We start from the raw sequence: 109,062 nt of genomic DNA, 5'->3' as shown, positions 1-109,062 counted from the left end.
CTCTTCCAGGAACTTCTGCTCGTAGGCGCGCGTCTGCGTGTGCTCCTTCTGGATCTCGCGGATCGGCGCCACGATCTCGTAGTCGCCCAGCGACTTCACGGCCAGGTCGAAGCGCACCTGGTCGTTGCCCATGCCGGTGCAGCCGTGCGCGATGGCGCGCGTGCCCAGTTCGGCGGCGCGCTTCAGCGCGGCTTCCACAATCAGGTAGCGGTCGGACACCAGCAGGGGGTACTGGCCCTGGTAGCCCTCGCCCGCCCACACGAACGGCTTCACGAAGCCTGCCCAGATCGCCGGACCGCCGTCCACCGTGACGTGGCTGGCCACGCCCAGCTCCTTCGCGCGGTGCTCGATGAAGGCGCGCTCCTCGGCATCCACGCCGCCGGTGTCGGCGAACACGGTGTGCACGGCCCAGCCGCGCTCCCTGAGGTAAGGCACGCAGAAACTGGTGTCGAGGCCGCCGGAGAAGGCGAGGACGATGTCTTTGCTCATGACTTGCGAATCCTGGTCGGGGAAGGTGTCAGTCGGAGGAAACGACGATGCGCGGCTCGCAGCGCACCGGGAAATTCACGGAATTGGCGATGAAGCAGGCGTGGTGCGCGTCGTCGTGCGCGGCCCGCGCCTTGCCGGGATCGCTGTCGGCGCGGATGGTCACCACCGGGCGCAGCACGACCTCGGTGAAACGGCCGCCGTCGCCTTCGGTGACCATCGTGCCCTCGGCGCTGTCGCCGTAGGCGACCACCACCACGCCGGCTACGGTGGCCATGTGCAGGTAGGACAGCATGTGGCAGGCGGAGAGCGCGGCCACCAGCATGTCCTCCGGGTTGTGCCGGGTGGCGTCGCCGCGGAAGGTGGGATCGGAGGAACCGGCGAGATCCGGCTTGCCAGGTATGCGGATCACGTGGTTGCGGCTGTAGTTGCGGTAGCCGTCGGTGCCGCTGCCGCGGTTGCCGGTCCATTCCACGTCGACGCGGTAACGGTGTGGGTGGCTCACGTATCCGACTCCTCTTGCACGGCCATCAGTCTGGCCAGTTCCGCGTCGCCGTCGCCGTCGCGGCGGCGCAGCCCGGCGATCACGCCGAGGCGGTTGCGCTCGGGATGGTTCTGGCTGAGCTTGAACTTGCCCTCGACGCGCTCGATGGCGATCTCGAGGCCGACGATCGCGTGCAGCATTTTCCCGACGTGGTCCGCCGGCGCGTCAGCGATGCGCCACGGTTCCGCTTCCGTGGCCTCGTGGCGGTCGGTCAGGCGTTCCAGCAGGGCACGCAGCCAGGCCGCGTCCTCGACCACTTTCAGACGCCCGTGCACGTGCGCCACCGCGTAGTTCCAGGTGGGTACCTCGCGATGCGTCTCCTGCTTGCTGGGGTACCAGTTCGGGCTGACGTAGCCGTCCGGGCCGCGGAAGATCACCAGCACCTCGGCGCCGCCCAGCCTCGCCAGTTCGTTGCCGCGCGCCACGTGGCCTTGCAACGCGTTGCCCACCAGGTCGAACGGCAGATGGTTGGCGACCAGGCCCTCCGCCGCGTTCACCACCGCCGTGGCGAACGGGAAATCGCGGATCAGCCCTTGCAGGACCTCCGCACGCGTTTCGGCAAAATGCTGGGGTACGTACATGGGCGGCTCAGCCCTGCCCCGCCAGCGCGGCCATCACCGCCTTCTGCACGTGCAGCCGGTTCTCGGCCTCGTCGATGGCAATGCAGTACGGCGCATCCATCACCGCGTCGGTGGCCTTGACGTTGCGGCGCAACGGCAGGCAGTGGCTGAACAGGCCGTGGTTGGTCAGCGCCATCTTGGCCTCGTCCACGATGAAGTGCCTGTGCGCATCACGGACGGGCTTCTCCTGCTCCCACCTGCCGAAGTACGGCAACGCGCCCCAGCTCTTGGCGTAGACCACGTCGGCGCCGCTGTAGGCTTCCTCGATGTCGTGGCTGACGGTGAGCGAGCCGCCGTTCTGCTCGGCGTTCAGGCGGCCGAATTCCATGTAGCGCTCGTCCAGCACGTACTCGGGGGTGGGGCACAGCAAGGTCACATCCATGCCCATCTTCGTCGCGATCAGCAGCGCCGAATTGGCCACCGCGGTGTTGAGCGGCTTGGGATGGTAGGTCCAGGTGAGCACGTACTTCTTCTTCGTGAGGTCGCCCAGGTGCTCTCGCATGGCCAGTGCGTGGGCCAGTTCCTGGCAGGGGTGGGTGATCGTCTCCATGTTGATGACGGGCACCGTGGCGTACTGCGCGAAGGCCTTGATGACCTTGTCCTGGCGATCCACCGACCAGTCCTGGAACTTCGGAAAGGCACGCACGCAGATCAGGTCCACGTAGCGGCTGAGCACGCGCGCCACTTCCGCCACGTGCTCCTCGGTGTCGCCGTCCATCACCGTGCCCACTTCGAACTCGATCGGCCACGCATCCTTGCCCGGCGCCAGCACCACCGCATGCCCGCCAAGCTGGAACGCACCCAGCTCGAAGCTGGTGCGGGTTCGCATCGATGGATTGAAGAACATCAGCGCCACCGACTTGCCGGCCAGCTGCGTACCGGCGGGCGAGCGCTTGAACGCGGCAGCCTGTTCCAGCAGCGCGTCGATCTCGGCGCGGCTCCAGTCCTGAGTGGTGAGGAAATGGCGGATGGTCATGGGCAAAGGCGCTCTTTGGAGGATGGTTGGTCGAACCTTGGAAAACCCCGGAACAAAAAACCCGGCACGATGGCCGGGTTTTGTCGTCGATACACATGGAACGCGTGCGACAGCCTACCCGGCCGGATGTTCGTCCAGCGGTCGACGCGCACGCGACGTCATGCCAGCAGCCATGCGGGCGCTGGTCAGGACATTGGCGGTATAGACGGCTGTGGACACGAGGGGTTCCAGTCGGGCGAGCCGCCATGATGACGGGATTTTCGCTGCCATGCAACATGCCATTGAAAGTGTGGCCATGGATGGCCGCCCATTTGATCCTCGCGATCAAGGATGATCGCAAAGATAAAAGCAAGACGCCGCCCGAAGGCGGCGCCACATCGTCAAGCGGTCCGCCAAATCAGTCGGCGGGAGTCACGCTCACCCGCACGCGCAGGCGCTCGCCGGGGTCGTAGTTCAGGCGCGACTCGTAGACCTCGCCGCGATAGCGGTATTCCACGTCGTAACCCATGATCTGGCGCTGCTCGCTGACCGTGCTGACCTCCCGGCAACGGGTCTGGGTAGTCTCGTAGCTGCCGCCATGGTCGGACACCCGGTTGCCCACCGCGCCACCGGCCACCGCACCGACCACCGTGGCAGCCTTGCGGCCGTCGCCCTTGCCGATGGTGTTGCCCAGCACGCCGCCCACCACCGCGCCGAGGATGGTGCCGGCGGTGCTGTTGCCCGGATCCCGCTGCACCACCTGCTGGTCGTAGCACTGCTGGCGCGGCACGGTCGTCTGGGTGACGCCGTAGACCGGGTCGACCCGCAGGACGTCGGCCCAGCCGTAATGGGCACTGTCATCCTGCGGCGGCCCCGGCGGGGGGCCCGGGTAGCGCGCGTCCTGCGCCTGGGCGCCAGTGGCGGCCAGGACCAGCACCAGCATGGCAAGAGGAAGCTTGGGCATCTCGTTGACTCCGGAAGGTGTTTCGGGCGCAACTTCGGCGCATGACCGATTGCAGCAAATAGACACTGAATCGCGGCTTAGAATTCCACGACTGCGACGCCTTGCCGCCCTCGTGCTTACGCCTTGTTAAGATGAGCTGCTGGGCCGCACCCTCGGCCACCGCCCGGAACCCCGCCGATGCCGATTTCGCTCTACAACAGCCTGACCCGCCGCACCGAACAGTTCGCTCCGCTCGACCACCAGCGTGTGACGATGTACGTGTGCGGCCCCACCGTCTACAACTATGTGCATATCGGCAACGCGCGCGGCCCGGTGGTGTTCGACGTGCTGGCCAAGCTGCTGCGGCGGCATTACCCGCAGGTGGTCTACGCCCGCAACATTACCGACGTCGACGACAAGATCAACGCCGCTGCGCTGGAGCAAGGCGTAGGCATCGAGGCGATCACCGGCAGGTTCAGCGCCGCCTACCGCGAGGACATGGCGCAGTTGGGCATCGCACCGCCCGACGTGGAACCTTGCGCCACCGCCCACATCGATCCGATCGTGGCGATGATCGAACGCCTGATCGTGGACGGCCATGCCTACGCGGCGGAAGGCCACGTGCTGTTCGACGTGGCCAGCTTCCCCGATTACGGCAAGCTCTCCGGCCGCGACACCGAGGAGATGATCGCCGGCGCCCGCGTGGAAGTGGCGCCGTACAAGAAGAACCCCGCCGACTTCGTGTTGTGGAAGCCTTCCACGCCGGAATTGCCCGGCTGGAACAGTCCATGGGGCCGGGGCCGCCCCGGCTGGCACATCGAGTGCTCCGCGATGGCCGAGAAGCACCTGGGCGAAACCATCGACATCCATGCCGGCGGGAACGATCTGCTGTTCCCCCATCACGAGAACGAGATCGCCCAATCCACCTGCGCGCACGGCGGCAAGACCTTCGCGCGCTGGTGGCTGCACAACGGCATGCTCACCTTCGACGGCCGCAAGATGTCCAAGTCGCTGGGCAACGTGCTGCAGCTGCACGAACTGCTCAAGCGCCATCCCGCCGAAGCGCTGCGCCTGCGGCTGCTGAGCGGCCACTACCGTCAGCCGCTGGACTGGTCCGATGCCGCGATCGCGCAGTCGGTCAGCACGCTGGACGGCTGGTACCGCGTGCTGCGCGACCTCGGCGAGGTTGACGTGGACGCCATGCGGCTGCAGGTGCCGGAGGCGATCGAGGCTGCCCTGTGCGACGACCTCAACACCCCGCAGGCGCTGGCCGAGCTGGCTTTGCTGGCCGATGCCGCGCGGCTGCAAGGCACGCCGGAGGCCAAGGCCGCCCTGCTCGGCGGCGGCGCGCTGCTCGGCCTGCTGCAACAGGATCCTGAAGCCTGGTTCAAGCAGGCCGGCAGCAGCAGGGTCGACGCCGCGCAGGTGGAAGCCCTGATCGAACAACGCCAGGCGGCCCGCGCCGCCCGCGACTTCGCCCGCGCCGACGCGATCCGCGCCGAGCTCGCCGCGATGGGCGTAGCGATCGAGGATGGCCCGCAGGGCACGCGCTGGAGCGTGGCCAAGGCCTGACCGCCGTACCGGCGGCAATCGCGCATTGCGGACAGGCGCGCGATAATGCGCGCATGAACGACATCGCCACGAGCACCACCGGCGGCGCCATCGAGGCGCAGCGCGAGATCGCCGAGGAATTCGCCTACTTCAGCGAGTGGAGCGAACGCTACCAGTACCTGATCGATCTCGGCAGGCAGATCCCGCCATTCCCGGAGGAGTACAAGACCGAAGCCTGGCGCGTACACGGCTGCCAGTCGATGGTATGGCTCGTGCCCGGCGGCAATGCATCGTGCATGCATTTCGAGGCGGCCAGCGACTCGGCCATCGTCTCGGGCCTGATTGCCCTGGTGCTGCGCGTGTATTCCGACCGCCCGGCCGCCGAAATCATCGCCACCGAACCGGACTTCATCCAGGCCATCGGCCTCGCCAAGCACCTCTCGCCCACCCGCTCGAACGGACTGGCGGCGATGCTGGCGAAGATCAAGAGTTACGCCGCCGCCGCGGCGAACAAGGAGTGAACGGGGAGGAGCCAGCACGCGGGCCCGCCGACACCGCATCCCGCTTGTGTCGACCTTCCAGCAAAAAGCCCCGCTTGCAGCGGGGCTTTTTGCTGCGGCGCGTAACGACGCGGCTTGCTCAGTCGCCCATCTGCTTCTGCAGGTGTTCGCGACGCTCCTGCGCATCCAGCGACAGCGTGGCGATCGGGCGCGCGTCGAGGCGATCGACGCCGATCTCCTCGTCGGTCTCCTCGCAGTAGCCGTAGCTGCCCTCCTCGATACGACGCAGCGCCTTGTCGATCTTGGAGATCAGCTTGCGGTAGCGGTCGCGGGTGCGCAGCTCCAGCGAGTTCTCGGTCTCGCGGGTGGCGCGCTCGGCCTCGTCGCCCACGTCGCGCACCTCGTCGCGCAGGTTGTCCATGGTCTGGCGCGACTCCTCGACCAGCTGGTCGCGCCAGTCGCGGAGCTTGTTGCGGAAATAGGCCAGATGCATCGGGTTCATGTACTCCTCCTTGCTGGAGGGGCGATAACCCTTGGGCAACGCGATCTGGGTGGTGGCGGGCAAGGCGTAGCGCCCGTCTTCGCGGGTGACGCCGTTGTCTAGGATTTTTGCAGCCTGCTTGTTCATTGAGGACGACGTGTTTTTCGATGGCTTGTGGGATGCGTGAGCCATGGTGTTCGCGTTACGCGGCAGCACCATGGCCGTGGCGCTCGCCACCTTGCCCTTGAGCGGCGAGGCGGTGGGCGGGGAGGGTTTCTTCTCGACAGGCGCCGCCTTGGCCGGTGCGGCGACCGGCTGCGCAGCGGCGGCCCTGCCATTGGCGGCCTTGGCGACTGCCACCGGCTTCGGCGCCGGCCTGGCAGACGGCTTCGCGGCGGCCTTGGCTGCCGGTTTCGCGGCTTTCTTGGCTACCGGCTTCGGCGCGGGGCCGGCCGCTTTGCGGGCGACGACCGGCTTGGCCGCCGGCTTCTTCGCCGCCGGCTTGGCTGCCTTCGCGGTTGCCGGTTTTTTCGCCACCGGCCTGGCGAGCTTCTTCGCGACCGGCTTGCTGGCCGGCGCCGCTTTCCTGGCTGGTGCCTTCTTTGCCACGGGCTTCTTGGCCACCAGCTTCTTCGCGGCCGGCTTACCCGCGGGGACTTTCTTCACGGGGGCCTTCACGCTGGCCTTCGCGGTCCGTGCAGCGGCGGCTTTCGCCTTGGCGGGGGCCTTGCCCGGCCGCGCCGGCACCTTCCCCTTGCCGGCCTTGGCGGTGGTCGAACTGCGCGTGGTTTTCGCCATATTCCTTCACCATTTTTGGCCGTGGCGGCCGGGTGTTATAGCCCATGTGTCCTACACCGGCAAGCCGGCTTCTGGGATACTGGCAACACTACCGGCGACCAGCTGTTCCGGCAACGTGAATGTCCTGACCCGATTCCTGCTGTTCCTGCTGCGCCTCTACAAGCGTTGGCTCAGCCCCCTCTTGGGCCAGCGTTGTCGTTTCTACCCCAGTTGCTCCGATTATGCACGGGTTGCGGTCACGCGCTTCGGCCCATGGCGCGGCTGCCTGCTCACCGGCTGGCGCCTGTTGCGCTGCCAGCCCTTGTGCGCGGGTGGCGAGGATCCGGTGCCCGAACAGTTCCAGTTCCGCCGCTGCCGGACGCACGCAGACCGTCACGCGCACTGAAACGCGCGGCGCATCGATCAGGGACCGAAGCCGCCCGGCACGCCCTTGCTGGCGTAGGCCACCGCGTCGTGCGGGTGCAGGCTTTCCTGGTGTTCCACGCGCACGTGGAAATCGGCGAGGCGCTCGTCGGCGTCGAGCGCGAGCTGGATGCGGCGCGCGGCGTCCTCGCAGAACATCAGGTTGCCGCCGTTGGCGAGCGCGAAGGCCTGTTCGTCCTCGCGCTTCACCGCGGTCTGCACCGGCGTACCCAACGCCCGTTCCACACGGTCGAGCGTGTTGATCAGGTCGAACGGCACGCCCTCCTTGAGGCGCACCAGCAGCCGCGCCACGCTGCGCTGTGCGTGAGGGGTGGCGACGATGCCGCGCTCGCTGCCCAGCCAGGCCAGCACGGCGGCATGGTCGAGTGCATGCGCCGCATCGAAGTCATTGGCGAACTGTTCCTGGATCAGCTGGCGCGACAAGGCAGCCGAGGCGGGGCAGGTAGAGGAATAGACCACTTCGGTGCCCAGTTCGAGCCGGAAGCCGTCCGGACCCAGGCTGGCCTCGATCGACACCGGATAGCTGCGCCAGCCGCTGTGGCCGCTGCGCAGCGCGTTGCGGCGCACCAGCGCATCGAAGCGGATGCTGAGGCGGCCACGGTCGGACAGGCCGGCATGCGATTCGAGGAAGGCGCGCAAGAGGTTTTCCAGCATCGCCGCGCTCAGCGGCTGGGCGCCGAGATGGTGGTCGACCAGCAGGTACAGCCGCGACATGTGGATGCCGCGCTTGTCCGGGTGCACTAGGTTGACGAACGCACCGACCTGCGCGTTGGCACGTTGCACCTCGCCGTCGCCGGCATCGAAACGCACCGGCACTTCGATGCCGTCCATGCCTACCCAGTCCAGCGCGCCGCGCAGATGCGGCTGCGCCTGGGCGGCGACGTCGGGCATCAGGCGGGTGGTGTTTTCGTGGCTGTGCATGGGGAGCTCGTGCAACGTGGCGGCGCGACCGCCGCCGAAGCTGCCTATTTTGGGCCAGCCTGTCGCATTGCAACAGTTGGCGGCGGTGAAACGCTGCGTTCCGTGGCGCTCGCTCAACCTGTCACGGCGCGCCAGCGTCGTGCCGCGCGCCAGGCGGCAAAGGTCGTACCGAAACCGCCCGACCCGCCCTGCTGCAATACGGCCAGCGGATCGGCCGCGCCATGGGCGCGGCGCAGCAGGCATTCGGCCTCGCGCGATTCCAGCGCGCGGAAGACGCTGAGCGGCCCGGGCAGGCGCACCGATTCACGCCACGCTGATTGCAGGTCGGCCAGTTGCGCCTTGACCGCCTCGTCGCGCGCGGCACCGCGCTGGCGCAGGGCGGTGCGGGGGAGGCTGTAGCGGGCCAGCCGCGCCATGGGCAGCGGCAGGCGGTCACGCTCGGCGTCGTCCTCCAGCCGGCGCAGCGCGTACAGCAGATGGCTGAGTACGGCCACCCTGCCGGCGCGCTCCGGCGGCGCCGCGTCGCCATACCACCACGCGGTTTCCAGCGCCGCCAACGCGCCATGCAGCTGCGCGGCCGCAGCGAGCTGGGCAGGGAAATCCGCCGCCGTGCCCTGCTCCAGCTGCGCCAACGCGGCCAGCACCGGCGCCAGCCAGCGCTCGGCGGGAACGGCGTGGGCGCGCTCGTCGTCGAACAGCACCTGGCTCAACGGGTGCCGGCCACCGCTGGCAGCTGCACCGGACAGTTCCTCGGCCCACCAGTTGAGCTTGCCCAGGGCTACCTGCGGTTCGCGGATGCCATAGGCGGCAGACAGCAGCTCCTGCTCCAGCGCGGCCAGCGCAACATGGCCGGGATACTTCGCCGGATCGACGAAGGCCAGCGCCATGCGCTGCGCCGGCTGCACTGCCAGCCATTTGTCGACGTAGCTCTGCAACGCGCCATGGGTGGCCGCCCGTCCGCTCATGCCGTCACCGGCAGCTTCAGCAGGCCGGCCAAGTCGCGCGGATGATCGATCACCGCGTCGGCGCCCCAGTTGGCGGGGTCGCCGCCATCGAGGTACCCCCAGCGTACCGCCACGGTATACAGGCCGGCGGCGCGGCCGGCCTCGACGTCGCGCGCGTCGTCGCCCACGAAGACGCAACGCGCGGGTTCGACCCGTGCGTGCTCGCAGGCGAGCAGCACCGGCGCGGGATCGGGCTTCTTCACTGGCAAGGTGTCGCCGCAGACCACCGCGCTGGCGCGCAGGTCCCAGTCGATGCGCTTGATCAGTTCCTCGGTGAGGAAGCCGGGCTTGTTGGTGACGATGCCCCAGCGCAGCTCGGCGGCTTCCAGTGCGGCCAGCAGCGGCTCGATGCCGTCGAAGGGACGCGTGTGCCGCGCCATGATTTCCGCGTAGATGTCCAGGTAGCGCGGCATGCGCTGCAGCAGCGCCGCGTCGTCCTCGGCGAAGGCGCAGCGCAGGATCGCCCGGCCGCCGCGCGACACCACCTCGCGCACTGTCGCGTACGGCGGTGCCACGGCGTCGACCTCGGCGCAGTACGCCTGCAGCGCGGCATAGAGGTCAACGGCGCTGTCGAGCAGGGTGCCGTCGAGATCGAACAACACCCCCTGCACGTCACTGGGCATCGGCTTCACGCGGGTTTCCTTGCGCAGAGGATGTAGTTGACTGCGGTGACCCGGCTCAGCCAGGCCTTGCGGCTGAGCGGGTTGTAGCCGAGGCCGCTGACGTCCTCCAGCTCCAGGCCCGCCTGGCGCAGCAGGCGCGCCAGCTCGGAAGGTTTCAGGAACTGCGCGTAGTGGTGGGTGCCGCGCGGCAGCAGGCGCAACAGGTATTCCGCGCCGAGGATGGCCGCGCCGAACGCGGCCGGCGTGCGGTTGAGCGTGGACAGGAACAGCCGGCCGCCGGGCTTTAGCATCGTGGCGAGGTCGTGCACGAGGGCAGCGGGATCCGGCACGTGCTCGATCAGCTCCATGCAGCACACCGCGTCGAAACTCGCCGGCTCGGCCGCAGCCAGCTCGGCCGAGGACTGCTTGCGGTAGTCCACCTTGAGGCCGGATTCGTGCAGGTGCAGGCGCGCGATCTCGATCACCTTGAGGCCCAGGTCGATGCCGGTGACGTTGGCCCCCGCGTGCGCCAGCGCCTCGCTGAGCAAGCCACCGCCGCAACCCACGTCGGCGAGTTTCGCGCCGCGCAAGCTCACCCGTGCGGCGACATAGTCGGCCCGCACCGGATTGAGGTCATGCAAGGGGCGCGATTCGCCGTCCGGGTCCCACCAGCGCGCAGCCAACTGGTCAAAGCGGGCAATTTCGGCGGAGCTGACGTTGGCAGTGGTCATGTTCGAGTCCGCGGCAGGGTCGTGAGTCTATTGAAAAGTGCGCACATGGATGGGTGCAAAAGCTAAACCGCCAGCCATTCGTGCAGCGTGATCTCCCAGCCGCCGCTGGTGTGGCATGGATCGCCATGGGCGATCGTCCACGCCTCGTCCAGCGACTCGGCGCGCAGCAGGTAGGCGCCGCCGCTCTTGTCACCGAACGGTCCCGACAACTCGTTGCGCCCTTGCGCACGCAGCGCTTCCAGGAATTCGCGGTGCAGCGGAACGGCCGCCGGATCGAAGGACGGACGACGCATCAGCACGACAAGATAGCGGTTCATGGCGGAAGCCTGTTGAAAAGTGCGGCCACGGATGGCCGCCTCTTGATCTTCGCGCTCACGGATGAGCGCAAAACCTAATGCCCCGCGATGCGCTCGCGCCAGGCGTGCACGCGGGCAAGGGTGGCGGCGGCGTCGATGTCCACCAGCTCGCGCGCGGCGAGCTTGCGGCGACCGGCCACCCAGACGTCGCTGACCTGGTGGCGGCCGGCGGCGTAGGCGAGCTGCGACGCCACGTGGTACAGCGGCTGGGTTTCCAGGTCCGACAGGCGCACCGCGGCGAGGTCGGCCTGCTTGCCGGCCTCGATCGAACCGATCCTTGCATCCAGGCCCATCGCCCTGGCACCGCCCAGCGTGGCCGCCCGCAAGGCGCTGGCGGCGTCGAAGGCCGCGGCATCGTTCGCCACCGCCTTGGCCAGCAGCGCCGCGGTGCGCAGCTCGCCGAACATGTCCAGGTCGTTGTTGGAGGCGCAGCCGTCGGTGCCGATGGCGAGGTTCACGCCGGCCTTGCGCAGCTTCTCCGCCGGACAGAAGCCGGAGGCGAGCTTGAGGTTGGATTCGGGGCAATGCACCACCGACACGCCGGCCTCGGCGCAGGCGGCGATCTCGCCGTCGGTGAGCTGGGTCATGTGCACTGCGATCAGGCGGTCGTTGACCAGGCCCAGCTTCTGCAGGCGCTGGAACGGGCGCAGGCCGCTCTTCCGCTTCTCTTCCTCGACCTCGTGCGCGGTCTCGTGCAGGTGCAGGTGCACCGGAATGTCGAGCTGGTCGGCCAGCACGCGGATGCGCTCGAAGCTCTCGTCGGACACGGTATACGGCGCATGCGGCGCGAACGCGGTGGACACCAGCGCGTCGCCGCGGAAGATGTCGTGCACCTCGCCCGCGCGCTCGAAGTATTCATCCTGCGACCTCGCCCACGCGGTGGGGAATTCGATCACCGGCAGGCCCACCACGGCGCGGAAACCCAGCTTGCGGTAAGTGGCGCCGATGGCGTCGGGGAAGAAGTAGTTCTCGTTGGCGCAGGTGGTGCCGCCGCGCAGCATCTCGGCCACCGCCAGCTCCACGCCATCGCGCACGAACTCGGGGCCGATCACCTTGGCCTCGGCCGGCCAGATGTGCTGCTGCAGCCACACCATCAGCGGCAGGTCGTCGGCCAGGCCGCGCAGCAGGGTCATCGGATTGTGCGTGTGGGCGTTGACCAGGCCGGGAATCAGCGCGTGCTCGGGCAGCCTCACGGTCTCGCGCGGCAGGTAGGCCGCGCGCGCCGCCGCGATCGGCAGCAGCGCGACGATGCGGTCACCCCGCACCGCCACCGCGTGATCCTCCAGCACCACACCGTGCGGCTCCACCGGTACCACCCAGCGGGCTTCGATCAGCAGGTCGACGGACTGGGGCTGGATTTGGCTCACGTTGGGCTTCCTGATCCGAAGGCTTCAATACGCGAAGGGCGGCCACCTCGCGGCGCCGCCCATGTTCGTCGCGCCGGCTTTCGCCGGGATGACACGATACGGGGCTGCGCGAAGCCGCGCAGCCCTGCATCACTTGCCGACCCGGCTGACGTATTCGCCGGTGCGGGTATCGACCTTGATCGTCTCGTCCTGGCCGACGAACAGCGGCACGCGCACCACCGCGCCGGTTTCCAGCGTGGCCGGCTTGCCGCCACCGCCGGAGGTATCGCCGCGCACGCCGGGGTCGGTCTCGGTGATCTTCAGCTCCACGAAGTTCGGCGCCTGCACCGCGATGATCTCGCCGTTGAACAGCGTGACCACGCACTCCTCCTCGCCCTTCAGCCACTTCGCCGCGTCGCCCACGCCGGCCTTGGTGGCCTGGTGCTGCTCGAAGTTTTCCTGGTGCATGAAGTGCCAGAACTCGCCGTCGGAGTACAGGTACTGCATGTCGGTATCGGTGACATCGGCGACCTCGAAGGAGTCGCTGGACTTCATCGTCTGCTCGGTGGTGCGGCCGGTCTTCAGGTTGCGGATGAAGATGCGGGTGAACGCCTGGCCCTTGCCGGGCTTGATGAACTCGGCTTCGGTGATGATCCACGGATCGTTGTTGTGAAGGATCTTCATGCCCTTCTTGACGTCGTTGAGACCGGCGGTGGCCATGCGGTGAACTCCAGGATGTGAATGGTCGGGGCCCGAACGGCGCCCCTGCGCCGCGGCAGCGGCTAGAATGGACGGTTCGAGGGTCCGGTACGGCCCGGACAAGGCCACACATGATAACCGCAAGCCCAGGCGCACGCATTACACCCGCCTCCGGCGCGCTGCCCGGTGACTGGCGGCAACGGTGGCGCGAGGCCGTCACCGACGCGGCCGAGCTGCTCGCCCTGCTGGGCCTGTCCTCGCTCGCAGCGAAGCTGCCGCCGGCCGATGCAGGTTTCGCCCTGCGCGTGCCGCGCGGTTTCGTGGCCCGCATGCGACATGGCGATCCGGCCGACCCCCTGCTGCTGCAGGTTCTGCCGCAGCTGGCCGAGTTGGATGTGATGCCGGGCTTCGTCGCCGATGCGGTGGGCGACCTGGCCGCCCGCGAGGCACGGGGCGTGCTGCACAAGTACCACGGCCGCGCCCTGCTGATCGCCAGCGGCAGTTGCGCGATCAACTGCCGCTACTGTTTCCGCCGGCACTTCCCCTACGGCGAAGAGATGGCCGCCGCCGGCCAGTGGCGCAAGGCGCTGCAGCACCTGCGCGACGACCCGTCCATCAGCGAGCTGATCCTCTCCGGCGGCGATCCGCTGGCGCTGTCCACCGCCAAGCTGGAAGAGCTGTCGCGTGGCCTGGCCGACATCCCGCAGGTCACCCGCCTGCGCATCCACACCCGCCTGCCGGTGGTGCTGCCCGAGCGCATCGACGAAGCCTTCACCACCTGGCTGGCGGCCCTGCCGCTGCAGAAAGTGGTGGTGCTGCACGCGAACCACGCGAACGAATTCGATCCCGGCGTGGACGCCGCCTGCGCCCGCCTGCGCGCGGCAGGCGCCACCGTGCTGAACCAGTCCGTGCTGCTGCGCGGCGTGAACGACGATGCCGGTACGCTGGCCACCTTGTCCGAGCGGATGTTCGCCGCCGGCGTGCTGCCCTATTACCTGCACCAGCTCGACCGCGTGCAGGGCGCCGCGCACTTCGAGGTGGACGACGCCCGTGCGCTGGCCTTGCTCGATGCGCTGCGCGCCCGCCTGCCCGGCTACCTGGTGCCGAAGCTGGTGCGCGAGGTAGGCGGAGATCCGTCCAAGCGCCCGTTGTAAACCGGCGACCGGTCACGCCAGTTTGGCCGTCCGCTGGCAGTTCCGCCGCCAATCCGTTACAACCGAGCCTGCACATCGTCTCGCCCGGAAGGCAAGCGGCCTTCATCGCTTCCCGCAATACGGCAGCCCATGAAAAAAGACTTCGTCATCAGGATTCTCTTCATCGAACACTCGGTCGAGGAGGCGGAGCAGATCATCAGCCTGCTGCGCAACACCGGCATCGCGGTTCGCCCGGCGCGGGCCACCGCCGCGGACCAGGTGCAGGCGGCGCTGGCAGAGCTGGAGCCGGACATGGTGATGTTCGACCCTGCCAACGGCGCGATCACCCTGCCCGAGGTGGTGCGCATGCTCGATGCCCACGGCAGCGACTACTCCCTGCTCGGCCTAGTCGGCTCGCTGGAGAACCGCGAAGTGGCCGAGCTGTTCGAGCAGGGCGTACACGGCGTTGCCGCGCGAGGCATGCCGGGCCAGTTGCTGGCGGTGCTGCGACGGGAATTCGAGGCCCTGCAGGCCCGGCGCCAGCTGCGCCGTCTGGAAGCCACGCAGCGCGAACTGGAACGTCGTTGCGACGCCCTGCTCGACTCCTCCCGCGACGCCATCACCTACGTGCACGAGGGCGTGCACGTGCGTGCGAACCTGGCCTACCTCGAGACCTTCGGCCACGAAAGCTTCGACGACCTGCTCGGCATGCCCATCCTGGACATGATCGACGCCGCCGACGTGGACGAATTCAAGAACCTGCTGCGCGGGCATACCCGCCAGGAGAAGCTGCCGAACCAGGTCAGCCTGCGCGCCCGCCGCGCCGACGGCACCCCGTTCGATGCCTCCGTGGAATTCGCCCCAGCCACGTTCGAAGGCGAACCCTGCCTGCAGATCGTCTTCCGCCGCCAGTTGGTCGACCCCGCGGCGCTGGAGCAGCTGCAGCGCGACCCGATCACAGGCCTGTACAACCGCCCGCACATGCTGGAGGCCATCGACCACGCGGTGATCGATGCCGCCAAGGGCAAGAAGGGGCAGTCGCTGCTGCTGATCGAGCCGGACAACTGGGCGGCGCTGGTGGGCGGCATCGGCCTGGCCAAGGCCGACGAACTGCTGGCCGGCTTCTCCGACCGCGTCCGCATGCTGCTGGGCACCGACGACGTCGCCGGCATGCTGGCCGAGCACACGCTGGGCATCATCCTCGCCCCCCGACCGGACGAGGCGATACGGGAGTGGATCGCCAAACTGCAGCACGCGATCGGCAGCGAGATCTTCGACGCCGGGTCGCGCTCGATCACGGTCACCGCCAGTGTCGGCGGCAGCCTGCTCGGCGAGAAGAACGCCAACACCGAGTTGCTGCTCAACCAGGCCGGCCAGGCCCTGCGCACGGCGCAGAGCCTGGGCAGCAACCAGGTCGAGCTGCACGACCCCGCCGCACGCGAGAAGGCCGACGAGGAGCGCGAGCGCTACTGGCTGGACCTGCTGCGCAAGGCGCTGGAGGGCGAGGGCCTGATGCTCTACCACCAGCAGACGATCAGCCTGCAGGACGCCGAGGGCGACTACTCGGAGATCCTGCTGCGCATGAACGGCCCGCAGGGCGAGGTGCTGCCTGGCTTCTTCATGCCGATCGCCGAGAAGCACGGCCTCACCGGCGCGGTCGACCGCTGGGTGCTCGACCAGACCATTCTTGCGCTGCAACGGCGCGAAGGCCTGGGCCAGCCGACCACGTTCTTCGTCAAGCTCACGGCGGCCTCGCTGCAGGACGACACGATGCTGAAATGGCTGGGCGAACGCCTCGGCCAGGCCGGGCTCAAACGCGGCCGGCTGGTGCTGGAAATGACCGAGAGCAAGGTGATGACCTTGCTGCGCCCCGCGCAGGAGTTCGTCACGGCATGGAAGAAACTCGGCGGCCGCTTCGCGCTGGAGCAGTTCGGCTCAGGCCTCAACTCCTTCCAGTTGCTCAACCACATCGACGCGGACTACCTGAAGATCGACCGCAGCTACATGGCCGACCTGCCGCAGCACCCCGAGAACCAGAAAAAGGTGGCCGAGCTCTGCCAGCAGGCGCGTTCGCTGAAGAAGCAGACCATCGCCGAATGGGTCGAGGACGCCACCAGCACCTCGCTGCTGTTCGCTGCGGGCGTGGACTTCGTGCAGGGCAACTTCCTGCAGGTGCCGCAGCGGCTGGATTGATCGCCCTGCCTCTGGACGCCCCCCGCGCGAGGCGGCGGCGATGACGCAACGGAAAACAGGAAACCCGCGGAGCGATCCGCGGGTTTCCTGTCTGTGCAGCGATGGCGCCCGCGCTTACTCGGCGCTGGCGGCAGCCTTGTTCGCGGCCTTGATCGCGGCGGCGGCGGCGATGTCTTCCTTGATGCGGGCAGCCTTGCCCTCCAGGCCGCGCAGGTAGTACAGCTTGGCGCCACGCACCTTGCCCTTGCGCTTCACCTCGACCGAATCGATTGCCGGGCTGTGCGCCTGGAACACGCGCTCCACGCCGGTGCCGTGCGAGATCTTGCGCACCGTGAAGGCCGAATGCAGGCCGCGGTTACGCTTGGCGATGACGATGCCCTCGAAGGCCTGCACGCGCTCGCGATTGCCTTCCTTGACCTTGACGTTCACGACCACGGTGTCGCCAGCGCCGAACTCCGGCAAGGGACGGGTGATCTGCTCGGCTTCGAACTGCTGGATGATCTTGTTCATGGCGACCTCGATGGTTTGCGGCAGTCCCTGCCGCGGTAGTTCTGTAAGCGGCAATCCCTGGCCGCAAGGTGTCTTGGTTGATTGCGATCGTCCTGACCGCGGGAATCACACAGCGTCCGTCCCTGACCGCACGCTTCAGCTTCCACCCGTCACGCGGTATTCGCGACGGAATTCCTCCAGCAATGCGCGGGATTCCGCATCCAGCACGCGTTGCGCCAGCAGATCCGGGCGCCTGAGCCAGGTCCGGCCCAGTGCCTGCTTCAGGCGCCAGCGGCGGATCGCCGCGTGGTCGCCGGAGAGCAGCACCGCCGGCACCTCGCCGTAGGCATCCCGCACCGGTTTCGTGTAGTGCGGGCAGTCCAGCAGGCCGTTCGAGAACGAGTCCTGCTCGGCGGACTGCGCATCGTTCAACGCGCCATCCTGCAACCTGCCCACCGCATCGATCACCACCGCGGCACCCAGCTCGCCACCGGAAAGCACATAGTCGCCGATGGAAAGCTCCTCGTCGACCTCGTGCGCCAGCAAGCGCTCGTCCACACCCTCGTAACGCCCGCAGAGCAAGGCGATGCGCGGCATCTTCGCCAGCGCCACCACCCTGCCCTGCGTCAGCCGCGCTCCCTGCGGACTGAGGTAAATCACGTGCGCCGGTTCCGGCGCCGCCTCGCGCATGGCCTTCAGGGCCGCCCGCAAGGGCTCGATCAGCATCACCATCCCGGGGCCGCCGCCGCAGGTGCGGCCGTCCACGGTACGGTAGTTGTCGGTGGCGTAGTCGCGCGGGTTCCAGGTTTCCACCTGCAGCAGCTCGCGCTGCTGCGCGCGTCCCACAACACCGACGGCGGCGCACTGGCGCATGAAGTCGGGGAACAGCGTGACGACATCGATACGCATGGACCTCAAACTCCAACCTTCAGAATTCGGGATCCCAGTCCACCACCATGCGCCCGCCGGACAAGTCCACCGAACGCACGACACTGCCCTGGATGAAGGGGACCAGCCGCTCGCGCTCGCCGTCCCGCACCACCACCACATCGTTGGCGCCGGTGGCGAACAGGTGGCTGACCCGTCCGAGTGCCGCGCCTTCGGTGGTGACGACCTCGAGTCCTTCGAGGTCGATCCAGTAATACTCGCCCTTGCCGGGAGGCGGCAGCTGCTCGCGGGCGACGTAGATGTCGCTGCCGACGAGGGCGGCTGCCGTGTCGCGGTCGTCCACGCCGGGCAGGCAGGCCACCAGGCCTTTGCCCTGCGGGCGCCCTTTCGCTCCCGCGATCTCCTTCACCGTGTCCGGCGCCGTTGCCAGCAGCCAGGGACGATATTCGAAGATCCGCGTGCGGGGCTCGGTCCAGGATTCGAGCTTGACCCAGCCCTGCACGCCGTACAGCCCGACGATGCGTCCGACCGGGACGCGCCGACCGGCTGCCATCACTTTCAGGCCGCCTGCTGCTTGCCGGCTTCCTTCACCAGGGCGGCGACCTTGTCGCTCAGCTGGGCGCCCTTGCCGACCCACTCCTGCACGCGCGCGACGTTAAGCTCGAGGCGCTTGTCCTTGCCCGAGGCGACCGGGTTGTAGTAGCCCACGTTTTCAATGTTGCGGCCGTCGCGCTTGTTGCGCTGGTCGGTGACTACGACGTGGTAGAACGGGCGGCCCTTGGCGCCACCGCGCGAAAGACGAATCTTGACCATGATGAAAGCTCCAGAGATGCCGGAATCGCCGGCCACACGCACGAGGCCGTGCGCGGTAAACGCGGCATTTTAGGGGGATGTGACTGAAAAAGGAAGAGGTTATGCGGCTCGCGGCGTGGCGGCGGCGACCAACCAGCCAGAAAGCCAGAGCCTTGCCTGGTGCCCGGGAAGGACATTCTGCCCTTTCCGGGCTCGCCCGGGCCGACTAGCCGGTCCGGACTGTCACCCTTCGCTATGCGATGGGTGACGAACGGGCCATCCTTGGCCCACGGGCTTCGGCCCGTCAGCGCGGCGGCAGCCCACCCATGCCGCCCATCCCGCCCATGCCTTTCAGCGCGCCGCTCATCTGCCGCAGCAGCCCCTTGCCGCCGCCGCGGGAGAGCTTGGACATCATCTTCTCCATCTGCATGTACTGCTTCAGCAGGCGGTTGACGTCGGCGGGCTGCGTGCCCGAGCCCTTCGCCACGCGGGCGCGGCGCGAGCCGTTCAGCAGGTCGGGATGGCGGCGCTCCTTCCGGGTCATCGAGCCGATGATCGCCACCATGCGCTTGATCTCGCCGTCGCCGACCTTGGACTTCACGCTGTCGGGCAGGCCGGAGACGCCGGGCAGCTTGTCCATCAGGCCGGCCAGGCCGCCCATGTTGTTCATCTGCTCCAGTTGGTCGCGCATGTCCTCGAGGTCGAAGCGCTTGCCCTTCATCACCTTCTGGGCCAGCTTCTGCGCCTTTTCCTGGTCGACCTTGCGCTCGACCTCCTCGACCAGCGACAGCACGTCGCCCATGCCGAGGATGCGCTGCGCCACGCGATCCGGATGGAACGGCTCCAGTGCGTCGGTCTTCTCGCCCGCGCCAAGGAACTTGATCGGCCGGCCGGTGATGTAGCGCACCGACAGCGCAGCACCGCCACGGGCGTCGCCGTCGGTCTTGGTCAGCACCACGCCGGTAAGCGGCAACGCGTCGGCGAAGGCCTTGGCGGTGGTGGCGGCGTCCTGGCCGGTCATCGAGTCGACCACGAACAGGGTCTCGACCGGGATGATCGCGGCGTGCAGCGCCTTGATCTCCGCCATCATCGCCTCGTCCACGTGCAGCCGGCCGGCGGTGTCGACCAGCAGCACGTCGACCACCTCGCGGCGGGCCGCGGCGATCGCATTCTTCGCGATGTCGACGGGGTCCTGCCCCGCCTCGGACGGGAAGAACTTCACGCCCACCTGCCCGGCCAGCGTGCGCAGCTGCTCGATGGCGGCCGGACGGTAGACGTCGCAGCTCACCACCATCACCTTCTTCTTCTTGCGCTCGGTCAGCAGGCGCGCCAGCTTGGCCACCGTGGTGGTCTTGCCCGCGCCCTGCAGGCCGGCCATCAACACCACCGCCGGCGGCGTGGCGGCGAGGTTCAGCTCGCTGTTGGCCGTGCCCATCACCGCAGTCAGCTCGTCGCTGACCACCTTCACCAGCGCCTGGCCGGGCGACAGGCTCTTCATCACGTCCTGCCCCACCGCGCGCACCTTCACGCGCTGGATCAATGCCTGCACCACCGGCAGCGCCACGTCGGCTTCCAGCAGGGCGATGCGCACCTCGCGCAGCGCCTCGCGGATGTTTTCCTCGGTCAACCGGCCGCGGCCGCGCAGGCGGTTGACGGTGGTGGACAGGCGTTGGCTGAGCGATTCGAACATGGGGTCGGCAGGCAGACGGGAAGCGCATGATTATAGCGGAGGTCGGGCGCCGCGACCGGCGCCCCCACCCCTGCCGGGCAGTCACCGGCTGCCGATCGCGCGTCCGTCGGATGCAGGAGCCTGTGCCTCGATCCACTTCGCGATGTCGCCGACTACCTGCGCATCCACGTGTGCCGGTGCCGTGTAGTCGTCCAGCCTACCGGTCTTGCCGGCAGACATGAACAGATGACTCAAACCGGGGTACAGCTGGAATGCCGTGTGCGTCCGACCGGCCAGTTCCTGCTTCCAGCGCGCGAAGTCCAGGGTGGGCGAGATCTGGAAATCGCTGCCGCCCTGCAGGATCAGCATAGGCATCGACAGCCTTTTTGCTGCAGCCACCGGATCGACCCGCGACCAGCTCAGCCAGTAGCTCTGGGGCCCGCCATCGAATTGGCCTTGTGGCGCTGGCTGCCCCGGCGCGACCGCAGCCAGCAGTCTCCGCTCGGCCACATACGCCTGCACCGCCTTCGCGGTGGCGGCCGGCGACTCACCGGCCTTGGCCGACTGTTCGCGCGCCTGCTGCTCAAGCACATCGAAGATGCCCCGCGCCGGTGCCGCCATCAGCACCAGGCCGGCCAGTTGCGCATCGCGCTCGCCGATGCGCGGCGCCATCATGGCGCCCAGACTGTGGCCGATCACGAACACCCGGCGCGGATCGACCGCGTGCTGCCGCGCCAGCAAACCGGCCGCGGCCACGGCGTCGTCAGTCACTTCCGCATCGATCGCGGGGGCACTCTTGCCGCTCCACTCTTTCGGGTAGTCGAAGGTGCGCTTGTCGTAGCGCAGCGAGGCGATGCCGGCGCGCGCCAAGCCGTCAGCGATGTCTTGAAATGGCTTGTTGGGGCCAACGGTCTCGTCCATGTCGTGCGCCCCGGAACCCGCCACCAGCACCACCGCCGGGAAGGGGCCGTGACCTGCAGGCAGGGTCAGCGCTCCACGCAGAGGGCCGACCGGCGTCGGCACATCCAGCGGTGACACCCGCACACCGTCGGCCTCGACATGCGCCTGCACGCCATGCGCCGCAGTCTTCTGCGTCATTAGCGCCACCATCGCCGGCGGCGCGAAACGCAACAAGGCGACACGGTCCTGCGCGTCGCACGCGATCACCATGTCCAGCGGCGCCTTGGCGAGGCTCATCTGCGTGACGAACACCGGCTGATCGTTCACGTACAGCTTTTGCGCCGGGGTGCTGGCGATGTAGGAGCCGCCCTGCCCCTGGAGAGCGACCCAGGCCTGCCTGAGCTTGCCCGCATCCAATTTTCCGGCCAGTTCCGGGGCGAAGTCGCTGCGGGCCGTGGCGTAGTCGACATGCACCAGCGCATCCAGCAGTGTTGCGGAGCGCACCGCACACTGTTCCGCCGCCCCTCCCGTGCCCGCCCGCGCGAACGGCGCTGCCAGCAGCATGCTGGCAGCGAGGGTGATCCGACACAGTTTCATGGTGCATCTCCCTCCGACGGGCGGCGTACTTCGAGGCGCCGGTAGATGAAGTACGAGCACACGTGCGGAATCAGCAGCACGACCACCACCGCTGCCAACGCCCATCCCGACAGGGCGCCGGCCAGGGCAAGCACGACCATCACCATGCCACCCAGCACGTACATCCAGCCCGCCAGTCGATGCGTCCGCTCCCACACTGCCTCGCTGGTCAGCGTCCACGGCGTGCGGACGCCCATGAAGAAATTCCGACGCAACTTGCCCATGTAATTGCCCAGCACCATCAGCAGCACGCCGGCCGCCAACGGGGCGATGGTCGCCATGGGCACCGCGTGGCCGGCCCCGGCGAGCATGGCCGCGACACCAAGCACCAGCATCGTTCCCTGGATCACCAGCATCAGCGCCGCATAGATGCCGGCAAAGGATTCCATTTCGAAACGCTTCGGCGAAATTCGCGGCAGCACGGTCGCGAGCAGGGCCATCCCGAGTATCAGCAGGGGCCACATGGCCACGACCCGGAAGCGGGATGCGTAGCCGTTCGGATGCCCGTCGATACCCCAGTGGCTGGGCACGCGAGCCGGCATGTGCGGCCATAGCCAGATCGCCACCCCGACGGCGATGGCCACGTAAACAGTAGAAACGATCAACATACGTGCGGATTTCATTGCTTGCCTCCGGCTTTTCCCTTCGAGGGAAACAGGTCCATCAGCATCCGTGCGAGGTCCTCGAACACGGTGCTGTTGAGCGAATAGACGATGTACTGGCCACGCCGCTCGGTGCGCACCAGGTCGGCATGCTTGAGTACGGCGAAGTGGTGCGACAGCGAAGCCGGCGTGATGTTGAACGCCTCGCCGATCTCGCCCGCGGTGAGCGGGCCGCCCTGCAGGCGCTTGAGGATCGCGCGCCGCGTGGGGTCGGCCATGGCCTTGAATACTTCCTGCTGCTTCATTGGATGCGTCATCCTGGGTGTACATCTAGATGTTTAGATATTTTTCTAAATATTGCAAGTGCCGTCGTGCGGCGATGCGCGTTCGCGGCCCACGGAGGCGTGTGCGAAACTTCCGACCCATGTCGCTTACGCTTCCTGCCATCATCGCCATCGTGCTGTACCTGGGCGCGTCCGCACTGCTGGCCGCTCCAATGACCGGCTGCCCCCGCACGCCACGGCGCCTCGGGCTGAGCGCCGCCATGCTGGCCGTGCTGCTGCACGTCTCGGTGCTGCTGGGCGCTCACGGCGGACGGGTGGATCTGCACTTCTTCGCTGCGCTCTCGCTGGTCGCCTGCGTGGTCGCGGCACTGACTCTGCTGGTGAACCTGTCGAAGCCGGTGGCCGGATTGGGCGTCATCGTGTTCCCGCTGGCGGCGCTGCTGCTGGGCCTGGACATCTTCCTCGCGCCGCCCACTACGCCGAATCCGCTGGACTGGCAGATCAGCCTGCACGTGGCGATCGCCCTGCTTGGCTACAGCCTGCTGTCGATCGCCGCGGTGCTGGCGGTGCTGCTGGCGGTGCAGGAGCGTGCGTTGCGCACGCACCGCCCGATCCGGCTGGTGCGTGCGCTGCCGCCGCTGACCCAGACCGAAGCGCTGCTGTTCCGGCTGATCAGCGCCGGCTTCGGCCTGCTCACGCTCACCCTGCTGAGCGGCGCGCTGTTCATCCAGAACATCCGCGCCCAGCACCTGGTCCACACCACGGTACTCAGCGTGCTTGCCTGGCTGATCTTCGGCGTGCTGCTGTGGGGGCGCTGGAAGCACGGCTGGCGCGGACGCAGCGCGGTGAACCTGTGCCTGATCGGCATGGCGGTGCTGTTGCTGGCCTTCTTCGGCAGCAAGGCGGTGCTGGAATTGATCCTGCACCGCAGCGTGTAGGAACGCACCCTGTGCGCGATGGCGCTGATGCTCGACCGGAGCCAGGGGCATTCGCGCACCGGGTGCGCCCCTACGGCCGCGTTTTTGGCGACGCGGCGCAGGTACCGTTCACTCGCCGCGCAGGCGCACGTCGCCCGGCGCAATGCCGGCGCGCTCTTCCGCCCGCGCCGCGCGCTGGTCCTCGAAGAAGCGCTGCACCTGCTGGCAGACCGCCATGGTGTTCTCCCGCGCCAGGGCCGAAACGAGGAACCACGGCGCTTGCCAGTCGAGGCGACGCACGATGTCCTCGGCCACCTGCCGGCGTTCGTCCTCGGGCAGCGCGTCGGACTTGTTCAGCACCAGCCAGCGGGGCCGCTCCAGCAGTTCGGGATTGAACTTCGCCAGCTCGTGCTCGATCGTGCGCACCTGCTCCACCGGGTCGGTGCCATCGATCGGCGCAATATCGACTAGGTGCAGCAGCAGGCTGGTGCGCGACACGTGGCGCAGGAACTGAATACCCAACCCGGCACCGTCGGCGGCTCCTTCGATCAGGCCTGGGATGTCGGCGATCACGAAGCTCTGGTCGGTACCCAGGCTCACCACGCCGAGGTTCGGATGCAAGGTGGTGAACGGATAGTCCGCCACCCTCGGCGTGGCCGCCGACACGGCGCGGATGAAGGTGGACTTGCCTGCATTGGGGACGCCGAGCAGGCCCACGTCGGCGAGCAAGCGCAGCTCCAGCTTCAGCTCGCGCGACTCGCCCGGCGTGCCCTGGGTGAACTGGCGCGGCGCGCGGTTCACCGAAGTCTTGAAGTGGATGTTGCCCAGGCCGCCCTTGCCGCCCTGCGCCACCAGCAGGCGCTGGCCGTGCGCGGTGAGGTCGCCGATGGTCTCGTCGGTATCGACGTTGGTGACCATGGTGCCCACCGGCACGCGGATCGTGGTGTCTTCGCCGCCCTTGCCGTACATGTCGCTGCCCATGCCGTTCTGGCCGCGCTGCGCCTTGTAGCTGCGCTGGTGGCGAAAGTCGACCAGGGTGTTCAGGCCCTCGTCGGCGATCAGCCAGACCGAACCGCCGGTACCGCCGTCGCCGCCGTCCGGCCCGCCGAACGGGATGAACTTCTCGCGCCGGAAGCTCGCGCAACCATTGCCGCCGTCGCCGGCCTGGACCTTGATGATGGCTTCGTCGACGAATTTCATGACATGGGAACCGGGAACGGGGAATCGGGAGAGGAATGGGTGAAACGCAGGGGCAAGCTTACTCGCGCAAGTCCAGCCGTCGCCTCACAAAACAAAAGCCCCGCCGGAGCGGGGCCCTTGCTGCAACCTCGGAAAGGATCAGGCCTTCACGACGCTGACGAACCGGCGGTTGTTCTCGCCGCGGACCTTGAACTCCACCCTGCCGTCCACCAGGGCGAACAGCGTGTGGTCGCGGCCGAGGCCCACGCCGGTACCGGCATGGAACTGGGTGCCGCGCTGACGCACGATGATGTTGCCGGCCTCGACGTCCTGACCGCCGTACACCTTGACGCCCAGGTACTTCGGGTTGGAGTCGCGACCGTTGCGGGACGAACCTACGCCTTTTTTGTGTGCCATGACTGTGTGCTCCGGCTAAATCAGGCGTTGATGCCCGTGATCTCGACTTCGGTGTAGTGCTGACGGTGTCCCTGCTGACGCTTGTAGTGCTTGCGGCGGCGGAACTTGATGATGCGGATCTTGTCGGCGCGGCCGTGCTTGCGCACGGTGGCGGACACGGTGGCACCGGCCACGGTCGGCGCGCCGACGGTGATCGACTCGCCTTCGCCGACCAGCAGTACCTGGTCGAACTTCACGGCGGCGCCTTCTTCGGCGTCCAGCAGTTCCACGCGCAGGACGTCGCCCTGTTGCACGCGGTACTGCTTGCCGCCGGTCTTGATGACTGCGTAGCTCATGGGATTATCCCTTCTGTCGTTATTCTCTTGGGTTCCGTCACGGCCTTTCGGGCTGGACGAACCGCGGATTGTAGCGAGCCGCCGGGGCGCTGGTCAAATCGTGACCAGTTAGAAACCGCGGGCTGCATTACGCAATAACTAACCTGCCTAGTTTGGTATAGTTCACTTTTCCCCTTGCGACCCCACGCATGGACACCATCCGCATCCGCGGCGCACGCACGCACAACCTGAAGAACATCGATCTCGACCTGCCGCGCGACCGGCTGATCGTGATCACCGGCCTATCCGGCTCGGGCAAGAGCTCGCTGGCCTTCGACACCATCTATGCGGAAGGCCAGCGGCGCTACGTGGAGTCGCTGTCGGCCTACGCGCGGCAGTTCCTGTCGATGATGGAGAAGCCCGACGTCGACCATATCGAAGGCCTGTCGCCGGCGATCTCGATCGAACAGAAATCCACCTCGCACAACCCGCGTTCCACCGTGGGCACGATCACCGAGGTCTACGACTACCTGCGCCTGCTGTATGCCCGCGTGGGCACGCCGCGCTGCCCCGACCACGGTATCCCGCTGGAGGCGCAGACGGTGAGCCAGATGGTGGACGCCACCCTCGCGCTGGACCCCGAGAAGCGCTACATGCTGCTCGCTCCGGTGGTGCGCGAGCGCAAGGGCGAACACGTGCAGGTGTTCGAGCAGCTGCGCGCGCAGGGCTTCGTGCGTGCGCGCGTGGACGGCGCGGTGTACGACCTCGACGCGGTGCCGCCACTGGGCCTGCGCATCAAGCACACCATCGAGGCGGTGATCGACCGCTTCCGTCCGCGCGACGACATCAAGCAGCGCCTCGCCGAGTCCTTCGAGACCGCGCTGCGGCTGGGCGACGGGCTGGTGATCCTCGCCGACATGGACGATCCGTCGGCCAAGGAGCAGCTCTATTCCTCGCGCTATTCCTGCCCCGTGTGCGACTACTCGCTGCCAGAGCTGGAGCCGCGGCTGTTCTCCTTCAACTCGCCCGTCGGCGCCTGCCCGTCCTGCGACGGCCTCGGCGTGACCCAGGTGTTCGACCCCGCGCGCGTGGTGGGCCATCCGGAGCTGCCGTTGTCCGGTGGCGCGATCCGCGGCTGGGACCGGCGCAACCCGCACTACTTCCAGATGCTGCAGTCGTTGGCCGCGCACTACGGTTTCGACGTGGACACGGCCTGGACCGGCCTGCCCAAGGCCACCCAGCAGGCGATCCTCTACGGCAGCGGCAAGGAGAAGATCGCCTTCCGCTACCTCACCGAGCGCGGCGGCCGGGTGACCCGCGAGCATGCCTTCGAAGGCATCCTGCCGAACCTGGAACGGCGCTACAAGGAAACCGAATCCGCCGCGGTGCGCGAGGAGCTGGCCAAGTACATCAGCGACCATCCCTGCCCCGAGTGCGAGGGCCAGCGCCTGAACCGCTCGGCGCGCAACGTGTTCGTGGCCGACCACGCGCTGCCCGCCCTCACCAACCGCTCGATCGACGATGCGCTGGCGTTCTTCGCGGAGCTGACGCTCACCGGCTGGCGCGGCGAGATCGCGGCGAAGATCGTCAAGGAGATCCGCGAGCGGCTCACCTTCCTCAACGACGTGGGCCTCAACTACCTTACGCTGGACCGCCAGGCCGACACGCTGTCGGGCGGCGAGGCACAGCGCATCCGCCTCGCCTCGCAGATCGGCGCCGGCCTGGTCGGCGTGATGTACGTGCTCGACGAACCATCCATCGGCCTGCACCAGCGCGACAACGAGCGCCTGCTCGGCACGCTCACCCGCCTGCGCGACCTCGGCAACACGGTGATCGTGGTCGAGCACGACGAGGACGCCATCCGCATGGCCGACCACGTGCTCGACATCGGTCCCGGCGCCGGCGTGCACGGCGGCGAGGTCGTGGCGCAGGGTTCGGTGAAGGACATCCTCGCTTCCAAGCGCTCCGTCACCGGCCAGTTCCTGTCCGGCGAGCGCGCCATCGAGGTGCCGAGGCAGCGCCGCCAGCCCAACGACGACGCCTACTGGCTGCACCTGCGCGGCGCCAACGGCAACAACCTGAAGGACGTGGACCTGGCGATTCCCGCCGGCCTGTTCACCTGCGTCACCGGCGTGTCCGGCTCGGGCAAATCCACGCTCATCAACGACACCTTGTTCCGCCTCGCCGCCACTGAGCTCAACGGCGCCAGCGCACAGCCGGCGCCGTTCAAGTCGGTGGAAGGCCTGCAGCTGTTCGACAAGGTGGTGGACATCGACCAGTCGCCGATCGGCCGCACGCCACGCTCCAACCCCGCCACCTACACCGGCCTGTTCACCCCGCTGCGCGAGCTGTTCGCCCAGGTGCCCGAGGCGCGCGCGCGCGGCTACGAGCCGGGTCGCTTCAGCTTCAACGTGCGCGGCGGCCGCTGCGAAGCCTGCGAAGGCGACGGCATGCTGAAGGTGGAGATGCACTTCCTGCCCGACGTGTACGTCCCTTGCGACGTCTGCCACGGCAAGCGCTACAACCGCGAGACGCTGGAGATTCACTACAAGGGCCATACCATCGCCGACGTGCTGGACATGACGGTGGAGGACGCGCTGAAGCTGTTCGAGAACGTGCCCACCATCGCGCGCAAGCTGGACACGCTGCGCGCGGTGGGGCTGGACTACATCAAGCTTGGCCAGAGCGCGACCACGCTGTCCGGCGGCGAGGCGCAGCGCGTGAAGCTCTCCAAGGAGCTCAGCAAGCGCGACACCGGCAACACCTTGTACATCCTCGACGAGCCCACCACCGGCCTGCACTTCCACGACATCGAGCAGTTGCTCGACGTGCTGCACCAGCTGGTCGACCAGGGCAACACCGTGGTGGTGATCGAGCACAACCTCGACGTGATCAAGACCGCCGACTGGATCGTCGACCTAGGCCCCGAGGGCGGCGCCGGCGGCGGTCGCATCCTGGTAGCCGGCACGCCGGAAACCGTGGCCGCCACGCCCGGCTCGCATACCGGCCATTTCCTCGCACCGCACCTGACGCCGGCGCGTCCTGCCAAGACCGCCGCCAAGCGCGGCAAGACCGCCCTCAAGCACATTGCGTCGGCCGACAAGCACAAGCCGATGCGCGGAAAGAAAAAGACCTCATGAGCAAGACCGACAACGCATCACCCAAACCCGCGCGTCGCGGCAAGAAAGCCGAAACTGCCGCCGCGCCTCCCGTTGCCGACGTGGCGCAGGCCGCGCCGGCACCGCTGTTCACGGCGGATATCGCCGCACGCTGGCGCGACCTCGACGCCTTCAACCACGTCAACAACTCCAACTACCTCACCTACCTCGAGGAAGCGCGGCTGCAGTGGCTGAGCCACGTGCCCGGCCCCTGGTTCGACGAGCACAGCATGCCGGTGATGGCCGCCGTCCAGCTCAACTACCGCCGCCCGATCGAATGGCCCGCGCAGCTGCACGTGGAGCTTTACTGCGAACGCATCGGCAACAGCTCGATGACCATCGCGCATCGCCTGGTGGATGCGGCCGACGCCGGCACCTTGTATTGCGACGGCCACGTGGTGATGGTGTGGATGGACCCGGCCACCGGCAAGCCGGTGGCGCTGCCGCAGGCGATCCGCACCGCGGCCGGAGTCGGTTAGGCCGGCCAGCATGCGCGCGCGCCCTACCCTCGCCCGCACCGCCTTCGCTGTCGGACGCGAGGCCGGCGTCCCGGTCGAAACCATCGCGGGCGAATGCCACGCCTGGCGTTTCCGTCCGCACTTTCACGCCGGCGACGAGATCGTGCGTGTGCTCGCCGGCCGCGCGCGGCTGCGCCTGCCCCACGCCTGCCGCGAGGTCACCGCTGGCGAGACGCTGATAGTGCCGGCGGGCGTGGTCCACCGTTTCGAACCGCTGGATCGGCAGGGCTGGGCCTTCATCTCGCGCTTCGCACCGGCGCCACGCACGGCGATTCGCGAAACCGCCACGCTGGCCACCCGCGCCACCACACTGCTGGCCCAGCGCCGCTCGCTGCACACCGATGTCGCCGCTGTCGCGCAAAGCTGCGCTGTCTCCGCCGGCCACCTGTCGCGCGTCTTCCGCCGCGAGACCGGCAGCAGCCTGCACAACTTCCGGGTGCTGCTCGCGCTGCAGCAGGCGAAGATTCTGCTGCGACGCCAGGTTCCCGTGGTGGAGGCCGCGCTGGCTGCGGGTTTCTACGACCAGCCGCACCTGAACCGCGAGTTCGTCCGCACCTATGGCATGACCCCGGCCACCTTCCGCAGAGGATGGGCCGCCTCCGCGTGACGAGGCCTCACCGCAGCTCCAGCGCCATGTAAAGGGTATCCGGCAGCGGGTTGTCGTAGTACGCCGGCACGGGGCGGAAGCCCAGCGTCGCATACAGGTGCCTGGCGGCATCCATCGCAGCCAGCGTGTCCAGCACCAGGCGTGCATGCCCCGCCTCGCGGGCGCGGGCGACGGCCGCTTCCGCCAGCCGGCGCCCCAACGCCTGCCCACGCGCGGCGGGGCGCAGGTACAGGCGCTTCATCTCGGCCGTGCCCGGCATCGCGGTCGGCCGCAATGCCACACAGCCCAGCGCCAGGCCTGCGGCACCGCGGCCGATCAGGATGTCGCCCAGCGGCGGCGCGTATTTTCCGGGCAGTTGCGCCAGCTCCGCCGCGAAGCCCTGGAAGGAAAGGTCGATGCCGAGGCTGTCCGCATATTCCACGAACAGCTCGCGCACTACCTCGCCATCCGCGGGGAAGCGCGCCGAAGCGATGCTGATTCCCGATGTCGACATGCCGGATCGCCTCCACGGACTGTTCCGGCAGTCTGCCGGAGACGACCGAGGCGCGCTTGGATGATCCTGACCTCGCTGCGCGCGACGCTACCTACTTCACCAGGATCTCGTCCGCGAACAACCAGGTGTTCGCGGCGCCGTCCGGGAAACTGGCCGGCAGCGTGGCGTAGCGGGTCGCCACGACGCGGACGTAGCGCGCGCGCAATGGCTTGACCGCCTTGAACGCCACGTGGATCTGGTGCGCAGTCGAATCCATCACGTCGGCTTTCGGTTGTTCAGTGTCCACCGTGACCCAGTGCTTCCCGTCGTCGGAAACCTGGAAGCTCACCGCGCGCGGCGGCAGGATGCGCGAGCCTGCGTCCTGCAGGAAATCCATCGCGATTGCATGGACCGCAACGGCCTTCTGCAGGTCGACGACGGCGTCCACGTCGGCGTCGTTCCAGCCCGACCATTGCCCATTGTGGAAGTCGTCGCCGCCCAGCACGCCATCGGTCAGCGCGGTGGCGGGTGCGTACTTCGGCGACACCGGTCGGGCCAGGCTCAGCGGTTTGCCGGTGGCGAGGTTGTCCACCAGGGTGAATCTGACCGGGTTGTCGTAGCGCAGTCCCTTGCGGAACGGCACCACCTGGAGCGTGCCGGCATGGTGCAGCACCATCGTGTCGGCGAACGAGGGCGAGCTGGCGGTGGGCGTGCCGCCGTCCCGGCCGCGCTCATCCAGCGTGTAATGGTTTACCAGGTCGTCGAAGCCGCGCTGCGCGCGCAGCTGCCAGCCACCTTGCCCGTCCGCCGCCAGCGCATACTGGATCGCCGCATGATCCTCGGGGCCGTAAGCCACATGCCAGGCATCCAACCGCGGGTACTGCGCCAGCAGGCGCCGGTGGAAATCCACCCAGGCCGCGTCGTCGTGCGCGTTGCCGCGCCACAGGTTCTCGGCGAAGGCCAGCACGCGCGGGTACAGCTTCGACTCGGCGTTGTACGGGTTCGCGCGTTCGCTCCAGAGCGGCGCCTCGCCGCCCAGCAGCTGCGAGCGGTGCGCCGCGAACACGGCCGCATCCGCCTTCGCGTCATCCGGGCTGCTGTCGTTGGCGATGTCGGTGCGGAACACGTCCTGCACCGTCAGCGAATCCAGCGCGCGGTCGATGTAGAACGGCCCGGCGACCACCACGCGATTGCCGTTGGCCAGCGCTTTGGCCTGCTCGTCCGCGCCGCGCCAGGCTTCGATGATGGCGTGCCTGTCGGCGCCGCCTTCGAGGATCTCGTCCCAGCCGACCAGGGTCTTGCCCTTGCCCTCCAGGTAACGCTGGATGCGCTTGATGAAGTAGCTCTGCAGGCCGTCCTCATCCTTCAGCCCCAGCTTGTGCATCAGTGCCTGGCAGGACGCGCAGTCGTGCCAGGCGACCTTGGGCGTCTCGTCGCCGCCGATGTGCACGTACTTCGACGGGAACAGCGGCAGCACTTCGTCCAGCACGTTCTCGAGGAAGGTGAAGGTGCCCCCGTCGCCCACGCAGTCGATGTTCTTGTGCACGCCCCAGGCGGTGGTCACGGCCACCTGCTTCTTGGTGCACGACAACTCGGGATAGGCCGCGATCGCCGCCACACTGTGCCCCGGCATCTCGATCTCGGGGATCACTGTGATGTTGCGCCGGCGCGCGTAGTCCACCAACTCGCGGATCTGCGCCTGCGTGTAGTAGCCGCCGTAACGCGTGCCGTCCGCCTCGGTGCGCCATGCGCCCACGCTGGTGAGCTTCGGATAGCGCCTGATCTGGATGCGCCAGCCCTGGTCGTCGGTGAGATGCCAGTGGAAGGTGTTGATCTTGTAATAGCTGAGAAGATCGAGCTGCTTCTCGATGAAACTCACCGGATAGAAATGACGGCTGACATCCAGCATAACGCCGCGCCAGGCGTAGGCCGGCGCGTCCTCGATGCGCACGGCGGGAATCTCCACGTGCGCCGCCTTCTCCAGCGGCAGCAGCTGGCGCAGCGTCTGCACGCCCCAGAACAGGCCCTTGCCGGTGGACGCGCTGATCGTGACCCGCTGCGGCGTCACCGCGAGCCGGTAGGCCTCGTCGCCCTGCACGGCGGGATCGAGCTGCAGCACGATGGCGTGCGCGCCAGCGCCCTCTTGCACCGCGATTCCGGTCTGCGCACGGATCGCTTTGCGCAGGAAGGTGGCGATCTCGCGGCTGCGGGCGTCGTTCGGCGCCGCCACGCGGGTGCGCGCATCCAGCCGGTAACTGCCCTGCTCCACTTGCAGGTGCCGCGGCTCGGGAATGATCGATATGCCGGCCGCGATGCCCAGTGCGGGAAGAAACGTGGACAGGCCCAGCAGGCATCGCGCAAGGATCTTCGACATCAATGCATCCCCTCGTCGTTCGAACGGAGCCGGCGGCCATGGCGCGGGTCCGGCGCATGGTGTCGACGGAGAACCGGGGAATTCCCGGTGCTTGCCGGTGCCTGGAGTCCGTGGCGCCGGCACACATACTCACTTGTAAATCATCGTTTCATATGTGCACACTAACGTGCAAGCTCCGATGCACGACGCCGCGCACGGCATGTGCAGCCTCGATGACGCCGCCCGGCTGGGCTGGCAGCGCGCCCGGCGACACCCCGCAGCGCAGGATGAATACATGACCCACGCCAGCGCAGACACCGCCCTGACCCGCTCGCCGGGCGCACCGGGACGCGAGGCGCCCCGCCAGCTGCCACGACTCTCTTTCGGCGGCGCGCCGATCGGCAATCTGTATGCCGGCGTACCGGACGGCGACGCCATCGACACCGTGCGGCATGCCCTGCGCCTCGGCATCCGCCACTTCGACACGGCGCCGTACTATGGCTATGGCCTCAGCGAGAGCCGCCTCGGCAAGGCGCTGGCGGACCTTGCGCGCGACGACTACAGCCTGTCGACCAAGGTCGGCCGCCTGTTGCTGGATGCCGACGACAGCGAGCCGGCGCCGGATGACGGTTTCGCGGTGCGCGGCCGGCGGGCCGTGTTCGACTACAGCCGCGACGGCATCCTGCGCTCGGTGGAATCCAGCCTGCGCCGGCTCGGTACCGACCACGTGGAGATCCTGCTGCTGCACGACATCGGCGCGCTGACCCACGGCGCGCGACACCCGGCCATCCTGCGTCAGGCGCTGGACGAGGCGCTGCCGGCGATGGCCGAACTGCGCAGCCAGGGCGTCTGCCGCGCGATCGGCCTCGGTGTCAACGAGCAGGAGGTATGCCTGCAGGTGATGCCGGCGTTCGCGCTGGACGTGATCATGCTGGCCGGCCGCTACACTTTGTTCGAGCAGCGCGACAGCACGCAGCTGATGGCGGAAGCCATGCGGCGCGACGTCGCCGTGATGGCGGCGGGCCCCTACAACTCCGGCCTGCTCGGTGCCGACGACGCACCCGGCGCCACCTACAACTACGCGCCGGCGGATGCCGCGATCCGCGCCCGGGCCCAGCGCTTTTATGCGATTTGCGCACGGCACGGCGTCACGGCAGGCGCCGCCGCGCTGCAGTTCCCGCTGGCCCATCCTGCGGTGGCCACCGTGGTATGCGGCCTGCGTTCGCCGGCGGAAGTCGACAGCGCCGTGCAGCGCATGGACATGCCGCTGCCTCCCGCGCTGTGGAACGAACTGCGCCATGCCGGCCTGCTCGACGCCTGCGCGAGTACGCCATGAAGGCCACGCCATGAACCTGATCGACGCCCACCAGCACTACTGGCGCGTGGATCGCGGCGATTACGCCTGGCTGCACGATGCGCCCGCCGCGCTGCAGCGCGACTTCCTGCCCACCGACCTGCAGGACCAACGCAGCGCCGCCGGTGTGGCCGGCAGTGTGCTGGTGCAGGCGGCGGCGAGCGAGGCGGAAACGCGCTACCTGTTCGAACTGGCCCGCGCCGATCGCAGCATCCTCGGTGTGGTCGGCTGGGTCGATTTCGAGGCGCCGGACGCGGCCACCCGCATCCGCGCGCTGGCCCGCGATGGCGGCGGCCTGCTGCTGGGGCTGCGTCCGATGGCGCAGGACCACACCGATCCGGACTGGTTGGCGCGCCCGGCGCTCGACGCGGCCTTCGACTGCCTGCAGGAGCAGGATCTCGCCTTCGACGCCCTGGTACGCCCGCTGCAGCTGCCGGCGCTGCAGCGGCGGCTGCGGCGCGAGCGCGAGCTGAGGGTGGTGCTCGACCACGCGGGCAAGCCGGACATCGCGCACGGCCGCTACGACGACTGGGCACCGCACATCCGCCAGCTGGCCGCCCTGCCCAAGCTCTGCTGCAAGTTCTCCGGCCTGCTGACCGAGCTCGCGCCGGGCATGCCGGCCAGCGCCCTCGACCCTTATGTGGAGCACCTGTTCGCGTGCTTCGGTCCAGGGCGCCTGCTCTGGGGCAGCGACTGGCCGGTGCTGACGCTGCGCGACAGCTACGCCCAGTGGCTGGAACTCGCCCGCGGGCTCGCGCAACGGCACGCGCCCCACGCGCTGGAACGCATCTTCAGCCGCAATGCGCTGGCGTTCTACCGGCCTCGACGCGCACCCGACTTCCCCGCTTCTGCAGGAGCCCCCGCATGAACCACCAGCCCAACCACGGAGCACGCCCATGAGCGCCCGGCTGCACGGCAAGCGCGCCCTCGTCACCGCCGCCGGCGCCGGCATCGGCCGCGCCACCGCGCTCGCTTTCGCGCGCGAAGGCGCCGAAGTGCTGGCCACCGACATCGATGCGGCGGCACTGGCCAGCCTCGCGCAGGAACAGCCGGCCATCCGCACGCAGGTGCTGGACGTCACCAGCAGCACGGCCATCCGCGCACTGGTCGACGCCAATGCGCCGTTCGACGTGCTGTTCAACTGCGCCGGCTACGTGCATGCGGGCACCATCCTCGACACCGCCGACGATGCCTGGCAGCGCTCGTTCCGCATCAACGTGGACAGCATGTACCACCTGTGCCGCGCGGTGCTGCCGGCGATGCTGGAGCGCGGCCGCGGCAGCATCATCAACATGTCCTCGGTGGCGTCCAGCATCAAGGGCGTGCCGAACCGCTTCGCCTACGGCACGACCAAGGCCGCGGTGATCGGCCTCACCCGCTCCATCGCCGCCGACTACGTGGCGCGCGGCGTGCGCTGCAACGCGATCTGCCCCGGCACGGTGAAGACGCCGTCGCTGGGCGAGCGCGTGCGCGCGCTCGGCGGCGACGAGCAGGCGGTATGGCGCAGCTTCACCGACCGCCAGCCGATGGGCCGCCTCGGCACGCCGGAAGAGATCGCCGCGCTGGCGCTGTATCTCGCCTCCGACGAATCCTCCTTCACCACCGGCACCACCCACGTCGTGGATGGCGGCTGGTCCAACTGAGCACATCATCATGAAATTCGTCCGTTACGGCGCAGCCGGCCAGGAGCGCCCCGGCCTGATCGACGCGCAGGGCAAGCTACGCGACCTTTCCGCCCACATTGGCGATATCGACGCCCGGGCGCTGACGCGCAGCGGCCGCACGCAGCTCGCGGCGATCGAACCGGCCTCGCTGCCGGAAGTCGCCGGCGCGCCGCGCTACGGCGCACCGGTGGCACACACCGGCAAGATGATCTGCGTGGGCCTCAACTACAGCGACCACGCCGCCGAGACCGGTGCGCAGCCGCCCGAGCAGCCGATCCTGTTCATGAAGGCCACCAACACCATCATGGGCGCGAATGACGACGTGATCATCCCCAAGGATTCGGTCAAGACCGACTGGGAAGTGGAGCTCGGCGTGGTGATCGGCGACACCGCCCGCCACGTGAGCGTGGCGGATGCCCTGAATCACGTGGCCGGCTACCTGGTGGTGAACGACCTGTCCGAGCGTGCCTTCCAGCTCGAACACGGCGGCCAGTGGGTGAAGGGCAAGAGCTGCGACACCTTCGGCCCGATCGGCCCCTGGCTGCTCACCGCCGACGAGGTGCCGGACCCGCAGAACCTTGCCCTGTGGCTGGAGGTCAACGGCCACCGCTATCAGGACGGCAACACCCGCAACATGATCTTCGGCGTGGCCGCACTGGTCAGCTACATCAGCCGCTACATGACCCTGCAGCCGGGCGACATCATCAGCACGGGCACGCCGGCGGGCGTGGGCCTGGGCCAGAAGCCGCCGCTGTACCTGCGCCCCGGCGACGTGATGGAGTTGGGCATAGCCGGCTTGGGCCGGCAGCGCCAGCGCACCGTCGCCTACGACGAGGCGGTGCCGGCATGAGCCACGCGGCCTCCACCCCCGACACTCATGCCGCGCGCATCGTGGCGCTGGACACGCTGGACGTGCGCTTCCCCACCTCGCGCGAGCTGGACGGCTCGGACGCGATGAACCCCGATCCGGATTACTCGGCCGCTTGCGTGACGCTGCGCACCGATCATCCGGAGCTGCGCGGCTACGGCTTCGTATTCACCATCGGCCGCGGCAACGACGTGCAGACAGCCGCCCTGGCGGCGCTGGCCGAACACGTCACCGGCCTCTCCGTGAACAGCATCGTCGACGACCTCGGCGGTTTCGCCCGGCGCCTCGTCGGCGATTCACAGCTGCGCTGGCTCGGTCCCGAAAAGGGGGTGATGCACATGGCGATCGGCGCGGTGATCAACGCCGCCTGGGACCTCGCCGCGCGCCGCGCCGGCAAGCCGCTCTGGCGCTACATCGCCGAGTTGTCGCCTGAGGAAATCATCGCCGCCATCGACTTCCGCTACCTCAGCGACGCGCTCACTCCCGACGAGGCGCTGGCCATCCTGCACGCGGCGCTGCCGCACCGCCAGCAGCGCATCGAACAGCTGTTGGCCGAGGGCTATCCCGCCTACACCACCTCGCCGGGCTGGCTGGGCTACAGCGACGAGAAGATGCAGCGGCTGGCCCGCGAAGCGGTCGCCGACGGCTTCCGCACGATCAAGCTCAAGGTGGGCCTCGACGCGGCGGACGACATGCGCCGTTGCCGCCTCGCGCGCGAAACGGTCGGCCCGGACATCGCCATCGCGATCGACGCCAACCAGCGCTGGGACGTGCCCGACGCCATCGCCTGGCTAAAGCAGCTCATCGCCTTCGACATCGCCTGGATCGAGGAACCGACCAGCCCCGACGACATCCTCGGCCACGCGGCGATCCGGCGCGCAGTGGCGCCGATGCCGGTTTCCACCGGCGAGCACACCCACAACCGGGTGATGTTCAAGCAACTGTTCCAGGCCAATGCGGTGGACCTGGTGCAGATTGACGCTGCCCGCGTCGGCGGCGTCAACGAGAACCTGGCGATCCTGCTGCTGGCGGCCAAGTTCGGCGTGCGGGTATTCCCGCATGCCGGCGGCGTGGGCCTGTGTGAACTGGTGCAGCACCTGGCAATGGCCGACTTCGTGGCGGTCAGTGGCCAGAAGGAAGACCGCGCCATCGAATTCGTCGACCACCTGCACGAGCACTTCGTCGACCCGGTGCTGATCCGCGAAGGCCGCTACATCGCGCCGTCGGCGCCGGGCTTCTCCGCGCAGATGAAGGAAGCCTCGCTGCGCGAGTACGCCTTCCCGGATGGCGCGGCATGGCAATCCGGACAGACTGGAGCTGCGTGATGAACCTGCCGTACCGCCTCGTGAAATCCGTCCTCGCCTGTGCGCTTGCCTCCGCCTGCGCCATGGCACATGCCGCGACGCCGGCGAACACCGGACCGCATCCGGTCGCGGCGATCCAGGACACCGAAACGCCGGCGCAGCGCGACGCGCGCATGGCCTGGTGGCGCGCGGCACGCTACGGCATGTTCATCCACTGGGGCGTGTATTCGGTGCCTGCGGGCGTGTGGCACGGCAGGCCGGTGCCAGGCGCAGGCGAGTGGATCATGAATGACGCTTCGATCCCGGTCGCCGAGTATCAGGCACTCGCGCCGCAGTTCGATCCGGTGAAATTCGATGCGCACGCGTGGGTCGCGCTGGCCAAGGCCGCGGGCATGAAGTACATCGTGATCACCGCCAAGCATCACGATGGCTTTGCGATGTACGGCTCCAAGGCGAACCCGTTCAACATCGTGGATGCGACACCGTTCAGGCGCGACCCCTTGAAGGAACTGGCCGCCGAGGCACGCAAACAGGGTATCAAGCTCGGCTTCTACTACTCGCAGGATCAGGACTGGACGGCGCCAGGCGGCGCCGCGCTCAAGACCGGCGACCACCAGCCGCCAACCTTCCATTGGGACAAGGCACAGGACGGCAGTTTCGCCGACTACATCCGGCGCAAGTCGCTGCCGCAGGTGAAGGAACTGCTGGAGAACTACCACCCGGCGATCCTCTGGTACGACACGCCCACGCCCGACATGACGCCGCAGCTCGCCTCCGAGTTCGTCACGCTGACCAACCAGTATCCCAACCTGATCTGGAACAACCGCCTGGGCGGCGGCTACCAGGGCGATACGGAAACGCCCGAGCAGCACATTCCGCCACAGGGCTTTCCCGGCAAGGACTGGGAAACCTGCATGACGATCAACGACACCTGGGGCTACAAGTCGGGCGACACCGACTTTAAGTCCACCACCGTGCTGCTGCACAACCTGGTCGACATCGCCAGCAAGGGCGGCAACTACCTGCTGAACGTGGGTCCCGACGCGCGCGGCGTGATCCCGGCGCCCGAGGCCGAGCGCCTGCGCGTCATCGGCAAGTGGCTGGACGTCAACGGCGAGTCGATCTACGGCACCGGCCCCACGCCGTTCGCCGATCCGCATGGCAGCTACTCCGCCACGCGGAAGGATTCCGACGGCAAGCCCGCGTGGGTTCCCGTCTGGGATTGGCGCGCCACGAGCCGGCCCGGCAAGATCTACATCCACCTGCTCGAATGGCCGGGAAGTTCGTTCCGCGTCGCCGATGCGAACGTCCACGCCACCGGCGCGTACCTGCTGGCTGATCCGCAACACACCCCGCTCAAGTACACGCAGCACGGCACTCAGCTCGACGTGGCTCTGCCCGCCAAGCCCCTCGACCCGATCGACACCGTGCTGGTCATTACGACCAGCGTTCGCTGACGAAGCTCTGACACTCGCAAGCTTCCGAACTATCGTTATTCCGAGCGTTTCAATCTGACGCAGACAACAGCATCGAGATCGTGCCCACCTTCTTGGCGCGCGGGCACCTATGACGGTTCCTTGTGCAACTGCGCAGCCGGCCACGCGCCATCGACGACGAGGTCGATATCCAAGAGCAGGGACAGGTTCACCGTTTTGATGACCTCGAACAGACACTAACTACTTGTGTCACGCGCCACCAAAGCCTCTTTGAGCGAAAAAATCCTGCGCATCGGCACCCATTTCTCGCCGGGCCGCGCCCAAGGCAGGCGCTGCTGGTAACCATCCATCAGCTGCTCCCACGCCTGCACGCGAGGATCGGCCGCATCGGCGGCCTGCTTGCCCGCGGCATCGTAGCCGTCGGGCACCTGCACCACCATCACCAGCCGGTTGCCGCTGCGGAAGATTTCCATCTCCTCGATGCCGGCGTCGCGGATCGAGGCGAGGATTTCCGGCCAGACCACGCCGGGCCGGTGCCAGTGCTCGTACTCGGCGATGGCCGCCGCGTCGTCGCGCAGGTCCAGCGTGTAGTAGAGGCACGGCATCAGGCACGCGCCCTGCCCGCGTGCGGCAGCCTTCGCCATGCGAACCACGCCACCACGGCGAAGCTCAGCGACGGCACGCCCAGCGCCCGCGCGATGCCCGCGAGGTCGGACACCGCGCCCATCGCCGCGGTGAGCACCGCGCCACCGATGATGGTCATCACCAGCAGGGCCGAGCCCAGCTTGCGTTCGTCGTCGTCCATGCCCTCCACGCCCAACGCGAAGATGGTCGGGTACATCACCGACATGAAGAAGCTGCATGCCACCAGCGCGCAGGCGCCGCCCAATCCCGGCTGTAGCAGCGCGTACAGGGTCAGCACCACGTTGATCGCGGCGAACGCCAGCAGCAGGCGCACCGGCGCCAGGTATTTCATCAGCGCCGTGCCGGTGAAGCGGCCCGCCATGAAACACACCAGCGCGGCAAGAATGAAGTTCGCCGCCGCGTGCGCCGAGGTGCCAGGCATCGTCGCCTGCACGTAGCGGATGGTGTAGCTCCACACGCCGACCTGCGCACCCACGTAGAAGAACTGCGCCGCCATCGCACGGGTGAAATTCCGGTCGTGCAGCAGTCGGGCCAGCGCGCCGCCGCGCCCGGTGGCACGCGTGGTAAGCACGTGCGGCGCGGCCACCGCGGGGAAGCGCATCACCAGCACCAGCGCAGCCCAGGCCAGCACCACCAGGCCGATGCAGAGGTAGGGCCACTGCACTGCATGCGTCGCCGCCGCGTAGTAGGCGGCGCGTTCGGCGGCATTCATCGCGGCCAGTTGCTGCGGCGTGTGTTCCACGCCGGCCAGAATGAAATGCTTGCCGATCAGCACGCCGGCGATCGAGCCCAGCGGATTGAACGCCTGCGCGAAGTTGAGCCGGCGGGCCGCGCCGTCGCGCGGCCCCAGCACCGTCATAAGCGGGTTGGCCGAGGTCTCCAGGAAAGCCAGCCCGGTAGCGATCACGAACAGTGCGAACAGGAACAGGCCGTAAGTGCGCAGTTGCGCCGCCGGCCAGAACAGCAACGCCCCCGCGCCATACAGCACCAGACCCACCACCACCGCCTCCTTGTAGCCGTAGCGGCGCATGAACATGGCCGCGGGCATCGCCACCAGGAAGTAGCCGAGGTAGAACGCGCTCTGCACCAGACCCGCCTGGAAGTCGTCCAGCACGAAGGCCATCTTGAACTGCGCGATCAGCACATCATTGAGGTTGTTCGCGCCACCCCACAGGAAGAACAGGCCGACGATGAGGAACAGCGGCAGCCAGCGGCGGACGCCTTGCGGCGCGGGGGCAACAGGCGTTGCCGGGGATTCCGTCATCACTTGCACATCCACCCCTCTCTCCCGTTGCGTGGCGCCGGCGGCCGGCGATGCATGCCTGCGCAGGATTCGCACCGACGTGCAAATATGAAACAGTTATTCACCAGCATAACAAGACGCGCCGCAACATGCGGAATTCCACATGACGGCCACCCGCAGCATGCGGCAAGCTAGGGGCACCATGACGAAACCCGCTCCCAAATACCGCGCTCCCGCGCTCGACAAGGGCCTGGATATCCTCGAACTGCTGGCCAGCGCACACCAGCCGCTGAGCATCGTGGAGATTTCCGAAGGGGTGGGCCGCTCGCGCGGCGAGATCTTCCGCATGCTGCAGGTGCTGGAAGAACGCGACTACCTCGCCCGCGCCGACGGCGACGGCGGTTACCGCATCACGCCGCGGCTGTTCCGCCTCGCGATGGAGCAGCCGCCGGTGAAGAGCGCGATCGAGGCGGCCCTGCCGGTGATGCACCGGCTCGCCGAGACCACCGAGCAGGCCTGCCACCTGGTGGTGCCCTCGCGCGACCAGATCGTGGTGATCGCCCGCGCCGATCCGCCGGGCGAGATCGCCCTGGTGGTGCGCATCGGCCATCGCCGGCCGATGTCCCAGGCCACCTCGGGCCACGTGTTGCTGGCCTTCCAGGACGAGCAGGTGCGCGAACACTGGCTGGACCTGATCGCCGCCCAGGAGCCCGACCTCGACCGCAAGAAGCTGGTCCGCCAGCTGGCGCAGGTCCGCAGCCAGGGCTACGCCTGCGCGCGCAGCCACGTGGTGGATGCGGTCACCGACCTCTCCGCCCCGGTGCTTCAGCACGGCCGCGCGGTGTGCGCCCTCACCGTGCCGTTCATCGAGCAGCGCGCCTCGGCGCAAACCCGCCAGCGCACCGTCGAGGCGCTATGCAAGGCTACCGCCGAGATATCCGACATCCTGCACTACGGCGCCACCACACAGCGGCGCTGAACGGATGCGGGATGCCAGCGGGCGCGGTGGAATCCGCGCGCGTGGCCGCCCGGCAAGGCATGCTTCTTTCCCGGTTGCCTCCGTACTCCCTCCCCAAGGAGCTGCACCATGAACCAGCCCGTTCTCTCCGCCCTCGCGCTCGCCTGCGTCGCCGGCCTGGCCTTCGCCACGCCGGTCCGCGCGGCGACACCCGCCGCGAATGGCGCCGACATCACGCTGTACCGCAGCGACAGCGCCGCGCTGTACGCCAGCAGCGGCGACGGCAATGTCGACGATGGCTATGCGGTGGTGCGCGAACAGCGCGCGCTCACGCTCAAGCCCGGCCTGCAGGACCTCACCCTGGGCGACCTGCCCGACCACCTCGATGCCGAGGCCCTGGCGCTGGGTTTTCCCGACGGCAGCGCCAGGGTGCTCTCGCAGCGCCTGCTGCTGGGCCAGGGCGGCAATGCCGCACTGACCGGCCTGCTCGGCCGCGAGGTCACCGTGCTCGGCGACAGTGGCCAGACGCTCGCTGCCGGCACCCTGCTGCGCGCCGGCAGTGACGGCTTGATGATAGTCGGCGCCGCCGGCACCAGCTGGATCCGCCAGTACGCCGGCGTGCGCGTCGGCGGCGGCGACTTCCCCAGCGGCTCCAGCCTGCGCCTGCGCGTCGATGCGTCGCGTGGCGGCAATACCGCGGCGGTGCTCAGCTATCCCACCAGTGGCCTGGGCTGGCGCGCCGCCTACGTCGCCACGCTGCAACCCGGGGACGGCTGCCGCATGCAGTTCGAATCGCGCGCCAGCATCGCCAACCGCAGCGGCCGCGACTGGCGCGAGGCGAGACTCACCCTGGTCGCGGGCGAACCGAACTTCGCCAAAGCCTCGGCGCCGCGCCCGATGATGATGCAGGCCAAGGCCTACGCCGCCGCGCCCATGCCCGAACAGGCGCAGATGGACAATTACCGCAGCTATACCCTGCCCGCGCCTGTGAACCTGCCCGACGGCAGCGTCAGCCAGGTACCGTTGTACGCCACGCGCTCGCTGCGCTGCGAGCGCACCAACCTGATCGAGAACGGCGGTGGCTGGCAGCCGCCGCAGCCGATGCTGGGCCGCGACTTCAGCGGCAGCGACGGTAGCGGCACCATCGTCGGCACCCTGAAACTCAACGCCTTCGACAGCCTGCCGGCCGGCTACCTGCGCGTGCTCGCGCAGGACAGCCACGGCATGCCGCAATTCATCGGTGAAGGCCGCATCGAGGACACGCCCAAGGGAGGCGAGGCCACCATCGCGCTGGGCCAGGCCTTCGACCTGCGCGCCCGGCGCGAGCGCACCGCCTTCCACGTGGACCAGGCCGGCCGTACGCTGGACGAAGCCTTCCGCATCACGCTGACGAATGCCGGCGACAGCGCGCGCACCGTTACCGTGCGCGAGCACCCCAACCGCTGGCGCGAGTGGAAGCTAGTCTCGTCCAGCCAGCAGCCCAGCCGGCAGACCACCGACACGCTGGAGTTCCGCGTGGCCGTGCCCGCCAACGGCAAGGCCGTGCTGGACTACGCCGTACGCTACAGCTGGACCGCGGACCAGCATCCGCAGCCTTGAGAAACCGTAGGGGCGCACCCTGTGCGCGATGGCTTTTGCTTCGATCCAACGCCAGAGCCATCGCGCACGGGATGCGCTCCTACGACAACCGAATAACCCGGAGTCCGCCATGCTCGAAGTCATCCAGCACGACGCCATCGCCGAAATCCGGCTGGCCCGCCCGCCGGTCAACGCGCTGAACCTGGAACTGCTGCACGCGCTGCGCTCGGCGGTTTCCGGCGCTCTTGCCGGCGGCGCGCGCGGCATGGTGATTTCCGGCGTACCGGGCATGTTTTCCGCCGGCGTGGACGTGCCCGCAGTACTGCAGATGGATCGCGCCGGCACGCGCGCCTATTGGCGCGAGCTCTTCGCCACCGCCGCCGCACTGGCCTGTTCGCCGGTGCCGGTGGCTGCCGCGATCACCGGCCACAGCCCCGCCGGTGGCGCCGTGCTGGCGCTGATGTGCGACTACCGCGTGATGGCGCAGGGCCCGTACAAGATCGGCCTCAACGAGGTCCAGGTAGGCCTCACCGTGCCCGACTGCATCCAGCTCGCGCTGCGCCGCGTGGTGGGCGCGTACCGCGCCGAGCGCCTGCTGGTGTCCGGTGCGATGGTCGACGCGCAGGAGGCGCTGGCCTGCGGCTTCGTCGACGAGACCACCGGCATCGACCAGGTGGCCACCCGGGCGCTGCACTGGATGGACGAACTGCTGGCACTCCCGGCACATGCCATGCTCGCCACGCGCCGCCTCGCGCGTGCCGACCTGGTCGAGGTATGGGCCGACGTGGATGCGCTGCCGATCGACGACTTCGTCGAGGGTTTCTACCACCCGCAGACGCAGGCCACGCTGCAGGCGCTGGTGGCGCGCCTCAAGAGCAAGGCCTGACCCCGCTCAAGGCTCCCAGATCATGTGCACATCCGCTCGCGCGTAGTGAGACTCCGCGCGTGGCGCGGGATGATGGCGGAAGCCGACGCTCTCATACAGCGCCAGCGCCGGCCGCAGCAGGCTGCTGGATTCCAGGTACAGCTCGCGCGCATCCAGTGTGCGGTAAAGGTCCAGCGCCGCGTCCATCAGCGGCCGACGCCGCGGCCACGCGCCTCGGGCGACACCGCCATCTTGGTCAGTTCGTAGACGCCGTCGCCCTCGTGCTTCAATGCGACCGTGCCGAGTGGGCGCTCCTCCCCGTCGATGGCGAACAGTATGTGGCCGCCATGCGCGAGGATGTGCTGCCCGGGGTTGCCCAGCACTTCGCGGTCGTAGTCCTCGACCACGAGCCAGTGCTCCAGCCATTCGATGTTGAGCGTGGCGAACGCCTCGCGCCGGCGCGGATCGAAACCTGCGACGCGGACGCCGTGCGACCCCATGGCCGAGGTCATCGCACGCTGCTCACGACCCGCCTGTCGCCACCGGCCGCGAGCGGTCGCTCACCCAGCCACTCCACGACGGCGCATACAGGCGCGAACCGGCCAGGCCGGCGTGTTCCATCGCCAGCAGGTTGTGGCACGCGGTGACGCCGGAGCCGCACATGTGCACAACGTCGGATGGCGCGCGTGCGCCGAGCACCGCGAGGAAATCGTGCCGGAGCTCCAACACGCCCTTGAAGCAGCCATCCGCGGCGAGGTTGTCGGCGAACGGGCGGTTCAGCGCGCCGGGCACGTGACCGGCGACGGGGTCGAGCGGCTCGGTATCGCCGCGGTAGCGCGGCGCGGCGCGGGCGTCGAGCAGCAGCGGCGCAGGCGCGGCATGCAGCGCCGCGTGGTCAAGCACCACCCGCGTGGGATCGAAGCGCACCGAAACCGTGCTCGGCACGCGTTGCGGCACGGCGGTTTCCACCGGCAGGCCCGCGGCCTGCCACGCGGCAAGGCCGCCATCGAGCACGGCCACCGCGAATTGGCCGGCGTAGCGCAGCAGCCACCACAACCGTGCGGCGGCCAGCGCGCTGCTGCCAGCGTCATAGGCCACCACCTGCAGGCCCGGGTGCCAGCCCCAGCGGCCGAGCACGGCGGCGAATGCCGCGGCGGACGGCAGCGGATGACGGCCCAGCCCCTGCGACTGCAGGGAAAGGTCGGAGAGATCGGTGTCGAGCTCGGCGTAGATCGCGCCAGGGATATGACCGGCGAGGTAATCGAGCCGCCCCTTCGCCGGATCGGCAAGATCCTTGCGGCAGTCGACGACCAGCACTTCGCCAGGCGGCAGCGCCGCCAGTTCGGCCGCGGAGACCAGCGTGCTCTTCATGCGCGTCCCATCCTCTTCAGCAGGTTCAGCAGGATCGCCGCGGTGGCGCCCCAGATGCGGTGCCCGCCGTGCACGAACTCCACCATGTCGCGCCGGTGCCCGCGGTATTCCATGACATAACGGCGCAGATTCGCCGGTTCAAGGAAGAACGCCAGCGGCACCTCGAATACCTCGGCCACTTCCGCAGGCGAGGCGCGCAGTTGCGCGTTCGCGGCGATGCGCGCCACCACCGGGGTGATGCGATAGCCGCTGATCGTCTCGAAGTTGTCGAGGTAGCCCAGCGGGGTCACCAGCGTGCGATCCAGTCCGATCTCCTCCTCGCTCTCGCGCAGTGCGGTGGCCAGCGCATCGCTGTCGCCGGGGTCCATGCTCCCGCCGGGAAACGCCACCTGCCCTGCATGCGACTGCAGGTGGTCGGTACGCACGGTGAGCACCAGCCGCGGCTGGACGCCCTCGCGCAGGCCCAGCAGCACCGCAGCCGGGCGACGCCGCGTGTTGCCCAGCAGTTCGCTCATGTCGGCATGGTTCCAGCCCGGCGCGATGGGCGGCACGGACAACGGCCGCAAGGCCTGCAGCAACTCGTCGTTCATGGGCAGGCGCGCGCGGGGAGCACCTCGCGCATCACGTGCAGGCGCTCGGCCTCGCTCATGCCGCCCCAGCGGCCGATCTCCTCGATCGTGCGGCGGCAGCCGATGCAGCAGCCCTGCGAATCCAGCCGGCAAACGCCAATGCACGGCGTGGCCGGGGATGACGGCGCGGTGAGGAGTTCGTTCGACATGGCAAGCGATGTTAGCAGCAGGCCGCCCCCGCCCCGCGGCTTGGAGCCTGCTCAATATTTCCACGTAGCCGGCGCGGATGACGCGGAGATATTGAGCAGGCTCTCAGCGCGTGCCTTCATCCGGCGTCGGCGGCTTGATCGCCAGCAGTTCGATCTCGAACACCAGCGCCTCGTTGGGGCCGATGCGCGGCAGCTGGCCTTCCTTGCCGTAGGCCAGCTGCGGCGGGATCACCACCTTCCAGCGGTCGCCCACGTGCATGCGCGGGATCACGTCGCGCCAGCCCGGGATCATATGGTCCACGGTGATGCTCGCGGGGGCGCCGTGCGCCCAGGTGCTGTCGAACTCGGTACCGTCTACCAGCATGCCGCGATAATCCACCACCACCGTGCTGGTGGCCGTGGGGCTGGCCGTGCTGTCGCCGCGCTTGATCACCGAATACTGGATGCCGGAAGGCAGCTGGATCACGCCGGGCTGCTTGGCGTTGCGCGCCATGAAGGCGGCGCTCTTGCGCGCATTGGCCGCTGCGATCTGCTCGAACTCGGCCTGCGCGTCGGCGCGCAGCTGCTGGTTGAAGGCGATCAGCTGCTGGTGCATCGCCTGCATCGATACCGCCGGCGCCCGCTTGTTGTAGGCGTCCTGGATCGCACGTTGCAGCGTGGCGATGTCGACCTCCGGAATGCCCGCCTGGGTGCGGCCGTCCACGAACTGGCTGCCGATCTGGTAGCCGATCGCATAGGAGAGCTTGGTCTTGTCCAGCTTCACTGGAGCCGGCGGCTGCGGGCGGCCCTGCGCATGCGCCATGCCGGCCACCAGCAGGCAGGGCAGCAGCCAACGCAGTCGTGTCATGCCGTTCTCCATCTCGCCTCGCCGCTCGCCGCGGCCACTCCGGGACGCCCCATCGTAAGCGTTTCGCGCACCGCGTGCAGCGCCCGTGGCATGAGAAACCCGGCAGCGACAAAGGTTCCCCCTGCTAAAATGCACGTTTCGAGTCAGTCGGAGTTTCCAGCATGGCCTATCGCAACCTCGAGATCGCCAGCCGCGGCGCGGTACGCACCATCACGGTGAACCGTCCCGACAAGCTCAATGCGCTGAACCGCGACACCCTCAACGAGCTCACCATCGCCTTCGCCCAGGCCGCCCAGGACGATGCCGTGCGCGCCGTGGTGCTGGCCGGTGCCGGCGAGAAGGCTTTCGTGGCCGGCGCCGACATCGCCGAGATGAACGGCTACACGCCGGTGCAGGCGCAGGGTTTCTCGCGCGCCGGCCAGCGCCTGATGACCGGCATCGAGCGGCTGGGCAAGCCGGTGGTCGCGCGCATCCAGGGCTTCGCGCTGGGCGGCGGCATGGAGCTGGCGATGGCCTGCCACCTGCGCGTGGCCAGCGAGAAGGCGAAATTCGGCCAGCCCGAGATCAACCTCGGCCTGATCCCAGGCTTCGGCGGCACCCAGCGACTGCTGCGCCTCGCCGGCCGCAGCGCCGCGCTGGAGCTGTGCCTCACCGGCGCGACCATCAACGCGCAGCGTGCGTACGAGCTTGGCATCGTCAATCGCGTGGTGGCGCCCGAGGCACTGAACGAGACGGTGGCCGCGCTGGCCGAACAACTCGCCGCCGCGGCGCCACTGGCCGCCGCCGGCATCCTCGACGCGGTGTTGCAGGGCGGCGAGGCCCCGCTGGACCAGGGTCTGGAGTTCGAGACCCAGGGTTTCGCGTTGATGTTTTCCACCGAAGACATGCGCGAAGGCACGGCTGCGTTCCTGGAGAAACGCAAGGCGGCGTTCAGGGGCGCCTGACCGCCGCATCCCGCGACGACAGGAAATCAGGCGACGGGCTCTGGTGGTGGAAAACGCAGCGGTCAGTGGCCGCCGGCGTACTTCTTCTCGCCCGCGGTCACGGCCAGGTCCAGCCGATTCTCCGGCGGCGCCAGCGGGCAGGTGGCGAACGGCGTAAACGCGCAAGGCGGGTTGTAGGCCTTGTTGAAATCGAGGACGACCTTGCCCGGCTTGCCGAGGCCGCCGGCAGGCAGCGCCGCATAGAGGAAGCGGGCCGCGCCGTATGTCTGCTTGCCGGAGGTCTGGTCGGCCAGCACGAAGAACAATTCGCCGCCCGGCTCCTCCTGGTAGGGCAGCAGCTCGAACGTGCGGCCGTCGCGATGGAACATCGCCTTGCCGGGCACGCTCACCTTGTCGATGGTGCCGATGGCGGTGCCTATTTCAAGGTCGTGCGCGGGCACGAACGGCACCCAGTCGGCCTCGATGCGCCAGGATGGATCGACCGGGAAGTAGTCGATGCCGCTGAAGTCGCGGCGCGCCTCCGCGTCGCTGTCCTTCACGCGCAGCGCCTTGCGGTTGTCGCGGTCGACCACGTAGAAGCTGGCATTGCCGAAGCGCACCGTGGTGGGCGCGGCACCGGGCGCGACGTGCATGTCGTCGACCAGCGCGGCCTCGGCGACGGGCTTGCCGTCAATGGTGGCGCCACTGTCACCGGCCAGCGCAATGCGCACCGCGCCATCAGCCGCCAGCGTCACCGTGCCCAGGTGCGCGGGACCGGCTTTCAGCACGATGTCGTTGTCGGCCGCACTACCCACCCGGTTCGCGCCCTGGTGCAGCCAGTCCAGCCCGATCAGGCTCAGCCAGCCGTCCGGCGCGGTGAGCCGCGCCACGCGTGCGGCGCGCCATGCTTCGATTTCGTGGGTGTAGGACGGGGTTTCGGCGGCGGACACGGCGGCGACTCCGGAAATCAGGGCGAACAGGAAAGCGGCGAATCGCGACATGGGGACGATCCGAAGCGACGGAAGGATTGAGTATGGACGTCCAAACGCGGGCCCGGCAAGCAGCTAGCGACCGCGCATGAACAGCTTGTCCAGTTCGGACAAGGACAATTGCGTCCAGGTGGGCCGGCCATGGTTGCACTGGCCGGAGCGTTCGGTGGCTTCCATCTCGCGCAGCAGCGCGTTCATTTCGGGGATCGTCAAGCGGCGCCCTGCACGGACCGAGCCGTGGCATGCCATGGTGGAGAGCAGCTCGTTCTCCAGTTCCTGCAGCCGCCGCGAACTGCCGTGCTGGGCAAGTTCTGCCAGCACGTCGCGGGTGAGCTGGGCCACGTCGGCACCTTCGAGCAGGGCCGGGATGCGTCGCACCACCACACCGGACGGACCGCTGCGGGAGAGCTCCAACCCCCACTCGGCCAGCGCGTCGGCGTGCTCTTCCGCGGCGGCGGCTTCCTTCGCGCTCACCGCCAGGTTGAGCGGCACCAGCAGCAATTGCGAGCGCAGGTTGCTGCTGGCCCGGCCGCCCTTGAGTTTCTCGTAGGTGATGCGCTCGTGTGCGGCGTGCATGTCCACCAGCACCAGGCCCTGCGCATTCTCGGCGAGCACGTAGATGCTCTTGAGCTGGGCGATCGCGTAACCCAGGGGTGGCGCCTCGCCCTCTTCCGCCGCAGGCATGCTCGCGCCGACCGGCGCCATGCGCGGCGGTTCGCCCAACAGCGCGGCGTAATCGGCCAGCGGCTCGTCGCGTACACCCAGCGCGAGCCGGTTCTGTTCGGCGCGCGCCGGCCACGACGACATGCGTGCGATAGCCGGCATGCCCGGCGCCGGCGCGCTCGCGGTGCCCATGTGCAGGCGGCCATCGTCCGCCTGCACGTGCGATTCCACCTGGCCGGCACGGGTCTGCGACAAGGCTTCGTGCAGGGTGCGGAACAGGAAGTCGTGCACCAGCCGCTGTTCGCGGAAGCGCACCTCGTGCTTTGCCGGGTGCACGTTGACGTCCACGCCTACCGGATCGAGTTCGAGGTACAGCGCAAAGACGGGATGGCGACCGTGGAACAGTACGTCGGCGTAAGCCTGGCGCACCGCATGCGCCACCATGCGGTCGCGCACCAGGCGGCCGTTGACGTAGAAGTACTGCTGGTCGGCCTGCGCGCGCGAGGCGGTGGGCAGCCCCACCCAGCCGGACAGGCGCATGCCCGCCGCGGCATGATCCACGCGCAGGCTTTGCGCCGGGAAGTCCTCCCCCAGCACCTCGGCGATGCGCGCCAGTTGCGCCTGCGCATCGCGCGCGGCCTTCCAGATGCGCACCGGCTTGCCGTTGTGGCTGAGCCGGAACTCCACGCCGCCGCGTGCCAGCGCAAGCGATTTCAGCAGGTCGTCGATATGCGCGAATTCGGTGCGCTCTGCGCGCATGAACTTCTTGCGCGCGGGCACGTTGTAGAACAGGTCGCGCACTTCCACGCTGGTGCCCGGCGGATGCTGTGCGGGGCGCGCGGCCTGCAGCCTGCCGCCATCCACCTCGATGCGGAACGCAGCGTCGGCATCGCGCTGGCGCGAGGTGAGCGCGAAGCGCGCCACCGAGGAAACCGAGGCCAGCGCCTCGCCGCGGAAACCCATGCTGGCCACGTGCTCCAGGTCGTCGAAGCTGCCGATCTTGCTGGTGGCGTGCGAGGCCACAGCCAGCGGCAGTTCGTCGGGCGGGATGCCGCCGCCGTCGTCGCGCACGCGGATCAGCCGCGCGCCGCCCTGTTCGATGTCCACCTCGATGCGCGTGGCGCCGGCGTCGAGGCTGTTCTCGACCAGTTCCTTGACCACGGACGACGGGCGCTCGATCACCTCGCCGGCGGCGATCTGGTTGATGAGCTCGGGGGGCAGCGGGCGGATGACAGGCATCCGCGCACTTTAGCAGTTGCGTTGCCCGTGCCGCCGCTGCGCGGCGGTCAGCTCGCGGGTATCGCCAGTACCGTGCCGGTGCGCACCACGTTGCCGTCGAGGTGGTTCGCACTCTTCAACGCGCCCACGCTGATGCCGTACTGTCGCGCGATGCTGCGCAGGCTCTCGCCTTCGCCCACGCGATGCAGGTCGCGCACATTGGCGTCGGCCGTCGCCGAGCCGTCGTCCGCCGGCGCGACGGCGGTGGGCCGCCGCGCCAAGGCAAGTTCGGTGCCGTTGCGGCGCGCAGCCTGTGCCGCGAACCAGGTGCCCAACGGCGGCGTGGATTCGAAGTAGCTCTTCACCCCGCTCATCACCGCCTCGGCCAGCGCCTTCTGGTGGCCGGGATCGCGCAGCTTGCGCTCCTCGGCCGGATTGCTGATGAAGGCCGTCTCGACCAGGATCGAGGGCACATCGGGCGAACGCAGCACCACGAAGTTCGCGCGCTCCACGTAGCCACGGTGGGTGGGACCGAGCTGGCCCAGCGCCTTGAGGACGTTGCCGGCCACGACGTCGCTGGCCTGCACCGCCCAGCCCTGCTGCATGTCCAGCAGCACCTTGGCGAGGCTGTCGTCCTCCGACGCCAGCGACACGCCACCGATCAGGTCGGAGCTGTTTTCGCGGTCGGCCAGCATGCGCGCCGCCACCGAGCTCTTGCCGCGCGAGGACAGCACCCACACCGATGAACCGCGCGCGTCGCCGCTGGCATAGGAGTCGGCGTGGATGGAGACGAACAGGTCGGCGTCGTGCTCGCGCGCGATCTGGTAGCGGCGCGCCAGCGGGATGAAATAGTCGCCGTCGCGGGTGAGGATGGCCTGCATCCCAGGCTGCTTGTCGATCTGCGCCGCGAGGTCGCGCGCCACCGCAAGGGTGACATTCTTCTCCATCGTACCGTCGGGACCGATCGCTCCCGAGTCCTTGCCGCCATGGCCGGCGTCGACGCACACCACCACCTTGCGCTGGCCGTCCAGCAGGGCGGCGGCTTGCTGGGTGATCTGGCGGCTCATGCCCACGGCGTTGCCGCCATGGCGACCACTGGCCGTCGCGACCGTGGGCGGCGACGCGGCAGCCCGTGTCGCCGCCGGCTTCGCGGCGACGACCGGCGCGGCCGCGGCCTTGTCCAGGCCACCGCCAGGCAGCAGGTCAACAACCAGCCGGTAGTGGTCGCCCTGGGACGGTGCGAGTACGAAGCTGCGCACCTGGCTGCCGGCGGTCATCGTCGCGGTGAGCCGCAGCTGCTCGCCCTGCCGCTCCTCGCGCATGCCGCGATACAGGCCTTGCGCGGCGGGATCGGCGTAGCCGGACGCGAGCCTGCCGCGCGCGAGATCCACCGTCACCTGGTCGCTCCGGCGATCGATGCGGTAGTCCGGCTTGCCGTCGAGGTCGAACACCAGCCGGGTATGGCTGGCATCGGCCCAGACGCGCGCCGCGGTGACGTCGGCCGCGTGCAGGCCGACCGGCGCCAGCGCGGACGCCAGCGCGACGACAAGCACCCCACCCAAGCTGTTCAGGTATCCCCGCATAAGACGCATTGAATCGCAGGCACCTGTGGATTGCAAGATGTTTTTCCTTGAATATCCATAACCTGCAAGTAATTTGTCAGCTCGTATCTAGCTATCGGTCGCAAGTGGCACTTGCCAGATGCAGGCAAACACGCCGGACTCTCGCCCAATCCCAGGTATTTTTCGAAGGAAAACCGCGATTTGCGCGGAGCGTCAGTGCAGGCGCCGTTGCAGCGCCCGTCCCCGCGCGGTATGTGCCTGCAGCCGGGCCTGCCGCCCACCGTCCGCATACGCGAGGTGCAAGGTGAGGTCAGGCGCGGGCAGCGCACCGCGGCCGCGCTCGGGCCACTCCACCAGCACCAGTGCGGATGGCTCGGACAGCGCATCCAGGCCCAGCCATTCGAGCTCGCCGGGATCGGCGATGCGGTACAGATCCAGGTGCCAGGCCGGCCGTCCCTGCGCCTCGTAGCCCTCGATCAGGCTGTAGGTGGGGCTCTTGATGCGCTCGCCCACGGCAAGCGCGCCCAGCAGGGCACGGGTGAAGGTGGTCTTGCCCGCGCCCAGTTCGCCGTGCAGGTAGACCACCATGCCGCCGCCGTCCAGCGCAGCGGCGAAGCGTCGGCCCAGGGCGAGGGTGGCGGCCTCGTCGGCCAGGGTCCAGCACTGTTCGGTCATGCGTCCATCCCATTGCCGAGTGCCCGCAGCGGCTCCAGCAGGTCGCTGGCGAGCAGGCCGCGTTCGCCGCACCTTGCGGCGCGGTCGCCGGCGCGCGCATGCAGCCCCGTACCGAGGCATGCCGCCTGCCAGGCATCGCCCGTCTGGGCCAGCAGTGCGGCGACGATGCCGGTGAGCAGGTCGCCCATCCCGCCGGAGGCCATGCCCGGATTGCCCCATGGACAGACGTCTAGACGTCCATCCGGAGCAGCGACCAGGCTGCCGGAACCCTTCAGCACCACCACGGACCGGTAGCGCTCCGCCAGCGCGCGGACGGCAGCGAACCGGTCCGCCTCCACCTCGGCCACCGTGCCGCCGAGCAGCCGTGCCGCCTCGCCGGGATGCGGCGTCAGCACGGCCGGCTGCGCGAAGCGGCGCGGCTCGCGCGCCAGCAGGTTGAGTCCGTCGGCATCGAGCACCAGCGGCTTGCCGCTGTCCAGCGCGGTGAGCCACAGCGCGTGGCTCCAGGCCCCCTGCCCCAGGCCCGGCCCCACGGCCAGCACAGTGGCACGCGCCAGCAGGGGCTCCAGCGCCTGCGGGCCATCCACCCCGTGGGCCATCAATTCCGGCCGCGCGGCATTCAGGGCGGGCACATGCCCGGCGCGAGTGGCCACGCTGACCAGGCCGGCGCCCGCGCGCAACGCTGCCTCGCCGCACAGGCGGATCGCGCCGGCCGTCCCATGCTCCCCGCCAATCGCCAGCACATGGCCGTTCGCGCCCTTGTGCGCGTCGCGCGCGCGCGGCGGCAACTGCGCGGCGTCCAGCAGCTGCGCGTCGGCTGGCGTGTCCTGCCACAGCGATTCGGGCAGCCCCAGCAGGTCGAGCTCCAGCGTCCCCACGTGCGCCGCGGCATGGCCGGTATGCAGGCCACGCTTGGCGGCGATGAAACTCACGGTCACGTCGGCGCGGATCGCCGCACCCGGCACGCCGCCGGTATCGGCATCGAGCCCGGAGGGCACGTCCAGCGCCAGCACCGGCGCACTGCTTGCCTGGATGGCGTCGATCAACGCCGCCACCGGCGGCTCCGGCGCCCGGCGCAGGCCGGTGCCATACAGCGCGTCGACGTGCACGTCGGCCTCCGGCAGGGCTTCATCCGCCCGCCACAGGCGCACGGCACCGCCGGCATCCCTCCACGCCTGCCGCGCCAGCGCGGCATCGCCCGACGACGCACCGCCCAGCGCGAGCACATCCACATGGAGCCCGGCCTCGCGCGCCAGCGTGGCCAGCAGGAAACCGTCGCCGCCATTGTTGCCCGGTCCGCAATGCACCGCGATGCGCCGCGCCTGCGGCCAGTGCCGGTGCAGGCTGGACAACGCCGCCCAGGCCGCGCGGCGCATCAGCTCGAAGCCGGGCACGCCCAGCACCTCGATCGCGCGACGATCAAGCGCGCGTACCTGGGCGACGGTGTAGAGCTCGTGGCGATGGGAGGACGGCGACATGCGGCGATTATAGGCAGCTGCCACGGTCCTCCGGCGGCGGCGATGGGGGGGGGGACGCCTGCCGCCCCGCAGCGCTCAATGCCGCGGGGCGTCCAGCAACGGCGTGACGACTTGTTCGAGCCGCTCCCGCGTCAAGGCCGGTTGCCGGTCTTTCCAGCCGTCGTGCACGAGCAGCCCATGCCGATCCACCACGAAACTGACGGGCAGGCGCCAGATGCGCCCGTAGCCCTCGACATGCGGGTCGCCAAGCAGCCCGGTCGGAAAATCCAGCGTGGCCGCGACCTGGCGCACCTGCGCCAGCGTGTCCGGCGTATCGAGACTGAACCCGAGCACGACGAGGCCGTCGTGCGCGTGCTCCTGCGCGTACCGCGACAACACCGGCAGCTCTTCGCGGCAAGGGCCGCACCAGGTCGCCCAGAACGTGAGGACGACCGTCTTGCCGCGGAGCGCGTGCAGTGAGAGCTGCTGACCGTCCAGCGTGTGCAGCGTGATGTCGGGCGCAGGCTGGCCCACGCGAAGGCCGTTCCCGAAGGCGGCCGGCGACATGCCGCTGGCGCAAAGCAGGCAGGCGAGGACGAGGCGGCGCAGGAGTGGCATGGCGAACATGGGCGCTACAGCTGCATGCTCAGGCCGACCGTGCCGGTCCAGCGCGGAAACAACTGGTATCCCTGCAGATGGCTGTACACGGGCAGTTGCACGAAAGCATAGAACTGCAGGTTCCTGGTCAGGCTGGCGCTGACGCCGGGGCTGAGGTAGGCGACCGTACCGGCGGTGTCGGGCGTATCGGCCAGGGCGCCCTGGTCGGCACTGCGGTGGAACACGTTGACCTGCAGCTGCGGCACCCAGTCCGCATGGGCTTCGTAGCGCAGGCCGAAGCTGGCGGAAGCCAGGTTGCCCGGGCGGAAGTCGGCGCCGGGCCGGTCCAGCCGCTGGCGCACCGCCGCCTGGAATTGCCCGTTCACGAACACGTCGAAATCCTGGCTCACGGGCTGGTAGTAGTAGGCGCCGACGATGAGGTCGGTACTGCCGGTACCCGCCTGCAGACTGCTGTCCAGCGCTTGGCCCAGGGCCGGCCCCGAATGGAAGGTGGTCGGGTGGCCCACGAGCGTGCCGTCGTCGGTCTGGCCGCCGTAGTTCCCCGTCGGCAGCTTGATGCCGAACTGGACGCCGAAATTGTGCGTTGGCAGGAAGCCCTGGTAGCCGCCGATCAGCTTGACGTCGCCGAGGCCAGCTACGTGGGTGCCGCTGACCTGGCCGGGCCCGGTCTCCTCCGGCGTGTACGGTGCCAGCTGCGTCCCGTAGGTCTCGTGGTCGCGAACGACGTACGGCACCACCAACGACACGCCCCAGTCGGCATTGAAGCGGTAGGTCGCGCCGAGGTTGATGTAGCGGTTGGTGGTCACTTTCTCGATCTCGCCGCCGCCCAGCGACGGATCGGCCGGCTGATTGACCACCTGGTCGGGCGACGCCGCGCTACCGCCGTGGCGAAGCTGGTTCTGGTCGATGTAGGTGTAATCGACATTGATGCGCCACCCGCTGGCGGTGGAGTAACCGGTGGCGGCATCCGTGCTCAACGAGCATCCGCAGGTCGCGCAGGCATGGGCAAGCTGCGGCGCGAGGATCGTGGCGAGCAGGAATGTTCCGACGCGCACCGTGGCACGCGATGGCGGGCAGCGAAGCGATGGCTTGCACACGGACGAAGGTGTGAGTCGCATTGTATTTGACCTGGAAATGCGCGACGAACGCGGCGTGGTTCGCGCGCGCGTAGATGTACCCGCCTGTGCCGGCAACCAAGCGCATGCCAAGGCATGCGCACCTGCGCGTGGCGCTGCGGAATGGAAGGGCAGGCATTGGCCCGGCGCGGGATCCGCACGGGCATTCGCCTGGGCTCAGGCCTGGCGTGGCGGACCGCGCGGGCTGGCCCAGAGGCGGGCGGGCGGCTCGAGCGATGGGAGCCGGTAGACGGCCGCCACCGCTTCGTGCGGCGCCGCAGGCAGCAGATACAGAATGACGCAGGAGGCCAGCAGCGACTGCTGTCCGAGCAACACGCAATAGCCGCAGCAATCCGTCGGATCCTGCCCACCGTCGTGCCTGCAGGGGTCGCCGGCGTGCATCGTGCCATGCGCGCAATCCCCGCCCGCCATGGCGTGCGCCATCGGCGCGGTGGCGGGCATGACCCGCGACACCAGCGGTGCCACAACCAGCAGCGCCATGGCCAGCCATGCCAGCCACGCAATGGGTTGCCGCTTGGTCCTGGGTTGCAACACGCTATCGACGGTCAGCAGGCGCGATGCGGCAATGTAGCACGCGCCACGCCGCTCCCGATGGTCAATATCGTCGCATCCCGGGGGCGCGGGGCCTCATGTGCCTGTCCGCGACGGCAGCGCGCGCCGCCTACAATGGGCACATGCGCGCCATCCACGCCACCGACTACGCCGCCCTCGCCCGCGACATCAAGCGCTGGGCGCGCGAACTGGGGTTTGCCGACGCCGGCATCAGCGGCGTGGCGCTGGGCGACGACGAACGGCACCTCGAGGCCTACATCGCGGCCGGCCACCACGGCGAAATGGACTACATGGCGCGCCACGGCGCGAAACGCGCACGCCCCGCCGAACTGGAACTGGGCACGCAGCGCGTGATCTCCGTGCGCATGGACTACGTGCCGCCCGGCACGCGCAACGCCTGGGAAGTGATCCGCGACGGCGAGGCCGGCTATGTGTCGCGCTACGCATTGGGCCGCGACTACCACAAGCTGATGCGCAACCGCCTGCAGAAGCTGGCCGGGCGCATCCACGGCGTGGTGGGCAATTTCGGCTACCGCGCCTACGTCGACTCCGCACCGGTGCTGGAGAAGGCGCTGGCGCGCAACGCGGGGCTGGGCTGGATCGGCAAGCACACCGTGCTGATCAACCGCCGCGCCGGCTCGTACTTCTTCCTCGGCGAGCTCTATACCGACCTGCCGCTGCCGGTAGACGAACCCGCCGGCGCGCATTGCGGCAGTTGCACGCGCTGCATCGAGATCTGTCCGACGCAAGCGATCCTGGCGCCGTACCGGCTCGATGCGCGCCGCTGCATCTCCTACCTCACGATCGAGCTGAAGGGGTCGATCCCCGAGGAACTGCGCGCACCGATGGGCAACCGCATCTTCGGCTGCGACGATTGCCAGCTGGTCTGCCCCTGGAACAAGTTCGCACAGGACGCCACTGAGCCGGACTTCGCGCCGCGCCACAGCCTCGACGGCGCGAGGCTGGTCGAACTGTTCGCGTGGAGCGAGGAGGAATTCCTGGCGCGCACTGAAGGCATGGCGATACGCCGCACCGGCTATGAGGGCTGGCTGCGCAACATCGCGGTGGCGCTGGGCAATGCGCCGAAGTCGACGGCGATCCGCGACGCGCTGGGCGCCCGCGCCGACCACCCCTCGCCTGTCGTGCGCGAGCACGTGGCATGGGCGCTGGCGCGGCAAGCCGGCTGAGAGCCTCAGCCCTGCGTGGCAGGTATCCCGAATACCTGCCGCAGATAGGTCACGTAGGCCTCGTCCTCGCACATGTTCTTGCCGGGCGAGTCGCTGAGCTTGGCCACGGCCTGGCCGTTGCAGCGGACCATCTTGATCACGATGTTGAGCGGCTCCGGTCCGGTGTCGTTGCTGAGGTTGGTGCCCACGCCGAAGGCGAGCAGGCAGCGGCCGCGGAAGTGCTCGTAGAGCTGCATCACCTTGGGGATGTCCAGGCCGTCGCTGAACACCAGCACCTTGCTGCGCGGGTCGACGCGGTTGGCGCGGTAGTGCGCCAGCATGCGCTCGCCCCAGTCGAACGGGTCGCCGGAATCGTGGCGTGCGCCGTCGAACAGCTTGCAGAAATACATGTCGAAGTCGCGCAGGAAGGCGTCCAGGCCGTAGACGTCGGACAGCGCGATACCGAGGTCGCCGCGATACTCCTTCGCCCAGGCCTCCAGCGCCGCCACCTGCGAGTCGCGCAGGCGCGGCCCCAGCGCCTGGTGCGCCTGCAGGTATTCGTGCGCCAGCGTGCCAAGCGGGGTGAGCCCCAGCTTCCATGCGAACCAGACATTGCTGGTGCCGGCGAGCTGGGTGCCCAGGCCGTCGCGCAGGGCCACCAGCACCTCCCCGTGCCAGACCCGCGAAAAACGCCGGCGCGTGCCGTAGTCGGCGATGCGGCAGTGCTCGTAGCCGGGCGTGCCGTGCAGCAGTGCGATCTTCGCCTGCAGCCGGCGGCGGCCCTCGGCGAGGTCGTGGCCGGGCTCGGTGTTGCGGAAGTACACCTCGTTGACGATGGCCAGCAGCGGCACCTCGAACAGGATGGTGTGCAGCCATGGTCCCTTGATGCGGATCTCGATCTCGCCGTTGCCCGCCTCCGCCGGCGCAATCGTCACGTACTTCGCGTTGAGCTGGAACAGCCCCAGGAAATCCACGAAGTCGCTTTTGATGAAACGCATCGCGCGCAGGTAGTCCAGCTCCTGTGCGCTGAAGCGCAGCTGGCACAGGGCCTCCAGCTCGCCACGGATCTCGTCGATATACGGCACCAGGTCGATGCCGGGATTGCGGCATTTGAAGCGGTACTCGACCTGCGCGGCCGGGTAGTGGTGCAGCACCACCTGCATCATCGAGAACTTGTAGAGGTCGGTGTCCAGCAGCGATTCGATGATCATCCGTCATCCGGTGCGGCAACGGCGCGCACGCGGCGCCAGGCGGACGATTATCCATGCCGGCGGCGAATCGCGGGCATAAAAAATCCCGGTAGCCAGGGGAGTAGCTACCGGGATCCGTCAGGTCGGCGCGTCAAGAGGGGAGAGAGGGGCCGACCCCCCGACGGTGCGATGTTCTGCCCCGTCTCCTGTCGCCTCACGGCGATACGTGATGCTTAGTGTAGCCGGTGCAGCGGAAGTTCAAGGAAACCGCACGAATCGATTCAGTTTCCAGCCAGCCACACCGCACTGCTTGCCAGATCTGGGGGCGGCAGTGCTCGTCTACAATGCCCGCCCCGACGGAGCTCCCCATGAAATCGCTGTTGTGCTGCCTGCTCTGGCTGTGCCTGGCGCCCTTCACCCACGCGGCCGAACTGCGCGTCGACCTCGGCCACGGCGCGACAGTCTGGACCACCGCGCAACTGCTTGCCCGCGCCGATGTCACCGCGGTGACGATCCCGGACGACGTGGCATTCCGGCACACCATGCGCTACCAAGCCGTTCCGCTGCGCGCGCTGCTGCCCGGCCTGCGCGCGGACCAGCACCTGCAGTTCGTCGCCGAGGACGGTTTCGCCGCCGAGATTCCCGCTGCCGTGATCCTCAATCGCACGGGATCGCAGGCGTGGCTGGCGGTGGAGGATCCCGCGCGACCCTGGCCCGCGTCGACCGACGGCGGCAAGCGCGCCGGTCCGTTCTACCTGGTGTGGACCGACCCGCAGGCCGCGCACGTCACCACGGAAGAATGGCCCTACCAGCTGGCCACGATCCGCGCGATTTCCGGCGTGGATGCGCGCTTTCCGGCCATCGTGCCGGGGATCCGCGCCAATGCGCAGGTACTGCGCGGCTACACGGTGTTCAAGCGCACCTGTTTCGCCTGCCATACGATGAATGGCGCCGGCGACGCCAGGCTGGGGCCGGACCTCAACCTCCCCTGGAACCCCACCGAATACCTTCGCGCCGACCTGCTGCGCGGCTTCGTCCGCAACCCACAGACCTTGCACCGCTGGCCGGAGGCCAAGATGCAAGGCTTCCCGACGGCGAAGGAAATGTCCGATGCCGACCTCGACGCAGTGCTGGCGTACCTGCGTTACATGGCGAAGCACAAGGTGAAGCCCTAGGCGCGCACCCTGTGCGCGAATGCGCCGGTGCTTGATCGAAGCCGAGAGCTTTCGCGCACAGGGTGCGCTTCTACGGCGGAAGCAACTTCCTCAATGCCGCATCACGCTGCGCCTTCGGTTCGCGCGCCAGCTGACGCACCCGCGGATAGAACCTTGGCCATTGGCCGCCGCTCTCGCGGAACAGCGCGGCAAACGCCGGCGTCCACTGGTCGTACAGTCCGAACGGCAACAGGCGCGCGTTGTTGATGGGCTTTTCCACCCAGGCGTCGTAGCGGTGGTCGTGCGGCCAGCGCGCATCGCGCCACGCGGCATAACGCGCACGAAACGCGGCGATCTCGTGCTGCTTGCCCGCCTCCATCGCCTCGGCGTCCACACCGCTGGCGTACAGCGTCTTCAGGCGATTACGCAGGTCCAGCACCAGCCTGGTGAAACCGTCGGCCATTGCCTGCGCGCGGCCATCATCCGCTGGAAGGTGACGCGAAGCTCGCCATTCGCGCAAGCCCTCGGTCTGCACGAAGCTGGCGAAGGACTCGTTGAAGGCCGTGTCGCCCTTGGCGTAGATCAACTGGTGCGCCAGCTCATGGAAGATCGTGCCAGCCAGCTCGTCGTCGTCCCAGCGCAGCATGCTGGAGAGGATGGGGTCGGCGAACCAGCCCAGCGTGGAGTACGCCGGCACGCCGCCCACCCAGACATCGTCGCCCCGGCGTTGCATGCGCGCCGCATCGGCCTCGGCAGCGGCTTCGCTGAACCACCCGCGGTAGGCCACGCAACCGGCGACGGGGAAGCAGTGCCGGATCGCCTCCACCGAATAGCGTCGCGTGGCGAACACGTTCCACACCACGTAGGGCCAGTGCAGCGCCACGTAGCTGGTGTAGCTGCGGTTGTCGGGCAGATCGAGGTGGCGGCTGGCGAATTCCCGCGCGGCCAGCGCCAGCGACAGCCGCGCGGCGAGTTTCGGATCGGTGGCCGGGTCGCGCAGCAGCTTGCGCACCGGTTGCCGTCGCAGCACCAGTTCGCCCTGCCCATGCACCGCCTGCGCGTAGTAGCGGATGCTGCCGCAGGCACTCAGCAGCAGGCTCATCGCGGCGAACACGATGAGCCTGGACAGGTCACGGTACGCATTCGCCATCAGCCGGGTCATGCCGCCATGATGCCGCAGCAGCCGGCCGGATACTCAGTGGCGGTGATCGTCGTCGTGGCGATCCCGCCTGTGGTCGTGGTCGCCACCGCGCCCGTGATCGTGCCCGCGATCGCCGCGGTGCCAGTCGCCGTCACGGTCGTGGCGATAGCCCCTGCCGCCGCCGTACCACACGCCGCCGACCGCCACGCCCGGCGCATAGCAGCAGCCGTAGCCGTCGTACCAACCGCCATACCAGCCCGGCGCCGCATAGTAGCCGTCGTCGCCATACACCACGCCGTTGCCGTAATAGGCCGGGCCGGCATACGGCGAGGCCCGCACGTAGCTGTAGCCCGGGTCGTAGTAGCAGCCCGACAGCAGCGCAGCGAGTGCGACGAGAACAAAACCGCCAAGCAAGCGTTTCATGACGCGGCCTCCGCGGGAGACGATGGCGCCAGCCTGCACCTGCCCGCTTGAACCGGCGCTGATGGTCAGAACCGCGGCTGCAGCAGCTGGCCGAGGAAGTTCGAAAGCACCAGGGGCGGATCCAACAGCAGGGTGAACACCACCCCATAGGCGGCGCCCCACAGGTGGGCGCTGTGGTTGACGTTGTCCCGGCCTCGCCGGTCCATGTAGATCGAGTAAGCGGTGTACAGCACGGCGTAGACGATCGCCGGCATCGGCACCACGAACACGATGATGCGCGACCACGGCGCCAGCAGGACGAAGCCGAACAGCACCGCCGATACCGCACCGGAGGCGCCGAGGCTGCGGTAATTGGGGTTGCCGCGGTTATTGAGATAGGTAGGCAGGATCGAGACCACCAGGGCACCGAGGTAGAACAGCGCGAAGCCGAACGTGCCCAGCTGCCTGGCGTAGAAGCCCTCCATGAACCTGCCGAAGAAGAACAGCGTGATCATGTTGAACAGCAGGTGGCCGAAATCCGCATGGACCAGGCCGTAGGTCACCAGCCGGTGGTATTCGCGGTGGCGGCTGATCGCCGGCGGCCACAGGATCAGGTCGTTCATCAGCCGGCTGTTGCTGAAAGCGATGAACGAGACGATGCAGGTGACCGCGAGGATGATGAGGGTGATCGGCATGAAGGTTTCCGTGCCAGGGGGCGAAATGGCGGCATCTTGGCGGCAGTGGGGCCGCTTGTCGAATCCGCACCCCGATGCGCCAACACGGCTATCATGCGCGCTCTCCCACGAATCCTGCCTTCATGCCCGCGCTGCGCTACCTGCATTTGGACGTCTTTGCCGCCACACACGGCGGCGGCAACCACCTCGGCGTGGTGATCGGCGCCGAGCACTGGAGCGGCGAGGCGATGCAGCGCTTTGCGCGCTGGACCAACCTGGTCGAAACCACCTTCCTGCTGCCGCCCGTCGCCACCGATGCCAGCTACCGGTTGCGCATTTTCACCCCGCACAAGGAGATCGCATTCGCCGGCCATCCCAGCGTGGGCAGTGCGCACGCCGCGCTGGAATGCGGCCTGGTCCAGCCCGTGGACGGCCTGCTCTGGCAGGAGTGCGGCGCTGGCGTGCTGCCCATTCGCGTCGAGGAAGTCCGGACGGATGGCAAGGAGGCGGACCGCCGGTTGCTGCTGAAATCACCCGGCGAGCGCGTGCTGCGCACCGGCCGCGACGCGCACCCGCTGCTCGCCGCCGCGCTGGGCGGCATCCGCACCGGCGCGCTGCCGCCCGCCCTGGTCGATGGCGGTCGCCGCTGGTGGCTGGCCGAGGTAGAGGGAGAAGCGGCGCTGCGCGCCTGGCAGCCCGACCACAGTGCGATCGGCGCGCTGGCCCACGCCAGCGACAGCATGGGCCTGTGCGCGTTCGCGCGCAGCGCGCATCCGGATTACCAGCTGGTGGTGCGCGCCTTCCCCGCAGGCGTGGGCATCATCGAGGACCCCGCCTCCGGCGCGGCCAACGGCCTGATCGCGGCCTACATCGCGCAGGCCGAGCCGCGCGGCCCGCTGGCCGGCGGCTACACCGTGAGCCAGGGCCGCGAGATCGGCCACGACGCCCAGCTCGTGGCACGCATCGTGGACGGCACGGTGTGGATCGGCGGCCGCAGCCACACCATCATCGACGGCACGCTGGACTGGAACGCGGCGTGAGCACCGGCACGCAGATCCTGGTGGACGCCGACGCCTGCCCCGTCGCCATCAAGGAGATCCTGTTCCGCGCCGCCGAACGCGAACAAGTGATGCTGACCCTGGTGGCGAACCAGTACCTGCGCACGCCGCCCTCCCGCTTCATCCGCGCCATGCAAGTGCCCGGCGGCTTCGACGTGGCCGACCACGAGATCGCTCGCCGCGTGGCCGCCGGCGACCTGGTGGTGACGCAGGACATCCCGCTGGCCGCGACGGTGATCGAAAAAGGCGCGCTCGCGCTCGACCCGCGCGGGGAGCTGCACACCCCCGAAACGATCGCGCAGCGCCTGACGATGCGCAATTTCATGGACGAGCTGCGCGGCGCCGGCATCGACACCGGCGGCCACGCGCCGTTCCACGCGCGCGACAAGCAGGCCTTCGCCGGCCAGCTCGACCGCTGGTTGCAGCAGCGCCGTCGCTGAGATGGCATTGCTCCCGCCCGCGGGCGCGGCGCCGGACCATGGATGACCGTGGCGTTGCGGAGCGCGGAAGAGGGCCACGGGACAGCGACGCAACCCCGCCAGCCGCCTCACCGCTCCCGGGCCCCTCGCCCGCAGGCGGGCGGAGGGCTCACGCCACCTCGCCCGCCGCGTGCCCCGAGGCCCAGGCCCACTGGAAGTTGTAGCCGCCGAGCCAGCCGGTGACGTCGACCACCTCGCCGATGAAGTACAGGCCGGGGACCAGCTTCGACTGCATCGTGCTGGAGGAAAGCCCGTCGGTATCCACGCCGCCCAGGGTCACCTCGGCAGTGCGGTAGCCCTCGGTGCCGCTGGCGACGATGGGCCAGTCGTGCAGTTGCCGGCCGACCTCGTGCAGCTCGGCGTCGCGGTACTCGCGCATCGGGCGGCTCGGGAACCACAACTCGCACAGGCGATGCGCGAGGCGCTTGGGCAATGCGTCAGCCAGCACGTTCTTCAACTCGGCGGCCGGGCGCGCAACGCGCTGCGCCCGCAGCCAATCGCCGAGCCCGGCGTCGGGCGCGAGATCGAGCCGCAAGTCGCCGCCCGGCTGCCAGTACGAGGAAATCTGCAGGATCGCCGGGCCGCTGAGCCCGCGATGGGTGAACAGCAGGCCCGCGCGGAACGCACGCTTGCCCACTCTTGCCTCGGCCAGCGGCAGCGCTACGCCGGCGAGCTCGGCGTAATGCTCCTGGTGCTTGCCGCTCAAGGTCAGCGGCACCAGCGCCGCGCGCACGGGCAGCACCGCGTGCCCGAACTGGCGCGCCAGTTCGTAGCCGAAACCCGTGGCGCCCATGCTGGGTATCGACAAGCCGCCCGAGGCCACCACCAGCGATTCGGCGTGCACTTCGCCGTGCCCGGTGAGCACGCTGAAACCCTCGGCGGTCCGGCGCACGCGTCCGACGCTGCAACTGGTCTCGATACGCGCACCCGCCGCGGCACACTCGTCCAGCAGCAGGCGCACGATCTGCTTGGACGAGTCGTCGCAGAACAGCTGGCCCAGTTCCTTCTCGTGGTAGGCGATGCGGTGCTTCTCCACCAGCGCGATGAAGTCCGCCGGTGTGTAGCGTGCCAGCGCCGACTTGGCGAAATGCGGATTCGCGCTGAGGTAGTTGGCCGGCCCGGCGCCGAGGTTGGTGAAGTTGCAGCGCCCGCCGCCGGACATCAGGATCTTCTTGCCGACCTTGTTCGCGTGGTCGACCACCAGCACGCGGCGCCCGCGCCGGCCGGCCGCGATCGCGCACATCAGGCCCGCGGCACCCGCGCCGACGATCAGTACGTCCGTTTTCACCAGGCGGCGTCCCCGCGTTGCACAAGGCGCGCATTATCGCATCGCGTACACTCCATGCCTTTCCATCCGCGAGCCGCCGCCATGCCCTCCTTCGACGTAGTCTCCGAAGTCGACAAGCACGAACTCACCAATGCAGTCGACCAGGCCAACCGCGAGCTGGCGAACCGCTTCGACTTCAAGGGCCAGGACGCGAAGTTCGAGCTGGACAAGTTCGTGATCACGCAGAGCGCGCCCAGCGAGTTCCAGCTGCAGCAGATGCTGGACATCCTGCGTGCCCGGCTGGTCTCGCGGAAGATCGACGCGCGCGCGCTGGACATCGGCGAGGTGGAAACCAACCTCGCCGGCGCGCGCCAGAAGATCACCGTGAAACAGGGCATCGAGCAGCCGGTCGCCAAGAAGCTGGTGGCCACTTTGAAAGACGCCAAGCTCAAGGTCGAGGCACAGATCAACGGCGACAAGCTGCGCGTCACTGGCAAGAAGCGCGACGACCTGCAGGCCGCGATGGCGGCGCTGCGCAAGGCCGACGTGGAGCTGCCGCTGCAGTTCGACAATCTGCGCGATTGAGGCTGATCCGGCTTCGCTCCTTCGCATGATCGACAGGCAAAAGCATTCAAGCCGAGGCCTTGCCTGATGTCGGAAAAGTGCTTTCCTGCACTTTCCCGACTCGCCGGCCAATCATTCGCATGATTGGCCGGCGTCCGATCCCTCCGTGGATCGGGATAACCGGCTGTCTGGCGGCAGCCGGTTATCCCCCCATCCCCGCCACGATGTTCACCGTGATCGCGATGATGAACACGTTGAAGAAGAACGCGATCACGCTGTGCAGCAAGGCCACGCGGCGCAGGTAGCGGCTGCTGATCTGCACGTCGGAGACCTGGAAGGTCATGCCGATCACGATGGCGAAATAGGCGAAGTCCCAGTAATCGGGCTTGGGCGTGTCGGGGAACTCCAGCCCGGAGTGCTTCTCGCCGAAATCACCGTAGAAGCCGTGTGCGTAGTGCAGCGCGAACATGATGTTGAGGAACAACCAGCTCAGCACCACGCTGAGCGCGCCCACGCCCAGCGCGGGCAGGCCGCCACCCTTGGCCGCATGCAGTTCGGTGCCCAGCGCCACCAGCACCACGGCGGAAAGCACCACCGCACTCCACAGCACGCCCCAGCGCCCGGTGTCCTGCGCCTTCGCCTGCAGGCGCATGTGCGCCGGCGTGGAGCGGTTGAACAGCCGTGCCAGCGCCAGCAGGTAGACCACCGCCGCCAGGTCGAAGCCCAGCAGGATCGCGGTTGCCACGCGCAGGTCCAGCGCGACCAGCACCGCGCCGGTCACCACGAAGATCGCGAACGACACGCTGAGCCGCGGCCGCGCCATCACGGTGCGGAGCGGCCGCCAATGCCGGGGCTTCGCCGCGCCGCCGCTCAAGCGCGCAGCTCCGCATACTCGGGATGGCGATCCATCCAGGCCGCGGCGTAAGAGCACAGAGGCGCCACCTTCCATCCCTGCAGGCGCGCATAGTCCAGCGCCGTGCGCACCAGCTCGCCGGCCACTCCACGGCCGCCCACGGCGGGCGGCACCGCGGTGTGGGTGATCGCCATGCCGCCCTCGGCGAGCGTGTAGTCGAGCACGCAGTGCACGCCTTCCACCTCCACCTCGAAACGCCTGGCGCCGCGGTTGTGCCGGATGTCGAGCTGCATTGGCGATCTCCATGGACGATGCCGCCAAGCATACCGCCGCCCTCAGGCCGCCATCTCGTCCCCCGCCAGCTCGCGGCGCCGACGTACCGCGGCGGCCAGCCGCTCCAGCACGCGGACCGAGTCGTCCCAGCCGATGCAGCCGTCCGTGACGCTCTGGCCGTAGGTCAGCGGGCGGCCGTCCACCAGGTCCTGGCGGCCGGCGACAAGGTGGCTTTCCACCATCGCGCCCACGATGCGCCGCTCACCCGCCTCGAGCTGGGCGGCGATGTCGGCGATCACCTTCGGCTGGTTCTCCGGCTTCTTGCCGCTGTTGGCGTGGCTGGCGTCGATCATCACCCGCGCCGGCAGGCCGGCCTTGGCTATCGCGGCGCAGGCGGCCTCGACGCTGGCGGCGTCGTAGTTCGGCAGCTTGCCGCCGCGCAGGATCACGTGGCAGTCGCGGTTGCCGCTGGTGGCGGCGATCGCCGCCTGGCCCTGCTTGGTCACCGCGAGGAAATGGTGCGGATGCGAGGCCGCCTGCACCGCGTCCACCGCCAGCTTCACGTTGCCGTCGGTGCCATTCTTGAAGCCCACCGGGCAGGACAGCCCCGAGGCCAGCTCCCGGTGCACCTGGCTCTCGGTGGTGCGCGCGCCGATCGCGCCCCAGGCGACCAGGTCGGCGAGGTACTGCGGCGAGATGATGTCGAGGAATTCACTGCCCGCCGGCACGCCCAGCGCGTTGATGTCGCAAAGCAGCTGGCGGGCCATGCGCAGGCCCTTGCGGATGTGGAAGCTGCCGTCGAGGTCCGGGTCGTTGATCAGCCCCTTCCAGCCCACCGTGGTGCGCGGCTTCTCGAAGTACACCCGCATCACGATCTCCAGCTCGCCGCCTAGGCGCTCGCGCTGGGCCGCCAGTCGCTGCGCGTATTCCAGCGCGGCACGCGGGTCGTGGATGGAACACGGGCCGATCACCACCGCCAGGCGATCGTCGCTGCCGTCGAGGATGCGGTGCATCACCGCGCGCGCCCGGCCCACGGTGGCGAGCGCGACGGGCGTGGCGGGGCACTCGTCCATGACCTCGGCGGGCGTGGCGAGCGGGGTGATCGTGCGGATGCGCAGATCGTCGGTGGCGGACTGGGGCATGGCGGCGGCTCTCCTCGGATGGGGTGCCAGCGGCGGCCATGAAAAAAGCCGCCTCTGCTGCTGGCGGCTTTCGGAATGGGGTCTCAGGACTTCAGGACGATCGCACCCATGCCTCCGCCAGCGGCTTCGGATAGCCATAAAACCAAAAATACTGGCGGGCGGCGTGGGTCATGGAAGGCCAGTGATAGCACAGGCTTTCGGCGCGCGCAAAGTCCTTTTGCGCATATCCACGGGTTCCGCTAATTTCCGGCGGACCGACCAGGGGACGCCAGTGGCCACGCTCATACCCACCCGCAACAGCTGCCTGCCACGGATGACCGGCGGCGAAAAGCGCGTGTCCGAACGCCTGGAACAGAAGCTCGAGGACGACTACCTGCTCTGGTACGACGTACCGATCGGCCTCAGGCAGCGCCGCCCCGACTTCGTGGTGTTCCACCCGCGCCGCGGCCTGCTCGTGCTGGAGGTAAAGGACTGGAAGGCCGACACCATCCGCCACGCCGACAAGACCCAGTTCACGCTGGTCACCGAGCGCGGCCTGGCGAAGGAGACCAATCCGCTGCTGCAGGCGCGCGCCTATGCGCTGGAGATCGGCGTGGTGCTGGAACGCGATCCGGCGCTGCGCTTCCCCGAAGGCCATCGCCACGCCGGCAAACTGGTGATGCCCTGGGCCTGGGGTGCGGTGCTGGCCAACATCACCCGCAAGCAGTTCGACGAGGGCGGGCTGGAGGCGGTGATCCCGGCGCACCTGGCGATCTGCCGCGACGAGCTGTACGAGACGGTGGACGGCGAAGCCTTCCAGGAACGCCTGTGGGCGATTTTCCCGCAGGTGTTTCCGGTGGCGCTCACCCTGCCGCAGATCGACCGCGTGCGCTGGCACCTGTTCCCCGAGATCCGCGTGGAACCGGGCAGCGGCCAGTTCGGCCTGTTCGCCGCCGACGGCCATGACGCGCGCGCGCTGGAGATCCCCGACCTGGTGAAGGTGATGGACGCGCAGCAGGAACAGCTGGCGCGCTCGCTGGGCGACGAGCACCGCGTCATCCACGGCGTGGCCGGTTCGGGCAAGACCATGATCCTGGGCTTCCGCGCGATGCAGCTGGCGCAGTCGCTGAGCCGGCCGATCCTGGTGCTCTGCTACAACAAGACGCTGGCGGCGCGGCTGGAGCAGCTGATCGGCGAGCGCGGCCTGGCCGACAAGGTGCAGGTCTACAACTTCCACCGCTGGTGCCACCGCATGCTCACCAGCTACCACGTGGAGCTGCCGCCCAAGGGCGAGCACTTCTTCGAGGCGATGGTGGAGCGGGTGATGGAAGGCGTGGACAAGGGGCGGATCCCGCGCTTCCAGTACGGCGCGGTGCTGGTCGACGAAGGCCACGACTTCGAGCCGGACTGGTACCGGCTGATCGTGCAGATGATCGACCCGGCCACCAACTCGCTGCTGGTGCTGTACGACGACGCGCAGAACATCTATGGCAAGCCCGGCCGCCGCAAGCTGAGCTGGAAGAGCCTGGGCGTGCAGGCGCAGGGCCGCACCACCATCCTCAAGCTCAACTACCGCAACACGCTGGAGATCCTCGCGGTGGCGCGCAACTTCGCCGGCGAGCTGCTCGCCGCGCGCGGCAGCGACGACGACGGCGTGCCGCTGATCGCCCCCGAAAGCGCCGGCCGGCGCGGCCCGCTGCCGGAGCTGATCCGCACCGACAGCGCCGCCGCCCAGCTCGACGCGCTGATCGCCCAGCTGCGCGACGAGCACGACCACGGCCGCCTCTGGGGCGAGATGGCGGTGATCTACCGCGCCGGCTGGGAGGGCGAGAAGCTGCACGATGCGCTGGAACGCATTGGCATTCCCTCCAGCCTCGCCGACGACAACGGCAAGCAGGCGCTGTTCGTAGTCAAGGACAGCGTGAAGCTGCTCACCATGCACTCCTGCAAGGGCCTGGAGTTCCCGTTCGTGATCGTGCCGGGACTGGGCTCGCTGCCGCGCGAGAACCAGCGCGAGGTCGACGAGGCGCGCCTGCTCTACGTGGCGATGACCCGCGCCACCGAACGGCTGGTGCTGATCCACCACCTCGATTCGATGTTCTCCAAGAGCATCCGCGACTCGATCAACGAGGTGCAGGCGCAGCTGGCGCGGTAGGTCTCCCTGGCCCGTCCGGGGAAAAGGGACCGGGTTGTGTGGAAGCTTCCCCGCTAGACTGCGCCCACCATTGCCAGGGAATCCGCCGCATGCGCCGCCTGCTGCTCGCCACCACGCTCGCCCTTGCCGCCTGCCTGCTGCCCGCGCTTGCCGCGGATGGCCCCGCCCAGCTGCAGAAGATCGATCGGGTGGTCGGCGGCGGCGCGAGGGCGCAGGACGGCGACACGGTGCAGGTGAACTACACCGGCTGGCTGTACGACGCGGGCGCGAAGGACCACCACGGCAAGGAATTCGACAGTACCCAGGGCGGCGAGCCGATCCGCTTCACGCTGGGCGCGGGCGAGGTCATCGACGGCTGGGATCAGGGCATCCGCGGCATGCGCGTGGGCGGCAAGCGCACCCTGGTCATTCCGGCACGGCTGGCCTACGGCGACCGCGGCGCCGGCGACGCCGTGCCGCCGGATGCCGTGCTGGTATTCGACGTGGAACTGGTCGGGGTGTACTGAGGCGCGCGGCGCTTCAGGCTTCGACGAGATCGTCGCCCGCGGCATCGACCACCACGCGGTTGCGCCCGCCGCGCTTGGCGCGGTACAGCGCGGCATCGGCCTGCTTGCACAAGCGCTGCAGGTCATAGCCGAAGTCGTCCGTGCAGGCCAGGCCCACGCTGGTGGACACCCCGAGGGCCACGCCGTCGCTCTCCACCTTGGCCATGCCGATGGCGAGCCGGATGCGTTCGGCGATCGCCGCGCCCTGCCCGCGCGCGCACTCGACCAGCAGGATGCCGAACTCCTCGCCGCCGAGACGGCCGAACAGGTCGGTGGCGCGCAAGTGCCGCCGGCAGACGGCCACGATGTGTCGCAGGACCTCGTCGCCCATGGCATGGCCGTGGGTGTCGTTGATGTGCTTGAAATGGTCCAGGTCGATGAAGACCATGCAGGCTGAGCCCGCGCGCCGCTCCAGCAGGCGCAGCGTGCGCTCCACCTCGCCCATGAAATGCTGGCGGTTGAACACCGCGGTCAGCCCATCGAGGTGGGACAGCTTCTTGAAGCGCAGTTGCGAGCGCTTGAGCCGGAACATCCACAGCGCGGCGAAGGCCAGCGCCATCAACAGCAGCGCCAGGTACAGATGGCTGGCTTCCGCCTTCTGGGCATCCCGTGCCTGCCGTGCGCGCAACAGCGCGTTCTGCCGATCCAGTTTTTCCGTCTCCAGCTTCTGCGCCAGCAGATGCTGCTGCACGGTCTGGTAGGCGATTGCGCGCGCATTGACATCGTCGAGGTAGGCCTTGTCCAGCGCGGCGTACTTCTTGTAGTAAGTGAGCGCGGCGGCGGTATTGCCCCGCTTTTCTTCGACGCGGCAAAGCACCTTATACACATCTTTCAGCCAATCACCGAAATCACTCGAAGACCTCGTGGCGATGACGGCCAGAGCTGCCTTCCGGGCGGCGTTATAGTTACCTATGGCAACCAGAGCCTTTGCCCTTTCCACAAGCGCAGAGAGTTTATTAGGTGCATAGCCATTGGCATCAAGAACGGGCGCAATCCTGTCGAGTACAGCAAGCGCCGCGCGCGGCTTCCCCTCTTGCGTGTAAAGATCGATGAGCGTGAGCCACAGATCCGCATTGAATACTGGTTCGCTGGCCGCAGGGCAGGCACCAAAGGCCTGCTGCAACTCCCGGCTATCGGACTTGAGCCGATGAGCGTTGAAAAGTGCCTCGACCAGAACGGTAACGGGATAGCACGGACTATCGCCAGCAGGAACGGCAGCCATCGCCATGCGTGCATAGTGCGCGGCCAAGTCTGTCTGACCGGCCAGGCCCAACGACAGCGACAAGTTCATCAGCATCGACAAGCGAACCTTTGCGTCCGTGACCTGCGGCAAACGCGACGCGACGCGATTGGCTAGCTCGAACGCTTCCGTGTAATGCCGGGTGATCCCAAACTGGCTGAGCAGCATGGCGGACGAACGGTCAGTCAAGGCTGAGTTGCCAGAATGCTGGATGATGTCTTTAAACAGCACTTCCGACTTCACATAGTCGCTTTCGTACATGGCCTCCCACGCGTTCGAGTACCGTAGGTGCCACAACTGATCCCTCGTCAGCGTGGACGCCTCCTGATTGAGAGACGCCAATCGCCGAAGGAAAAGCGGATGATCCGTGGTTGCCAGCGCCTGGGTCTGCGTGAGGTAGGCATCCAAGTTGGTGATGAGCACGGTGCCATAGCCAACCTGCCAACACAGACAGCAGACGAGGCCCGCACAGGCGAACCATGACCGCAGATTGTCCAGCCGCCAGAACATGTCTTTCCGACCGGCGCTATGGCGCTGAAATGATCATATCCGGACGCGTCATATCTCCCCCGTAACGACATCACCGCAACATATCAGCACGTCGCGTCTGGCCTTGCGCAGGGATACGCGACAGTTCCAGCGCAATCAAGTGCCCCTTGTGTGTTAACAGCATTGCGTGGCAATGCGACCCGGCCAATGCATGGTCGCCTACTGTGCAACGTAGGCGCACCGGTGCCAGCACTCCCTCCTGGGCGAATCGGGCTTCGACGAGATCGCGCATGTAGACATGTCGGCTGTCACGCGATTGCGCCCGCTGCCCTTAGTTCGCTAGAGCGCTACATCCATCTCCTTGCACAGACGTCGCAGGTGGCGGTGAGCATACCGCGCCTCAGTCGCCATGCCTTGGGCAGTGCACTTTAAGCTTCAACCGGAATGCTGTCCTCGGCACCGGCTTCCACCCGGTTGCGTCCGCCGCGCTTGGCACGGTACAGCGCGGCGTCGGCCTCGCGGCACAGGCGTCGCAGACCGTGGCCACAGGCGCCGGTGCAGGCCAGACCCACACTGGTGGAGATCGCGATGGCGGTGCCCTCGCACTCCACCGTCGTCGCCTCGATCGCACAGCGGATGCGGTCGGCGATGGCCATGCCCTGCCCGTGCGAACAGCCCACCAGCAGGATGCCGAACTCCTCGCCGCCGAGACGGCCGAACAGATCGGCCGGGCGCAGTTGCTGCTTGGCGACCACCACCACCTGGCGCAGTACCTCGTCGCCCATGGCATGGCCGTGGGTGTCATTGATGTGCTTGAAGTGGTCCAGGTCGATGAACACCAGGCAGGCCGTGCCGCCGCGCTTCTCCAGCAGGTGCAACGTGCGCTCCACCTCGCCCATGAAATGCTGGCGGTTGAACACCGTGGTCAGGCCGTCGAGATGGGACAGTTTCTTGAAGCGCAGCTGCGAGCGCTTGAGCCGGAACATCCAGATCACAGCGAAAGCCAGCGCCATCAGCAACAGTGCGAGGTACAGGCGGTTGGTTTCGACCGTCTTGGCGTCCAGCGTCTGTCGCATGCGCAGCATGGCATTCTGCTGACTCAGCGTTTCCGTCTCCAGCTTCTGCGCCAACAGGTGTTGCTGTACCGTCTGATAGGCCAGCGTGCGGGCATTGACGTCATCGAGATGCCCCTGGTTCTGGACAACGTAGTGCTCGTAATTTGCCAATGCGGCGGCGATGTTGCCCTGCTTTTTCTCGACGCGGTAAAGCAGTTGATAAGCCACCATCAACCAGTCACTGATGTCACCCGGATGGCTCATGCCCACGGCAGCAAGGGCCGACTGCTTGGCCTTGTTGTCATTGCCCAACTTCTCAAAGGCCTCGGCTTGCTCCACCTGCAGTGACAGCATATGCGGGTAGTAGTGGCTGTTGTTGATGTCAGAAGCGATACGAGCGAACAAAGCCAAAGCTCTTGTAGGCTGACCTTCATCGATATAAACGCTGCCTAGTACGAGCCACATGGTGTTTGCAACGACCACTTGCCGACTTACGACACATATATCGATCGCGCGCTGCAATACTGGACTGGTCGAGGTTAGCCGCTTGCCGTTGTATAGCGCGGCAACTTCCATGGAGAGTGGGCGGCACAAACTTTCGCCCGCCGGAACAGCATCTTCCGCCATACGCGCATACTGAATAGCCAGATCAATCTGGCCAGCCAGATCCGACATCTGCGACAAATTTGTGAGTAACGCGAAGCGAGCCTGCGGATCCTTGACTCTCGGCAAGGCGATCGTTAGACGATTGGCAAGTTCGAAAGCCTCCGTATAGCGCCGATTGATCCCAAGGTTGCTCAACAATAGTGCCGACGCCTTCGCCCCCAAAGCCACATCATCGGAATGATCGATGATGTCGCGCAGCTGCGCCTCGGATTTGGCATAGCCACCCTCGTACATGGTCTCCCAGGCGTCGAGGTAACGCAGATGCCACCGCTCGCCCACGCTCAACTGGGGTGCTTCGCGGTGGATCTGCTTCAGCATCTGCACGAATCGCGGATGATCGGCCGTGCGCAGGCTCTCGACACGGTCAAGGAATCGACCTGGATCGGCAATGGTGGCCCACCCCATCGGTGCAAACACGCACCAAGGCAGCCCCATCCATAGGAGCCATGACCGGAGGCTGCGGGACAGCCGAAACATGTCGGGATCGTCTATTGCAGGGACGATTTGCCACGATCAGTGGCCGGCGGGCCGAGTGGTTCTTCACCTTCTTCCTGATCAGGCTCATCCTCCTCGTCGGGAATTCCCTGGGAGACATTGGGCGGGTCCATGCGCTTTTGCCCGAACTCCTGCGTCAGCCGTGAGCTGTCGCCGGACACGACGGCAGCCGTGAGGGCCTCTGACGCTTGTGACTTTTTCAGGACCTTGCCCAGCTCCTCTGCCGAAGCGTGGCGCAGCAAAGCGTCGCGGCCAATGGCCTCCAGCAATTCAATCGTGTCTGCCATGTGTATTCCCCTTGATTCCCCGTGATGGTCTTGCAACCGCCTATGGACGGCATCTGCAACGCATGAACTTTCGATTGCCTGGAGGCACAACATGACTGTCGATGCCCGCATAGATGCACTCGGCGCCAGAGCACCCTCCATGCTGCCGACATCGCGAATCAGTGATGCCCTTCCCCTCAACCCCCATCATCTCATGCAACGATACTGGTTCGCTCTTGCTCGTCCAACGCCTCCAGCTGTGCCTGGATGGCGAGGTTGAGCTTCAGCGGCAAGGCTGGGGGAAGTACCACCATTTCCTCGGCGCTCAGTGGAACGTGGGGCAGATCGCGCAATGCAACTCGACGGACACGTGGGCGCTCGATCGGCAATGTAGCGCCGCGATAGATTATCGCCTCGTGGTCCAGCGGGTAATCGCGACTCAGCAAGTCCACGAGCAACTGCCTGTAGGCAGGCCCGGTCGAGCGACGCCCCAGCGAACGATCGCCGGTGAGCCCGACCTGCCATAGCACCAGATAGCCAGCAGGATCGATGCGCCGCTCGTAGAACAGAAGTTGGCTCGCCTCGAAATGCTGGCAACCGTAACGACCTGGGTCGATGCCGAGATCGGCGTAAAGGCAATCCTCGGCCGAGATACCTGGCTCCATATGCGCCTCGTAGCCTTCCGCGCGCGCCTGTTCGATCACCTTGTGCGGCGACCACGCGAAGATGCCGGGGTGGCCGTAGAAGACGCCGCAGACGCGCTTGCCGGCGCGCAGCTCGGCCATCATCAGCGCTACCCACTCGCGATAAGTCTTCTTGCGCGACTTTCCCTCGGCGTAATACGGCTGCAGGCTGCGCACGTCCGGGTGCATGCGCTGCAACCACAACTCCACGACATGATCCGAGAGCGCCGCGAACACCACGTCCGCCTGCTCGATATGGCTGCGCGCCAGCGGCGTGAGGTGGGAGCCCAGGGTCATGCCCAGGCCCACGCAGCTCAGGCTGCCGCGGCGGGTGTCGTGCAGGGATGGCGAGGTAGTCGATGGCATCGCGCGATAATAGGGCATGTCCGGGCGGCGCCAACGCCCGGTGAGCGAAATTCCCGCCGGCGCCTGCGGCCACCGAATGCACGCGCCGTGCCAATCCATGCCTAAAGGCACGGTTGCGCGCCGCCGCGGCTCGCTAGGCTTGGGGCTTTGCCCCCGCGAGGAAAGACCCGTGCGCAAGCCGCTGCAGACGAGCTTGCTGGCAGCCCTGCTGCTGGCCGGATTCCACCATTCGGCGCTGGCCGCCGCTGCCAAGCCGCCGGCCCCAGCGGAGGCGCCGGGCGCCAGCGACGGCTTCCACCTGCCGCCCTTCCCCGTCGACGCGCACGTCGCCCAGTCCGCCACGGTGGACGGCCACACGCTGAAGTACACCGCCACGGTGGGCACGCTGCCGGTACGCGACGAGAAGGGCAAGGTGATCGCGCAGGTGATGTTCACCGCCTACACCATGCCGGGCAAGGACCGCCCGGTGACCTTCGCGGTCAATGGCGGCCCCGGTGCCTCGTCCGTCTACCTCAACCTCGGCGCGATCGGCCCGAAGAAGGTGAAGTTCGGCGTGGAGGGCGACAATCCCTCCGATCCGGCCGTGCTGCACGACAACCCCGGCACCTGGCTGGGCTTCACCGACCTGGTGTTCATCGACCCGGTGGGCACCGGCTTCAGCCGCGCGCTGGTGGACGACAAGCAGGCCACCAAGGACTTCTACAGCACCGACAGCGACATCCAGTACCTCTCGCGCATCGTCTACGACTGGCTGGTGAAGAACGGCCGCATGGAGTCGCGCAAGTACCTGGTGGGCGAGAGCTACGGCGGCTTCCGCGGTCCGCGCATCACCGACTACCTGCAGACCCGGCTGGGCGTGGCGATGAACGGCGTGGTGCTGCTGTCGCCCTACCTCGACCCGGCGGCGTCGGACGACGAGAACGTTTCGCCGCTGCCGTGGATGCTCACCCTGCCGTCCATCGCCGCCGCCCACCTGGAACGCGAGCACAAGCTCACGGCTGAGGCGATGCAGCCCATCATCGACTACACCCGCACCACCTACGCCACCGCGCTGATGCAGGGCCGCAGCAACCCGGCGGCCGCCGAGGCGATGATCAAGAAGGTCACCGAGCTCACCGGCCTCGACCCGGTGTTCGTGCAGCGCTCCGGCGGCAGGCTGGAAACCCAGGCCTACCTGCGCGAGGTGTACCGCGCCGAAGGCAAGCTGGGCAGCCGCTACGACTCCAACGTCACCGCCTGGGACCCGTTCCCGTATGCGCCGCACCAGCGCTCGGGCGACCCCATCCTCAACGGCATAATCGCGCCCACCACCACCGCGATGGTGAACTTCATCACCCGGACCGTGGGCTGGAAGTACGACGGCCGCTACAACGCGCTGAGCTACGAGGTGAACCGGCTGTGGCACGAAGACGATGACGCCCGGCTCGGCTCGACCAAGCAGCTGCGCGAATCGGTGGCGAACGATCCCGGCCTGCGCGTGCTGATCGCCCACGGCTGGGACGACCTGTCTTGCCCGTTCATGGCCTCGGTGCTGATCGTCGACCAGATGCCGGCGATGGGCGACCCCACCCGCGTGCAGGTCAAGGAATACCCCGGCGGCCATATGTTCTATGCCCGCCCGGCCAGCCAGGCCGACCTGCTGCGCGACGTGAAGGCGTTGTACGGGGTGCGGTGATCGCGGACACCGGTTCGCCTGTCCTTTCCTGGCCCTCCCCCGGGTTGCCCCCTTTCTCCAGCCCCCTCCCCGCAAGCGGGCACGCGGGGGCGCCATGGATGGCGCCAGCTTTGAGGAGCGAGGAGAGGGGTTCGGGTTGCCGCTCCCTCCCCTGTGCGAGAGAACGGCGGGGAGAGAGGACCGCCTTTCCATTCACCTCGCGTGGTACCTCGCTGGCCGATGATCGCGGCGATGCCACCATGCGCATCACCACGATCCACCACATCCGCTGATGAGGTGTTCCCATGAAATCCGCCCTGCCCGGCCTGCTCGCACTCCCGCTCGCGCTGGCCGCAAACGTCGCCCTCGCCCAGGCGAAACCGAAAGTCCCCGCCTATACGCCGCTGCGCCCGGTTGCCGATTGCCTGCGCACCGACCGCATCAACGAGTGGCACATCGTGGACCCGCGCACCGTCACGGTGCGCACCGGCCCCAACCGCTACCTGGTGAAGCTGCAGGTCGCCTGCCCGCGGCTGAGCTACGGGCCGCCCACCTTGCTGTTCCATTCCAACCCCGCGAACCAGGCGGTGATCCCGTTCAGCATCTGCGGCGAAGCCGGCGAGTCGGTGCGCGCGCTGCACCAGCCACCCTGCCCGATCCAGTCGGTGCGCAAGATCGACAAGGCCGAGTTCGACCGGCTCAGTGCGCATGCCAGCCGCAGCGGCAGCGGCGCCAACCAGCCCACCCAGCCCACCCAGCCGTGACCCGCGCAAACGAAAAGAGCCCGGCGCTTGGGCCGGGCTCTTCGTCTTGCGCATCAGTGACTACTGATCAATCGCCATCGTCGTCATCGCGCACGTAGCGCGTGGGGTAGCCGTTGTCGTAGATCACAGTGCGGGTCACCACGCGACGCGTCACCACCGGCGCATCTTCATAGACCACCGTGGGCGGCCCGTAGACCACCGGCGGCTGCGCGTAGTACACCGGCCGCGGCGCCAGCGCGTCGCTGACGATGCCGGCCACGGCGCCGGTGACGATCGCGCCGGCGATCCAGCGGCCGCCGCTCCAGTAACCGCCGTGGTGGTAATAGCCGCCATGGCGCCAGCCGTCATGGTCCCAGCCGCCACGATGACCCCAGCCACCGCCGTGACCCCAGCCATGCGCCGACGCGCTCAGCGGCATCGCCACTGCGGCGGCCACGGCCAGACCGATCGCCATCACCTTACCGACATTGCGTTTGGACATGACTTGTACCTCCGTTGTTTCGGTGCTGATGCTGTGACCGATGCGCTTAATCCGCACTGAAGGATTCGCCTAAGCAAAACCTCAGCGCTTGATTCGTGATGTGGCCCACGGATCGACTTCGGCGGCGCGACGGGGCCTGAGCAGCCAGCAGCCGTGGATGTCGGCGCGGCGCGCGAAGTCGAACGGGATGCTGGCGGCGCTCCAGTCCTCGATATCGAAACGCTCCGCCAGCGCCGCCTCATCCAGCTTGAAACGACGGAAATTGTTGGAGAACACGATCACGCCGTCGTTGACCAAACGTTCGCCGCAGGCCTCCAGCAGCGCCACGTGGTCGCGCTGCACGTCGAAGTCGTCGGCGCGCTTGGAATTGGAGAAGGTGGGCGGGTCGACGTAGATCAGCCCGTAGTGAGCGCGGTCCTGGCGCAGGAAAGTCAGGGCATCGGCCTGCATCAGGCGGTGCTTCGCGCCGGTGTAGCCGTTCAGCGCGAGGTTGCGGGAGGCCCAGTCGAGGTAGGTCGCGGAGAGATCGACGCTGGTGGTGTCCTTCGCACCGCCCGCCGCCGCGTACACGCTGGCGGTGGCGGTGTAGGCGAACAGGTTGAGGAAGCGCCGCCCATCGGCCAGCTCGCGCAGACGGGCGCGCACCAGGCGGTGGTCGAGGAACAGCCCGGTGTCGAGGTAGTCGGTGAGGTTGACCAGGAACTTCAGGCCACCCTCCTCCACCTCGACGAACTCGCCGCGCTGGTCGAACTGACCGTACTTGGAGCCGCCCTTGCCGCGCTCGCGGGTCTTCACCGCGATGCGTTCGCGCGGCACCCCGAACACTTCGCCGGCCACGCGGGCGATCTCGCGCAGGCGGATGCGCGTGGTCTCGGCCGGCACCTCGGCCGGCGCGCGGTATTCCTGCACATGCAGCCAGGGTTCACCGCCCTCCTTCGCGTAGACGTCGATCGCGGCGGCGTATTCGGGCAGGTCCTGGTCGTAGGCCCGAAAGCAGACGATGCCTTCGCGCGCGAGCCGCTTGCGCAGGTGCTTGAGGTTCTTGTCCAGCCGGTTCCTCAGCATTTGCGCGCCGGCGGAGAGCGGCTTGGGCTCGCGCGGCGCTGCATCGCGCGGACGGATCTCGAAGGTCAGCAGCTGGGTCTCCAGCGCGCCGTTGTAGAGCACGTATTTCTTGTCGGCGGCGAGGCCGAGCGCACGACCCAGCTCGGCGTCGCCCGCCAGCACCGCGGCGCGCCAGCCGGCGAATCGCGCGCGCAGGCGCTCGCCCAATGCGTGGTACAGCGCCGGCATCTGCGCCCGCTCGCCCAGCCGCTCGCCGTAGGGCGGATTGGTGATGACCAGGCCGCGCTCCACGCCCACCGGCGGCTCGACGTGGGCGACGTCGCGCTTCTCCAGCGTGAGGAAGCCGGCCACGCCGGCCTCCTGCGCGTTGCGCTTGGCGGTCTGCACCATGCGCGGATCGGCGTCCGAACCGAAGAAGCAGGAGCGCAAGACCTTGAGTCCCGCCTCGGCGCGCTGCCGCGCCTCGTCCAGCAGCCCGCGCCACAGCGCGAGATCGTGCTGTTGCCAGCCGAGGAATCCGTAGTAGTCGCGGCGCCAGCCCGGCGCCACGTCGGCCGCCATCAGCGCGGCTTCGATCAGCAAGGTGCCGGAGCCGCACATCGGGTCGAGCAAGGCGCCGCCTGCCGCATAGACCTCGGGCCAGCGCGCGCGCAGCAGCATGGCCGCGGCGAGGTTTTCCTTCAGCGGCGCCTCGCCTTGCAGCTCGCGCCAGCCGCGGCGGTGCAGCGGACTGCCGGCGAGATCCAGCGAAAGCGTGGCCCGGTCGCGCTTCAGGCGCAGGTTGAGCCGCACGTCCGGCTCCTCGGTGTCCACGCCGGGGCGGGTGCCGCCCTGCTGGCGGAACTGGTCGACCACCGCGTCCTTCACCCGCTGCGCGATGAACTGGCTGTGGGTGAGCTTGCTAAGCGCGGTGTGCGCGTCCACCGCCAGCGTGGCGTGGGCGGCCAGGTGCGTCGACCAGTCAATCGCCTGCACGCCGGCGTACAAGGCCTCGTCCGTCGCCGCGTCGAACTCGGCCAGCGGCAGCAGGATGCGGCTGGCGAGGCGCGACCACAGGCAGGCGCGGTAGGCGGTCGCCAGCGGCCCCTCGAAATGCACGCCGGCCAGCGCCTCGCGCACCTCTGTCGCACCGAGCTGCACGAGCTCGTCGCGCAACAGGTATTCCAGGCCCTTGGGGCAGGTGGCGAACCAGCGGCTCATGCCAGCGCTCCCAGCAGCGTGCCGAACTGCGCGGCGATCGTGTCCATGCTGGCCAGCAGGCGATGGTCGTCGTCCAGCAGCAGCAGGGGCAGCCGGCGGCGCGCGGCGAATTCCTGCACGCCTGCCACCGGGCACAGCTCGTCGCGCCAGCCATGGACCAGCAACGTGGGCACGCCGGCACGGAGATCGAGCGGCCGGGGGCAGCCGGGAATCGCGGGCGGGGTGGCGAGCAGGAACAGCGCCGCCACCGGCGCCTCCAGCGAGGCCAGCGCCGAGGCGAACGCACCCATGCTGGAACCCACCAGCACCGGCGGCGCATCGCAGGTCGCGATGACCTCGCACAATTGCGCCACGCGCGGCGCGACGGCCGCGGCGTAACCGTGGCCATCGTGCGCGCGGAAATCCGGGCGTTGCGTGCGCCAGCCCAAGGCCTCGGCCCAGTCGGCCAGCGCGCTGATCTTGGTGGCGCCCGGACCGGAATCCGAACCGTGCGAAAGAATGATCTGGCCGCGCATGGCGGTCTCCGGTACAGGCTGCAAGGCGCCCATGATAACCGGGTGCCATGCCACACTTAGGGAGTCGAAGGCAGGCGGGCTGCCTGTCGAGACGGCGGGCCACACGCGGGGGTGGCCACGGATGGCCACGGCCTTGAGGAGCGGGGAAGGGATGCGCGCGCACAGACCGGCTTCAACCTCATGAATCCAAATGACGAAGTGATGCCCACGCTCGCCATCCACGACCAGTTCCTGCCCTACGCGGCGAAACTGCCCGAGCGCCCCGCTGCCGCGGTGACGCTGGTGGTGATCCACTGCACCGAGCTGCCGGACCTCGCGATGGCCCGCGAATACGGCGAAAAAGTGTTGTACGACAGCGGCGCCGGCAACAGCGGCCATTACTACATCGACCGCGACGGCGCGGTGTACCGCTACGTGCCCGGCACGCGCATCGCCCATCACGTGCGCGGCTGGAACCCGCCGTCCATCGGCATCGAGCTGGTGAACACCGGCCGCTACCCCGACTGGTTCGACTCGCGCCGGCAGACCATGACCGAGCCGTACGCGGCGGAGCAGGTCGGCGCGCTGCGCGCGCTGCTGCTGCAGCTGCGCGGCGAATTCCCCAACCTGGGCCGGATCGCCGGCCACGAGGACCTGGACACCGTCCGCGTGGCGGCCAGTGACGACCCGTCGAAGCTGGTGCCCCGCAAGCTCGATCCCGGCCCGATGTTCCCGTGGGACGCCATTGTCCCCGCCAGCGGCCTGGAACGGCTGCGCTAGACTGCGCCCACCGTCCTCCGGCTCGCGCCCCATGCCCGAGTTCACCGTCCAGCCGCTGCTGCGGTCCGCCACCGTCGCGGCGCACGACGTGCATTGCCGCGGCGAATGCCGCCACCGCAGCGCCGAGGAATGCGCGAACGCCACCCACCTGGTGTTCCCCTACCGCGGCCTGTTCCTGCGCCATGTCGGCAGCACGCAGTCGGTGGCCGACGCCAACCACGTGCTGTTCTTCAACGCCGGCGAGGGCTACCAGGTCAGCCACCCGGTGACCGGCGGCGACGCCTGCCTGTCGCTGTCTGTCTCGCAGCCGCTGCTGCTCGAACTGGCGCCGGCCGCGCTGTTGCAGCGACGCGACGCCCCGGTGTTCCATGGTCAGTCGCTGCGCATCGACGAGCGCGCCCAGGTGCTGGTGGCGCTGTTGCGCCACAGCCTGCGCAGCGGCAGCATCGAGCCGCTGGAAGCCGAGAGCCTGGCGCTGACCCTGGTATGCCGCAGCCTCGGTCCCCGCACCACCCACGCACCCGGCGCCACCCACGCGCGGCAGCGGCTGGTGGACCGCGCCAAGCTGCTGCTGGCCAGCGACCTGACCCGGCGCTGGACGCTGGCCGAAATCGCGACGGAAGTGGGCGGCTCGCCGGTCTACCTCACCCAGGCCTTCCAGCAGGTCGAGGGCCTGCCGCTGTACCGCTACCACCTGCGCCTGCGCCTGGCGCGCGCACTGGACCGTATCGCCGATTGCGAGGACGTCGCCGCGCTGGCGCAGGACCTGGGCTTCTCCAGCCACAGTCACTTCAGCGCCGCGTTCCGCCAGGCCTACGGACGCACGCCCAGCGAATTCCGCCAGGCGGCGCTGGCTACGAAACGGTGAACGGCTAAAGATCCTGACAGCCGCCGAAGCCGCCCGGTGGTCTCCTGTGCCTGCCCGATCGCGGGTATTACCGGAGCACCACCATGCAAGCGAAAGAGACCACCTGCGCCGCCTGCGACTATCCGCTTGACGGCAACGCCATCGAAGTGACGATCGGCGGGCGCACCGTCGAGGTCTGCTGCGAGGAATGCGCGCAAAAGCTGCGCGAGGCGGCGGCACAGCCGTGAGCGGCGCAGCCTTTTCGTCCACCGCGACGGTGCCGGCCCCAGACCCGGGTCGGCGCCGCTTCCTCGTCTTGGCGGCGGGCGCGAGCGTGGCCGGACTCGCCGGGTGCGTCCGGCGGCCACGCGCCGACGCCCCGGCGATGGATGCCGCGGCCTTCCATGCCGCGCGCCGCTACACGCACACCGCGTTCGGCGACATCGCCCACGTCGAGCGCGGCAGCGGGCCGGCCGCCCTGTTCCTGCACGGCTTCCCGCTCAATGGCTTCCAGTGGCGCGGTGCACTGGAGAGGCTGGCGCCATACCGGCGCTGCGTCGCGCCCGACTTCCTCGGCCTGGGCTACACCCGGGTGGCCGAAGGACAGTCCTGCGCACCCGATGCACAGGTGGCGATGCTGGTCGCCTTGCTCGACACACTGGGGGTCGCGCGCGCCGACGTGGTCGCCAGCGACAGCGGCGGCGCGGTGGCGCAGTTGCTGGTCGCCCGCCATCCGGAACGCGTGCGCAGCCTGCTGTTGACCAACTGCGACACCGAGGAAGACTGCCCGCCGCCAGCCATGCTGCCGGTGATCGCATTGGCGAAGCAGGGACGCTTCGTCGACGACTGGCTGGGCCGCTGGTACCGCGACCATGCCCTTGCGCGCTCGGCCGCAGGCATCGGCGGCATGTGCTACGCCGATCCGGCGCATCCTACCGACGAGGCCATCGCAACCTACTTCGCACCGCTGCTGGCATCGCAGCGCAGCCGCGACCTGGCGCACGCCTACGCCATCGCGCTGGAGCACAACGCGCTGGCCGGCATCGGGCCCGCCCTGGCGCGCGCCAGGATGCCGGTGCGCATCGTTTGGGGCGACGCCGACACGATCTTCACCGCCGACAACGCCGACGTCCTCGACCGCGCCTTCGGACGTTCGCAAGGCGTCCGCCGACTGACCGAAAGCAAGCTGTTCTGGCCCGAGGAACGCCCAGACGTGATCGCCGAAGAAGCACTCAAACTCTGGAAGGAACTGGCATGAGCGCAACCCGCCACAATCGCATTGCGGTGTACGGTGCCTATGGCCACACCGGCCGCTTCGTGCTGGACGAACTGCGCTGCCGCGGCTTCGTGCCGGTGGCCTGCGGACGCGACGCGGCCCGGCTGGACGAGCTGGCCACCGCCACTGGCCTCGAGACCCGCGTGGCCGCTACCGACGACCCCGTTGCGCTGGACGCCGCCTTCGCCGGCACCGCCGCCGTCGTGCACTGCGCCGGTCCGTTCCTCGACACCGCGGCGCCGGTACTCGACGCCGCATTGCGCGCACGCATCCACTACCTCGACGTGGCGGCCGAACAGCGCGCCGTGGCCGACACCCTGGCGCGTGACGCCGAGGCGCGGGCTGCCGGCGTGACGGTGCTACCCGCGATGGCCTTCTACGGCGGCCTCGCCGACCTGCTGGCCAGCGCCGCGCTCGACGGCTCCCCCGAGGCGGACGCGGTGGACATCGCCGTCGCGCTCGATGGCTGGCGTCCCACGCGCGGCACCCGCCTCACCGGCGAGCGCAACCATCACCCGCGCAGCTACATCGAGCAGGGAGTCGTGCGCACGCTGCCCGACCCGCCACCGGTGCGTACCACGGACTTTCCGGCGCCGTTCGGACCGCAGGACACCGTGCTGCTCACGCTGTCCGAGGCCGTGCTGGTGCCGCACCACATCGCCTGCCGCAACCTGCACGCGTGGATGAACCTGGCCCCGCTGCGCGAACTGCGCGATCCGGCCACGCCACCGCCGGTCGCCGCCGACGACCGCGGGCGCTCCGCGCAGCGCTTCATGGTCGACGTGCGGGTGCGCCGCGGCGCACGCCACGGCCGCGCCACGGCCAGCGGGCGCGACATCTACGCCGTCACCGCCCCGTTGCTGGTCGAGGCGCTGCAGCGCCTCCTCGAAGGCCGCGTACGCGGCTGTGGCGCGCTGGCCGCCGGGCAGGCTTTCGATGCCCGCGACTTCCTGTCCGCACTCGCGCCGGCGGGCGTCGCGGTGGCACTTGAGGGCATGGAGGCCGCCGTGCCCGCCTGACGCGAAGCCGGCAGGCGCCCCGGTATACTGGCGAATCCCCTTCAAGGACCCGCCATGCGCGAAGCCCACGTCAACGAACTGGTCGAGCTGCTGCAGCTCGAACGGCTGGAGGACAACCTGTTCCGCGGCCAGAGCCGCGACATCGGCACGCGCTTCGTGTTTGGCGGCCAGGTGCTGGGGCAGGCACTGTCGGCGGCGCAGCAGACGGTCGACCCCTCGCGCGAGGCGCATTCGCTGCACGCGTATTTCCTCCGCGCGGGCGACATCGACGCACCCATCGTCTACAGCGTGGAGCGCGCCCGCGACGGCGGCTCGTTCTCCTCGCGGCGGGTGCTGGCGATCCAGCACGGCCAGCCCATCCTGAACGGCTCGGTCTCGTTCCAGGTGCCGGAAAAGGGCTTCGAGCACCAGACCGCGATGCCGGAAGTGCCCGCGCCGGAAGACGTGGAACCGATGCGCCCGCTGCCGCCGGACGAGCTGGCCAGGCTGCCGGTGAAGCTGCAACGCTGGCTGGGCATCGACGGCCCGTTCGAATTCCGCCTGGTGTGGCCGCGCGACGAGCTGCACCCGGTGAAGCGGCCGCCGATCCAGCACATCTGGTTCCGGCTCACCGCGCCGGTCGCGGACCCGGCGATCCTGCATCGCGCCCTGCTTGCCTATGCCTCGGACTTCCACCTGATCGGCACAGCCACGCTGCCGCACGGCATCTCCTACATGACCCGCAACGTGCAGATGGCCAGCCTCGACCACGCGCTGTGGTTCCACCGTCCGTTCCGGGTGGACGAATGGCTGCTGTACTCCTTCGACAGCCCCACCGCCCAGGGCGGCCGCGGCCTGGCGCGCGGCCAGATCTTCAGCCGCGACGGCCGGCTGGTCGCATCCACCGCGCAGGAAGGCCTGATCCGCCTGCGCGAAGGCTAAAATCACGACATGCGCCAGATCTACACGTCACCCCGCCCCGAGAACATCGACCGCGTAGTCGCCCTGATGGCCGAGCACGGCATCGAGGCCACGGTGGAGAACCGCTCCAACTGGCGGAAACAAGGCCACCGCCGCTTCAGCTACCGCGAGCCGGACACCGACCGCAGCAGCTGGGAGCAGGTGTGGATCGCCCGCGCCGACGACTACACCCGCGCCCGCGCCCTGCTGCGCGAACTGGGCATCGAGCCGGTGATCCGCCACGGCCAGGACCTGGCCGAGGCGCGCAACCCCACGCCGCAGGCCCGGCGCCGGTACACGGTGGCACGGGTGCGCCGCATCGTGCTGCTGGCCATCCTGGGCATCGTCGCGATGATGACGCTGCGCTATCTGCACGTGATCTGAGCCCCGGGGCGGCCTGCCGCACCGCCCCATGCGCGGAGCGCATCTTCCGGCCTAGAATCGGCCCATGCGCTCCGAACACGTCCGCCTGTTCCAGACCCTGCCGCACGCCTGCGGCTACTACGCCGAGCGTACGGCGCAGAACCTGGTGATCGATCCGGCCGCGCCGCAGCTGGACCGGCTGTACGGTCCGGCGCTGGAACGCGGCTTTCGCCGCGCCGGTGGGCACCTGTATTTTCCGCACTGCCCGGAGTGCCATGCCTGCACGCCCTGCCGCATCGACGCGCTGCACTTCGCGCCGGACCGCTCGCAGCGGCGCTGCCTGAAGCGGAATGCCGACCTCGCCGTCACCGAATGCCAGGCCGGCTACAACGCCGAGCGCCATGCGCTGTACGAGAGCTACCTGCGTCGGCGCCATCCCGGCGGCGGCATGGACGAGGCCGACGCCAGCGACTTCCGCCGCTTCCTCACCGCGCCGTGGAGCCCCACCGCGTTCCTGGAGTTCCGCCTGCACGGGCGGCTGCTGGGCGTGGCGGTCACCGACGTCTGCCGCAGCGGCCTGTCGGCGGTCTACACCTTCTACGATCCCGACGAAGACGCCCGCGGCCTCGGCACCTTCGCCATCCTCAAGCAGGTGGAACTGGCCCAGCGGCGCAACCTGCCCTGGGTGTACCTCGGCTTCTGGATCGAAGGCCACCCCAAGATGGACTACAAACGGCGCTTCCGGCCACTGCAACTGCGCACGGCCGAAGGCTGGCAGGTGATGCCCTGACGCGGGAGCGCACCCTGTGCGCGAAGGCTCTGATGCTTGATCGAAGCCAAAGCCTTCGCTCACAGGGTGCACCCCTGCGGATTCAGGCCTCGTGCACTTCCGGATACGGAAACAGCTTCACCAGCGGCACCGAGATGCCGTCGTCGCCCACCACGCGGCAGTGCGTGCGGTCGAGCTGGCGCGGGTCGTCCACGCCGCAGCTGTGGGCGATGATGCCCACCTCGTGCATCACGTTCTTCGCGTAGTTCGCCACCTTCTCGCTCTTGTCCGTGACCACCAGGCCGCGCTGCAGCTTCGGGTCCTGGGTGGTGATGCCGGTGGGGCAGGTGTTGCGGTTGCATTGCAGCGACTGGATGCAGCCCAGCGCCAGCATGAAGCCGCGCGCGGAGTTGACGAAGTCCGCACCCATCGACAGCGCCCAGGCCACGTCGTAGGCGGTGATGCGCTTGCCCGAGCAGATCACCTTGACGCGCTCGCGCAGGCCCTTGACGACCAGCGTGTCGACCAGCGCGGGCAGCGCCTCGTGCAAGGGCAGGCCCACACCTTCCATCAGGGTCTGCGGCGCGGCGCCGGTGCCGCCCTCGGAGCCGTCCACGACGATGAAATCGGGCGCACTCTCGATGCCGCGCTTGCGCACCTCGTCGCACAGCTCCTCGATCATCGCCATGTCGCCGAACACCGCCTTGAAACCGGTGGGCTTGCCGGTGAGCTCGCGGATGTGGCGGATCGCATCCAGCAGCTCGGTCACGTTGCCGATGTCCAGGTGCCGGTTCGGGCTCTGCGAATCCTGCGCCACCGGAATGCCGCGGATCTCGGCGATCTCCGGCGTCACCTTGGCCGCCGGCAGCAGGCCGCCCATGCCGGGCTTGGCGCCCTGGCCGAGCTTGATGCTGACCATTTTCACCTGCTTGTGCGCACAGATCGCCAGCAATTTCTGGTCGTCGAGCTTGCCGTCCGACGTGCGCACGCCGTACTTGGCGGTGCCGATCTCGAACACGATGTCGCAGCCGCCTTCGAGGTGGTAGGGCGCCAGCCCGCCCTCGCCGGTGTCCACCCAGATGCCGGCCTTGGCTGCGCCGTGCGACAGCGCGCGCACCGCGGGCGCACCGAGCGCGCCGAAGCTCATCGCGGAGATGTTGAAGAACGCGGCATGGTCGTAGGGCTCGCGCGCATAGGGGCCGATGCGCACCGGCTTCGACTCCACGTGGTGGTCGCCCAGCGCCGGGAACGCCGCATTGACGAAGAACGGCACGCCTTCGCCACGCAGGTCGCGGGTGGAGCCGAACGCGTTGGTGTTCTCCGCGTTCTTCGCCGCGCGGTACACCCACACGCGCTGGGCGCGGTTGAACGGCAGTTCCTCGCGGTCGCTGGAGAACAGGTACTGGCGGAAGAACTCGCCCAGCCGCAGGAAGCCGTAGCGGAAGTGTCCGATCACCGGGAAGTTGCGTAGTACCGCGTTGGAGGTCTGGTTGCGGTCCACCACCCACACCGCCGCGACCACCACCAACGCCACCACCAGCAGCACGACGAACAGCGCCGCGAACGTCTCCACCAGCACCACCAGCCAGTGTGCGAAACCCGTCGATTGCATGAGCGACTCCCGTGCGCGATGAACCGCCCAAGCCTAGCCGATGCCGGCGAGGCGTATCACAATTCCACGTGAAGACATCCCGCCGCGCGCACGGCCTTGGCACGCGCCGCCTCGATATCGGCGTCGCGCGCCAGCGTCACCGCCATGCGCCGGCGGCCCTTCACCTCGGGCTTGCCGAACAGGCGCAACTGGGTGTCCGGCTCGGCCAGTGCGGCCGCCACGCCGTGGTAGCGCGGCGCGCGCCCCTCGCCTTCCACCAGCACCGCGCACGAGGCCGAAGGGCCGAGCTGGCGGATCGCCGGGATCGGCAACCCCAGGATCGCGCGCGCATGCAGCGCGAATTCCGACAGGTCCTGCGAGATCAAGGTGACCAGGCCGGTGTCGTGCGGGCGCGGGCTGACCTCGGAGAAGATCACGCGGTCGCCCTTGACGAAGAACTCCATGCCGAACACGCCCCAGCCGCCCAGCGCGTTCGACACCGCCGCCGCCTGGCGCTGCGCCTCGGCCAGCGCTTTGTCGCTCATGGGTTGCGGCTGCCATGACTCGCGGTAATCGCCGTCCTCCTGGCGATGGCCGATCGGGGCGCAGAAGCTGGTGCCGGCCTGGTGGCGCACGGTGAGCAGGGTGATCTCGTAGTCGAAGTCGACGAAGCCTTCCACGATCACCCGGCCCTGCCCGGCACGGCCGCCGGACTGCGCATAGTCCCAGGCGTGCTGCAGTTCGGCCTCGCCGCGCACGATGCTCTGGCCCTTGCCCGAGGAACTCATCACCGGCTTGATCACGAACGGATAGCCGATGTCGGCGACCGCGCGGCGGTAGTCGGCCTCGTTGTCGCAGAAACGGTACGGCGAGGTGGGCAGTTCCAGCTCCTGCGCGGCCAGCCGGCGGATGCCCTCGCGGTCCATCGTCAGCCACGCGGCGCGCGCCGTGGGGATCACGTGCAAGCCCTCGCGCTCCATCTCGACCAGGGTGGGTGTGTGGATCGCCTCGATCTCCGGCACCACCAGGTCGGGGTGCTCGGCCTCGATCACGCGGCGCAAGGCGGCGCCGTCCAGCATGTCGACCACGTGGCTGCGATGCGCCACCTGCATCGCCGGCGCGGCGGCGTAGCGGTCCACCGCGATCACTTCCACCGCGTAGCGCTGCAGCTCGATCGCCAGCTCCTTGCCCAGCTCGCCGGACCCCAGCAGCAGCACGCGCACGGCATGGTCGGAATGGGGCGTGCCGAAGGGTTTCATGGAGGTGATCCGTCGTTGGGCGGGAGCGCATTGTAGGCGGAGCACGGTGGCCGCCGCGTCGACGCAAGATTTTGCTGCGCCGCGCATTGACCGCGCCCGCGCCGCGGCTTCCACTGGCCGCACCCGTCCCCGCGGAGCCGTCCCATGGATCGCCCGAACGCCCTGTTCTGGCTGGCGTTGTGCCTGGCCTGCGCGTTCGTCGCGCCGACCCGCGCGCAGGCTCCCGCCACCGCCCCTGCAAGCAGCACGACGACCAGCGAGGAAACCTGGATGAGCGTGCTGCTCGGCGGCCGCAAGATCGGCAGCCTGCACGTCGAGCGCCAGCGCGACGGGGAGACGGTGACCACCATCCAGACGCTGTCCATCCTGCTGACCCGCAACGGCAAGAGCATCCCGCTGGGCAACACCATCCGCAGCGTGGAAACGGCGGCAGGCCAGCCGCTGGGCTTCGGCGCGCGCACCACGATGTCGGCGATGGACAGCGTGGTCGAGGGCGCGCGCCTGCCCGACGGCCGCTTCCGCGTCGGCATCACCGTGGGCGGCGCCACGCGGCAGGAAACCATGGACTGGCCCGCCGGCGCCCTGCTCGCCGAAGGCCAGCGCCTGGCCATGCGGGCCGCCGGCCGGCAGCCCGGCGGCCACTACCGGCTGTCGATGTTCGACCCGGCCAGCCGGCAGGTGATGGACGTCGACACCGAGGTACTCGGTGTCGAGACGGTGCAGCTGCCCGGCGGCGCGGAGCGCCTGGACCACCAGCGCCAGGTGCTGCACCAGGCACGCGGCGACCAGGTGCTGGACCTGTGGCTGGATGCGCGTGGCCAGGTGCGCAAGGGGTTGCTCGGCATGCTGGGCAGCCGCATGGAAATGCTGGCTTGCGATCGCGCCTGCGCGCAGGCGCCGGCACAGAGCATCGACATGTTCCACGCGGCGATGGCGGATTCGCCGCGCGCGCTGACGCCCAACCTGCGCAGCAGCTCGCTGCGCTACCGCGTGCACGTCGACGGCAACGCATCGCAGCCGTTCATCGACACCGACGAACAGCGCGTCACCGCACTGGGCCACGGCGACTGGCAGATCGACACCGGCGGCCCGCACGAGCATGGGCAACCGCCGCCACAGCCGGACGACCTCGCGGCCAATGCCTGGTTGCAATCCGGTGCGCCGCTGATCCGCGAACTAACCGCGGTGGCGATCGGCAACGCCGGCACGCCGGTGCTGAAGATGCGCCGGCTGCGCGACTTCGTCAGCGGCTACATCACCCAGCACGGGCTGGACGTGGGTTACGCCTCGGCGCTGGAAGTGGCGACCAACCGCGAGGGCGATTGCACCGAGTTCGCCGTGCTGCTGGCGGCGATGGCGCGCGCCGCGGGCGTGCCCGCGCGCGTGGTCACCGGCATGGTCTACGCCGACCGCTACGGCAGCGCCGCGCGCGTGTTCGTGCCGCATGCCTGGGTGCAGGCGTGGACGGGCAAGCGCTGGCAGAGCTACGACGCCGCGCTGCGGCGCTTCGACAGCACCCATGTCGCGCTGGACAGCGGCGACGGCGACCCGTGGCACTTCTACGGCGTCACCGACCTGTTCGGCCACCTGCGCATCGACAGCATCAAGTCGGTCACCGAACTCTTCGACGCACCGATCGACAGCGCTCCCGCCTCGCCTGCCGGCGCATCCGGCAACGGCATCGGTTCCGGCGGCTGAGGCGACGGCATGCCCGCTCAGTGGCTGCCGGACATCGCCACCGTCAGCTGCGGCAAGCCGAGCTCGCTGCGCCTGCCGTCGTCGTCCACCACGTACAGGCGCCCGTCGCGCCGGGCCAGTGCGGCGATGTCGCCCACCGTGCGGGCGTCCAGCCGGTGCAGCAGGCGGCCGTCGGCCGCGTCGTACACATTGAGCTGGTCAGCCTCGTCGTCGGCAGCCAGCAGCCAGTCGTGGCCGGCATCGTGCCAGCGCATCAGCTGCCCCGAGCCCGGCGGGGGGTGCGCCAGGCCGAAGCCACCCAGCACGATCGCCAGCAGGCCCGCCCACAGGGCGAGGGCAGGCCACCAGCAACGCAGGGACGAAGGCACGACGGCAGGCATGCCGGTCATGCTCGCGCCGCCGCATGACACGCGCATGACGTCGTGCCGGTGTCAGGCCTTTTGCGGGCGCAGCGCCAGGCCCAGCGCGAGCCAGCCGACCACGAAAGCAACGCCGCCGAACGGCGTGACGATGCCCGTCCAGCGCGGCGCCCCCAGCGCCAGCGCGTACAGGCTGCCGCTGAACAGCACGATGCCGAGCGCGAACGCGCTCACCGCGCAGCGACCGGCGCGCCCCGTGCCGAGCCCCGCCGCGAGGACCAGTGCCAGCGCATGCCATGCATGGTATTCCACCGCGGTGTGCCACAACTCGCGGTGGGCGGGGTCCAGCAGGTTGCGCAGCGCGTGCGCGCCGAACGCGCCCAGCAGCACCGCACTGGCGCCCGCGAAGCCGGCCGCGAGGCCGGCGCGGGAACGATCGGCAGGGGGTCGGACAGTTTGTCGCAGCATGGCCGGACTCCGGGGACAGGCGGTCGCACGGCAGACGCGCTGGCGTATGCTTGGGCGCTTGCAGTCCACGGATTCTCGCATGAAGTTCCCGCGCCTCCTGCGTCTCGCCCTGCTCTGGCTGCCGCTGGCCGGCGCCCTGCTGCTGGGCGGCTGCCACCGCGACGCTCTGCCGTTCAAGCTCACCAACATCAGCGGGCACATGCCGGACCTCGCGTTCCGGCTCACCGACGACAACGGCAAGGCAGTGAGCGCCGCGGACTACCGCGGCAAGGTGCTCCTGCTGTACTTCGGCTACACGCACTGCCCCGACGTCTGCCCGCTGACCCTGGCCCACCTGCACGTGGTGATGCAGAAGCTGGGCAAACAGGCCGACGACGTGCGCATCCTGTTCGTCAGCGTCGATCCCGCGCGCGACACGCCGGCCGTGCTGCACGCCTACGTCAACGCCTTCGACAAGCACACAGTGGGCCTTACCGGCAGCCCCGGTGCGATCGAGGGCCTGGTCAAGCGCTACCGCGCCTCGTTCACCCGCGAACCGGGCGGCAAGGACGGCAACTACGAGGTCAGCCACAGCTCGGCGATCTACGTGTTCGACCGCAACGGCCGCGCCCGCGTGCTGTCCACGCCCATCACGCCGCAGGACGACCTGGTGCACGACGTGCAGCTGCTGCTGGACGCGGGGACTTCCGCATGAAGCGTATCGCCCTGCCGCTTCTGCTGGTCGGCCTGCTGGTCGCGGGCTTCGCGCATGCCGAGACGGGACACGTGAGCGCGAGCCACGCCTGGATCCGCGTGCTGCCTGGCGCACTGCCAGCCGGCGCCTATGTGGTACTGCGCAACGACGGCGACCGGCCCGTCTCGCTGACCGGCGCCAGCAGCCCTGCCTACGGCGGGGCAATGCTGCACGAGAGTTCGCGCGTGGGCGGCATGAGCCGCATGACGATGGTCGATGCATTGGCCATTCCCGCCCACGGCACGCAGGCGCTCGCGCCGGGCAGCTACCACCTGATGCTGATGGACGCGAAGCAGCCGGTGCGGCCGGGCGACATCGTGCGCGTCACGCTGAAGTTCGGCGACGGCTCCACGCTGCCGGTGGATTTCCTTGCGCGGCCTGCGGGCGCCCTGAGCGATCAGGACTGAGTAAGGCGCGTCGCCTGCCATGTCTTGCGCGGCAGGCGTCCGTTGCGCGACAGCCGCAGCCACTGGCGCAGCGCCAGCAGGCCGCCGACGGACTCCAGCAGCGCCGCCGGTACCCAGGTGATCACGCCGCCGATCATCTGGCCGGTGAGCACGTTGAAGCTGAAGGCGCGCCCGCAGATCTCGAAGATCGGGTAGAGGTCGGCTCGCGAGAACGTGACGATCGCGCCAGCCAGGATCTGCGGCGCCATCGTGATGCCCGGCGACAGCACGCGCATGCCGGCGCCCATGCGTCCCGGCGGGTGCGGCCGGTGGTCGAGAATCAGCGACCAGTAGGCGAAGCCGGAGAGCAGCATCGTCCAGTTCATGAAGCGGTAGACGCGCCAGTCCAGCATGGCCAGCGTCTGCGCCCACGGCACCAGCCAGATCAGCACGAAGAACACGAACAGCGTCGACGCCAACAGCGGCTGGAACAGCACGCCGCTGGTGGCGCGCCATGGCCACGAGCGGCGCAGCGGTTTCAGCCAGCGCACGCGCCAGCGCCGCGGCAGGCCCGCGCGCAGCACGCTGGCGGGGAACGAGGCGCAGATCAGCAGCGGCGCGAAGTGATGCAGCAGCAATTGCTGCAGGCGATGGACGAAGAACTCGTGCTCGGCGTAGAAATCCAGGTAGGTCTGCAGCGTGAGCCAGATGATCGCCATGCCGGCCCAGAACGCCGCGCGTCGGCAGCGACCCACGCGCAGGCGCCGGCTGCCGCGCCAGTACAGCACGCCGGCCATGAGGAAGCTCGCGAGGAATACCCACGAGAACTCCCACGGCACGAACCATTTCAGCAACGTCGCCATCAGCCCAGCATAGCGCGGGCGATGGCGCGCCCATTGCGGCGGATTGCCGCCCGCGGCACCGGCGTGCTCACGGCCGCCGCCGGTTGCGGCGGGTGCGGCGCCAGCCGTACAGCAGGCCGAGCAACGCCACCAGCGCCGGCACCACGACGATGTTGATCACCTTCAGGCGCAGGCCCAGCGCGTCGATCTCGGCGTTGAGCTGGTGCTGCACGTCGCGCAGCTCCTTGTTGATCGCCAGCTGGCGCTGGCGGAACTGCTCGATCTCGCGCCGCTGTTCGGAGCTGACGTTGCCGCCGTGGGCGCCCTTGCCGGGCTGCAGTTCCTCCAGCCGCTGCCGCGTCTCGGCCAGCTCGCGTTCCAGCTCCTGCTCCTTCTGCAGGAATTTCTGGTCGGCCACGTTGCGCAGCGCCTCCACGCGGGTGAACGGCCGCTGCGAGGCGGAACGGCCACGGACCGACAGCAGCGCCGAGGACCCGCTGAGGTTGTCCACCAGGTTGCTGACGAACTCGCCGTTGTTGGCGAACGGCCGCATCATGGTCTGGCCCAGGATGGTCTGCGGCTCCACCCACAGGCGGTCGCTGAGCAGGTCGGTGTCGGCGACCAGGATCACCTCGTCGTCGGCCGCGGAGCGCGCCAGGTGGCCGGGTTGTTTCGCGCGTTCGGGAAACGCGCTGGTGAAACTGCCGCGCAGGCGCGCGGCGAACACGTAGTTGGTGTTGTCCGGCTTGTAGTCCTGCAGCAACAGCGCCGGGTTGTCGCTGGCCTGCAGTACCCGCACCGCCGGCACCGCCTCGGCGTCGGCGCTGCTCTGCAGCAAGGGGATCAGCCGCGCGCTCGCGTTGGGGGCAAGGTCGAAGTGGCCGGCGGTCGACAAGTCGATGCGCTGCAGGCTCGCGGTGACCACGTCGCCGTGGTTGAGCTGCTGCGCGTCCAGCCCCAGCATCGCCGGATGGCTGATGTTGTTGCCGTTGAGCTCGATGGTCAGTGCGTGCGCGCGATCCAGCACCACTTCGTGCGGGTCGTAGCGCACGCCCCAGGCCGCGAACAGCCGCGGTAGGTCCGAGCTGTGGTCGGGCAAGGTGCCGCTGGCGGGATCGCCCGGCGTGTCGTCCAGCTCCGCATCCGGGTCGACGAACACCACGAGGTGGCCGCCGCGCAGCACGTACTGGTCGATCGCGTACACCGCGTCCGCCGGCAACTGCTTGGGATGGATCAGCAGCAGCACGCGGATGTCCGCGCCGACCTGCTTGAGCTGGTCCGGGTTGATCGTCTTCACCTCGAACAGCTGGGACAGCTGCTGCATCGCCACCCAGGGCTGCTGGCCCAGCACCGGGTTGCCCTCCACCGGCAGGGAGCTGATCACGCCGATGTGCGGCTTGCTGGCCTGGCTCAGCTCGTACAGCAGCTTGGCGATGTCGTATTCGAGGAAGGATTCGCGCGACAGGTCGAAGAACGGGATCGCCAGCGTGCGCTCCGGCGCCGCCTCGGCCGTCTCGCCGTCGGCGCCGCCGGCGAGCACGCTGCCGGCGAGGCCGAAGAACACCCGTTCGCCGTTGCTGCCGCCGCTGGCCGGGGTCAGCCCGGCGCCCTCGGCGCTGGCCTCGTCGTCGGAGTACGGCACTGGGTCGACCACCGCGAGCTGCACGCGCCCGTGCGAGCGGGCCGCGATCTCCTGCAGCATGTCGCGCACGCGCTGCTCGTAGCTGCGCAGCTTGGGCAGGTCGCGGGTGGCGTGCTCGGAGAAGTACAGCGTGAGGCGCAGCGGCCGCTGCAGGTGGTCGACGATCTGCACCGTGCCGGACGAGAGCGTGTACAGCCGGTCGGTGGTGAGGTCGATGCGTCGCGCGCGCAGCCAGTGTCCGCTCGACACGATCAGCGAGACGAAGACCAGGGTCAGCAATATCAGCGCCGTGTACAGCGTGGCGCGCCGGTTCCAGCGCAGCGGCGTGGTGAATGCGGCGGGAAGGCGCAGGCGGCCCATCGTCAGCGCACCCGCTTCAGTTCGAGCAGCAGCACGCCGGCGACCAGCCAGCCGATGATGCTGAGCACGAAGTAGGCCAGGTCGCGCAGGTCGAGCACGCCGCGCGCGATCGCCTCGAAGTGCCGCAACATGCTGAGGTAGGCCAGTGCGTTGATCAGCCGGCGCGGCAGCGCGCCGGAGAAAAAGTCCAGCACCTGCGGCTGGCCGGCCAGGATCAGCAGCACGCACACCGTGGCCGTGAGCACGAACGCCACCACCTGGCTGCGGGTGAGCGCGGACAGGCAGGCGCCGATCGCCACGAAGCTGCCGGCCATCAGCCAGCTGCCGAGGTAGCCCGCGAAGATCACGCCGTTGTCGGGCGAACCGAGGTAGTTCACGGTGAGCCAGATCGGAAAGGTCAGCGCCAGCGCCAGCCCGATGAACAGCCACGCGGCAAGGAACTTGCCCAGCATCGCCTGCCACAGCGTCAGCGGCAGGCTCAGCAGCAGTTCCAGCGTGCCGCCCTTGGCCTCCTCCGCCCACATGCGCATGGTCACCGCCGGCACCAGGATCAGGTACAGCCAGGGATGCACCACGAAGAACGGCTGCAGGTCGGCCTGGCCGCGCTCGTAGAAATCGCCCGTGTAGAACGTGAGGATGCCCGCGAGCACCAGGAAGATGACCAGGAACACATAGGCCATCGGCGTCACGAAGAAACTGCGCAGCTCGCGCCGCATTACCGCGTTGACCGGGCTCATGCGCTCGCCCTCGCCCCGTCCTGCGCGGTGGTGATCTGGCGGAACACTTCGTCCAGCCGCCCGCGCTCGAGCTGGATCTCGGAAACTTCCAGTCCCTGCTCGCGCAGCAACTGCTCCACCGGCTCCAGGATGCGGGCGCCAGGTTTCGGGAACACGGTGATGCGTCCGTCCAGCGGATCCACCTCGATCGCCGCCACCTGCGGCAGCCGGCCCAGCATCTCCTGCGAGACCCCGCTGCCCGGCGCGCTGAACGACACCGCGCCGTGGTAGCGCGAGCGCGCCTCCAGTTCGGCCGGCGTGGCATCGGCCAGCAGCCGGCCACGCGCGACGATCACCACGCGATTGCACAGCGCGTGGACCTCTTCCAGCAGGTGCGTGGAGATCAGGATGGTGCGCTCGCGCGCCATCGCGTCGATCAGCTGGCGCACGGTGTGCTTCTGGTTGGGATCGAGGCCGTCGGTGGGTTCGTCCAGCATCAGCACCGGCGGATCGTGCAGGATCGCCTGGGCCAGCCCAACGCGCCTACGCAGGCCCTTGGACAGTGTGTCGATGCCGGCCTCCAGCACGTCTTCCAGCTGCAGCCAGCCCACCACCTCGTCGAACCGGCGGCGCCCCATCTCGGCGGTGAGCTTGCGCATGCGCGCGATGAACACGAGGAACTCGCGCACCGTCATCTCGCCGTAGCTGGGTGCCCCCTCGGGCAGGTAGCCCAGCGCGCGGCGAGCGGCCAGCGGCTCGCGCTGCACGTCGTGGCCGCAGACCCGCGCGGTACCGCTGGTGGGCGCGAGGAAACCGGCGATCATGCGCATCGCCGTGGACTTGCCGGCGCCGTTCGGGCCGAGCAGGCCCAGCACCTGGCCGGGTTCGGCGCGGATGCTCAGCGCGTCCACCGCGGTGAGCTGGCCGTAGCGGCGGGTGAGTCGTTCGGTCTCGATCATGGATGGGCGGGCGGCGGGATCACCTGCAATGTACCGCAAGGCAGCGGGAAGGTTCAGTCGCGCCGGCACATCGCGGCACAAAACAAAAGGCCCTTCCGGGGAAGGGCCTTTCGATGGAACGCCAGACGCGACTCAGTGGCTGCTGGCGGCAGGCGCCGGGGCCGTGCCGGCCGGGGCCGGTGCACTGCCGGCGGCGGCCGGGCCTTCCACTTCCAGCGTCGGCTGCTTGATGCCGGCGGCCTGCTCCGGGGTCTGGTCGGGCGCGTTGGTGACCGGCAGGTACACGTCGTACTCGGCGTAGCTGGTGATGTTGCCCTGCGCGTCCTTCAGTTCGGGCTTGGCGAGGATGTCGTACATGCGGTTCACCACGTCGTCGAACTTGTAACCGTGGGTCAGCGCATAGGCCTTCAGCATGTCGCGGGTCTGCGGCACGCCGGCGGCGGTGCCGTTCCACACGCCTTCCAGCGCGGGACCGCCGAACGCCAGGGTGGCGCGCACGTCACCGTCGACGACCAGGCGGCCGAACTTGTCGTGGTCGCCGGGGTTCAGCGTGGCCGGGGCGGCCGGGGTCGCAGCAGTGCCGGCATCGGCCGGGGCGCTGCTGTCCAGTGCGGGTGGCGTCGGCGCGGTGAGCTGCTGGGTCTGGCCGTTGACGTTGACGGTGCTCGAATCGATCGGCATCGCCACGTCGAAGGTGTAGGTGGTGTCGCCGTAGTTGGTGGTGAAGATGATGCGCGGACCGGTGATGTTCACGCCCAGCTTCTTCGCCGTGGCCTGGATCTGCGCCACCGCCTTGTTGACGGTGTCGGCCAGGCCCTCGATGCCGTCCTTGCGCTGGATCGAGGCCGGCACCAGCAGCACCGGGGTCTGCTGGGTCTGGCGGATGTACGGGATCAGGTCGCCATAGCTGACGTTCGGCACCGTGGCCAGCGTGTTCTGCAGGTTGTTCAGGCCGTACTCGATGAACGAGTCGGGATCGCCGTGGATGTACAGGTTGGCGAAGCGGTTCACCAAGTTCCAGCCGTACTTCACGTCGTACGACCAGGTGATGTTGGTGAGCTGGTTGCGGCTGCCCTGCCGCTCAAGGTCGAAGGTGAAGGTCTTGTCGTAGCCCTTCCAGCCGTTGTCCACGTCCCACACGATCTTCGCGCTCTTGGCAGTGCCGTCGACCTTGTTGAAATCCGGGGTGGCGCTGTCGATGGTCAGCGAGCCGCTGCCCACGCGGGGATCGCTGCTGGACCAGCTCATCGTGGCGCCGGGGCCGAAAGCCTTGTCGGACCAGCTGTACTTGACGTGCGGGTCGTACGAGTTCAGCACCGAGAACTCGGGCAGCCGATGGAAGTTGTCCAGCACGTCGTAGACCTGGCGCATGTCCTTGCCGACCACCAGCGAACGCTCGATGTGGCCGCTGCCGGGCATGATCACCGCGGCCAGCACGCCGACGCCGATGACGATGGCGCACGCCATCAGAAATTCAAGAACACGAACACGCATCATTCCAGGGTCTCCGAGCGTCTGTACGCGGTACTCAGGTGTTGCCCCAGCCGTCGCGCGGGCCTTGGCTACGGCTCGATCGCGGGGAGATGACCGGGGGTCGGCAAACGCCGAAGGACTGGATGTTACTTGCTCATGCGCCGGAACGCCATCGGGTTCCGGCATGCCGTATGGACGGCCGCAAGGCCTTGTTGCAGCAGGCTTGCAGCCCCGCGCCGGACGCTGCGCCGCAGCATCCGCAGGCGCATGGAAACAGCGGCACGCCGTGACTCAGACGATGCCCAGCTCCAGCGCCTTCAGCACGGCGCGGGTGCGGTCGCGCACGCCCAGCTTGGAGAGGATGTTGGAGACGTGGTTCTTCACCGTGCCCTCCGCCACCTTCAGCGAATTGGCGATCTCCTTGTTGGAGTAGCCGCCGGAGAGCAGGCGCAGTATCTCGGTCTCGCGCTCGGTCAGCGGGTCGGGCTGCTCCAGGCTGGTGAACTGGTTCTGCATGCGCCCCACCCCGGCCAGCAGGCGCTGGGTGACCATGGGCGCCACCAGCGAGCCGCCTACGGCGACCGTGCGCACCGCCTCCACCAGTTGCTCCAGCGAGACGTCCTTCAGGAGATAGCCGCGCGCGCCGGCCTTGAGACCCTGCAGCACCAGCTGGTCGTCGTCGAAGGTGGTGAGGATGATGGTCGGCGGCAGCTCGCTGCGCGCGGCGAGCGACTGCAGCACCTCCAGGCCGCTCATGTTCGGCATGCGCAGGTCGAGCAGCACCACGTCGGGCTTGACGCGGGGAATCTCCTGCAACGCCTGCGCGCCGTCGGCGCATTCGGCCACCACGCGGATGTCCTGGGCCAGATCGAGCAGCGAGCGCACGCCCTGGCGCACCAGGTTCTGGTCGTCGACGAGACAGACGGAAATCATCGCGGATCCTCGAAGCGGTCGTCGTTCCGGCGCAGCGGCGAACGACTGGGGGAGTAATGCGGCGTCCGAACCGGCGCATTCTGGCATGCGAAAAGCGCGCGGCGCGAACTCATTGTGAGCATCAGGGCACACTCAGCGCCGGCGGCTCGGTCCGCGACGGCGCGTGCGCCAGTTCCGGCTGCTCGCCCAGCGGCAGGCGCACGGTGAGCGCAAAACCCTCGCCCGGCGCGGTTTCCAGCACCAGGCTGCCACCGAACTCGGCCAGCCGCTCGCGCATGCCCGACAGGCCGTTGCCCGCCTCCGGCTGCGTGGCGCCGCGGCCGTCATCGCGCGCATGCAGCCCCAGCAGGCTCGGCCCGGCATAGGCGAAGGTGAGCCACAGGTTGCGCGCGCCGGCGTGCCGCGCGGTATTGGTGATGATCTCCTGCGCGCACCGCAGCAGGACCTGGGCGCGGCGCGGATCCTCCACGCTGAAGCGCGGCGGCATGCTCACGTGCACCTGGAGCCCCGGCACGCCTTCGGTGAGGCTGCGCAGCGCCTGGGTGAGGTCGATCGCGTCGTCCTGGCGCAACTCGCTCACCGCCTCGCGCACGTCGGTCAGCAGGTGCTTGGCCGTGGCCTGTGCCTTGCGCACGTGCGCGCCGGCGTCCTCGTTGCAGACGTGGCTGGCCACTTCCAGGTTCAGGCTCAACGCAGTCAGGTGGTGGCCGATCAGGTCGTGCAGCTCGCGTGCAATGCGCATGCGCTCCGCCAGCCGGCTGGACTCGGCCAGCAGTGCGCGGGTGGCGCGCAGCTCGGAGTTGAGCCGACGCAGCGCCTCGCGCTCCTCGGTCTGCTGGCTGGCCACCACCGAGGCGATGAACGCCAGCGCGCAGATGCCCAGGTAGATGATGGTCTGCAGGATCACCTTGATGAAGCTGTGGCCGAACTCGGGGAAGTGCACGAACACCGCGATCAGGCTGAGGTACTGCAACACGATGCAGAACACGCCGAGCCAGAGCGGCAGCAGCCAGGGCAGCACCAGCGACGTCACCGCGAACAGCATCGCGACCAGGCCGCTGTGGCTGTACCAGCCGACGGCGACCGCCGCGGCGCTCATCACCAGGACGCCGACCAGCCTCAGCCCCACGTGGCGGCGCGAACCCAGGTCGTAGGTCACCGCCCAGTACAACACCCCGAACGACAGGTAGCACAGCGTCCAGATCAGCAGCGAGAACCCGGGGCGATTCAATTGGCTCAGGCGGTCGGGCGCCCACTCCGTGAGCAACGGCGTGCCCACGCACAGATAGGTGAACAATCCGGCGAAGCGCAGCAGCCGGATATGGCTGAAATTGACCTGGGACATACCCTCCATCATTGGACACGCGCCCGGCCCGCGCAATGCGCGGGAAGTCATCCCTGCCGAAAGGCACGCACTGGCTTTACGCGCGCTTTACATGTGGCGGCGCGAGGTGTGCCGGTGGCGGGTGCATGCCATAATGCGCCCTTGCCGCGAGGCCACGCCGGCCTCGGCCCACCTCATCCCTGCGGAGCAACGAATGGCCCTCGCCATCCGCGACGTCAGCGAGCACGACCTGGACGCCGTGCTGGCCCTCAACAACGCTGCCGGTCAATCCATCATCGCCCTCGACGCCGCGCAGCTGCGCTACTTCTTCGAGCGTGCGGACTACTTTCGCGTCGCCGAGATCGACGGCCATATCGCCGGCTTCCTGATCGCGCTGCGCGAAGGCAGCGACTACCGCAGTCCAAACTACGTCTGGTTCAGCGAGCACTACCCCGCGTTCGTGTACATCGACCGGATCGTGATCGCCAATGCCTACCGCCGCCACGGCCTCGGCCGCATCTTCTACTGCGACGTCACCAGCTACGCGGAGGTACGCGTGCCGCTGCTCGCCTGCGAGGTGTTCCTGGAGCCTCGCGACGACGTCATCGTGCTGTTCCACGGCACCTATGGCTTCCAGGAAGTGGGCCAGCAGCGCATGGCACGGCAGGAGCGCCAGGTCAGCCTGCTCGCCAAGGAGCTGCCCAGCTACGCCTACGTGCGCGAGACCTGGCTCGAACACGGCGGCCTGCCTGACCTCCCCTGGCTCGCCGAACGCCGGCGGCCGGCACCGACCACCCAACCGCGCAGGCAAGCCGGGGAGCGCCACGCATGACCGCCGCCGTGGAGTCTGCCGACGCTTGCGACCTGCGCTTCGGCCAGGTGGGCATCGCCAACGTGCGCATCAAGCGCGTCGACGCCGCCGCGCTGTGCGAGGAACTGGAGCGCCGGGTGCGTTCCGCGCCGCAGCTGTTCGCCCGTGCCGCCGTGGTGCTGGACCTCAGCCACCTGCTGAAGCTGCCCGACGACGGCGCCGTCGACGCCCTGCTGGAGGCCGTGCGCAGCGCCGGCATGCTGCCGGTGGGCCTGGCCTACGGCACCAGCGAGACCGAGGCGCTGGCCCGGCGCATGGGCCTGCCGCTGATCGCCAAGTTCCGCGCCGCCTACGAGCCGTCGGGCGGCGGCGCCCCCACGACCGACCCCGAGCCGGCCGCCACGCCGGTGCGCGAGGCGCCCGCGGCCGAACCCGCGCAGGAGCGCTCGCAGGGCACGCTGCACCACGACAGCGCCGTGCGCTCGGGCCAGCAGGTCTATGCGCGCGACCGCGACCTCGTAGTCACCGGCACCGTCGCCAACGGCGCCGAGGCGATCGCCGACGGCGACATCCACATCTACGGCGGCCTGCGCGGCCGCGCCATGGCCGGCGCTCAGGGCGACACCGATGCGCGCATCTTCGTGCACGACTTCCGCGCCGAGCTGGTGGCCATCGCCGGCCATTACCGCGTGTTCGAGCAGATACCGAAAGACCTCGAAGGCCAATCCGTGCGATGCTGGCTGGAAGGCGAAAAACTGCTGCTTGCCCGCCTGTGAGCGGGCGCTTCAACCACAACGACAAGAACGTTCCCGGGAGATGGTTCCTTGAGTGCTGAAATCATTGTTGTCACCTCGGGCAAGGGCGGCGTAGGCAAGACCACGACCAGCGCCTCGCTCGCCACCGGCCTCGCGATAGCCGGCAAGAAGGTCGCGGTGATCGACTTCGACGTCGGCCTGCGCAACCTCGACCTGATCATGGGCTGCGAACGCCGCGTGGTGTACGACTTCGTCAACGTCGTGCACGGCGAGGCCACGCTGAAGCAGGCGCTGATCAAGGACAAGCGCCACGACAACCTGTATGTGCTGGCCGCCAGCCAGACCCGCGACAAGGACGCGCTGACCCAGGAAGGCGTGGAAAAGGTGCTCGACGGCCTGTCCCAGGACGGCTTCGACTACATCGTGTGCGATTCGCCCGCCGGCATCGAGAAAGGCGCACACCTGGCGATGTACTTCGCCGACCACGCGGTGGTGGTGGTGAACCCGGAAGTCTCCTCGGTGCGCGACTCCGACCGCATCCTCGGCCTGCTCGCCAGCAAGACCCGCCGCGCCGAACGCGGCGGCGACGCGGTCAAGCAGCACCTGCTGCTGACCCGCTACAGCCCGGCGCGCGTGGCCAACGGCGACATGCTCAGCGTGAAGGACGTCGAGGATATCCTCGGCATCAGCGTGGTCGGCGTGATCCCGGAGTCGGAACAGGTGCTGGCCGCCTCCAACTCCGGCGTGCCGGTGATCCTCGACGAGGCCTCCAACGCCGGCCAGGCCTACGGCGACACCGTGGCCCGCATCCTCGGCGAGGAACGCGCCCTGCGCTTCCTCGACGTGCCGAAGAAAGGTTTCCTGCAACGCGTATTCGGAGGCTGACGATGGGCATACTCGACTTCCTGAAGCGCAAGCCCGAGCCCACCGCCGGCCTCGCCAAGGAACGCCTGCGCATCATCGTGGCGCAGGAGCGCTCCACCCGCGGCGCGCCGGACTACCTGCCGCTGCTGCGCAACGAGCTGCTCGAGGTCATCAAGAAATACGTCCACGTCGACCTCGACGCGATCAACATCAACGTCGAGCGCGACAGCGGGCACGAGGTGCTGGAGCTGTCGGTGGCGCTGCCGGAAGGCAAGCAGGCCGCCGCCACGCCGGCCACCTGAGCGCCGCGCCGCCCCGGGCCACTGGGGCGGCTTCATCCATGTCCCCCATCGCTACCGCCACCGGCGTGCTGCGCCTCGCCGATCTCTGCGGGGCCGCGCCGGCTGCCCTGCTCGCCCGCCATGGCGTCGCGCTCGAGCGCGTGCCCGACGGCGCGCCCATCCCGGGCAGCTACTGGGGCGACGAGGAGGCCGGCATCATCGGCCACACGGTGTACGCCCGCGGCGACACGCCGGTGCACTCGCTGCTGCACGAGGCCTGCCACCTGCTCGTGCTGCCGCCGGAGCGGCGCGCCGCCGTGCACACCGACGCCACCGACTCGGTCGCGGAGGAGGACGCCGCCTGCTACCTGCAGATCGTGCTGGCCGACGAGCTGCCCGGCGTGGGCCGCGCACGCCTGATGGCGGACATGGACGCCTGGGGCTACAGCTTCCGGCTCGGCTCCGCCCGCGCCTGGTTCGAGCAGGACGCCGAGAACGCGCGGCGCTGGCTGGCCGAGCGCGGCCTGCTCGAAATCGACGGCAGACTTCCCGCGGCGGCCGACGCGGCCGCCTGATCCAATCCCCATGTTACGCAGGCCCGCCGTGGCGAGATCCCCGCACGATTCCTTCGACCTCGACCACCTGCGGCGCCGCGCGGCGCGGGCCTTGATGCGCCTGCTGTTCGGCAAGCCGGCCGAGCCCAGCGGCGCGCCGCTGCCGCGGCAGGGGATCTACCGCATCCTGGTCTGCCACGTCAGCCACACCCTGGGCAACGCGCTGCTGCTGACGCCGCTGCTGCGGGAACTGGAAGCCACCTACCCCGGCGCGCAGGTCGACATCGTCACGCGCAGCCAGGTCGGCCGGGAGCTCTACGGCCACTACGATCGGGTCAGCCAGGTGTTCCAGCTGCCTGCGCATGGTTTCGGCCATCCGCGCCAGTGGTTGCGCGGGCTGCGCGGCATGCGCAAGGCGCACTACGACCTCGCGATCGACGTCGATCCACAGTCGCAGACCGGCCGCCTGCTGCTGCTGAAGGCACGGGCCACCTGGACGCTGGGCTTCAGCGGCCCGAAGAAGAGCGGCAGCGTGACCCATGCGGTCGAGGTGCCCGAGCACGTGCAGAGCAAGGGCCAGCGCCCGGTCTACCTGCTGCGCCAGGCGCTGGGCGCCGGCGCCGCGACCGACTATCCCGCGCCGGACATCCGCCTCGACGAGGCCGAGCTTGCCCGTGGCCGCCGCGTGCTGGAGCGCGTGCTGGCCACGGCGCCGGTCGACGCGCGGCACCGCAAGACCGTCGGCGTGTTCGCCAACGCCACCGGCCCCAAGCTGCTGGGCGCCGACTGGTGGAACCCGCTGCTGGCGACGCTGGAGCAGCTGCGCCCGGATTGCCGGCTGGTGGAAATCGTGCCGATGTCCGGGCGCTCCATGCTGGACTCGCGCTATCCGGGCTACTTCTCCACCGACCTGCGGCAACTCGGCGGCGTGCTCGCCAACCTCGACGGCTACCTCAGCCTCGACTGCGGCATCATGCACCTGGCCTGCGCCTCGCGCGTGCCCACGCTGGGCATCTTCACCACCACCCGCGCCGACGAATGGGGCCCCTACGGCCCCGGCAACCACGTGATCCACGCCTACGGACTCGCCCCCGAGGCGGTGGCGCGCGAGCTCGCCGCCCACCTCTGATTCGCACGACGACGATGTGCCCGGTGGCACTGCGCGTGCGTGCCGCGCTGCGTTAGGCTGCGTGCATTGCCGTGCCGCCACGCGCGGGTGCGGTCCACCACGGGGAACCCCACCATGATGCAGTCGCTGTCCCGGATCGCCCTTGCCTGCGCCCTCGCCCTGTCGCTGGGCAGCGCCGCCCTCGCCGCAGAACCCGAACAAGCCGCGTCCGCCACCACCACGACCACGCGCGCCGACCAGGCCTTCACGCAGCTGGCCGACCACTACTTCGACGACTACTACTTCCCCGCCAACCCCAGCGTGGCCACCGCCGACGGCCTGCACGCATGGGACGGCAAGCTTGAGGACTACTCGCGCGCCGGCGTGGACGCCAACATCAAGGCGCTCAAGCAGTGGGAGGCGCGCATCGCCGCGACCGACCCGAGGGCGCTCGGCGAGTTCGTGCAGGGCGACCGCGAACTGGTACTCAACAACATCCGCAGCACCCTGCTCACGCTGCAGATCATCCGGCCCTGGCAGAAGAACCCCGACAGCTACTCCAGCGGCATCACCAGCAGCGCATTCACCCTGATGGAACGCAAGTTCGCGCCGCCGGCGACGCGACTGCGCGCGTTGATCGCCCGCGAGCAGCAGATGCCGGGCGTGCTGGCCGACGCCCGCAGGAACCTCGACAACCCGCCGGAGATATTCACCCGGATCGCGCTGGAGCAACTGCCTGGCCTGGTGAGCTTCTTCCAGCACGACGTGCCGTCCGCGTTCGCTGATGTCACCGACGCAGGCCTGAAGAAGCAGTTTGCCGCCAGCAACGGCGCGGTGGTCAAGGCGCTGCAGGACTACCAGGCCTGGCTGAAGACCGACCTGCTGCCGCGCTCACATGGCGACTTCCGCATCGGCGCGCAGGCCTTCCGCGACAAGCTGAAGTACGACGAGATGGTCACCCTGCCGCTGGACCGGCTGGTCGCGATCGACACCGCGAACATGCGTGCGAACCAGCAGCAGTTCGCCAAGGTGGCGCACGAGCTCGCCCCCTCCAAGACGCCGCGGCAGGTGCTGGCCGAACTGGCCGCCGACCATCCGTCGCGCGACCAGTTGCTCGACACCTTCCGCGGCAGCTTTGGCCGGCTGATCGCCTTCATCAGGCAGAAGCACATCATCACCATCCCGTCCGACATGCAGCCGATCGTGGAGGAAACACCGCCGTTCATGCGCGCCACCACGTTCGCCTCAATGGACACGCCCGGGCCCTACGAGACGGTGGCGAAGGAGGCCTACTTCAACGTCACCCTGCCCGACCCGTCGTGGAGCAAGCAGCGCACGCAGGAGTTCATGGCGCAATTCAGCTACCCGGTGATCAACAGCGTGGCAACGCACGAGGCCTATCCCGGTCACTACATCCAGTTCCTGTGGATGCACCACCTCGACGACCGCGTGCGCAAGCTGCTGGGCGCCAATACCAACGTGGAGGGTTGGGCGCACTACAGCGAGCAGATGATGCTGGACGAGGGCCTGGCGCAGTTCCTCTATCCGCACGACCGCCGCCAGCAACTGCTGCTGCGGCTGGGCCAATTGCAGGACGCGCTGTTGCGCAACGCGCGCTTCATCGTCGGCATCAAGCTGCACACCGGCCAGATGACAATGGACCAGGCGGTGGACTTTTTCGTCAAGGAAGGCTACCAGTCGCGCGCCGTGGGCGAGGTGGAGACCAAACGCGGCACCGGCGACCCCACCTACCTCTACTACACGCTGGGCAAGCTGGAGATCCAGAAGCTGCGCGCCGACCTGGAGAA

Annotated in this window: 112 protein-coding genes and 1 pseudogene (2 of these 113 cut by a window edge); 46 read left to right on the top strand and 67 right to left on the bottom strand. The window is 68.6% G+C overall.

Features of this window, described 5'->3' with window-relative positions; translation table 11 throughout:
* The 5 genes from AC2EWF_RS02140 to AC2EWF_RS02120 form a co-directional block, all read right to left on the bottom strand.
* A protein-coding gene (locus tag AC2EWF_RS02140; protein WP_483637707.1) for an argininosuccinate synthase crosses the window boundary here: on the bottom strand, positions 1–489 show its 5' end (the start). 717 nt of this gene lie to the left of the window's left edge; 489 of the gene's 1,206 nt are visible here — the first part of the coding sequence; the start codon lies at positions 487–489; its stop codon lies beyond the left edge, outside the window.
* A gap of 28 nt (positions 490–517) precedes the next feature.
* Positions 518–991: an OsmC family protein gene (locus tag AC2EWF_RS02135; protein WP_483637706.1), complete on the bottom strand. Its 474-nt coding sequence runs from the start codon at positions 989–991 to the stop codon at positions 518–520.
* Entirely contained in the window at positions 988–1,611 is a 624-nt protein-coding gene (locus AC2EWF_RS02130) for an FMN-binding negative transcriptional regulator (protein WP_483637705.1), read from the bottom strand. Before AC2EWF_RS02130 ends, AC2EWF_RS02135 begins: the two co-directional genes overlap by 4 nt.
* Before the next feature lie 7 nt (positions 1,612–1,618).
* The gene (locus AC2EWF_RS02125; protein ID WP_483637704.1) at positions 1,619–2,626 is read right to left on the bottom strand and encodes an N-acetylornithine carbamoyltransferase; all 1,008 of its coding nucleotides are present in this window, start codon (positions 2,624–2,626) and stop codon (positions 1,619–1,621) included.
* Between the two features lie 397 nt (positions 2,627–3,023).
* The gene (locus AC2EWF_RS02120; protein WP_483637703.1) at positions 3,024–3,569 is read right to left on the bottom strand and encodes a glycine zipper 2TM domain-containing protein; all 546 of its coding nucleotides are present in this window, start codon (positions 3,567–3,569) and stop codon (positions 3,024–3,026) included.
* Positions 3,570–3,746: 177 nt separating this feature from the next.
* On the opposite strand from AC2EWF_RS02120, the gene cysS reads away from it, so the two are divergent.
* The gene (gene cysS / locus AC2EWF_RS02115; RefSeq protein WP_483637702.1) at positions 3,747–5,120 is read left to right on the top strand and encodes a cysteine--tRNA ligase; all 1,374 of its coding nucleotides are present in this window, start codon (positions 3,747–3,749) and stop codon (positions 5,118–5,120) included.
* A 53-nt stretch (positions 5,121–5,173) separates the two neighbouring features.
* On the top strand, positions 5,174–5,620 hold the full coding sequence (locus tag AC2EWF_RS02110; RefSeq protein WP_483637701.1) for a SufE family protein: 447 nt from the start codon (positions 5,174–5,176) through the stop codon (positions 5,618–5,620).
* 118 nt (positions 5,621–5,738) lie between these two features.
* Here the strand turns inward: AC2EWF_RS02110 and dksA are convergent, their stop codons facing one another.
* Positions 5,739–6,878, bottom strand: a complete 1,140-nt coding sequence (gene dksA, locus AC2EWF_RS02105; protein WP_483637700.1) for an RNA polymerase-binding protein DksA — start codon at positions 6,876–6,878, stop codon at positions 5,739–5,741.
* On the opposite strand from dksA, the gene yidD reads away from it, so the two are divergent.
* A complete protein-coding gene (gene yidD / locus AC2EWF_RS02100; RefSeq protein WP_483637699.1) occupies positions 6,850–7,263 on the top strand; it encodes a membrane protein insertion efficiency factor YidD in 414 nt (137 codons plus the stop codon). The two genes, dksA and yidD, sit on opposite strands and share 29 nt — an antisense overlap.
* 17 nt (positions 7,264–7,280) lie before the next feature.
* Here yidD and folE2 read toward each other — a convergent pair whose 3' ends face one another.
* The 7 genes from folE2 to efp form a co-directional block, all read right to left on the bottom strand.
* Positions 7,281–8,222, bottom strand: a complete 942-nt coding sequence (gene folE2, locus AC2EWF_RS02095; RefSeq protein ID WP_483637698.1) for a GTP cyclohydrolase FolE2 — start codon at positions 8,220–8,222, stop codon at positions 7,281–7,283.
* A gap of 113 nt (positions 8,223–8,335) precedes the next feature.
* A complete protein-coding gene (locus AC2EWF_RS02090; protein WP_483637697.1) occupies positions 8,336–9,187 on the bottom strand; it encodes a squalene/phytoene synthase family protein in 852 nt (283 codons plus the stop codon).
* Positions 9,184–9,858, bottom strand: a complete 675-nt coding sequence (locus AC2EWF_RS02085; RefSeq protein ID WP_483637696.1) for an HAD-IA family hydrolase — start codon at positions 9,856–9,858, stop codon at positions 9,184–9,186. The genes AC2EWF_RS02090 and AC2EWF_RS02085 overlap by 4 nt, the downstream gene beginning before the upstream one ends.
* Entirely contained in the window at positions 9,855–10,559 is a 705-nt protein-coding gene (gene ubiG, locus AC2EWF_RS02080; RefSeq protein WP_483637695.1) for a bifunctional 2-polyprenyl-6-hydroxyphenol methylase/3-demethylubiquinol 3-O-methyltransferase UbiG, read from the bottom strand. The genes AC2EWF_RS02085 and ubiG overlap by 4 nt, the downstream gene beginning before the upstream one ends.
* 62 nt (positions 10,560–10,621) lie before the next feature.
* Entirely contained in the window at positions 10,622–10,876 is a 255-nt protein-coding gene (locus AC2EWF_RS02075) for a YciI family protein (RefSeq protein WP_483637694.1), read from the bottom strand.
* A gap of 74 nt (positions 10,877–10,950) precedes the next feature.
* Positions 10,951–12,282, bottom strand: coding sequence for a TRZ/ATZ family hydrolase (locus AC2EWF_RS02070; protein WP_483637693.1), 1,332 nt, complete (start codon positions 12,280–12,282; stop codon positions 10,951–10,953).
* Between the two features lie 129 nt (positions 12,283–12,411).
* Positions 12,412–12,981, bottom strand: a complete 570-nt coding sequence (gene efp, locus AC2EWF_RS02065; protein WP_483637692.1) for an elongation factor P — start codon at positions 12,979–12,981, stop codon at positions 12,412–12,414.
* A 110-nt stretch (positions 12,982–13,091) separates the two neighbouring features.
* On the opposite strand from efp, the gene epmB reads away from it, so the two are divergent.
* Together epmB and AC2EWF_RS02055 are read left to right on the top strand one after the other, a co-directional pair.
* Complete coding sequence (epmB, locus tag AC2EWF_RS02060) at positions 13,092–14,114, top strand: EF-P beta-lysylation protein EpmB (RefSeq protein ID WP_483637691.1); 1,023 nt, start codon at positions 13,092–13,094, stop codon at positions 14,112–14,114.
* 129 nt (positions 14,115–14,243) lie between these two features.
* Entirely contained in the window at positions 14,244–16,286 is a 2,043-nt protein-coding gene (locus tag AC2EWF_RS02055; RefSeq protein WP_483637690.1) for an EAL domain-containing response regulator, read from the top strand.
* Between the two features lie 114 nt (positions 16,287–16,400).
* Here AC2EWF_RS02055 and rplS read toward each other — a convergent pair whose 3' ends face one another.
* From rplS to AC2EWF_RS02015, 8 genes are all read right to left on the bottom strand, one after another.
* The gene (gene rplS, locus AC2EWF_RS02050) at positions 16,401–16,796 is read right to left on the bottom strand and encodes a 50S ribosomal protein L19 (RefSeq protein WP_077482024.1); all 396 of its coding nucleotides are present in this window, start codon (positions 16,794–16,796) and stop codon (positions 16,401–16,403) included.
* A gap of 135 nt (positions 16,797–16,931) precedes the next feature.
* On the bottom strand, positions 16,932–17,684 hold the full coding sequence (gene trmD, locus AC2EWF_RS02045) for a tRNA (guanosine(37)-N1)-methyltransferase TrmD (RefSeq protein ID WP_483637689.1): 753 nt from the start codon (positions 17,682–17,684) through the stop codon (positions 16,932–16,934).
* 19 nt (positions 17,685–17,703) lie between these two features.
* A complete protein-coding gene (gene rimM, locus AC2EWF_RS02040) occupies positions 17,704–18,216 on the bottom strand; it encodes a ribosome maturation factor RimM (protein WP_483637688.1) in 513 nt (170 codons plus the stop codon).
* A 5-nt stretch (positions 18,217–18,221) separates the two neighbouring features.
* A complete protein-coding gene (rpsP, locus tag AC2EWF_RS02035; protein ID WP_367844200.1) occupies positions 18,222–18,476 on the bottom strand; it encodes a 30S ribosomal protein S16 in 255 nt (84 codons plus the stop codon).
* Positions 18,477–18,759: 283 nt separating this feature from the next.
* Positions 18,760–20,145: a signal recognition particle protein gene (ffh, locus tag AC2EWF_RS02030; protein WP_483637687.1), complete on the bottom strand. Its 1,386-nt coding sequence runs from the start codon at positions 20,143–20,145 to the stop codon at positions 18,760–18,762.
* A gap of 81 nt (positions 20,146–20,226) precedes the next feature.
* Positions 20,227–21,726: an alpha/beta fold hydrolase gene (locus tag AC2EWF_RS02025; RefSeq protein ID WP_483637686.1), complete on the bottom strand. Its 1,500-nt coding sequence runs from the start codon at positions 21,724–21,726 to the stop codon at positions 20,227–20,229.
* Entirely contained in the window at positions 21,618–22,283 is a 666-nt protein-coding gene (locus AC2EWF_RS02020; protein ID WP_483637685.1) for an SdpI family protein, read from the bottom strand. Before AC2EWF_RS02020 ends, AC2EWF_RS02025 begins: the two co-directional genes overlap by 109 nt.
* Positions 22,280–22,567 (bottom strand): autorepressor SdpR family transcription factor, encoded by a 288-nt coding sequence (locus AC2EWF_RS02015; protein WP_483637684.1) that lies wholly within the window; start codon positions 22,565–22,567, stop codon positions 22,280–22,282. The genes AC2EWF_RS02020 and AC2EWF_RS02015 overlap by 4 nt, the downstream gene beginning before the upstream one ends.
* Before the next feature lie 119 nt (positions 22,568–22,686).
* On the opposite strand from AC2EWF_RS02015, the gene AC2EWF_RS02010 reads away from it, so the two are divergent.
* Positions 22,687–23,484 (top strand): cytochrome C assembly family protein, encoded by a 798-nt coding sequence (locus tag AC2EWF_RS02010; RefSeq protein ID WP_483637683.1) that lies wholly within the window; start codon positions 22,687–22,689, stop codon positions 23,482–23,484.
* 108 nt (positions 23,485–23,592) lie between these two features.
* On the opposite strand, the gene cgtA is transcribed toward AC2EWF_RS02010, so the two are convergent.
* From cgtA to rplU, 3 genes are all read right to left on the bottom strand, one after another.
* Entirely contained in the window at positions 23,593–24,663 is a 1,071-nt protein-coding gene (gene cgtA / locus AC2EWF_RS02005; RefSeq protein WP_483637682.1) for an Obg family GTPase CgtA, read from the bottom strand.
* Between the two features lie 138 nt (positions 24,664–24,801).
* Complete coding sequence (gene rpmA / locus AC2EWF_RS02000; protein WP_483637681.1) at positions 24,802–25,059, bottom strand: 50S ribosomal protein L27; 258 nt, start codon at positions 25,057–25,059, stop codon at positions 24,802–24,804.
* Positions 25,060–25,079: 20 nt separating this feature from the next.
* Positions 25,080–25,394 carry a 50S ribosomal protein L21 gene (rplU, locus tag AC2EWF_RS01995; RefSeq protein WP_483637680.1) on the bottom strand — a complete coding sequence of 105 codons (315 nt, stop codon included), beginning with the start codon at positions 25,392–25,394 and terminating at the stop codon, positions 25,080–25,082.
* A gap of 188 nt (positions 25,395–25,582) precedes the next feature.
* On the opposite strand from rplU, the gene uvrA reads away from it, so the two are divergent.
* From uvrA to AC2EWF_RS01980, 3 genes are read left to right on the top strand one after another with little or no spacing between them, the layout of a single operon-like run.
* Positions 25,583–28,513, top strand: coding sequence for an excinuclease ABC subunit UvrA (uvrA, locus tag AC2EWF_RS01990; protein ID WP_483637679.1), 2,931 nt, complete (start codon positions 25,583–25,585; stop codon positions 28,511–28,513).
* Positions 28,510–29,010 (top strand): acyl-CoA thioesterase, encoded by a 501-nt coding sequence (locus AC2EWF_RS01985; protein WP_483637678.1) that lies wholly within the window; start codon positions 28,510–28,512, stop codon positions 29,008–29,010. The genes uvrA and AC2EWF_RS01985 overlap by 4 nt, the downstream gene beginning before the upstream one ends.
* Before the next feature lie 10 nt (positions 29,011–29,020).
* Positions 29,021–29,656 (top strand): helix-turn-helix transcriptional regulator, encoded by a 636-nt coding sequence (locus AC2EWF_RS01980; protein WP_483637677.1) that lies wholly within the window; start codon positions 29,021–29,023, stop codon positions 29,654–29,656.
* 7 nt (positions 29,657–29,663) lie between these two features.
* On the opposite strand, the gene AC2EWF_RS01975 is transcribed toward AC2EWF_RS01980, so the two are convergent.
* Together AC2EWF_RS01975 and AC2EWF_RS01970 are read right to left on the bottom strand one after the other, a co-directional pair.
* Positions 29,664–30,149 carry a GNAT family N-acetyltransferase gene (locus tag AC2EWF_RS01975; RefSeq protein WP_483637676.1) on the bottom strand — a complete coding sequence of 162 codons (486 nt, stop codon included), beginning with the start codon at positions 30,147–30,149 and terminating at the stop codon, positions 29,664–29,666.
* A gap of 91 nt (positions 30,150–30,240) precedes the next feature.
* On the bottom strand, positions 30,241–32,502 hold the full coding sequence (locus AC2EWF_RS01970; protein ID WP_483637675.1) for a glycoside hydrolase family 20 protein: 2,262 nt from the start codon (positions 32,500–32,502) through the stop codon (positions 30,241–30,243).
* A 274-nt stretch (positions 32,503–32,776) separates the two neighbouring features.
* Between AC2EWF_RS01970 and AC2EWF_RS01965 the strand changes: the two genes are divergently transcribed.
* The 6 genes from AC2EWF_RS01965 to AC2EWF_RS01940 are packed head-to-tail and all read left to right on the top strand — an operon-like array spanning position 32,777 to position 39,128.
* The gene (locus AC2EWF_RS01965) at positions 32,777–33,817 is read left to right on the top strand and encodes an aldo/keto reductase (protein ID WP_483637674.1); all 1,041 of its coding nucleotides are present in this window, start codon (positions 32,777–32,779) and stop codon (positions 33,815–33,817) included.
* 10 nt (positions 33,818–33,827) lie between these two features.
* The gene (locus AC2EWF_RS01960) at positions 33,828–34,703 is read left to right on the top strand and encodes an amidohydrolase family protein (protein ID WP_483637673.1); all 876 of its coding nucleotides are present in this window, start codon (positions 33,828–33,830) and stop codon (positions 34,701–34,703) included.
* 28 nt (positions 34,704–34,731) lie between these two features.
* On the top strand, positions 34,732–35,478 hold the full coding sequence (locus AC2EWF_RS01955; protein ID WP_483637672.1) for an SDR family oxidoreductase: 747 nt from the start codon (positions 34,732–34,734) through the stop codon (positions 35,476–35,478).
* A gap of 10 nt (positions 35,479–35,488) precedes the next feature.
* Complete coding sequence (locus tag AC2EWF_RS01950; RefSeq protein ID WP_483637671.1) at positions 35,489–36,349, top strand: fumarylacetoacetate hydrolase family protein; 861 nt, start codon at positions 35,489–35,491, stop codon at positions 36,347–36,349.
* A complete protein-coding gene (locus tag AC2EWF_RS01945; protein WP_483637670.1) occupies positions 36,346–37,692 on the top strand; it encodes an L-fuconate dehydratase in 1,347 nt (448 codons plus the stop codon). The genes AC2EWF_RS01950 and AC2EWF_RS01945 overlap by 4 nt, the downstream gene beginning before the upstream one ends.
* Positions 37,662–39,128, top strand: a complete 1,467-nt coding sequence (locus tag AC2EWF_RS01940; protein ID WP_483637669.1) for an alpha-L-fucosidase — start codon at positions 37,662–37,664, stop codon at positions 39,126–39,128. The genes AC2EWF_RS01945 and AC2EWF_RS01940 overlap by 31 nt, the downstream gene beginning before the upstream one ends.
* Before the next feature lie 215 nt (positions 39,129–39,343).
* Here the strand turns inward: AC2EWF_RS01940 and AC2EWF_RS01935 are convergent, their stop codons facing one another.
* Together AC2EWF_RS01935 and fucP are read right to left on the bottom strand one after the other, a co-directional pair.
* On the bottom strand, positions 39,344–39,712 hold the full coding sequence (locus AC2EWF_RS01935; RefSeq protein ID WP_483637668.1) for an L-rhamnose mutarotase: 369 nt from the start codon (positions 39,710–39,712) through the stop codon (positions 39,344–39,346).
* Positions 39,712–41,016 (bottom strand): L-fucose:H+ symporter permease, encoded by a 1,305-nt coding sequence (gene fucP, locus AC2EWF_RS01930; protein ID WP_483637667.1) that lies wholly within the window; start codon positions 41,014–41,016, stop codon positions 39,712–39,714. The genes AC2EWF_RS01935 and fucP overlap by 1 nt, the downstream gene beginning before the upstream one ends.
* A gap of 181 nt (positions 41,017–41,197) precedes the next feature.
* On the opposite strand from fucP, the gene AC2EWF_RS01925 reads away from it, so the two are divergent.
* From AC2EWF_RS01925 to AC2EWF_RS01915, 3 genes are all read left to right on the top strand, one after another.
* Positions 41,198–41,974, top strand: a complete 777-nt coding sequence (locus tag AC2EWF_RS01925) for an IclR family transcriptional regulator (RefSeq protein ID WP_483637666.1) — start codon at positions 41,198–41,200, stop codon at positions 41,972–41,974.
* A gap of 108 nt (positions 41,975–42,082) precedes the next feature.
* Entirely contained in the window at positions 42,083–43,552 is a 1,470-nt protein-coding gene (locus AC2EWF_RS01920) for a DUF4139 domain-containing protein (RefSeq protein ID WP_483637665.1), read from the top strand.
* A gap of 109 nt (positions 43,553–43,661) precedes the next feature.
* Positions 43,662–44,417: an enoyl-CoA hydratase/isomerase family protein gene (locus tag AC2EWF_RS01915; RefSeq protein ID WP_483637664.1), complete on the top strand. Its 756-nt coding sequence runs from the start codon at positions 43,662–43,664 to the stop codon at positions 44,415–44,417.
* A 6-nt stretch (positions 44,418–44,423) separates the two neighbouring features.
* Here AC2EWF_RS01915 and AC2EWF_RS01910 read toward each other — a convergent pair whose 3' ends face one another.
* From AC2EWF_RS01910 to bamJ, 5 genes and pseudogenes are all read right to left on the bottom strand, one after another.
* Positions 44,424–44,603 (bottom strand): N-acetyltransferase, encoded by a 180-nt coding sequence (locus AC2EWF_RS01910; protein ID WP_483637663.1) that lies wholly within the window; start codon positions 44,601–44,603, stop codon positions 44,424–44,426.
* Positions 44,603–44,908, bottom strand: coding sequence for a GNAT family N-acetyltransferase (locus AC2EWF_RS01905; protein WP_483637662.1), 306 nt, complete (start codon positions 44,906–44,908; stop codon positions 44,603–44,605). Before AC2EWF_RS01905 ends, AC2EWF_RS01910 begins: the two co-directional genes overlap by 1 nt.
* Positions 44,909–44,918: 10 nt before the next feature.
* Positions 44,919–45,767 carry a sulfurtransferase gene (locus AC2EWF_RS01900; RefSeq protein ID WP_483637661.1) on the bottom strand — a complete coding sequence of 283 codons (849 nt, stop codon included), beginning with the start codon at positions 45,765–45,767 and terminating at the stop codon, positions 44,919–44,921.
* Positions 45,764–46,545: pseudogene (locus AC2EWF_RS01895) on the bottom strand (CoA pyrophosphatase). The gene AC2EWF_RS01900 and the pseudogene AC2EWF_RS01895 overlap by 4 nt, the downstream one beginning before the upstream one ends.
* Before the next feature lie 103 nt (positions 46,546–46,648).
* Positions 46,649–47,392 carry a BamJ family beta-barrel-assembly machinery protein gene (gene bamJ / locus AC2EWF_RS01890; RefSeq protein WP_483637660.1) on the bottom strand — a complete coding sequence of 248 codons (744 nt, stop codon included), beginning with the start codon at positions 47,390–47,392 and terminating at the stop codon, positions 46,649–46,651.
* 161 nt (positions 47,393–47,553) lie between these two features.
* On the opposite strand from bamJ, the gene AC2EWF_RS01885 reads away from it, so the two are divergent.
* Positions 47,554–48,336: an enoyl-CoA hydratase-related protein gene (locus AC2EWF_RS01885; protein WP_483637659.1), complete on the top strand. Its 783-nt coding sequence runs from the start codon at positions 47,554–47,556 to the stop codon at positions 48,334–48,336.
* Between the two features lie 62 nt (positions 48,337–48,398).
* Here AC2EWF_RS01885 and AC2EWF_RS01880 read toward each other — a convergent pair whose 3' ends face one another.
* The 8 genes from AC2EWF_RS01880 to AC2EWF_RS01845 all read right to left on the bottom strand — a co-directional run bounded on the left by AC2EWF_RS01880 (position 48,399) and on the right by AC2EWF_RS01845 (position 57,167).
* On the bottom strand, positions 48,399–49,316 hold the full coding sequence (locus tag AC2EWF_RS01880; protein WP_483637658.1) for a DUF1684 domain-containing protein: 918 nt from the start codon (positions 49,314–49,316) through the stop codon (positions 48,399–48,401).
* Between the two features lie 63 nt (positions 49,317–49,379).
* A complete protein-coding gene (mutL, locus tag AC2EWF_RS01875) occupies positions 49,380–51,206 on the bottom strand; it encodes a DNA mismatch repair endonuclease MutL (protein ID WP_483637657.1) in 1,827 nt (608 codons plus the stop codon).
* A gap of 47 nt (positions 51,207–51,253) precedes the next feature.
* Entirely contained in the window at positions 51,254–52,768 is a 1,515-nt protein-coding gene (locus AC2EWF_RS01870; RefSeq protein WP_483638244.1) for an N-acetylmuramoyl-L-alanine amidase, read from the bottom strand.
* 192 nt (positions 52,769–52,960) lie between these two features.
* Positions 52,961–53,422 (bottom strand): tRNA (adenosine(37)-N6)-threonylcarbamoyltransferase complex ATPase subunit type 1 TsaE, encoded by a 462-nt coding sequence (tsaE, locus tag AC2EWF_RS01865; protein WP_483637656.1) that lies wholly within the window; start codon positions 53,420–53,422, stop codon positions 52,961–52,963.
* Positions 53,419–54,900, bottom strand: a complete 1,482-nt coding sequence (locus AC2EWF_RS01860; RefSeq protein WP_483638243.1) for an NAD(P)H-hydrate dehydratase — start codon at positions 54,898–54,900, stop codon at positions 53,419–53,421. The genes tsaE and AC2EWF_RS01860 overlap by 4 nt, the downstream gene beginning before the upstream one ends.
* 75 nt (positions 54,901–54,975) lie before the next feature.
* The gene (locus AC2EWF_RS01855; protein WP_483637655.1) at positions 54,976–55,506 is read right to left on the bottom strand and encodes a peroxiredoxin family protein; all 531 of its coding nucleotides are present in this window, start codon (positions 55,504–55,506) and stop codon (positions 54,976–54,978) included.
* Between the two features lie 5 nt (positions 55,507–55,511).
* A complete protein-coding gene (locus AC2EWF_RS01850; RefSeq protein ID WP_483637654.1) occupies positions 55,512–56,474 on the bottom strand; it encodes a transporter in 963 nt (320 codons plus the stop codon).
* 315 nt (positions 56,475–56,789) lie between these two features.
* A complete protein-coding gene (locus AC2EWF_RS01845; RefSeq protein WP_483637653.1) occupies positions 56,790–57,167 on the bottom strand; it encodes a DUF2946 domain-containing protein in 378 nt (125 codons plus the stop codon).
* A gap of 140 nt (positions 57,168–57,307) precedes the next feature.
* Between AC2EWF_RS01845 and queG the strand changes: the two genes are divergently transcribed.
* A complete protein-coding gene (queG, locus tag AC2EWF_RS01840; RefSeq protein ID WP_483637652.1) occupies positions 57,308–58,372 on the top strand; it encodes a tRNA epoxyqueuosine(34) reductase QueG in 1,065 nt (354 codons plus the stop codon).
* A 5-nt stretch (positions 58,373–58,377) separates the two neighbouring features.
* On the opposite strand, the gene pncB is transcribed toward queG, so the two are convergent.
* The gene (gene pncB, locus AC2EWF_RS01835) at positions 58,378–59,562 is read right to left on the bottom strand and encodes a nicotinate phosphoribosyltransferase (protein WP_483637651.1); all 1,185 of its coding nucleotides are present in this window, start codon (positions 59,560–59,562) and stop codon (positions 58,378–58,380) included.
* 347 nt (positions 59,563–59,909) lie between these two features.
* Here pncB and AC2EWF_RS01830 point away from each other — a divergent pair, with 347 nt between their 5' ends.
* Positions 59,910–60,716: a cytochrome c gene (locus tag AC2EWF_RS01830; protein ID WP_483637650.1), complete on the top strand. Its 807-nt coding sequence runs from the start codon at positions 59,910–59,912 to the stop codon at positions 60,714–60,716.
* 70 nt (positions 60,717–60,786) lie between these two features.
* Here the strand turns inward: AC2EWF_RS01830 and AC2EWF_RS01825 are convergent, their stop codons facing one another.
* From AC2EWF_RS01825 to AC2EWF_RS01815, 3 genes are all read right to left on the bottom strand, one after another.
* Positions 60,787–61,857, bottom strand: a complete 1,071-nt coding sequence (locus AC2EWF_RS01825) for an aminopeptidase (protein WP_483637649.1) — start codon at positions 61,855–61,857, stop codon at positions 60,787–60,789.
* 33 nt (positions 61,858–61,890) lie between these two features.
* Complete coding sequence (locus AC2EWF_RS01820) at positions 61,891–62,259, bottom strand: hypothetical protein (RefSeq protein ID WP_483637648.1); 369 nt, start codon at positions 62,257–62,259, stop codon at positions 61,891–61,893.
* A 65-nt stretch (positions 62,260–62,324) separates the two neighbouring features.
* Positions 62,325–62,933 (bottom strand): rhomboid family intramembrane serine protease, encoded by a 609-nt coding sequence (locus AC2EWF_RS01815; protein WP_483637647.1) that lies wholly within the window; start codon positions 62,931–62,933, stop codon positions 62,325–62,327.
* 122 nt (positions 62,934–63,055) lie between these two features.
* Between AC2EWF_RS01815 and AC2EWF_RS01810 the strand changes: the two genes are divergently transcribed.
* Both AC2EWF_RS01810 and AC2EWF_RS01805 read left to right on the top strand, forming a co-directional pair.
* Positions 63,056–63,952: a PhzF family phenazine biosynthesis protein gene (locus AC2EWF_RS01810; protein WP_483637646.1), complete on the top strand. Its 897-nt coding sequence runs from the start codon at positions 63,056–63,058 to the stop codon at positions 63,950–63,952.
* Positions 63,949–64,410, top strand: a complete 462-nt coding sequence (locus AC2EWF_RS01805) for a YaiI/YqxD family protein (protein WP_483637645.1) — start codon at positions 63,949–63,951, stop codon at positions 64,408–64,410. The genes AC2EWF_RS01810 and AC2EWF_RS01805 overlap by 4 nt, the downstream gene beginning before the upstream one ends.
* Positions 64,411–64,558: 148 nt before the next feature.
* On the opposite strand, the gene AC2EWF_RS01800 is transcribed toward AC2EWF_RS01805, so the two are convergent.
* Entirely contained in the window at positions 64,559–65,737 is a 1,179-nt protein-coding gene (locus AC2EWF_RS01800) for a BaiN/RdsA family NAD(P)/FAD-dependent oxidoreductase (RefSeq protein ID WP_483637644.1), read from the bottom strand.
* Between the two features lie 81 nt (positions 65,738–65,818).
* On the opposite strand from AC2EWF_RS01800, the gene AC2EWF_RS01795 reads away from it, so the two are divergent.
* Positions 65,819–66,301 carry a YajQ family cyclic di-GMP-binding protein gene (locus tag AC2EWF_RS01795; protein ID WP_483637643.1) on the top strand — a complete coding sequence of 161 codons (483 nt, stop codon included), beginning with the start codon at positions 65,819–65,821 and terminating at the stop codon, positions 66,299–66,301.
* A gap of 181 nt (positions 66,302–66,482) precedes the next feature.
* Here AC2EWF_RS01795 and AC2EWF_RS01790 read toward each other — a convergent pair whose 3' ends face one another.
* The 3 genes from AC2EWF_RS01790 to AC2EWF_RS01780 are packed head-to-tail and all read right to left on the bottom strand — an operon-like array spanning position 66,483 to position 68,548.
* Positions 66,483–67,103: a DUF1345 domain-containing protein gene (locus AC2EWF_RS01790; RefSeq protein WP_483638242.1), complete on the bottom strand. Its 621-nt coding sequence runs from the start codon at positions 67,101–67,103 to the stop codon at positions 66,483–66,485.
* Positions 67,104–67,150: 47 nt separating this feature from the next.
* Positions 67,151–67,426 (bottom strand): GNAT family N-acetyltransferase, encoded by a 276-nt coding sequence (locus AC2EWF_RS01785; RefSeq protein WP_483637642.1) that lies wholly within the window; start codon positions 67,424–67,426, stop codon positions 67,151–67,153.
* A 42-nt stretch (positions 67,427–67,468) separates the two neighbouring features.
* Complete coding sequence (locus AC2EWF_RS01780; RefSeq protein WP_483637641.1) at positions 67,469–68,548, bottom strand: 3-deoxy-7-phosphoheptulonate synthase; 1,080 nt, start codon at positions 68,546–68,548, stop codon at positions 67,469–67,471.
* Positions 68,549–68,819: 271 nt separating this feature from the next.
* Between AC2EWF_RS01780 and AC2EWF_RS01775 the strand changes: the two genes are divergently transcribed.
* Positions 68,820–70,682, top strand: a complete 1,863-nt coding sequence (locus tag AC2EWF_RS01775) for a 3'-5' exonuclease (RefSeq protein WP_483637640.1) — start codon at positions 68,820–68,822, stop codon at positions 70,680–70,682.
* Positions 70,683–70,771: 89 nt separating this feature from the next.
* The gene (locus tag AC2EWF_RS01770; RefSeq protein WP_483637639.1) at positions 70,772–71,188 is read left to right on the top strand and encodes an FKBP-type peptidyl-prolyl cis-trans isomerase; all 417 of its coding nucleotides are present in this window, start codon (positions 70,772–70,774) and stop codon (positions 71,186–71,188) included.
* Positions 71,189–71,201: 13 nt separating this feature from the next.
* Here AC2EWF_RS01770 and AC2EWF_RS01765 read toward each other — a convergent pair whose 3' ends face one another.
* From AC2EWF_RS01765 to AC2EWF_RS01750, 4 genes are all read right to left on the bottom strand, one after another.
* Entirely contained in the window at positions 71,202–72,977 is a 1,776-nt protein-coding gene (locus AC2EWF_RS01765) for a sensor domain-containing diguanylate cyclase (RefSeq protein ID WP_483637638.1), read from the bottom strand.
* Between the two features lie 407 nt (positions 72,978–73,384).
* Complete coding sequence (locus AC2EWF_RS01760) at positions 73,385–75,154, bottom strand: sensor domain-containing diguanylate cyclase (RefSeq protein ID WP_483637637.1); 1,770 nt, start codon at positions 75,152–75,154, stop codon at positions 73,385–73,387.
* 11 nt (positions 75,155–75,165) lie between these two features.
* Positions 75,166–75,459, bottom strand: a complete 294-nt coding sequence (locus AC2EWF_RS01755; RefSeq protein ID WP_483637636.1) for a hypothetical protein — start codon at positions 75,457–75,459, stop codon at positions 75,166–75,168.
* A 191-nt stretch (positions 75,460–75,650) separates the two neighbouring features.
* The gene (locus AC2EWF_RS01750) at positions 75,651–76,487 is read right to left on the bottom strand and encodes an SAM-dependent methyltransferase (protein ID WP_483638241.1); all 837 of its coding nucleotides are present in this window, start codon (positions 76,485–76,487) and stop codon (positions 75,651–75,653) included.
* Positions 76,488–76,668: 181 nt separating this feature from the next.
* Between AC2EWF_RS01750 and AC2EWF_RS01745 the strand changes: the two genes are divergently transcribed.
* Positions 76,669–78,162, top strand: a complete 1,494-nt coding sequence (locus AC2EWF_RS01745) for a S10 family peptidase (RefSeq protein ID WP_483638240.1) — start codon at positions 76,669–76,671, stop codon at positions 78,160–78,162.
* 284 nt (positions 78,163–78,446) lie between these two features.
* On the top strand, positions 78,447–78,905 hold the full coding sequence (locus AC2EWF_RS01740) for a DUF6491 family protein (RefSeq protein WP_483637635.1): 459 nt from the start codon (positions 78,447–78,449) through the stop codon (positions 78,903–78,905).
* A gap of 67 nt (positions 78,906–78,972) precedes the next feature.
* Here AC2EWF_RS01740 and AC2EWF_RS01735 read toward each other — a convergent pair whose 3' ends face one another.
* From AC2EWF_RS01735 to AC2EWF_RS01725, 3 genes are all read right to left on the bottom strand, one after another.
* Entirely contained in the window at positions 78,973–79,386 is a 414-nt protein-coding gene (locus tag AC2EWF_RS01735; RefSeq protein ID WP_483637634.1) for a hypothetical protein, read from the bottom strand.
* An 81-nt stretch (positions 79,387–79,467) separates the two neighbouring features.
* Positions 79,468–81,651: a bifunctional 23S rRNA (guanine(2069)-N(7))-methyltransferase RlmK/23S rRNA (guanine(2445)-N(2))-methyltransferase RlmL gene (gene rlmKL, locus AC2EWF_RS01730; RefSeq protein ID WP_483637633.1), complete on the bottom strand. Its 2,184-nt coding sequence runs from the start codon at positions 81,649–81,651 to the stop codon at positions 79,468–79,470.
* Positions 81,648–82,166, bottom strand: coding sequence for an alpha/beta hydrolase (locus AC2EWF_RS01725; protein ID WP_483637632.1), 519 nt, complete (start codon positions 82,164–82,166; stop codon positions 81,648–81,650). The genes rlmKL and AC2EWF_RS01725 overlap by 4 nt, the downstream gene beginning before the upstream one ends.
* 180 nt (positions 82,167–82,346) lie before the next feature.
* Between AC2EWF_RS01725 and AC2EWF_RS01720 the strand changes: the two genes are divergently transcribed.
* The 8 genes from AC2EWF_RS01720 (at position 82,347) to AC2EWF_RS01685 (ending at position 88,159) form a co-directional block, all read left to right on the top strand.
* Positions 82,347–82,925, top strand: a complete 579-nt coding sequence (locus AC2EWF_RS01720; RefSeq protein WP_483637631.1) for an N-acetylmuramoyl-L-alanine amidase — start codon at positions 82,347–82,349, stop codon at positions 82,923–82,925.
* A 31-nt stretch (positions 82,926–82,956) separates the two neighbouring features.
* Positions 82,957–83,793, top strand: a complete 837-nt coding sequence (locus AC2EWF_RS01715; RefSeq protein WP_483637630.1) for a helix-turn-helix transcriptional regulator — start codon at positions 82,957–82,959, stop codon at positions 83,791–83,793.
* A gap of 83 nt (positions 83,794–83,876) precedes the next feature.
* A complete protein-coding gene (locus AC2EWF_RS01710) occupies positions 83,877–84,020 on the top strand; it encodes a hypothetical protein (RefSeq protein WP_483637629.1) in 144 nt (47 codons plus the stop codon).
* Positions 84,021–84,157: 137 nt separating this feature from the next.
* Positions 84,158–85,030: an alpha/beta fold hydrolase gene (locus AC2EWF_RS01705; protein WP_483637628.1), complete on the top strand. Its 873-nt coding sequence runs from the start codon at positions 84,158–84,160 to the stop codon at positions 85,028–85,030.
* Entirely contained in the window at positions 85,027–86,067 is a 1,041-nt protein-coding gene (locus tag AC2EWF_RS01700; RefSeq protein ID WP_483637627.1) for a saccharopine dehydrogenase family protein, read from the top strand. Before AC2EWF_RS01705 ends, AC2EWF_RS01700 begins: the two co-directional genes overlap by 4 nt.
* 54 nt (positions 86,068–86,121) lie before the next feature.
* Entirely contained in the window at positions 86,122–86,988 is an 867-nt protein-coding gene (locus AC2EWF_RS01695; RefSeq protein WP_483637626.1) for an acyl-CoA thioesterase, read from the top strand.
* Positions 86,989–86,997: 9 nt separating this feature from the next.
* Positions 86,998–87,390, top strand: coding sequence for a hypothetical protein (locus AC2EWF_RS01690; protein WP_483637625.1), 393 nt, complete (start codon positions 86,998–87,000; stop codon positions 87,388–87,390).
* Positions 87,391–87,454: 64 nt separating this feature from the next.
* Positions 87,455–88,159, top strand: coding sequence for an arginyltransferase (locus tag AC2EWF_RS01685; protein ID WP_483637624.1), 705 nt, complete (start codon positions 87,455–87,457; stop codon positions 88,157–88,159).
* An 82-nt stretch (positions 88,160–88,241) separates the two neighbouring features.
* Here AC2EWF_RS01685 and AC2EWF_RS01680 read toward each other — a convergent pair whose 3' ends face one another.
* Positions 88,242–89,750, bottom strand: a complete 1,509-nt coding sequence (locus tag AC2EWF_RS01680; RefSeq protein WP_483637623.1) for an FMN-binding glutamate synthase family protein — start codon at positions 89,748–89,750, stop codon at positions 88,242–88,244.
* A 56-nt stretch (positions 89,751–89,806) separates the two neighbouring features.
* Entirely contained in the window at positions 89,807–90,988 is a 1,182-nt protein-coding gene (gene purT / locus AC2EWF_RS01675; RefSeq protein ID WP_483637622.1) for a formate-dependent phosphoribosylglycinamide formyltransferase, read from the bottom strand.
* A 144-nt stretch (positions 90,989–91,132) separates the two neighbouring features.
* On the opposite strand from purT, the gene AC2EWF_RS01670 reads away from it, so the two are divergent.
* The gene (locus AC2EWF_RS01670) at positions 91,133–92,686 is read left to right on the top strand and encodes a transglutaminase domain-containing protein (RefSeq protein ID WP_483637621.1); all 1,554 of its coding nucleotides are present in this window, start codon (positions 91,133–91,135) and stop codon (positions 92,684–92,686) included.
* A 17-nt stretch (positions 92,687–92,703) separates the two neighbouring features.
* On the opposite strand, the gene AC2EWF_RS01665 is transcribed toward AC2EWF_RS01670, so the two are convergent.
* Both AC2EWF_RS01665 and AC2EWF_RS01660 read right to left on the bottom strand, forming a co-directional pair.
* Positions 92,704–93,066 carry a YncE family protein gene (locus AC2EWF_RS01665; protein ID WP_483637620.1) on the bottom strand — a complete coding sequence of 121 codons (363 nt, stop codon included), beginning with the start codon at positions 93,064–93,066 and terminating at the stop codon, positions 92,704–92,706.
* Positions 93,067–93,117: 51 nt separating this feature from the next.
* Complete coding sequence (locus AC2EWF_RS01660; RefSeq protein WP_483637619.1) at positions 93,118–93,513, bottom strand: DUF423 domain-containing protein; 396 nt, start codon at positions 93,511–93,513, stop codon at positions 93,118–93,120.
* 79 nt (positions 93,514–93,592) lie between these two features.
* Between AC2EWF_RS01660 and AC2EWF_RS01655 the strand changes: the two genes are divergently transcribed.
* Together AC2EWF_RS01655 and AC2EWF_RS01650 are read left to right on the top strand one after the other, a co-directional pair.
* Positions 93,593–94,207, top strand: coding sequence for an SCO family protein (locus tag AC2EWF_RS01655; RefSeq protein ID WP_483637618.1), 615 nt, complete (start codon positions 93,593–93,595; stop codon positions 94,205–94,207).
* Entirely contained in the window at positions 94,204–94,653 is a 450-nt protein-coding gene (locus tag AC2EWF_RS01650; protein WP_483637617.1) for a copper chaperone PCu(A)C, read from the top strand. Before AC2EWF_RS01655 ends, AC2EWF_RS01650 begins: the two co-directional genes overlap by 4 nt.
* Here the strand turns inward: AC2EWF_RS01650 and AC2EWF_RS01645 are convergent.
* From AC2EWF_RS01645 to AC2EWF_RS01615, 7 genes are all read right to left on the bottom strand, one after another.
* Positions 94,644–95,498, bottom strand: coding sequence for a cytochrome c oxidase assembly protein (locus AC2EWF_RS01645; protein ID WP_483638239.1), 855 nt, complete (start codon positions 95,496–95,498; stop codon positions 94,644–94,646). The genes AC2EWF_RS01650 and AC2EWF_RS01645 overlap by 10 nt on opposite strands.
* Before the next feature lie 64 nt (positions 95,499–95,562).
* Positions 95,563–97,476 carry a Gldg family protein gene (locus AC2EWF_RS01640; protein ID WP_483637616.1) on the bottom strand — a complete coding sequence of 638 codons (1,914 nt, stop codon included), beginning with the start codon at positions 97,474–97,476 and terminating at the stop codon, positions 95,563–95,565.
* 2 nt (positions 97,477–97,478) lie between these two features.
* Entirely contained in the window at positions 97,479–98,213 is a 735-nt protein-coding gene (locus tag AC2EWF_RS01635) for an ABC transporter permease subunit (RefSeq protein ID WP_483637615.1), read from the bottom strand.
* On the bottom strand, positions 98,210–99,151 hold the full coding sequence (locus tag AC2EWF_RS01630; RefSeq protein WP_483637614.1) for an ABC transporter ATP-binding protein: 942 nt from the start codon (positions 99,149–99,151) through the stop codon (positions 98,210–98,212). Before AC2EWF_RS01630 ends, AC2EWF_RS01635 begins: the two co-directional genes overlap by 4 nt.
* A 132-nt stretch (positions 99,152–99,283) precedes the next feature.
* On the bottom strand, positions 99,284–100,618 hold the full coding sequence (locus AC2EWF_RS01625; RefSeq protein WP_483637613.1) for an SRPBCC family protein: 1,335 nt from the start codon (positions 100,616–100,618) through the stop codon (positions 99,284–99,286).
* Positions 100,619–100,915: 297 nt separating this feature from the next.
* Positions 100,916–101,557: a response regulator gene (locus AC2EWF_RS01620; RefSeq protein WP_483637612.1), complete on the bottom strand. Its 642-nt coding sequence runs from the start codon at positions 101,555–101,557 to the stop codon at positions 100,916–100,918.
* Positions 101,558–101,678: 121 nt separating this feature from the next.
* Positions 101,679–102,902: a sensor histidine kinase gene (locus AC2EWF_RS01615; RefSeq protein ID WP_483637611.1), complete on the bottom strand. Its 1,224-nt coding sequence runs from the start codon at positions 102,900–102,902 to the stop codon at positions 101,679–101,681.
* Between the two features lie 193 nt (positions 102,903–103,095).
* On the opposite strand from AC2EWF_RS01615, the gene AC2EWF_RS01610 reads away from it, so the two are divergent.
* The 7 genes from AC2EWF_RS01610 to AC2EWF_RS01580 form a co-directional block, all read left to right on the top strand.
* Positions 103,096–103,713, top strand: a complete 618-nt coding sequence (locus AC2EWF_RS01610) for a GNAT family N-acetyltransferase (protein WP_483637610.1) — start codon at positions 103,096–103,098, stop codon at positions 103,711–103,713.
* A complete protein-coding gene (minC, locus tag AC2EWF_RS01605) occupies positions 103,710–104,468 on the top strand; it encodes a septum site-determining protein MinC (protein WP_483637609.1) in 759 nt (252 codons plus the stop codon). Before AC2EWF_RS01610 ends, minC begins: the two co-directional genes overlap by 4 nt.
* A gap of 48 nt (positions 104,469–104,516) precedes the next feature.
* Positions 104,517–105,332: a septum site-determining protein MinD gene (gene minD / locus AC2EWF_RS01600; RefSeq protein WP_483637608.1), complete on the top strand. Its 816-nt coding sequence runs from the start codon at positions 104,517–104,519 to the stop codon at positions 105,330–105,332.
* Between the two features lie 2 nt (positions 105,333–105,334).
* Positions 105,335–105,613 (top strand): cell division topological specificity factor MinE, encoded by a 279-nt coding sequence (minE, locus tag AC2EWF_RS01595; protein ID WP_483637607.1) that lies wholly within the window; start codon positions 105,335–105,337, stop codon positions 105,611–105,613.
* Between the two features lie 38 nt (positions 105,614–105,651).
* Positions 105,652–106,167 (top strand): hypothetical protein, encoded by a 516-nt coding sequence (locus tag AC2EWF_RS01590; protein WP_483637606.1) that lies wholly within the window; start codon positions 105,652–105,654, stop codon positions 106,165–106,167.
* A 28-nt stretch (positions 106,168–106,195) separates the two neighbouring features.
* Entirely contained in the window at positions 106,196–107,275 is a 1,080-nt protein-coding gene (locus AC2EWF_RS01585; protein WP_483637605.1) for a glycosyltransferase family 9 protein, read from the top strand.
* Positions 107,276–107,389: 114 nt separating this feature from the next.
* Positions 107,390–109,062 carry the 5' portion of a DUF885 domain-containing protein gene (locus tag AC2EWF_RS01580; RefSeq protein WP_483637604.1) on the top strand. Its footprint extends 118 nt past the window's final position, so the window shows 1,673 of its 1,791 coding nt (coding positions 1–1,673); the start codon lies at positions 107,390–107,392; its stop codon lies off the right edge, out of view.

This window comes from Rhodanobacter sp. sgz306013, assembly GCF_057031145.1.
This window is presented reverse-complemented; position numbering and strand designations above follow the sequence as displayed.

Bases quoted from the DNA above. Each gene is read 5' to 3' on its own strand.
- AC2EWF_RS02130 (WP_483637705.1), bottom strand. From the start codon at position 1,611: ATGTACGTACCCCAGCATTTTGCCGAAACGCGTGCGGAGGTCCTGCAA.
- AC2EWF_RS02125 (WP_483637704.1), bottom strand. From the start codon at position 2,626: ATGACCATCCGCCATTTCCTCACCACTCAGGACTGGAGCCGCGCCGAG.
- AC2EWF_RS02120 (WP_483637703.1), bottom strand. From the start codon at position 3,569: ATGCCCAAGCTTCCTCTTGCCATGCTGGTGCTGGTCCTGGCCGCCACT.
- cysS (WP_483637702.1), top strand. From the start codon at position 3,747: ATGCCGATTTCGCTCTACAACAGCCTGACCCGCCGCACCGAACAGTTC.
- AC2EWF_RS02110 (WP_483637701.1), top strand. From the start codon at position 5,174: ATGAACGACATCGCCACGAGCACCACCGGCGGCGCCATCGAGGCGCAG.
- dksA (WP_483637700.1), bottom strand. From the start codon at position 6,878: ATGGCGAAAACCACGCGCAGTTCGACCACCGCCAAGGCCGGCAAGGGG.
- folE2 (WP_483637698.1), bottom strand. From the start codon at position 8,222: ATGCACAGCCACGAAAACACCACCCGCCTGATGCCCGACGTCGCCGCC.
- AC2EWF_RS02090 (WP_483637697.1), bottom strand. From the start codon at position 9,187: ATGAGCGGACGGGCGGCCACCCATGGCGCGTTGCAGAGCTACGTCGAC.
- ubiG (WP_483637695.1), bottom strand. From the start codon at position 10,559: ATGACCACTGCCAACGTCAGCTCCGCCGAAATTGCCCGCTTTGACCAG.
- AC2EWF_RS02075 (WP_483637694.1), bottom strand. From the start codon at position 10,876: ATGAACCGCTATCTTGTCGTGCTGATGCGTCGTCCGTCCTTCGATCCG.
- efp (WP_483637692.1), bottom strand. From the start codon at position 12,981: ATGGCCACCGCCGGTCTCAACGACGTCAAGAAGGGCATGAAGATCCTT.
- epmB (WP_483637691.1), top strand. From the start codon at position 13,092: ATGATAACCGCAAGCCCAGGCGCACGCATTACACCCGCCTCCGGCGCG.
- AC2EWF_RS02055 (WP_483637690.1), top strand. From the start codon at position 14,244: ATGAAAAAAGACTTCGTCATCAGGATTCTCTTCATCGAACACTCGGTC.
- rplS (WP_077482024.1), bottom strand. From the start codon at position 16,796: ATGAACAAGATCATCCAGCAGTTCGAAGCCGAGCAGATCACCCGTCCC.
- trmD (WP_483637689.1), bottom strand. From the start codon at position 17,684: ATGCGTATCGATGTCGTCACGCTGTTCCCCGACTTCATGCGCCAGTGC.
- rimM (WP_483637688.1), bottom strand. From the start codon at position 18,216: ATGGCAGCCGGTCGGCGCGTCCCGGTCGGACGCATCGTCGGGCTGTAC.
- rpsP (WP_367844200.1), bottom strand. From the start codon at position 18,476: ATGGTCAAGATTCGTCTTTCGCGCGGTGGCGCCAAGGGCCGCCCGTTC.
- ffh (WP_483637687.1), bottom strand. From the start codon at position 20,145: ATGTTCGAATCGCTCAGCCAACGCCTGTCCACCACCGTCAACCGCCTG.
- AC2EWF_RS02025 (WP_483637686.1), bottom strand. From the start codon at position 21,726: ATGGGCGTTGGCAGCGGTGGTGGTCGTGCTGCTGATTCCGCACGTGTG.
- AC2EWF_RS02020 (WP_483637685.1), bottom strand. From the start codon at position 22,283: ATGAAATCCGCACGTATGTTGATCGTTTCTACTGTTTACGTGGCCATC.
- AC2EWF_RS02015 (WP_483637684.1), bottom strand. From the start codon at position 22,567: ATGAAGCAGCAGGAAGTATTCAAGGCCATGGCCGACCCCACGCGGCGC.
- AC2EWF_RS02010 (WP_483637683.1), top strand. From the start codon at position 22,687: ATGTCGCTTACGCTTCCTGCCATCATCGCCATCGTGCTGTACCTGGGC.
- cgtA (WP_483637682.1), bottom strand. From the start codon at position 24,663: ATGAAATTCGTCGACGAAGCCATCATCAAGGTCCAGGCCGGCGACGGC.
- rpmA (WP_483637681.1), bottom strand. From the start codon at position 25,059: ATGGCACACAAAAAAGGCGTAGGTTCGTCCCGCAACGGTCGCGACTCC.
- rplU (WP_483637680.1), bottom strand. From the start codon at position 25,394: ATGAGCTACGCAGTCATCAAGACCGGCGGCAAGCAGTACCGCGTGCAA.
- uvrA (WP_483637679.1), top strand. From the start codon at position 25,583: ATGGACACCATCCGCATCCGCGGCGCACGCACGCACAACCTGAAGAAC.
- AC2EWF_RS01985 (WP_483637678.1), top strand. From the start codon at position 28,510: ATGAGCAAGACCGACAACGCATCACCCAAACCCGCGCGTCGCGGCAAG.
- AC2EWF_RS01980 (WP_483637677.1), top strand. From the start codon at position 29,021: ATGCGCGCGCGCCCTACCCTCGCCCGCACCGCCTTCGCTGTCGGACGC.
- AC2EWF_RS01975 (WP_483637676.1), bottom strand. From the start codon at position 30,149: ATGTCGACATCGGGAATCAGCATCGCTTCGGCGCGCTTCCCCGCGGAT.
- AC2EWF_RS01970 (WP_483637675.1), bottom strand. From the start codon at position 32,502: ATGTCGAAGATCCTTGCGCGATGCCTGCTGGGCCTGTCCACGTTTCTT.
- AC2EWF_RS01965 (WP_483637674.1), top strand. From the start codon at position 32,777: ATGACCCACGCCAGCGCAGACACCGCCCTGACCCGCTCGCCGGGCGCA.
- AC2EWF_RS01960 (WP_483637673.1), top strand. From the start codon at position 33,828: ATGAACCTGATCGACGCCCACCAGCACTACTGGCGCGTGGATCGCGGC.
- AC2EWF_RS01955 (WP_483637672.1), top strand. From the start codon at position 34,732: ATGAGCGCCCGGCTGCACGGCAAGCGCGCCCTCGTCACCGCCGCCGGC.
- AC2EWF_RS01950 (WP_483637671.1), top strand. From the start codon at position 35,489: ATGAAATTCGTCCGTTACGGCGCAGCCGGCCAGGAGCGCCCCGGCCTG.
- AC2EWF_RS01945 (WP_483637670.1), top strand. From the start codon at position 36,346: ATGAGCCACGCGGCCTCCACCCCCGACACTCATGCCGCGCGCATCGTG.
- AC2EWF_RS01940 (WP_483637669.1), top strand. From the start codon at position 37,662: ATGGCAATCCGGACAGACTGGAGCTGCGTGATGAACCTGCCGTACCGC.
- AC2EWF_RS01935 (WP_483637668.1), bottom strand. From the start codon at position 39,712: ATGCCGTGCCTCTACTACACGCTGGACCTGCGCGACGACGCGGCGGCC.
- fucP (WP_483637667.1), bottom strand. From the start codon at position 41,016: ATGACGGAATCCCCGGCAACGCCTGTTGCCCCCGCGCCGCAAGGCGTC.
- AC2EWF_RS01925 (WP_483637666.1), top strand. From the start codon at position 41,198: ATGACGAAACCCGCTCCCAAATACCGCGCTCCCGCGCTCGACAAGGGC.
- AC2EWF_RS01920 (WP_483637665.1), top strand. From the start codon at position 42,083: ATGAACCAGCCCGTTCTCTCCGCCCTCGCGCTCGCCTGCGTCGCCGGC.
- AC2EWF_RS01915 (WP_483637664.1), top strand. From the start codon at position 43,662: ATGCTCGAAGTCATCCAGCACGACGCCATCGCCGAAATCCGGCTGGCC.
- AC2EWF_RS01910 (WP_483637663.1), bottom strand. From the start codon at position 44,603: ATGGACGCGGCGCTGGACCTTTACCGCACACTGGATGCGCGCGAGCTG.
- AC2EWF_RS01905 (WP_483637662.1), bottom strand. From the start codon at position 44,908: ATGACCTCGGCCATGGGGTCGCACGGCGTCCGCGTCGCAGGTTTCGAT.
- AC2EWF_RS01900 (WP_483637661.1), bottom strand. From the start codon at position 45,767: ATGAAGAGCACGCTGGTCTCCGCGGCCGAACTGGCGGCGCTGCCGCCT.
- bamJ (WP_483637660.1), bottom strand. From the start codon at position 47,392: ATGACACGACTGCGTTGGCTGCTGCCCTGCCTGCTGGTGGCCGGCATG.
- AC2EWF_RS01885 (WP_483637659.1), top strand. From the start codon at position 47,554: ATGGCCTATCGCAACCTCGAGATCGCCAGCCGCGGCGCGGTACGCACC.
- AC2EWF_RS01880 (WP_483637658.1), bottom strand. From the start codon at position 49,316: ATGTCGCGATTCGCCGCTTTCCTGTTCGCCCTGATTTCCGGAGTCGCC.
- mutL (WP_483637657.1), bottom strand. From the start codon at position 51,206: ATGCCTGTCATCCGCCCGCTGCCCCCCGAGCTCATCAACCAGATCGCC.
- AC2EWF_RS01870 (WP_483638244.1), bottom strand. From the start codon at position 52,768: ATGCGGGGATACCTGAACAGCTTGGGTGGGGTGCTTGTCGTCGCGCTG.
- tsaE (WP_483637656.1), bottom strand. From the start codon at position 53,422: ATGACCGAACAGTGCTGGACCCTGGCCGACGAGGCCGCCACCCTCGCC.
- AC2EWF_RS01860 (WP_483638243.1), bottom strand. From the start codon at position 54,900: ATGTCGCCGTCCTCCCATCGCCACGAGCTCTACACCGTCGCCCAGGTA.
- AC2EWF_RS01855 (WP_483637655.1), bottom strand. From the start codon at position 55,506: ATGTTCGCCATGCCACTCCTGCGCCGCCTCGTCCTCGCCTGCCTGCTT.
- queG (WP_483637652.1), top strand. From the start codon at position 57,308: ATGCGCGCCATCCACGCCACCGACTACGCCGCCCTCGCCCGCGACATC.
- pncB (WP_483637651.1), bottom strand. From the start codon at position 59,562: ATGATCATCGAATCGCTGCTGGACACCGACCTCTACAAGTTCTCGATG.
- AC2EWF_RS01830 (WP_483637650.1), top strand. From the start codon at position 59,910: ATGAAATCGCTGTTGTGCTGCCTGCTCTGGCTGTGCCTGGCGCCCTTC.
- AC2EWF_RS01825 (WP_483637649.1), bottom strand. From the start codon at position 61,857: ATGACCCGGCTGATGGCGAATGCGTACCGTGACCTGTCCAGGCTCATC.
- AC2EWF_RS01820 (WP_483637648.1), bottom strand. From the start codon at position 62,259: ATGAAACGCTTGCTTGGCGGTTTTGTTCTCGTCGCACTCGCTGCGCTG.
- AC2EWF_RS01815 (WP_483637647.1), bottom strand. From the start codon at position 62,933: ATGCCGATCACCCTCATCATCCTCGCGGTCACCTGCATCGTCTCGTTC.
- AC2EWF_RS01810 (WP_483637646.1), top strand. From the start codon at position 63,056: ATGCCCGCGCTGCGCTACCTGCATTTGGACGTCTTTGCCGCCACACAC.
- AC2EWF_RS01795 (WP_483637643.1), top strand. From the start codon at position 65,819: ATGCCCTCCTTCGACGTAGTCTCCGAAGTCGACAAGCACGAACTCACC.
- AC2EWF_RS01790 (WP_483638242.1), bottom strand. From the start codon at position 67,103: ATGGCGCGGCCGCGGCTCAGCGTGTCGTTCGCGATCTTCGTGGTGACC.
- AC2EWF_RS01785 (WP_483637642.1), bottom strand. From the start codon at position 67,426: ATGCAGCTCGACATCCGGCACAACCGCGGCGCCAGGCGTTTCGAGGTG.
- AC2EWF_RS01780 (WP_483637641.1), bottom strand. From the start codon at position 68,548: ATGCCCCAGTCCGCCACCGACGATCTGCGCATCCGCACGATCACCCCG.
- AC2EWF_RS01770 (WP_483637639.1), top strand. From the start codon at position 70,772: ATGCGCCGCCTGCTGCTCGCCACCACGCTCGCCCTTGCCGCCTGCCTG.
- AC2EWF_RS01765 (WP_483637638.1), bottom strand. From the start codon at position 72,977: ATGTTCTGGCGGCTGGACAATCTGCGGTCATGGTTCGCCTGTGCGGGC.
- AC2EWF_RS01760 (WP_483637637.1), bottom strand. From the start codon at position 75,154: ATGTTTCGGCTGTCCCGCAGCCTCCGGTCATGGCTCCTATGGATGGGG.
- AC2EWF_RS01755 (WP_483637636.1), bottom strand. From the start codon at position 75,459: ATGGCAGACACGATTGAATTGCTGGAGGCCATTGGCCGCGACGCTTTG.
- AC2EWF_RS01750 (WP_483638241.1), bottom strand. From the start codon at position 76,487: ATGCCATCGACTACCTCGCCATCCCTGCACGACACCCGCCGCGGCAGC.
- AC2EWF_RS01740 (WP_483637635.1), top strand. From the start codon at position 78,447: ATGAAATCCGCCCTGCCCGGCCTGCTCGCACTCCCGCTCGCGCTGGCC.
- AC2EWF_RS01735 (WP_483637634.1), bottom strand. From the start codon at position 79,386: ATGTCCAAACGCAATGTCGGTAAGGTGATGGCGATCGGTCTGGCCGTG.
- rlmKL (WP_483637633.1), bottom strand. From the start codon at position 81,651: ATGAGCCGCTGGTTCGCCACCTGCCCCAAGGGCCTGGAATACCTGTTG.
- AC2EWF_RS01725 (WP_483637632.1), bottom strand. From the start codon at position 82,166: ATGCGCGGCCAGATCATTCTTTCGCACGGTTCGGATTCCGGTCCGGGC.
- AC2EWF_RS01720 (WP_483637631.1), top strand. From the start codon at position 82,347: ATGAATCCAAATGACGAAGTGATGCCCACGCTCGCCATCCACGACCAG.
- AC2EWF_RS01715 (WP_483637630.1), top strand. From the start codon at position 82,957: ATGCCCGAGTTCACCGTCCAGCCGCTGCTGCGGTCCGCCACCGTCGCG.
- AC2EWF_RS01710 (WP_483637629.1), top strand. From the start codon at position 83,877: ATGCAAGCGAAAGAGACCACCTGCGCCGCCTGCGACTATCCGCTTGAC.
- AC2EWF_RS01705 (WP_483637628.1), top strand. From the start codon at position 84,158: ATGGATGCCGCGGCCTTCCATGCCGCGCGCCGCTACACGCACACCGCG.
- AC2EWF_RS01700 (WP_483637627.1), top strand. From the start codon at position 85,027: ATGAGCGCAACCCGCCACAATCGCATTGCGGTGTACGGTGCCTATGGC.
- AC2EWF_RS01695 (WP_483637626.1), top strand. From the start codon at position 86,122: ATGCGCGAAGCCCACGTCAACGAACTGGTCGAGCTGCTGCAGCTCGAA.
- AC2EWF_RS01690 (WP_483637625.1), top strand. From the start codon at position 86,998: ATGCGCCAGATCTACACGTCACCCCGCCCCGAGAACATCGACCGCGTA.
- AC2EWF_RS01685 (WP_483637624.1), top strand. From the start codon at position 87,455: ATGCGCTCCGAACACGTCCGCCTGTTCCAGACCCTGCCGCACGCCTGC.
- AC2EWF_RS01680 (WP_483637623.1), bottom strand. From the start codon at position 89,750: ATGCAATCGACGGGTTTCGCACACTGGCTGGTGGTGCTGGTGGAGACG.
- purT (WP_483637622.1), bottom strand. From the start codon at position 90,988: ATGAAACCCTTCGGCACGCCCCATTCCGACCATGCCGTGCGCGTGCTG.
- AC2EWF_RS01670 (WP_483637621.1), top strand. From the start codon at position 91,133: ATGGATCGCCCGAACGCCCTGTTCTGGCTGGCGTTGTGCCTGGCCTGC.
- AC2EWF_RS01665 (WP_483637620.1), bottom strand. From the start codon at position 93,066: ATGCCTGCCGTCGTGCCTTCGTCCCTGCGTTGCTGGTGGCCTGCCCTC.
- AC2EWF_RS01660 (WP_483637619.1), bottom strand. From the start codon at position 93,513: ATGCTGCGACAAACTGTCCGACCCCCTGCCGATCGTTCCCGCGCCGGC.
- AC2EWF_RS01655 (WP_483637618.1), top strand. From the start codon at position 93,593: ATGAAGTTCCCGCGCCTCCTGCGTCTCGCCCTGCTCTGGCTGCCGCTG.
- AC2EWF_RS01650 (WP_483637617.1), top strand. From the start codon at position 94,204: ATGAAGCGTATCGCCCTGCCGCTTCTGCTGGTCGGCCTGCTGGTCGCG.
- AC2EWF_RS01640 (WP_483637616.1), bottom strand. From the start codon at position 97,476: ATGGGCCGCCTGCGCCTTCCCGCCGCATTCACCACGCCGCTGCGCTGG.
- AC2EWF_RS01635 (WP_483637615.1), bottom strand. From the start codon at position 98,213: ATGAGCCCGGTCAACGCGGTAATGCGGCGCGAGCTGCGCAGTTTCTTC.
- AC2EWF_RS01630 (WP_483637614.1), bottom strand. From the start codon at position 99,151: ATGATCGAGACCGAACGACTCACCCGCCGCTACGGCCAGCTCACCGCG.
- AC2EWF_RS01625 (WP_483637613.1), bottom strand. From the start codon at position 100,618: ATGGCGTGCGCCATCGTCATCGGCGTCGGCGTGCTGGCCGCGGTGATC.
- AC2EWF_RS01620 (WP_483637612.1), bottom strand. From the start codon at position 101,557: ATGATTTCCGTCTGTCTCGTCGACGACCAGAACCTGGTGCGCCAGGGC.
- AC2EWF_RS01615 (WP_483637611.1), bottom strand. From the start codon at position 102,902: ATGTCCCAGGTCAATTTCAGCCATATCCGGCTGCTGCGCTTCGCCGGA.
- AC2EWF_RS01610 (WP_483637610.1), top strand. From the start codon at position 103,096: ATGGCCCTCGCCATCCGCGACGTCAGCGAGCACGACCTGGACGCCGTG.
- minC (WP_483637609.1), top strand. From the start codon at position 103,710: ATGACCGCCGCCGTGGAGTCTGCCGACGCTTGCGACCTGCGCTTCGGC.
- minE (WP_483637607.1), top strand. From the start codon at position 105,335: ATGGGCATACTCGACTTCCTGAAGCGCAAGCCCGAGCCCACCGCCGGC.
- AC2EWF_RS01590 (WP_483637606.1), top strand. From the start codon at position 105,652: ATGTCCCCCATCGCTACCGCCACCGGCGTGCTGCGCCTCGCCGATCTC.